The organism is Flavobacterium psychrotolerans (genome assembly GCF_003097635.1).
In the GTDB taxonomy this organism is placed as follows: domain Bacteria; phylum Bacteroidota; class Bacteroidia; order Flavobacteriales; family Flavobacteriaceae; genus Flavobacterium; species Flavobacterium psychrotolerans.
This window is the reverse complement of the sequence record NZ_QCZI01000015.1, coordinates 1-81,147: the sequence shown is the minus strand read 5'-3', so window position 1 is coordinate 81,147 and position 81,147 is coordinate 1. Positions and strand designations below refer to the sequence as shown.

Below are 81,147 nucleotides of genomic sequence, written 5' to 3'. Positions count from 1 at the left end.
AATGAGCCCGATACAATATCGTGCCCATTATTATCAAAATTAATTATAAATTTGTCCAAACTTTTGGGTTCAGTCTATTATCGGGATTTTTTTATATTATTTCTGCGCTTAAGCCTGCCTGAAGCAGTTGTGAGCATTGTGGTTTTAATTCTTCAAACGAACCCGTTTTTACCGTGCATTTTCCTTTATAATGAACCAAAATTGCACATTGTTCCGCTTGTTCAGAAGTATGGTTGCAAACATCAATCAAAGTTTCTATAACATGATCAAAAGTGTTCACATCGTCATTAAACAAAATAATTTCGTTGTTGATGCCGACAGCCTCAAGTACAGAAGTTTCGTTTTTTGTTTTTTCAATAGTTGCCATCTTTTTTTAGGTTATTAGATTCTTAGACTATTTAGATTCCGAAATCTGCGTTCTGAAATATTTCAAAGCTAATTTACGTATTTTAATGAAACCCAATTGTTTCTTTTCAGTTTTTTAACATACGTTAATCCTTTTTCCGTGCATGAAGCGTCAATAAAAGGGATGTCTTCTTCATAAAATCCGCTAAATAGTATGGTACCTTTGGGATTCAGGCAGTCTACATAGCTTTGCATGTCGTTCAACAAAATATTTCGGTTGATGTTGGCAATAATCAAATCATATTTTTTATCTTTCAACAAAGCAGCATCGCCTTCGTATACCATAATATGTTTGCAATCATTGCGTTCGGCATTTTCTATGGAATTCAGGTAACACCAGTTGTCAATATCTATGGCATCGATTGGTTGTGCCCCTTTCATTTCAGCAAGAATGGCGAGAATTGCGGTTCCGCAACCCATATCGAGGGTTTTCATTCCCGTAACGTCAGTTTCCAATAGATGCTGAATCATCATGTGGGTTGTTTCGTGATGACCCGTACCAAAACTCATTTTTGGTTCTATGACAATATCAAATTCGGCCTCGGTTTTTGGATGAAAAGGAGCGCGAACGTGACAGTTTCCGTCCACATCAATGGCTTCGAAATTTTTTTCCCATTCTTCATTCCAGTTTACTTGCTCGATTTCTTCAATTTTATAGGAAATCACGAATTCTGGGGAATTTAAAATCTGAACCTCTTCAAGGACGTTTTCATTCCACAATTGTTTCTGAATGTATGCCGTTACGCCAAATTCATTTTCCTCAAAACTTTCAAAAGGTAGTTCGCCCAATTCAGCAACAAGAATTTCCGAACCCAGCTCCTTTGGTTCAACTGTGAAATGGTAGCCTAAATAGATGTTTGACATGGTATTTTTTTTGCAAAGGTAAGAATCTCTTTTGTTCAATCAATAAAAAAGAGATTTGAACGATATTCAAATCTCTTATAGTAGGAATTCTAAATTATTTAAATAGCGTTCACAATAGCTGCGAAGTCATCTGCTTTTAATGCTGCACCACCAATTAATCCACCATCAACATCTGGTTTAGAGAAAATTTCTTGAGCATTGTCCGGTTTTACGCTACCACCATAAAGGATTGAAACGTCCTCTGCAATATCGCTTCCGAAAGCTTTACGAACCGTTTCTCTAATGAATTCGTGCATTTCCTGAGCTTGTTCTGGACTGGCAGTTTCTCCTGTTCCAATAGCCCAAACCGGTTCGTATGCTAAAACGATATTTGACCAAGCTGATTTTTCGATATGGAACAAGCCATCACGCAACTGGTTCTCAACTACATTAAAATGTTGTTGGTTTTGACGGTCTTTCAATTCTTCACCAAAGCAAAATATCACTCTCATTTCATGCTTTAATGCGGTATCTACTTTATTCGCAATTAGAGCATCCGTTTCGTGAAAAATAGCGCGACGCTCGGAATGCCCAAGAATTACGGTATTTACACCAATACTTTTCAGCATATCTGCTGATATTTCGCCAGTATAAGCACCACTTTCAGCTTGATACATGTTTTGAGCTGCCACTTGAATGTTTGTGAATTCTAAATGCCCCACTGCGGATGATAAATTTATGAATGTTGGTGCTACAATAATTTCTACATCTTTGTCATTTGGCAATTTATCAATTAAGTCGTTTAATAAATCTTCAGTCTCTTCTGCATTTTTATGCATTTTCCAGTTTCCTGCAACAATTTTTTGTCTCATTATTTAAGTGATTTTAAGGTTGTGTTTATTTTTTCGAAATCAGTTTCTATCGCACGGTATAAAATAATTTTACCAGTCTTGTCAATAATAATATATCGGGGAATCCAGTCTAAATCTATAGCTTTTCCAAAAGTACCTTTCATTCCGTCAAGCGCTAAATAATGGTCGCCTTTAAGCTGGTGCTTTTGAATTCCATCTTTCCACTTATAGGCTGTTTTGTCCATGGAAATGAACAAATAAGAAACATCAGGATTGTTGGATTGTAATTCTTTAATTTTAGGCATTGCATTAACACAGTCTCCACACCACGAAGCCCAAACTTCCATTACAACAACTTTTCCTTTGTATTGGTTTAAAACCTCTTGAAATGTAATTTGATTTCCGTCAATGGATACTATTTTTTCTGTCAAAGCCTCAATTGAAAAGGCCTCTTTCTGTGCATTGGAACAAGAAATAGAGGCGAAAGCGACAAATAAAGATGCAATTAATTTTTTAAATTCCATTTTTTTAATTGAAATGCAAATTTACATTTTTAAATCCTAAACTGAAATCAAATTACAGTAAACTTATTTTAGAATTTAAATAATAGTGAATCAAATCAACCAAAAAATTTAGTCGGGATCCTGACTGTTTTTATGATCCTTTAAAAATACATGATTGTGATGGTTTTTTTTTCTTTTCTTGCGGAGAAATAGTTTATTAATGATAAAACCAAGAAATATCAGGGAAATTGCCATTAAAATACATCCGAAAATAATGTGAAAGGTATTTCCTAAAAATGGTGTTTCCATTATGGAAATATAATTGAGAACATAGTATCCTAAACCAAAAAGGAAAATAGAAAATATGATAAAGATAAAATATTTTAATGTTCTTAAATTCCTACTTTTAGTACTCGAATTGCTTTTATGACTACCCATATTTCTTTGAACCTTTATGGTTTATAATTTTAATTTATTGATATCGTTATAGTGTGCTTTCTGTGTGATGGTACCATGGTCTAAAACAATAATACTTGGATTTGCTCTTTCGATTGTTTTTAACGTCGTCCCGTCACAAAAATAAAAGTCGAATGTATATCCGAAATTTTTTTCCGCCTTTGTAATTTCTTCCGGTGAAGAGGCCGTCATGCCTATAACTTTATATCCCTTTGCCCTTGCTTTTTGATTCAAATCTTCCAATTTTTCCATCCCATTTTTATCTGATTTCATTAAATCATAAGCAATAAATAACATCAATTTAGGTTCTTTAAGGAATTCATTTTTGTGATCTGCTCCGTCTTTTTCCATTGCAAAATCATGAATAGGAGGGATATAACCTTCAGAAATTACTTTGTCAATTCGATCTACAAATGTGGCACCAGCGGGAATAGACATTAAATTTTTTTCAGTAAATTCTTTGTTTACGCCATTTACATTGTAAATAAAAACCATTTCTACTACGCTTTTCGGAGCACTATCTGGAATTTTCATCCCTTCAGTGATGTTTGTTCCAACTTTATATGCTCTAAAATCTTTTAACGGTAAATGATTCAAAACCCAGTAGGCCATGAAAGTGCATGATATAACGCTTAAAATCACCAAAAAATTAATAACCTTAACTTTAAAAAGGGGTTTGATTGTGTTTTTATTAATAAATAAGATTAAAATAAAAAACAACAATACTAAATCTTTGGTAAAGGATTGCCATGGTGTCAATTTTAAAGCATCACCAAAACAACCACAATCAGTAACCTTTTTAAAATAGGCAGAATAGAAGGTGAGAAAAGTGAAGAAGACAATCATTAGTAACAAACTCCAAACGGTAAATTTGGGTTTAAAGCCAATAAGAAGCATTATACCTAAAAGTACTTCAAATATCACCACAAAAAGAGCGATTTGTAAAGCGAAAGGGACTAAAAACGGTAAGTTTAAAACCGTTTCTCCAAAATATTCTCCTAGTTTATATGAAAATCCAATAGGATCATTTAGCTTGATTAACCCCGAAATAATAAACAATATTCCGACAAAAATTCTAGAAAATTGTACGATAAAATTTTTCATTTATTCATTTTTTTTGAAAAACGTAAATATAGACAAGATTATTTAAAAAAAGCCAATAAAATTATTTATTACGCACAAACCCCATTAAAATGAGGGCGAAAACAGCATAATTAATCATATCCTGATAATTGGCATCGATTCCTTCTGAAACTAAAGTTTTTCCTTTGTTATTCTCAATTTGTTTTACTCGGAGTATTTTTTGTAAAATCAAATCAGTAAGCGAAGTCACTCTCATACTGCGCCAAGCCTCGCCATAATCGTGATTTTTGGCTTCCATCAATTCCTTGGTCAGTTTGATTTTAGAATCATACAATTGAATTACTTTATCACCATCAATATCTGGTTGATTAACAAATCCAAGTTCTAATTGAATTAATCCAATGATAGAATAATTGATGATTCCGATAAATTCACTTACTTCGTCTTCCTCAATTTTTTGTACATCGTTTTCTTGCAGAATTCTAATTCTTTGCGCTTTTATGAAAATTTGATCAGTCACGGAAGGTAATCTAAAAATGCGCCAAGCACTTCCGTAATCTTTCATTTTATTGATAAAAAGAGTGCGGCAAATTGCGATTACCTCATCATATTCTTGTGAAGTGTTCTTCATTATTGATGTATATTTGTATTCAAATTTTTTCAAAAATAAGAATAATTTTTTGAATGAGGCGTTTTGAAGTTTTAAAAACCCAGTATCCAAAACCTAAAACCCATAAAATGACCATAAACTGCAAAGGAAATCTAATCGATTTAGCAACGCCGAAAGTGATGGGCATATTAAACATTACTCCCAACTCCTTTTTTGATGGAGGAAAGTATTCAAATGAAAGTGAAATACTATCCCAATCTGAAAAAATGTTGATTGAAGGTGCTACATTTATTGACATTGGCGCCTATTCCAGTAAACCCAATGCTGCATTTGTATCGGAAGAAGAGGAATTAGGTCGAATCATTCCCATAGTAAACCTGATCTTAAAACATTTTCCGGAAGCCCTACTTTCTATAGATACTTTTCGGAGTGAAGTGGCCAGGGTTTGTATTGAGGAGGGAGCGGCTATAATTAATGATATTTCTGCGGGGAATTTAGATGACAGAATGCTGGAAATTGTTTCGAATTATAAAGTGCCTTACATCATGATGCACATGCGTGGCACGCCACAAACCATGCAAACATTTACTAATTATGATAATATTGTTAAGGAAATACTTTTTTATTTTTCTGAAAAAGTGGTAAAAGCCAGAAGTCTAGGTATCAATGATTTGATTGTGGATCCCGGATTTGGCTTTGCAAAGTCATTGGAACAAAACTATGAGATTTTGCGAAAATTGGATTTGTTTCAAATGTTGGAATTACCAATTTTGGTTGGTTTTTCCAGAAAGTCTATGATTTATAAACCTTTGAATTCAAATGCTCAAGAAGCTTTAAACGGAACAACAGTTTTGAATACAATTGCTTTAGAAAAAGGCTCTAAAATCCTTCGCGTACATGATGTGAAAGAAGCAGTTGAATGTGTAACCTTATTCAATAAAATCAATTTACAATCATGAAATATTTAAGTCTATTATTCTTTTTGCTGTTGTTTTCCTGCGGGAATAAGGAAACTGTTTTATTGCCAAAATCCAATTGTACTATCGTAAAAAATGTTCAAGACCATTCTCCAATCTATATTTTTTTTAGAGTAAATGGAAAAGATACTTTGGTTGAAGTGAATAGAAAAAACGAAATCATTTCCACCAATTGGATTTTTAATATCGATAAACGTTTGCCTATAAGACTGGTTATTCCTGAAGTCATGAAGTTGCAAGAGAAAAAGCGCAATGAAAAAGCGCATAAAAATGAAGCCGCCCAAAATTATTATTCTTATGCGGATAGTATTCATAGAAATTTGGCCTTTGTACCTTTTACAAATGTGTATTATAAATTGGTAAAACCAAAGTCAGGAGTAATTGTATTTTTTACCAAAAACAATGATATATTAATGAATGATAGTGTTATAAAACGGGAACAACTTCAGAATTATCTCGGTAAATTGTCCAGTGACAAATCTAATAAATTCCAATTTTGCTTTGCCAAAGATTTACCTTTTGGAAGTTATGTTCAGGACAAAATTTTCATTTTAACTTTAAATGGAGCGGGGGTGAGCGACGAAGAGTTTGTTTATTAATCTCTGAATAACAGCTTGTTGATTATTATTTTATAGTTAATCTTTTTCAGTACAAGACAAAAAATAGTGAAACTTTTCTTTTTGTGAAAGATAGGTTTCACCACTGAAGATTTATATAAAAAATTAATGTCCTCTCTTCAAGGAACAACATATTTAATATTTAATAAGTTGCCCCCTTATTTCACCACCTGGATTTAAGGCACTATGAATATTTACATAATAAAGATTGGCATTAAGATCTGCTTCTTGTCCTGAGTCTAAAACAGGACTTGTATAGGTTATTGGCGAGGTTAAATTAGAAAATGTAAAAACTGGGGGGCCACTTACTCCTACAGCACCTTTATGTACATGCCCAAGAGTGGCAGGTCCTGTTAGTCCAGAGTAATTAACAGTAATCGTAAATATTTTTGTTTTGCTATTGAATTTGAGTACTGCAGTTCCTTTTGCCGTCGAACCATTGTCAGGCGTTTCGCTGGCACTATTTAAAATGGCATTAAAAGTTACATCTGGATTAGGTGTGACCGAAGAGTAATCGTTGTTAGAGCAGGAAATAATACTTGATAAAAAAAATAAGAGTACCAGAAATCTAGTTAAGGGTTTCATAATTTTTTTTTTAAGATTAAAAAATGATAACTATTGTTAGTTACATGATTTTTTACCTACTAAGTGTCAGTTATTTTGATAAAAAAGCACCGTAACTTACAATAAAGTTAGGATTTCATTTTTGAATTCACAAGATTTTTATGAAAAAATTGGGGTTAGTTTCTTGCTACTTCAGAGTTTTGATTACTAAATCGTATATACTATTGATGATGATACGGTTCATTCCTCAAAATGGTAAATCCGCGATACAATTGTTCAATAAAAAATAATCGAACCATTTGATGTGAAAAAGTCATTAGTGACAGCGAAATTTTACCATTGGCTTTAGCATAAACGGTTTCCGAAAAACCATAAGGTCCGCCAATGACGAAGACTAAAGTTTTGATTCCCGCATTCATTTTCTTCTGCAATTCCTCCGAGAAACTCACGCTAGAAAAGGTTTTTCCGTTTTCATCCAACAAAATCAATTGGTCCGTTGGAGTTATTTTTGCCAAAATCAATTCGCCTTCTTTTTCTTTTTGTTGACTTTCCGACAAGTTTTTCACGTTTTTGATATCTGGAATGATTTCTAAATCGAACTTGATGTAAAACGACAATCGTTTTTGGTATTCGTCAATCAGCAATTGCAAATTTTTATTGTCGGTTTTACCAATGGCAATGAGCTTGATATTCATTTATGTATAAAAATTAACTGTCCATAAAGGAATCGGAGTTGTTTTTTTGAATCAATTTCAGAATTAATAAAAATCCTGCTACGGCTTCAAAAGTCATTCCTACGATTAATAGCAAACTGAACAAGGGCCATTCCATGATTTTAAAAAGAGCTCCTAGTACGGTTACCACGGCGCCTATAATAAATAGTATTAAAATTTGAGTATTCTTCATCTGAAGTAATTTATTGTGGGCAAAAATAGTTAAAACTAAATTAGTTTTATAAAAAAGGCTTTCCATTTCCAAATTGTGGTGTTTGTATTCTAATCACAACACTTTATTCATTGGGGACCGAAAACGATAATTTGGTTCCTTTACCAAGCTCACTATTAAATTCATATTCGGCTTTTAAAAGTGTTAAGCGGGAAATAATATTATGAATGCCATTTCCTTTTGTCTCATCATTCATCTTAAATCCTGAACCATTATCTTTTATCAGGATATGTATTCTTTTTTTTATTATGGTCAAGGTTAAAGAAATTTGAGAACCTGATGTATGTCTCAACGAGTTATTGATAAACTCCTGAATGATTCGGAAAATCAAAATCTGATTTTCGGTATTCAGGTTTAAAGGTTTGTGGGTAATTGAACAACTAATATTACAAACAGAATTTAGTTTGGTAATTATTTCGTCTAAAGCGTAAATTAAACCCCCTTCTTTGAGAGAGCGAGGCATAATATCAAAAGATATTTCTCGGATGGATTCAATTGATTTATTAGATAAGGATTGGCAGGTCTCTAATGTTTTTTTAAAATTTGGATCTGTAGGATCCATAAGTGTTAATGTATGTAAAAAAATTTTTATTGCGTTTAATTCCTGACCTAATGAATCGTGCAAATCATTGGCAATTCTATTTCGCTCTTTTTCCTGTTCCGCAATAATTATTTTTAAATCATTTATCTTCTTGTTTTTTTGTTCGGAGATATCTCTAAAAATCAATAAAAAACCTTCGTGTTGGCTATTACCATCCCTAATTTTTGAAAGGATAAACGAAAAAGGTATTGCTTTTCCGGCTTTATCAAAAAGGATTGTTTCAAAAACACCGCAGTTGGAGCAAATAGAACAATCCTTGCATCCTTTTTTTATTTTATTGGATATCTCTTCTTTCAGTAATTTATTTTTAGGATCTAATAATCCAACCACATTACGATTGATAAACTTTTTCTTTTGGTGTAATAATAATTTTTCTGTAGCAGCATTAACATCCAGAATTTTCCCCGAAACATCCGTAATTATCAAAATCTCAGAAACAGCATCATATATATTACTAAAATAGTCACGAGAAATAGTGGTTTGCTCCAGCTCTTCACCTAGCAAATTTATTCCGGTAGCAATTGCGTCTAAAATGGTTGCATTTTTTGATATAGGTAGCTTATTTGTAAAATCAGAACAGGCATAAGAGGAAATAGTATTGGTAAAATGTTCTATTTGCATTGCTTCTCTATCATCAACTTTTGGTGGATTTATCAGTAGTTTATCGGCAAGAGCGTTTAAATGGGTTATAATTTGATTTAGTGGATTCTCATCATAATCCGTAATTATTCGTTGGGAATAATTACCATCAGAAAGAGCCTTGCTGAGTTCAACAATATTTAATATTAATTTGGAATTCACCTTGCTCGTTTTATTATAATTTTGACTGATTTAACCATCTATATTTGATAGATTGAAACTTTGAATTTTTCCTTTATTCAAGACATAATTCGATTATGAACTTATATTTTTCGCCTTACTGACTCAGAGATTGTGCCTATGCTTTATGTAGGTTGTGCCTATCTTTATGTAGGTTATACCTATACTTTATGTAGGTTGTGCCTATATTTTGCACCTATTTTTTATATTAAACACAAATTAACTGAGTTTTCACCAATTATTCCTCAAATTGTATTCGCTCTTTTCTATTATCCGTGTAAATCTTTTTAATCTATGGCAAAATTATGGTTTGATAGTAATAACAAATAATTATCCCGTTTTATTACTTTCTTTTAATTTTTTTACCCAGGAAAGAGCCTCTTTTTCATTCGAAAAGTATTTAGAAGATATTGACGGCGTGGCCTTAATTAAAATATTAATAAGCAAGACAGTAACGGGGTTGTTGACAATAAATGCAGCACCCAAAATATTTTTCAATCCTATTTCCGGGTGCCTGAACAGTTCTTTCGCTCCCCGTGTAAATCCTTGTGTGCTTTTTGAAGCATTTACTATTAGGTAATGGTCTTTATTCTCGGCAAACTCAATTCTTTTAGCAATCAGATCTTCCGCTATTTTAACATCAATTATAACACTTTCAGTAAACTTTAAAAAAATAATATCATCGTCAAGTTCTTTACTGAAAGTTACCTGTGGGTATTTTTTAATTTTCATTGGAAATGCGATTTTCTTGTTTGTGTTTTATTTCTATTAACCAACGCAACGCTTCATCTTTTTTTGTGAAAAATTTTGCAGGAACGGTAGGCTTATTTATAGAAATAAACAGGTTCAAAATAACATTTGTAACAATGTTTTTTGATAAAAAAGCACCTCCTGAAATTCCTTTAAGTCCCCAATCGGGTGATGACATGTATTCTCTGGCCTCCTTTGTTATTGATTTTAGATTTGTAACATCAATTAGGACATTGTAGGAGTTCCCTTTGAAATAATCTAAGCGGTCATTAACCAATTCTTTTGCGATAGGAAGTGTCATTTCTAATTGTGGTGAATAATTAAAAAAGATAATTCCTTCATGTTCCTCTTTCCAAAATGAAGTGTACTTACATTCTATAAATTCTCTTTTTTCCATAATTAGTTTTTATTGTATATGGTTCCTATAAGTTCCATATTAAAATTATCGTTTGCCTGAATGTATACACTTTTTGGGATAATTTCCACTCCAAATCGCTGTTTTTCAATAGAAGCATCCATGCCAAAATACAAATTATCACATTTCAAATTGCCAAACCTGACAACTGATTGATATAAAGCTTGTCTATAACATCCGTGGGTGTAAACATAATCATAATTTATTCCAACTGCCATCATTGAATAATTATTTTTCGAAGATTTATAGCAAAACCCGACTGCAACCAATGATTCTTCATTATGAAATTTATCGCCGGATTTAAGCCTAAGTTCTACAGTTTCCCAATTGGGGTGCAACTGCATATTGTTGAACAACTTTAAAGGTAAATTATAAGTATTAATATTCAAACCCTTTTGTTTTACATTTGAATATAATTCATGCCAGTTTTTTGTTTGATTTTCATTCAATACATTTTCACTATCTATTACATTAACCCTAAATAAAGGTTTATTGTCCAAAATTTTTCGCCTAAAATGCCATCTGTTGCCTTTCGATAATTGTTTCATGTATTCATTTTCATCCTGCCATTTCGTGTTTTTTAATACATGTGTATCGGGCATTTTTACTTTTATAAAACCTTCTTTTATCAGAAAATCTCTCATCTCTATATCATTGCTGTCAAAGTCTCGAAGCTGTAACATTGTTGCATCGCATTCTTGCTTTACATCATTCATAATACGAATCAGTTCTAATAGCGCTGTCTGCCATTGGCCATTGTTTCTGTCAATGAATAAATGGTTGCCTTCAGTAAGTAAACTGCCCAACATGACCACCTTTGATGTAAGATAGTATTTGTCTTTTTTACGAACTTCTTCAATTTGTTGTGAAACATGGGCCGGGGCAATCATGTCATCTTTACAGAGTAATTCGGTAAAGAACGTTGCTAATATAGGCTTGCCCGTAAGGGAATCTGAAATAATTAAGTAATGAAACTTCCAGTTATTTTCAGGTTCGGGATTATCACAAAATGTTTCTTCTAAAAAACGGCAACCTTCCCAATCAAACGTTCCCCGATTACCTAATAAATCATCCCATACGTTTTTATCTATTTCTTTGATGGTTCGTACTTGTTTTATAAAAAATTTGGAAGTCGTCTCGTCTTTTTTTTGTACTGGATATCTTTGGGCAACAGTGGTAAGTGGCGTTTTAAAATTGCGTTCGAGGTCGGCAACGGTTTGATTTTCTTCTGCTAATACCAATGGAAAATGTTTGGTCATACAGGCTACCAAGTCGTCAATATCCTGAATTGTTTGGTTTCGATTTATAGTAATGCGCACACCTGCACATCTCACGGGTACTCCGGGAAAAATACCAACATTTGTAAAGTAACCCTCTTTCATCAATCGTTTTACCATATTGTATGCTACCCGCGGTAAACCCAAACCAATATACATAATTGGAGAAGCTGCATGAGACATTAAGGGTAAACAGGATTCGTCACATTTCTGAATAAACCGTTCAATGAGTTCAGCTACCCGATTTTGATACACGTAAATATCGGGAGTAAGATGTATTTTAGCACTGGCAACACAAGCCCCCAGAACGGGTGGTTGTAATGGCCCACCTGTAGTATAGGATGTTCCACAGGTCAAAATTTTTCTAGAAAGCTCCTTGTTGTTTAGTACTAACAATCCTCCACCAGCACCAAAACCTTTGGCTAACGAAGTGGATAAAACCACCTGATCGGTAAGTTCCATTTGCGAAAGAACATAACCGGATCCATTTTTTCCTGTCCAACTCATACCGTGTGCATCGTCAATATATAAATTGAAATTGGCGTATTTATCTAACAATACTTGAATATCTTTTAATGGGGCAAAATCACCATACATAGAGTAGAGACCATCAACCATATACCATACTTTATGATGTTTTCCATGAGTTTTCTTGAGTATGTCTTCCAGATTATTTAAGTTGTTATGTCTTAATAAATCAAGTTTCACCCCTTTTGCAACAGCCAATTGAGTGCCTATCTGAACACTGGCATGCACCTGATGGTCATTAATCATAAAATCTTTTTCACCCACTAAAATGGGGATAGCGGCCACATGGGTTAAAGTGGTCGTTGGACCAACTATTGTTTGGTAGCCAAAAATATCATAAAACAAAGCTTCCAACTCTTCATACAGCGGACACTTGGAATAGGCTCTGGAGGATGAATACTGAGTGCCGTATTTCATGACGGCGTTAATTGCACCTTGTTTTAAACGATCATCGGTTTCCAATCCCAGATAACTGCATGAGGTAAAGTTGATCAATTTATTCCCGTCAATCTGAACGGTTCTTCCGTTAAGAACTTGGTCATCAATGTTGATGTGGAACAATCCGTTGTTTACACCATTTGTTAAACATTCATCAATTGTATTGACGTGGCTGTTGTATTTGTTAGTCTCCATAGTTATTATAGATAAAATTATTAATTCAATAAATCAAGATTTTTTTTTTAATTATTAATATACGAGGTATTTAATACTATGATTTATTCAAATAATAGAGGAATGAACAAAAATTATGACAAGCCTTTAATCTGAATTTCAAAGTTTATTTGTAAAGAGGGTAAAAGAAAAAATGTAAAAACAAACTAACCGAATGAGGCGCCTTATTTTTAACACTGTAAAAGGCAATTACATTTTGGGGTGATTTTAATGGGATTTATACCTAAATAAAATTTAGGAAAAGGGCCTTTCCAATTAATTCTGCGGTGTTTTTCACTCCAAACTTTGTTAACAGAGACTGGCGATATTCATTTACCGTAGTTGTTGTCAGACCTAATTTTTTGGCAATTTCTACATCTGTGTTTTCATCAGCAATCAATCCTAAAATTTTCAATTCTTTTTTGCTGAGTTTAAGAGAAGTTTTATTTGTTTGCTTATTTTTAGAATCGAATTTAAGAAAAGACATTGCAACTTCATTAGAAAAGTAAAGCTCGCCATTCAAAATAGTTTTAATTGCCAAAATTAATTCTTCAGGAGGAATACTCTTCATTACATATCCTAAAGCACCAGCATCAATCATATTTTTAAAAAACAGATATTCATCGTAACTTGAAAGGGCCAATATTTTACTGTTTGGCTTAAAAGAAAGAATTTGTTTTATACAATCTGCCCCAGTAGTGTTTTTCGACAATCTATAATCCATTAGGATGAAATCGAATGGATTGTTTTTAACCATATCAATTGCAATTTCAGATGTATTCGCGTCTTGAATAATAAATTTATAGGGTGATTTAACAGTTTCGAGCATTACTTTTATTCCGTCACAAATCATTTGATGGTCATCTACAATTAACAATTGTATGGTTTTTTGTATTTCCATTTTTTGTGGGGTATTTTTTAGGTAATTTTTTGGTAATTTTTTGGTTTAGCGCTTTGGAAAGGAATATAAAAAAATGTGTTCTGTATAAAAAGACACATTTTTAGAATTTTCATTCCCTACAAATTTAGAAATTGAAAATCAAATTACAAGTTTTATCTGTAGATAATTTAGATTATTTTCTAAGGAAGCATTTGAATTTTTCTATGCGTTTTACACAAGTTCAATATTTATTTTTATTAAAAATGTTTGTATCTATTATTTTGTTTAGCCGGATGATGCTACCCGAATTTTAAAATAGTAAATTCATCCAATTGGAAGGGTGTTCGTTTTATAAATAAAAATTCTCGTTTCCTAATTCCTAATTATTATATTTGTACTCCAAACACAACACTTCATTATGAGTCAAAAAGTATTGCTTACTTCAAAAGAAGTCAATATCATATTGCACCGTTTGGCCTGTCAGTTAATAGAAAAACATCATGATTTTTCTAATACCATTTTGATAGGAATCCAGCCTCGAGGTACCTATTTGGCAGAGCGTCTCAAAAAAATGTTAGAACTGGAATACAACATTAAGGATATTGCACTTGGTTATCTGGATATTACTTTTTTTCGGGATGATTTCCGTAAAACGAATAAACCTCTTGAAGCCAATAAAACAAAAATCAACTTTCTTGTCGAAAATAAAAAAGTTATTTTTATTGATGATGTTTTGTATACCGGGAGAAGTATTCGGGCAGCTCTAACGGCCATTCAATCTTTTGGGAGACCTTCCGGGATAGAGCTTTTAACACTAATTGACCGTCGTTTCAGTAGAGATCTACCCATTCAACCCGATTATCGAGGGCGTCAAGTCGATGCCATTAATAATGAAAAAGTAAAAGTTTGCTGGCTAGAAAATGAAGGGGAAGACGGCGTTTTTTTAATAAACAATAATTAAGAATGAAAATGAGCGAACTAAGCGTAAATCATTTATTAGGCATAAAATATATCAACAATCAAGATATTGACCTCATTTTTGAAACAGCCGATCATTTTAAAGAAGTTATTAATCGCCCCATAAAAAAAGTACCATCACTTCGAGACATTACCATTGCTAACATTTTTTTTGAAAATAGCACCAGAACCAAACTCTCTTTTGAGCTGGCCCAAAAACGATTATCTGCCGATGTCATGAGTTTTTCAGCAGCTCAGTCTTCAGTTAAGAAAGGCGAAACCCTTATAGACACCGTAAATAATATCCTTTCCATGAAAGTAGATATGGTGGTGATGCGACATTCAAATCCCGGAGCGGCTTATTTTTTGTCAAAAAATGTGAAAGCCAGCATTGTAAATGCGGGTGATGGTGCCCATGAACATCCCACACAAGCCCTATTAGACAGCTATTCTATTAGAGAAAAACTAGGTGAAGTAGGAGGAAAGAAGGTGGTTATTGTTGGTGATATTTTGCATTCCAGAGTGGCGCTTTCTAATATTTATGCTTTGCAAATGCAAGGAGCAGAAGTAAAGGTCTGTGGTCCAAAAACGCTTATTCCAAGGTATATCGAATCATTAGGTGTAACTATAGAGCCAAATTTGCGTAAAGCCCTAGAATGGTGTGATGTGGCTAATATGTTGCGGGTACAAAATGAAAGAATGGATGTGAATTATTTTCCATCAACACGAGAATATGCGCAGCAATATGGTGTCGATAAAACGCTATTGGATTCCCTAAATAAAGAAATTGTAATCATGCATCCCGGACCAATTAATCGTGGTGTTGAAATCACTAGTGATGTTGCCGACTCCAAACAATCGGTGATTTTGAACCAAGTAGAGAATGGAGTTGCCATACGAATGGCAGTGATTTATCTTTTGGCATCAAAAATTCAATAGAATATTATAGGTTTAAGTAAGTTTACCCAATAAATCTTTGTAAATTAGCAGTGCAATTAATTTTTATATCATGAAAGTAGATCAAAAAGGACATACGGTTTCCATCAAAGACACCCAAGGCGATTTAGTTTCGTTTTTGATGAAGGTGACTCATGAATATAAGACTTTTGAAAAACACAATATGATTGTTGACGTCAGTTTGCATAAAAACCCATCCTTAAAAGAGATAAACGGGTTTTTACCTCTTTCTAAAACACATAAAAAAAATAAAAAATCCTTTGTAATTGTTGCTCAGGGGGTAGATTTTAATACTATTTCCGATAAATTAACTGTGGTGCCTACTCCGCTGGAGGCACGTGATATTATTGATATGGAAGAAATTGAACGCGACTTGGGATTTTAAATAATTCAGTATGGATTTTTATAGCAACAAAAATCGGATGAATGTAGTGAGAGTTATACTTCTTATAGTATCGGTAATTTTGCTTTTTTTGAACATTTATAATTCATACAAAAACAGTAGTATCAATTATTTAGGAATTGTATCAAATATATTATTGATTTTTGCCATGACTATAGGGATTATAGAAAACAGAACAAATAAATAATAAAACCGAATCTACTTCAATTGAAATTAACCATCCTCGGCTGTTATGCCGCAACTCCAAGATCCTTTACCAATCCAACCTCACAGGTACTAGAAATTAGAAATCGATTGTTTTTAATTGATTGTGGTGAAGGGACACAGGTTCAATTGCGCAGAAACAAAATCAAGTTTTCTAAAATCAACCATATTTTTATTTCCCATTTGCATGGCGACCATTTTTTTGGTTTAGTAGGTTTGGTTTCTACGTTTATGTTGTTGAACAGAACAACCGATTTGCATATTTACGGTCCAAAAGGCATCAAAGAAGTTATTACCTTACAATTGCGATTGTCAAATTCGTGGACTAATTATGGTTTGTTTTTTCATGAACTGGAAGCCACGGAAAGCGAAATCATTTATGAGGATGAAAAGGTTTTGGTAAAAACAATTCCATTAAAACACCGAGTTTACACCAATGGTTTTTTATTTCAGGAGAAAGTAGGAGATCGGAAATTGAATTTAGATGCAGTTCAAAATTTTGAAATTGATCAATGTTATTATCAAAAAATAAAAAACGGCAAAGATATTACCTTAGATGACGGAAGAGTGATTGAAAATGCCATTTTGACTTATGATCCAATTCCGGCCAAGAGTTATGCCTTTTGCTCGGATACGGCTTATGATGAAACTATAATTCCCAATATTCAGAATATAGATATTTTATATCACGAATCCACGTTCTTGCAACAAGAAGAAGGTTTGGCCGCAAAAACCATGCATTGCACAGCTAAGCAAGCCGCAACGATAGCGCTAAAAGCCAATGTGAAACAGTTAGTTCTTGGGCATTATTCAACACGATATGAGAGCATTGCGTTATTTAAAGAAGAGGCCGAAACCATTTTCCCCGAAGTGCTTTTGGGCGATGATGGAGCTTCTTTCGATTTTTAACGGTAAGTGGCTTGGTCTTTATTTATAAATCCTATTCCCGCTATTCGCTGCAATCCATATAATTGCTTTGCTTCGTGCCTCGCAATAACATGGGATTTTCGCTTCTATCGGGGCTAGATAACTAATCATTTTTGTATTCATTAATAAACAAAAAATACTGTAATTTTACAACTCCATTTCAATCAATAAAATGAATCAAGATTTAGGCGATTATAGAAAATCATACAATCAAAACGAACTTTTAGAAACTAATATTCCAGAAGATCCCATCAATTTATTTCACAGATGGTTTTTTGAAGTGCAGGATTTTGGTGGAGTAGATGAAGTTAATGCCATGACTGTTTCTACTTTAGGGCTTGACGGCTTTCCAAAAGCCAGAGTCGTTTTGTTAAAAAAATTCTACGAGGAAGGCTTTATTTTTTACACCAATTATAATTCCGAAAAAGGAAAAGCCATTATAGAAAACCCAAACGTTTGCCTTTCTTTTTTCTGGCACTCATTAGAGCGTCAGGTCATTATAAAAGGAATTGCAGAGAAAACCCCCGCAAACGTATCCGATAATTATTTTGCCTCCCGACCAGACGGAAGTAAATTGGGCGCAATAGTTTCGAATCAAAGTGAGGTTATTCCTAATAGAGAATTTCTCGAAAATAATTTAAAACAATTAGAAATTGATTATCAAGGAAAAGAAATTACCAGACCAGAATATTGGGGAGGTTTTTTGGTTCGCCCGATAGAAGTTGAATTTTGGCAAGGAAGACCTAATCGACTGCATGATAGAATTCGATATCACTTGCAAGAAGATTTTTTTTGGACTATAAATCGACTGGCACCATAACTTTTTAAATAGCTGTCTGTTAATACTTTATTTGAATTTAAGATCACGTCTCGTGGTCTTTTTTGTTAGACAAATATTTAAATGAGTATTGTGTTGAATTATAAGAAAATTATTTATTAAAACATGAAATTAGTGCATTTCATCGGTTTTATTTGGCACTTAAGCGATAATGTTAGTATTCTTGTATAAAGAAATTATAAACAGCATCTTGTTTATACTATTAAAGAGGTTTGCATCAAATCTACTTTAACTCTAATGTTACTTATTATGAAAAACAAATCACTTCGAGCACTATTGCCGTTGGTAGTAGTGTTTGCATTTTTATCATGTACTACAAATTCTCCACAAGATGTTGTTTTACCTCAAGCAAAATTGGTTCAGAATTATGCGTATCAGCCAGAAGAAATGGAACTAGCTGATTTGATTAATGAATACAGGGTTAGCAAAGGTTTAATTCCTTTACAAATCATTAATCATATCTCTTTTAAATCAGAAGAACACAACGAATACATGATTGCGAAAAATATAGTGAATCATGATTTATTTGAGGAACGGTCCCAAAATATTATACAGCTTCTTGGAGCGGTAAAAGTAAACGAAAATATAGCGTATAATTTTTCTACACCAAATTCCGTTTTGCATGCTTGGTTAAACAGTCCAGGACACAAAGCCAATATAGAAGGAAATTTTACTCATTTTGGATTGTCAATTACAGTAAATTCAGTAACTGGTAGTAAATATTATACGAATATGTTTATGAAAAGATAGATTTTGTTACATTATACTCAAGCCACTCTAATGGAGTGGCTTTTTTGTTTAATTGAGTAGTATTTAGATTCAAAAGTACAAAGAATAAGCTATGCGGGAACATAAAAATAGTTGAGATCCTGATGATTAAATTTTTTCGGTTTATTCCATCACTAAAAATTTCGATTTCAATTCCGTTGTAGGGACCATGCAATTTTCTTTTTTTCCGTACCATGTATACCTGTTTTTGGCAATATAATCATAGAGTAGGTTACTTAAACCGGTTGGAATAATCTTAAAGATAGTTCCAAAATGGAAAAAGCCTCCCAAGTTTTTACAGATTTTTAAAGCTGCTGCCGATTTATAATAATAGGCAATTCCAGGTTCGTATAAAATGACACTATCTATATTTTTGGCTTGTATGCCAATATGGTTCAGGATATCTTGACCCAAATTAGATTGTAAAGCCACGAATCGGAACAAGTCTTTCGTATCGTGTTTGATTACAAATTGCACCGCAGCATCACACAAATTGCAAACGCCGTCAAAGAGAATTATTTTTTTGTCTTTTGGTAAGTCAATCATAAAAAAATGGGTTATGTTTATCCTTGATTTAAAAATTCAATATGAATTTACTGATTACTTCTTAACCGCTTCAACCAATTCTAACGCTTCCAGGCTAACGGTCGAGGTAAAAACGCCATAATTCACAACGGCTTTGTTTTTTTCAATTTTATCGATGCTTCCTACCGCTTTTCCGTCAAACATGCGCACGCGGTCTCCCACTTTTAAAATTGGTTTGGGTTTTTCGATTACAGGTTTTAGTTTTTTCTCCTTTTTGGCTGCCCTAATTTCTTCCACCTGAACCGTAACTTCCTGAATCACTTCTTTTTTCTTTTCGGCAATCGCTTTAATTTCTTTTGAAGTCGTTTTAATTCGTTTGGAATTTTCAATTTCAATTACTTTCAGGAATTCGCCAATCAGTTCTTTCTTATTCTTATTGTTGAAATATTTGCCGGCCAAGTCCTCAATTTTTTGCCCGATATAAATAATTTTCTGATTGCTATCGTACAGTTCCTGATAGCTTTCCAGTTTCTGTTTGATTTTGACATTAATAGTCTCCATCTTTTTGCTTTCCTCTCGGGCTTTGGTTTCTTCTTCTTTTAGGGTTTGCGAAGTCTTTTCCATTTTGGAACGTTCTTTTTGAAGTGTGGCAATGGTCTTGTCAAAGCGCACTTTTCCCACTTCGATTTTCTTTTTGGCGCGATTAATCAACCCAAAAGGAATTCCGTTTTTTAGCGCTACTTCAAAAGTGAAGGAACTTCCGGCTTGGCCTAAAACCAGTTTATACAAAGGTTCTAATGATTTTTCGTCAAAAAGCATGTTGGCATTGGTGGCAAAGGGGAGTTCATTGGCCAATATTTTTAAATTAGAATAATGCGTGGTAATAATTCCAAAAGCTTCCCGATGATAGAATTCTTCCAAGAAAATTTCAGCTAATGCACCGCCCAATTCCGGATCAGATCCTGTACCAAATTCATCAATTAGGAATAAGGTTTTCCGATTGCACTTCTTCAAGAAGTAGTTCATGTTTTTTAATCGGTAACTGTACGTACTTAGATGATTTTCAATAGATTGATTATCCCCAATGTCTGTTAGTATTCGGTCAAATAAAAACGTTTCACTGCGTTCGTGAACGGGAATCAGCATCCCGGATTGCAGCATCAATTGCAACAATCCCACAGTTTTTAAGGAGATGGTTTTTCCACCAGCATTGGGTCCGGAAATGACTATGATTCTGTTTTCCTGATGTAATTCTATAGTTTGCGGATGCGTAATTTCGTTTTTCTGTTTGTTGTTCAAATACAAAATAGGGTGATAAGCGTCCCGAAAATACAGCCGGCGTTCATCGGTTATGGTTGGTAAAATTCCGTTGATTCTGTTGGCATATTTTGCTTTTGCGGCAATAACGTCAATATCGCTCAAGAAATCCTGATATTGAATAATTAACGGTAAATAATGACGAACGGCATTCGATAATTGTTTCAGAATTCGGGTAATTTCTTCTTTTTCCTCATATTCCAGATTACTCAATTCACGAGAATAGCGCAACGTAGTTTCGGGTTCTATATAAGCGATGCTTCCCGTTTTTGAACTACCAAGTATGGAACCTTTTACTTTTTTGCGATACATGGCTAATACGGCTAATACGCGTCGGTTTTGAACAAAACTTTCTTTAATGTCGTCCAGATAGCCCAAGCCGTTGTATTGGGTCAAGGCGATTCCAAAACTTTGGTTGACTTTGCCTCGAACCAGATTCATTTCTCTGCGGATATTCAATAAATCAAGAGAGGCATTGTCCTTGATTTCGCCATATTTATCAATGACTTCATCAATGAGTTTGATGATTTCCTTGGTATATTCAACCTGTGAGGCTTTGGCATTTAAATGAGGGTAATAGTCGTCGAATTTCTTGAAATAGTGCAGTAAAATGTTCGTGGTCTCTGAAATGGTGGCAATTTTCTTAAAACTTCCCACTTCCAGAAAACTGTCTTCTATTGCAAGAAATTTTATTTCGTATGAAATGGCATCATATCCGTGATTAGGAATGGCGTTGTTGTTCTGAAAAGAAGAAAGATATTCGGAAGTTTGCATCAAAGCAGTCATCAACGTTTCCTTGTCCTTAAACGGAACGATTTCGAGTGCTTTTTGTTTACCGATATCCGTATTGCATATAGAAGAAATAGTTTCTAATACGGTAGGGAATTGTAAGTCTTGAAGTGTTTTTTCTGTAATGGAAATCATTTATTTAAAATCAATGTTCAAAGTTACAAAGGTTCAAAGTCTTATTGGATGAGAATTTCATATTTTTGGAAAAAATTATAGTATGTTTATTGATATTCATCCCTCTTGGCAAAGCGTTTTATCCGAAGAAATTAAGAAACCTTATTTTTTGGAGTTAGTAAAAACCGTCGACGAAGAATATCAAAATCATATTTGCTTTCCGCCAAAAGAGTTACTTTTTGCAGCTTTTGATTATTGTTCTTTTGATGATTTAAAAGTCGTAATCATAGGTCAGGATCCTTATCATGGGGAAGGAGAAGCCAACGGTTTGTGTTTTTCTGTTAATGATGGCGTGCGGATTCCACCTTCCTTGCGTAATATTTTTCGGGAATTGAACGATGATTTAGGAACTATCTTTATGCCTACTTCGGGCAATTTAGAGTGTTGGGCGAAACAGGGCGTTTTACTTTTAAATGCATCACTTTCAGTCAGAAAAGACAATCCAAATAGTCACAAACATTTGAAATGGAATGTTTTTACGGATGCGGTTATCGAAACTATTTCCAACCAAAAAGAGCATGTGGTTTTTTTGCTTTGGGGAAGTTTTGCCCATAAAAAAGGGTTGAAAATAGACCGGAAAAAACATTTGGTTTTAGAATGCGGTCATCCATCGCCAATGAGTGCCAATCAAGGGAAATGGTTCGGCAACAGGCATTTTAGCAAAACCAATGATTATTTAAAATCTAACGGAATACCGGAGATTAACTGGTGATTAGTTTATCGTAAAAGAATAATACCCGCCACCGTCCAAAGCGGAGTATGTCGAATTAAGATTTAAAAACAAGTTGTTTCCAACACTTTCGGAACGAAATTCGACATCCGTGGTGGAATTGCTGTTATATCCAAAACTCAGTCTGTATTGACCTGGAGCAAGCGATTTGATTCCAACTCGGTATTCGTAGATTTTAGTTGCGGGATTATAAATTGAACTTCCATAAATAAACGAACCAGAAAAAGCTTCCCCATTTATAGTAGTAAGTTGGTTATCTGCAATTCCAACTATTGACCAATTGGCATCTATTTTCTTTTCTAGTTCATAAGAGAAATACAACCTAGTTGCTCCTCCCGTAGTTTTATAAATATCCAACTTATTTGTTTGATTCGCTTCTGTGATGTATCTCGGAATATTGGCATTTATATATAAAGTTTGTTTCAACATTGCATCAGGAACCAGTTCAACGGAAACTAAATTCGGGGAGTTTACAAACACATCATTATAAAACTCGCTATCTTTGTTAGAACAGCTAACGGTCATTATGACAGTAGTTAGTAAAAGGATTGTATGTTTTAAAGTTTTCATGTGTCTAATGGTTGTTTAATGAGGAAACTAATATTTGAGTATTAAAATCGATAACCAAAACTCAACCCGACTCTTGGAGGAAAATCAGAACTTTTAGCTCTGTTAATTAGATTTCTTCCGATACCGACTATAATTTCTATTCCAAATTTTTCTTTAAAATACATTTTGTAACCCGCAGACGCACCAATGGCCAAATCAGTATAAGTAGTTTTTTGAATGGCGTAATACCCATAATTGTTTTCATCAACTAAACGAACGGTTTCCCTAAAATTCCCACCGTTTGCTGATACAAAAACTTCAGCAAAATAGTATCGGTTTATGCTGGTTGTAAAATTATATCTGGCAAAAGGGGTGATTTCATATTTTTGAAATGTATTTCTGAATCCTTGATCAAAATCATCATTGACTTTTTTGCTGTTGGAATAATTTCCGCTTAAACCTAAAGAATAATTTTTGCTCAAAAAACGTTCGTAGGTTAGATTTAATTTTGAAGTGGCAATTAATGTTAAAATATTAACCCTGAATTCATTATGTCTTTTGGATAGTCCAGACTTCATGGTATCTTGTGCATTCATGCACTGAACAAATAGCAGGAGTATAAAAAGGAACTTCTTCATGACAGAAAATGTTTGTTAGAGAGAGCTAAAATAAGAAAAATCCCTCTTAATATATGACATAAAGAACAAATAAAATCAGTCTAAGGTTAAAGCTCCCAAAATTTCTTCTGACATGAATGGACCGCCGGGATAGGTGGCCGTGTAATCTAAATTTAACCAAACTTGACCGCGTTCATCAATGTGATAATGGATTTTTTTTCCTTTGCTTTCCTGTTCAAAAAGAACTTTTTTGACCAAGTAATTTATGGTTTCTAAATCCGTATGATTTCCTATTAATATTTCAGGATAAATATGTCCGCCTGTATGGATTAATCGTGGTGTTCCTCCGATAGATTTTACGCAGGCAGCCATTAATATGGAATGATCATCGCAATCACCCGAAAAATAGAGTAAGGATTCGGATGCCTTGGCTATATATTCCCGCCCTTTAGGGTCATTGACATAATTCCATCTGCTATTGATTTCTTTAAAAATCGCAAAACATTGAATAACGGTTCGGTATTTAGGATAGCCACGGAGGTGTTTGAAATTTTTTGAAGTGGCCATTAATGAAAAATCCCTTACTTTTTGATTCTCATATTCAATGGCATTAAGTATTTTTGACTTGTTGGGAAAAGGAAGTAATTTGGATAAAATCAAATCCTGGGGATGTGGATTATCCGACATGGAATACACCATATACCGATAATCTTCAAAAACACTTGAAAACCCATAGTTGCCAGAAAAACTTCCGAACACTAAAGCCGTCAAGTATAGGCCAATACAGGCAATAATAATCGTTCTTAAAATTCGTAATACTAACTGGATAATTACCAATATCAGTAAAAACAATAGAATTCTGTCAACATTAAAAAACCAATCGGTAGTAATTATATTTTGGTGGATAATGATAAAAACAGGAACTGCAATCAAGATATTCAAAACAAAAATGATGACATCGTCCCAAGGTTTTTTTACCTGAAGTTGCTGCCTAATATTCTGAATAGAAATATTTTTTGCCTTTATCATAGGAACCTAAAAGGTGAAAGCTATTTTGCGTTTACCGTATTAGCAAAAGTACCTTTTTTATCAATAATTTTGAGCTCAAATAGTTGATTTTGAATTTTGTTTAACATTTATTTCTTTAAATGTTTTTATAACCATACGGTTAGGTATAAACATTCTTGAAAAGTTTTTATTTTTAAGTTGTATTTAATGCCTCAATTTTGTCAGTGAATACAATTGATTTTAATTTTTGAGTAGATAAGCAACAAGTGGAATTAATGTATTCAGGAATTTCGACAACTTTTTTGGAAGTGATTTTTTTCAATATTTAAAGTTATGACAACTTCAAAAAGGGAATTTCTGCGAACTTAGGTTCATCTCAAAATACTTTTTGTCCGCCAAAAAGCGGACAAAAAGATAGAATTGTGAATCAGGGAAAAGCTTCGGATTATTTAATTTGCTGCCAATTTTTCTAGGGAATAAGCAATCAATTCGTCAACGGCTTTGTAGGGATCTGCACTAAAAGTGCCCGTGGCACGATTGGCTATTATAGCATTTAACGATAAGGCTTGGTGTCCTAAAAGTGCTGAAAGTCCGTAAATAGCACCAGTTTCCATTTCAAGATTGGTGATTCGGTCATCTTCAAATTTGAAATTGTCCATTTTACCATTCAAATTCTCATCTTGTATTTCCAAACGCAGAACCCGACCCTGTGGGCCGTAAAATCCTCCGGCAGTTGCGGTAATCCCCTTGTGTATTTTGTCACTTTCAATAACTTTTTCCAGTTTTTCTGAGCATGAAATGACATAAGGTCTTCCTTTCCTTAAATCCCAATTGGTATGGGAAATGAAAGCATCTTCCATAGCGACTTGAGAAATATTGTCAATCAAGTAGGAGCGGAGCATGTTGTCTAATCCCAATCCAAATTTTGACATTACAAAACTATCTACTGGAATATCGGCTTGAAGTGAGCCTGAAGTCCCTATTCGGATGATATTCAACGATGTCAGTTTTTCTTTTGGCTCTCTGGTTTCCAAATCAATATTTACTAGGGCATCCAATTCGTTCATGACAATGTCAATATTGTCAGGGCCTATTCCGGTAGACATCACAGTGATGCGCTTGCCTTTAAAAATTCCTGTTTGGGTTTTGAATTCCCTTTTTTGGGTTGAAAATTCGATACTGTCAAAAAATTGGGTTATTTTTTCTACTCGATTCTGATCGCCTACAAAAATGATATCGTTTGCAATATGTTCTGGCTTAAGATTTAAATGATACACACTTCCGTCTGGATTAAGTATCAATTCTGATGATTTTATCATTATAGTTATTGTTTATTATTTAAGATTATATATTTTAGTGAAGCATTTACTTACACTTGTTACGTTTTCTACCCGCCAATGCGTTTTATAGTGTAGCCTTCATTTTTCAAAATTTCCATTATTTTATCTCTAAAATTGCCTTGAATAATGATTTCATTATCCTTTACGGCACCACCTACACCGCATTTGGTTTTAAGCATTTTGCCCAACGTTTTTAAATCCTCTTCGTTGCCCTGAAAACCTTTGATAATGGTGGCCACTTTTCCGCCACGATTTTTTTTGTCCAAATGGGCTTCAAGTCTTTGCTTACCGTTGGCTAAAGTTTCTTCGATTTCAGAATGAGTGTCAAACTCAAAATCCTTATTCGTAGAGAACACAAAGCCACCCAAATCTTCTAAACTGTTTGATTTTTTTGCCATAATTTGATGATGGAACGCTGATAACTTTTAGATTCGCAAAGTAAATATTAAAAAACTACACATTAAGCAAAATTAAACATTTTCTTGAAAAAAAATCCTTTAAGCTGGTGTAAATTGTTTCAACATGATTTTTTATGAATGTAACATTCTTTTATGCTACTGGGTAACATAGAAATAATGGAACTATAAAGGTAGAATTCCATTTTAAAAGCGTAACTTTTAATTCAGTTTCAACACTAATTTCGTGTATTATGGATTTAAATCATTACAATCAGAAATGTAATTTTCATTCCACGATTGAAGAAATAAAATCAAAAAGAAGTATCCAGAATTAGAGAATCCAGTACTTTTGTATTCCAATTTTTAAGTATTAAAATGATGTCAATCCAATGCCATTGCGGTTCCGGGACTCTTTTTCAGAATTGTTGCCAACCTTACATTCAACAGATAAAAAAAGCGCCAACGGCTTTAGCCTTAATGCGTTCTCGTTATTCAGCTTATGCAACACATGAAGTGTTCTATTTACTAGAAACAACGCACAACTCAAAACGGAAATATTATTCTAAAGTTGATATTTACAACTGGGCAACTGCCAACCAGTGGACAAAATTGGAAATCGTTAATTTTAATGAAGATACGGTTGAATTCAAAGCACATTTTACGAATGAAAAATTCCAAGAGCAAATCCATCATGAATTATCCACCTTTACATTAGAGAATGGTAGTTGGTATTATGTAGATGGACAATTTTTGGATTGATTTTTATTAGAAAGATGCTTAATTTCATCCTATTACTTTCCAGCAAAAAGACTTGGATTATTATTATCCTCATTACAAATTTAATCCAGGATTTTGTAGAAACAGTTTTTATTTCAAATAAAAAGTTCTGAAAATCAGATGACTTTCAGAACTTTATTTGACCTTTGTCTATTGTATTTTTTCTAAATATTAAATATCATCAAACTCAATATCCGTAAAACTTTTATCTAAAATTCGATGTTCATCTTCGGCTTTTTCGAAAGCGAATTCTTTCTTGAAATCTTTTTGATGTCTTTCTGAAATTACTTCTTCCCCTTTATGGTTTAAAACATAAGATGTCATTTCCTCCAGAATTTCCGAAAAAGCGGTAAAATCTTCCTTATACAAGTAAATTTTGTGTTTTTTGAAGTGAAACGAACCGTCTTCTTCGGTAAATTTTTTGCTTTCGGTAATTGTAATGTAATAATCATCAGCTTTTGTAGCTCTCACGTCAAAGAAGTAAGTTCTTCTACCTGCTCTTAAAACCTTAGAAAAAATTTCTTCTTTTTCTAGCATATCATTTTCTCTCATAATCCTTCTATCAATTAGTTTGCGTTCAATTACGTTTGCTTCGCCAATTCGCTATTGCTCGTGTCAAAAATGATAAAAATAGTATTACAAAACAACAATTAGGTCAATTCTTTTTCTGAAAGTTGCTTCAAATACAAAGCCGCATAATATCCTTTTTCGTTTATTAATTGATTATGAGAACCTTGTTCGATAATTTTTCCTTCTTCAAGTATGATAATTTTATCTGCATTTTTAGCCGATGAAACCCGATGGCTCACAATAATGGTAGTTTTGTCTTTGCAGATTGCCAATAAATTATTCAAGATGGCTTCCTCAGTTTCAGTATCAACAGCAGAAAGACAATCGTCTAATAACAAAATGGGGGCATCTTTAATAATCGCTCTTGCAATAGAAACCCGTTGCTTTTGTCCTCCAGAAAGAGTGATACCCCGCTCACCCAAAATGGTTTCATATTGCAAATTAAAATTGATGATGTTTTCATGAACAACCGCTTTTTTTGCAGCTGTTATTACTTCGTCATCGGTTGCATTTTCCTTACCAAATTTGATGTTGTTTTTTATCGTATCCGAAAACAAAAATGCATCTTGTGGAACAATGCCAATGCTGTTGCGCAAGTCATACAAATTAACTTGACTAATTTCGGTTCCGTCAATCAAGATTTCGCCATTGGTAACGTCATATAATCTACTAATCAGGGATAGGATACTCGATTTTCCGGCGCCTGTTTTCCCTAATATAGCTAAAGTTTCTCCTTTGTTAATGGTGAAACTTACGTTTTGCAAGGCCTTAATATGCGTGTCATCATAGGTGAAACTTACGTTTTTGAATTCAATAGCTCCTTTTATAATTGATTTTTCAATATGCATGTTTTGAATGTCGGGCTGTATTTTTAAAAATTCATTGATCCGCTTTTGAGAGGCTTCGGCCTCTTGAACCATGGAGGAAACCCAACCCAAAGAAGCCACAGGCCAAGTAAGCATGTTGACATAAAGAATAAATTCAGCAATGGTACCAATGCTTTTAATGCTTCCGTTGATGTACATCATACCACCAAAATAAATCACAACTAAGTTACTCACTCCTATTAAAGCCAACATTAACGGGCCAAATAAGGATTGAACCTTGGCCAAACTCATGCTTTTGGCTTTGCTCTCCATAGATAAATTGATCAAATTTTCCTGGTGTTGATTTTCTAAAGAATAGGCTTTGATTACTCGAATTCCGGAGAAAATCTCTTGGGTAAAACTGGAAATTTTAGATAAATATTGTTGAAAAATAGTACTCCGTTTGTTGATTTGAGAGCTTAATTTAAAAATAGCATACGACAATACCGGAAGCGGGAGTATGGTGTATAATGTTAATCGTGGAGAAACATTATACATATAGACAATAACAATCGCAAATCGGATGAAGGTATTGATGGTGTACATTACCGCTGGGCCAACATACATTCGCACTTTCCCGACATCTTCACTAATTCGGTTCATTAAATCACCGGTACGATTTTGCTTGTAAAAACGCTGTGATAAATTTTCGTATTGACGGAAAACTTCATTTTTTAAATCAAATTCGATGTGACGTGACATGACAATTAAAGTTTGTCGCATCAAGAAAGTAAGAAATCCGGCAATTATTGTTGTGGCAATTATCAACAAAATATTGTGTAATAATTCTTTTTGAATGAATGATGGGTCAACATGTCCTTGTTTAGCAAAATCTTCAATGGATTTAAACGATTTGCTGATGAGTTTTGGTGTAAATAGAGAGAAAATTTGGGCCGCTATTGTAGTTACAATCCCAAGTAGAAAACTGTATTTGTATTTGACGAAATATTTGTTTAAATATTGTAATTCTTTCATTCTATTATGAAAATCGTTTGATTAATGCAGTAAAATCTCAACCGCAAAGATACTGGTTTCAAAGTAATAATTTGAATCCGCAATCCAACTTTGGGCGTTTTTTATGAAAGTCAGGAATATGAAAACAAGTGAATTGGTTAATAGAGGAAATGAAATTTTAAAATCTTATTTAGGATGCATTGGGAAACCAATATTCCGCTCGCAGAAATATCAAATTCATGTAAAGGATAAAAAGAACAAGCTAAATAATTTAGGGTTTCAATATTATTGCTATTTTTGCACCGCCTAAGATTTTCTTTCGCTCCATAATTTTTTAAAAGTTCTTACATAGTGTTAAATAGAAGACATATCCGTGTTAAAGTAATGCAATCCATTTATGCGATGCATCAAAATGGTTCAGACAGTTTAGAAAAAGAGGAAAAATTCTTGCTTTTTAGCATCGAAAATATTCAAGATTTGTATTTGGTTATGCTTTCTTCATTGATTGAAATTTGCAAAAAGGAGTCAGTTTATCTAGAAAAATCCAGTCAAAAACATCTTGCTACTCCCGAAGAACGAAATCCAAACAAGAAATTCATTAATAATGCCATTTTTCAATTGCTGGCCGAAAACAATTCGTTAAGCATAGCATTAGAAACCAGAAAAATTAATAATTGGACCTTGAATGACGATTATATTTTGCTACTTCTGGCGGCAATTAAAGAAAGCGAATTGTATGGAAAGTACATGAGCAATAAGACGAATAATTTTGAGGAAGACAAGCAATTTATTATAGCGCTTTTTACGGATGTAATAGCTGCCAATGATAAATTATACGAATATTTAGAGGACAATAAATTGACTTGGGTTGACGATATTCCTTTGGTAAATACACAAATTATCAAACAATTGAATGCTTTAGATGCATCTGAAGAAGAAAGTTTTAAAGTTCCTAAATTGTATAAGGATACAGAGGATAAGGAGTTTGTAATCAATTTGTTTAGGAAAACGGTTTTAAACGAAGGGGAATTAGCCAAAGAATACATTGATAAAACTCCGAACTGGGATACTGAACGAATTGCAGAGATTGATACTATTATTTTAAAAATGGCGATCTGTGAATTTTTAAAATTTCCATCCATTCCGGTAAAAGTAACAATTAACGAATATTTAGAAGTAGCCAAAGAATATTCTACTCCTAAAAGCAGTATTTTTATCAACGGAATTTTAGACAATTTGGTAAAAGAATTCCAAACGGACAAACGGATTAATAAAACCGGCAGAGGTTTAATGTAATAGCAAATAAAAACAATAATAATATTAAAAAGCCGGAAAATTTCGGAATAACATCACATTCAAAACACATGGAACAAATTCAACAATTCGCACCTTTTATCTTAATGTTTGTAGTCATTTATTTTTTTATGATTCGACCACAACAAAAAAAGGCAAAACAAGAAAAACAATTTGAAGCTGATTTAAAAGCCGGTGATAAAATTATTACTAAAAGTGGCATTCACGGAAAAATTGCCGAATTAGCGGAAACCACAGTGGTTATTGAAACCATGTCAGGGAAATTAAAAATGGAGCGCTCTGCAATTTCTATGGAAATGAGTGCTGAGCTGAATAAAAAATAAACTTTTTATGACACAAAAAAGCCTCAATCACTTGAGGCTTTTTTGTGTCTAATACTTATTTTTTCTTTTTGGATTTTGACTTTTTTGGTTTAGTTATTTCTTTCACTGAAAAATCAGTTGTTGCGGTCAATTCCGCAATTTTTATGATAACATCTATTGCTTTTTGCATGCTTTCTATAGGGACGTATTCGTATTTTCCATGAAAGTTATGTCCACCTGCAAAAATATTGGGGCAGGGTAGTCCCATATAAGAGAGTCTGGAACCGTCCGTTCCGCCACGAATGGGTTTTATTAAGGGTTTTATACCCAAATCTTTCATGGCTTTTTCTGCTAAATCCACAATGAACATTACGGGTTCCACCATTTCTTTCATATTGTAATACTGGTCTTTGATTTCCGTAATTACAATATCTTCCCCAAATTGTTTGGCAAATTTTTTATTGAATTTCTTGGTAATATCGTGAATTAAATCTTTTCTTTTTTTGAATTTTTTGGCATTGTGATCACGAATAATCAATTCTAAAACCGTTTCTTCAATGCTTCCCGTTAAGTGATGCACATGGAAAAATCCTTGATATCCTTTGGTTTCTTGCGGAATTTCCCCTTTTGGGAGTTCATTAATAAAATCGTTGGCGAGGAGCATGGAATTAATCATCTTTCCTTTAGAATAACCGGGATGAACGCTTTTTCCTTTGAAAGTAATTTTCGCTCCTGCGGCATTAAAATTTTCATATTCCAATTCGCCAATCTGGCTCCCGTCCATAGTGTAAGCCCATTGGGCACCAAATTTCCCTACATCAAATTTATCGGCGCCACGGCCTATTTCTTCGTCGGGAGTAAATCCAACCCTGATTTTTCCGTGTTTAACCGTAGGATTTTGGATCAAATATTCCATTGCGGTAATAATTTCTGTCAATCCTGCTTTGTCATCGGCACCAAGCAAGGTTGTTCCGTCTGTGGTAATTAAAGTCTGGCCTTTATACTGTATTAAATCTTTGAAATAATTTGGAGACAAAACGATGTTTCGTTCCGCATTCAAAATAATATCACCACCATCATAATTGGTTGTGATTTGTGGTTTCACGTTTGCTCCAGTAAAATCAGGAGAAGTGTCATAGTGAGAAACAAACCCTATGGTGGGCACTTCGTGCTCTAGGTTGCTTGGCAAAGTTGCCATAATGTACCCATTAGTGTCTTTTGTAACTTCAATCATCCCGATTGCTTTGAGTTCTTTGACTAATAAATTAGCAAGTACTAATTGTTTCTTAGTACTGGGAGTGGTGTCTGATTTTGGATCTGATTCAGTATCAATGGTAACGTAGCTGATAAATCGGTCTATGATGTGTTGCATATTGTTTCGTAAAGTTGAATTAAATGGTAGTAAAGATAAAACTTAAAAGCATTCGCTAATGTTAAGTTTTTAGAAACAGCATTTCAGTTTTATATTTATCCTTTTTTTTAACAAATGAGAAAAGCCTAGTTAAACGGACTAGGCTTTCTACATTGTATTGAAGTATTTATGTTTTATTTCTTCATCATTTTTATAGTCTGTTCTTTATTTTCTCCCATCTGAATAAAATAGATGCCAGTGGCTAATTGGTTAACGTCAATAACGGTTTCTGCCAGGTTTAGTGTTCCATTCAGGAATTTTCTCCCCATTTGGTCATAGATCAAATAGGTAATTCCCCGAATGGCATTGTTTGTTTTGATGGTAATCCTATCCTGTGCAGGATTGGGAAAGATAGCGAACCCTTTTTCAGAAACAGCATTGTTGACGGCTAACGGAGCATAAGTAAAGGTTATTCTTAAAGAATTTTTCCATGCGCTGCCAGTATCATCCCAATTTTGAGTAATAATCTGGGCAGGAGTTCCATCACCCAAATTGGTATAATTGGTTTGACTTTCATTTTTCCATCCATTGGGAGAAACCACCCAATCTTGTGATAGGCTGTTAGTTAAATAACCGTTACCATCATACGTGTTAGTTTCCCTATTCAGGTTTACCCAATTAGGCGTTGCCCAAGTTTCCGTAATAGCGGTTAATACTTTATCTGTAGCAGTATAAGTATAGGTTATTCTTTCAAAATCGTTCCACGCATTAACCCCGTTCCAGGACTGAAAAACCGTTTGGGAAGGAGTTCCGTTAGGATTATTGGTAAAAAGGGTTTGGGAGGTGTTTTTCCATGGGGTCAAATAGTCCCACATTTGCGACAAATTTTTAGTCAGATAACCATTGCTATCATAGGTATTGGTTTGTCTTAAATAGAACTGCCAATTTGTGGCAATCCAAAATTCGGAAACGGATGACATTACTTTTTTAGCTGCAGTGTAGGTATACGAAACCCTTTGGGTGTTAAGCCAAGCATTGGCTTCGGTATCCCACAATTGAGAGGTCATTTGGTTTACTGTTCCGTCCAAATTGTTGATGTAATCAGATTGGGAGTTGTCACTCCAAGAATTGATGTCCCAACTTTGTGAAAGATTATGAACCAAATATCCATTGCTGTCATAGGTAAAGTTTGTTTTGGCTAAATTTCCCCAATTTTCATTTTTCCAAGTTTCCGTTGTGGACGTTTGGATTTTTTGACCGAATGAATTGAAGCCTGAGAGAAGGCACCCAAGTAGCATTGCCAGTGTGCCCAAACTTCTTCTGATTGTTTTGTAAGTAATTTGTGTTTTCATTATGTGATTAATTTAAGTTTTTTACGCTTTTGCTAATCGATATTTCCTCATTTTTAGAAGAAATGAATATCCACAATTAATGCGGTTACGGTCTCCAAGTTTGAAACCGTAGGCTCCATTACGCTGTCTGTTACTTTTTTTTGATTTTTTAACTTAAATACCCCGCAACAACAGCCAACTTTTTGTCTGATTTTGGACAATCCGAAAAAATTACCAGACCATTAAAGTTAGTGAATTATTTCATGAATAACAATTATAACTAATTGATTTTTAGATATATGTTGTGTTTTTGTGAGCTGTTTTAATTCTGTTTTTACTTTGTATTAGGAGACTTGGACAGAATTTTGTGTAAACTCAATTTCGGGAGTCGTGCTTTCTTTAGATAGGGGGATTTTTCAATAATAATATGTCGTTTTGCTTTTCTTTATTGCTGCGAGGTCGGGATACCATCGCATAGCTTAAACCAAACACTTCGTTTAGTCTGGGAATGGGGGCTTAATTTATGCTATTTTATAATTGGTTTTTTGGGTTTAATCTTTTTGGAATTTTTCCTTTGCGTTATGTCTTGGGCAATTCCCCTTAAACCAGAAACAATACCTTCATTGTTTAATACCGGAATTCCGGTGCTGTACACCCATTTTATCTGATTATTTGGTAAAAGCAAGCGATGTTCCATCTTGTAGGGCTTTTTATCATGAATGGTTTTATTAATCTTGTCTTGTAATTTAGTAATGTCTGAATTAGAAAACCGAGAGAGATAGTCCAAATATAATTTTTGGTTGGGCTTATTTTCAATTTCAAAAATTTCATAGAGCTCTTCGGTCCAAATCAATTCATTAGTGATTAAATTGAATTCCCAGCATCCTAATTTTGCTATTTTTAGAGCTTCATTTAGCAATTTTTCACTAACGATAAGTTTTTCACTGATCTTTTTTTTGATTGTAATATCTCTGGCTATGGCATAAATCAAGTTGTTGGAAGAATTAAGATTTGCTCTCCATTGCAAATAAACCCACTCTCCATTTTTTTTTAGGTACCTGTTTTCAAAATCAATAACAGGATTTCCCAGGGATAGTTTTTCGACTGCCAAATAGGTACTATCGAGATCCTCAGGGTGAATAAATTTTGTAAAAGGTTGGGAAAGCAATTCTTTTGTTGAATACCCCAAAACTTTGGTAAAAGCGGCATTGATTTGTTTAAAATAGGCATCGGTGCCTGCTATACATATTAAATCCGGCGATTCTTTAATAAAGAAATCAAAATAGGGGATCAATTGTTCTTTTGACAATATACTTTTGATTTCTAATTTTTGATCTTTTATTTTTTTTAGTAATTCTTCGTATGTTGGTTTTGACATTTCCCATGTTTGTTTTGTGTTACCCCAATTGTTAATGCCATTAATTATTTCAAATTAATCCAACAATCCCAATAGTTAAAGGCATTACTGAATGAAAAATACAATGGTATTATACAAAACGAAGGAACTGATTGATACTAAATAAATTGCACACAATTATCCATTTAAAAAATGGTTTTAAATATATTAAAAAATAATTAAAAAACCTCGTAGTGCATTATTAAATAATTTGCTTAATATTCTTGTTATAAACCATGAAAAAATTTAGCATAATTACTTCTAATCATAAATTGGGGGCACAATTGAGGGAATAAAGTTTCTATGCAAACTGCGTGAAGTTTATAACCATAAAAATGACTTTTTTGAGAAGCAGTTTTATGGGTTTCTTTTTGATTCGCTAATATATAGAAAATAATACAAAACCTCGAAAGGACTTTTTGATTGCTGCAAACTACGCATTTTCATCATCATTTTTGATGCTAAATAAAATCTTTCTTTCCTTTAAAGTTTCAGTTTTCGCAATCGCAACGCATTTACTATCACGGAAACCGAGCTAAAACTCATTGCCAGGGCGGCTATCATCGGCGAAAGCAAAATGCCAAAAAACGGATACAAAACTCCCGCCGCTATTGGAATTCCGAGGGTGTTGTACAAAAACGCAAAAAACAAGTTTTGTTTGATGTTTTTCATGACCGCATGGCTCAAATTCTTGGCTTTCACGATGCCTTGCAAATCGCCTTTCACTAAGGTGATTTTGGCGCTTTCTATGGCAACATCAGTTCCCGTTCCCATGGCAATGCCTATGTCGGCTTGCGCTAATGCGGGAGCATCATTTATCCCGTCGCCCGCCATGGCCACAATTTTTCCTTCGGCTTGCAAACGCTTAATTTCTTTCAATTTGTCTTCAGGCAGGCAACCCGCTATATAGGACGTTAAGTTTAATTCATCGGCAACCGCCTTGGCCGTATTGCCGTTGTCTCCGGTGAGCATGATGACTTCAACGCCTTGACGCAGGAGTTCTTTTATGGCTGCCTTGCTGGTTGTTTTTATGGGATCGGAAATCGAGACAAAACCAACAGCAACCCCTTCAATAGCAATGTAAGAAACCGTTTTGCCCAGTTTTTGTTCGGCAATGATTTTGTTTTCAAGCGCATCGGTAACCGCTGCTTTGACCTGTTCCATCAACTTTTTATTGCCCAAAGCCACTTTTTTATTGGCAACGGTTCCTATAACTCCTTTCCCAGAAATGGACTCAAAATCTTTGACTTCTACTAATGCGCTGTTTTTTGCTTTCGCAAAATGGACTACGGCTTGTGCCAGAGGATGTCCGCTGTACTGGTTCAATGAAGCGATGCTCTGCAATAAATGGTCTTCCTCATTGTTGGAGGAATACAGTTGCTCGACGGATGGTTTTCCTTCGGTTAATGTTCCCGTTTTGTCTGTAATCAAGACGTTGACCTTGTTCATATGCTCTAAAGCTTCAGCATTTTTTATCAACACGCCCGATTGGGCTCCTTTGCCAACACCAACCATTACGGACATGGGCGTTGCCAACCCCAAGGCACAGGGACAGGCAATGATTAATACGGCAATGGCATTGATGAATCCGTAAACAAGAGCGGGTTCTGGGCCAAAATTTGTCCAAATAAAAAAGGTTAGCACAGAAATAAGCACCACAATGGGTACGAAATATTTGGCGATTCTATCGGCCAAATTCTGGATGGGTGCTCTCGATCGGCTGGCATCATTTACCATTTGCACAATCTGCGAAAGCAGGGTTTCCGATCCCACTTTTTCGGCAACCATCACGAATGATTTGTTGCCGTTGATGGTTCCGGAACTTACGGCATCACCCTCTTTTTTATCCACGGGAATGGGTTCACCCGTAATCATGGATTCGTCTAAGGTACTTTCTCCGTCAGTGATTTTTCCGTCCACGGGGATTTTTTCTCCAGGTTTTACGCGCAATAAATCGCCTTTCTTGATGTGGTGAATGGAGATTATTTTGTCATTTCCGTCGAGGACTAGAGTGGCTTCGGTTGGTGCGAGTTTCAAGAGTTCTTTTATAGCACCACTGGTTTGACCGTGGGCTTTGGCTTCCAGTAATTGCCCCAGTAAAACCAAAGTGAGTATGACGGTAGTGGCTTCAAAATACAATAAGACGGTTCCCGTTTCGGTTTTGAATTCAGAGGGGAAAATCATGGGGAAAAATAGTCCCGTCAAGCTGAATATAAATGCCACACCAGAACCAATTCCGATAAGGGTAAACATGTTCAAATTCCAAGTGAGGATGGATTTCCAAGCACGGACAAAAAACATCCAACAGGCATAAAAAACAACAGGAAGCGATAATAAAAATTGGATCCAGTTCCACTTTGTGGCATCCATTAGTTGCAATAAGGGATTGTTGGGTATCATTTCGACCATTGCAATGGCGAAAATCGGAACCGTAAATGCAACGGCTATTTTCATTTTGCGCATCAAGTCATTGTAGGTCTTGTTTTCTTCGGAATCCGTGGGTTTCATTGGCACTAAATCCATTCCGCAAATGGGACAGGAACCGGGTTGGTCTTGAACAATTTCGGGATGCATCGGGCAGGTGTAAGATACTTTATTAACATTTAATTCGGGTGCTTTAACCAAATCCATTCCGCACACGGGGCAATCTCCCGCTTTGTCATAGACTTTTTCGCCTTCGCAAAACATGGGGCAATAGTATTTTCCAGAGGCACTAGGAGGCAGGGAGGTGGTGTCGCTTTGTGTTTTAGTGCCACAACAGGATTTTTTTATTGGTTTATCGTCTGATTTGTGATTTGTTGCAACAGAATCGCTTTCGCTTATGATGTAGTTTCCTGAAGTGTATAGTGCCTTTTGGAGTTTAAAAATTGGAATATGTTTTTCTGTTTTGATGGTGGCAACTGGCGGGTGTAATGAAACTGTAGCTTCGATTCCCTCAATGGCATTCAGTGTTTTTTCTACTTTAGAACGGCAGCCATCGCAAGACATTCCAGAGATTGTATAGGTATGAATCATGAAAATTTGTTTTTTTATGCATTGGTAAAATACAATTTATAAAGTTAACCCGTTGGGTGTAATTCAAAATTGTTTAATTTTTAGCCACATAGAAACATAGATTTTATGAATTTTGAAAGGCGTTTCACTTTATTTGAGAAAAACATAGCCATGTGAACCCAAGTATTGGGCTATCCAACTCTTTTTTTCTATGTTTCTATGTGGTTCAATTTTTTATTTATTCTATTAATTTAAATTTTCATCAATTACACCCAACGGGTTAAAGTTAACTAAAAAAGTCAATTTATTCTTCTGGACGGGCAAATAATGCCATTTAATATTTTAAAATAGGATATGGATATAATCTTTATTAATACCTCGAAGTCAAGCCTTAAATTGAGCTGTTTATATTAATACGTTTCAATTCTTCCATATGTCTAGAGTGCCACTTTAATGACAATGTTTTTGAATATCAAATAGTGCCCATTCGTTTAATTTTCGTAATTTTAAACAAAGAAATCCCATGAAAAATCCCATTCCTATTGATCGTGCCGCAATCCTAAAACGATACAAACCTGTTGCCACCAACGCCCACAAAGGCATTCAGGGACACGCCTTACTCATTGGCGGAAGTTATGGCAAAATGGGGTCGGTGTGTTTGTCCAGCAAAGCCGCCATCAAAACCGGCTGCGGATTGGTAACTGCCTTTGTCCCAAAATGCGGCTATGAAATTGTGCAAATTTCCATTCCCGAAGTAATGGTGCTCACCGACGAAAAAGAAAAATACCTAAGCGAGATCCACTATGATTTTATCCCTAACGCTATTGGAATAGGCATGGGCATAGGGCAGGAGCTGCCAACGCAAAAAGCGCTGCATGACTTTTTACTGAAAAACAAAAGTCCGTTAGTTATAGATGCCGATGCGTTAAATATTTTGTCATTAAACCCAAAATGGCTTCCACTCGTACCCCAAAACACCATACTGACACCGCATCCCAAAGAATTGGAACGCCTCATAGGGAAGTGGACTTCCGATGAAGAAAAAATGGAGAAAACCATAGCGTTTTCTAAAACACACAACGTGATTGTGGTCATGAAAGGGGCGCCCACCCATATTGTAGCCGGCGAAACGGTTTACAAAAACACCACCGGAAACCCCGCCCTAGCCACTGCCGGAAGCGGAGACGTCCTTACGGGAATAATAACCAGTTTGCTGGCCCAATCCTACACTCCCTTAGACGCCGCCCTGCTGGGGGTTTATCTCCACGGTTTAACAGCCGATATCGCTCTGCCCGAAACGGGGCATGAGTCATTTATCGCCTCTACTATAATTGCTACTTTAGGAAAAGCATTTTTGAGTTTAGCCAAATAAAGAAACCTACAAAACCGGCACAGCGTTTCAGATTCCGAAATCTTTATTTCAGTGTTTTTTGGGCGTAACCCTAAAGTTAAAATTTCGGTCGTGCCTTCCTCATTTTCAACTTTAGGGTCGGGCTTTTGGCTGTATCCGCGCAAAAAAGCGCGGGATGCCGCCGCAATCCCTTACGCGAGCTGTCCGTAGCTATAATGAAATTTTTATTCCTTCATAAAAGTGTGCAGTATTACACTTTTTCATTTGAAAAAGTGTTAGTTGCTACATTTTTTCTAATGAATAAATAAATTTAGACTGTGTTTAATTATGTAAGTGTTCACGAGTATAAATTTCAGCAGTTGTATTTTACCGAAACACCATAAAAATGATGAAAATGGAATACTTTATACTATATAAACCACATAAAATGGAAATTTAAGTAGTGCTTTACGCTATATAAACCCCATAAAAAAGAGGATTAATTAGTACGAGATACTAGTTAAACCCCATAAAAAAGATATTTAAGAAGTGTTTTATACTATATAAACTCCATTAAAAAGAAGTTTAACTAGTACAAGATACTAGTTAAACCCGATAAAAAAGATATTAATGTAGTACTTTACACTATATAAACTCCATTAAAAAGAAGTTTAACTAGTACAAGATACTAGTTAAATACAATAAAAAGGATATTAAATATTCATTTTCACTATATAAATACTATAAATTCGATGATTAATTCATTAAAATAAGCGATATTTGTTTTTCAAACAGATAAAATAGGTCCCATGATACCCGAAAATTCCATTACCATTCCAGATGCAGCCCCAAATACGGGAGAGCTGTTAATTTCTTATTTTAAAGAAAAGCGCACCCGCAAAAATGCATTAGCTCGAATGCTGAAAAAATCCCCAAGCACACTGGACGGTTTTACAAAAAAGAAGAGCATTCAAACCACAGTGCTTTGGGAAATAAGCCACGCCCTGAAACATAATTTTTTTGCCGATATTGCGGCTTCTTTTCCGGAAAATTATACCAATAATGTAAAACCGGATCCTACTAAAGACGACCGAATTAAGCAGCTGGAACTGGAAAATATAATTCTCAAAGCCGAAGTGGCGATTTTGGTCAAGACCATAAAAGGGTAATGATTCATAAGGAACTCATGAAGTGGAGCAAAACAGATTGCTTTTATTAGGATTGTCGAGTTCCTTGTATTATTTATCCTTTGTCGAGAGGACACGTACTTGATAAATCCGCGTCGTTAGGCTAGCGGGGGGGCCTATGAAAAGCTCCGCAAATGTCTCCAGACTTTGCGGAATATTTTTATATTTTTACTTAAAATTAAACACTATGAAAGAAGGTTTGTAATTAGAGACAAAAACACTACCTCATTTTTTAACAGCAACAGTCGTAGATTGGATTGATGTTTTTTCAAGAAAAATATACAGAGATAGCATTATAGAATGTTTTGAATATTGCATAAAGAATATAGGCATGATTTTGAATAGTTATGTAATAATGAGCAATCATACACTCATGATTGTACAATCTGACAAAGGCGAACTTTCAAATTTACTTCGGGATTTTAAAAAATTTACATCCAAGACAATTCTCGAAAAAATTCAAATTGAACCAGAGAGCAGAAGAGAATGGATGCTGGAACGTTTTCAATTGGCAACAGAAACACATTCTAGAAATAAAAATTTTCAATTTTACTTCGTCAGTTCGCCTTTCAGGCTCGGGTGGCAATATGGTAATCATGCCGAAGAAATTTATTCGGAAAAGTTTATGTGGTCAAAAATGGATTATATTCATTTCAATCCCGTTCGAGCCGGTATAGTTTCAAGACCACAAGATTATATTTATTCTAGTGCATCAAATTATGTTGATGGCAAAGAAATTATTGAAATAGAATTAGTTGAAATTCCTGTTGTGAATGTTTTAAATTCAAATTCATTCGTAAAATACAATAGTTATGAGTAACCGTTTTTTATAAAATTCCGCAAAGTCGGGAGACATTTGCGGAGCGGGGAGTATTTTAATTGGTAATGGCTCAAAGTCAGGAGACTTTGCGCAGCGGGGGGGGTGACAAATGTTCCCCTGTATGCAATTGATGGAATTTTGGGTTAGATTTTTTACAATTTTCTGAAATCAAAAATGTTCTGTCTACACTTTGCAAAGCTTCGGATTTTTCGGAGCGGTCTAATAATCATAAATGTGTTCAACTGTAGCATTTTTATTTACGGCATCCTTAATAAAAGGCAATAGTTTGTCAACTGGTAAAAAATAAATATTCCTTTTTAAGTTGTCATTAGTAACTATTCTTGATTTGTATAATAACTTTATATTTTTAGAATTTATTTTTTGGGAGTTATTCATAATTGCAGAAACTGCAATTTCATCATTTCCAGAAATTTCATAAATTTTTACATCTTGATTTGAAAGTTTAATTATTTCGGTTGTAAAAGCTTCCCAACGAGTAATGGCAATAATCATTTTGTCGCCATATTTTTTGATGATTTTCAAGTTTTTATTTTCTTTAACGGAACCAACATTAGAAACAATTAAATAAATAGAATTAGCAGGAGTTTCGTATGTTGAGTTTGCTGCCCATTGAATGAGTTGCGAATAAAAAGCTTTGAATGAAAATTCGAATGTGAAAATTAATGTTCTTTCCCATTTTCGAAGTGCACTACAATTTGATTTTTCGGATGTAGTCCATACTTTTTTAATACAAGGTAAAAACTTAAATTCATACCAGGCGGTTTGATATATAAAATTGCTGTACGCTCTTTGAGCTTCAATTATTATTTCTTCTTCGTGAGATATTTTTTCTTCTGAAAATAGAGAAAAGAATCGTCCTATCGTATTTTCATAAATGATTTTCGCTCCATATTCCATAGTCATACTAACACCAATGACTTGTAACATCGTTTTATATTCACTGTTTTCAGGATATGCCTTTGAGGTCAATGTTATTGAACGGTCATAAAGTTTCCAATATTCATCAATAGATTTATAGAAAGGAAAATCGGATGGGTCTCTACCACTTTCTAAATAGTCAGCGTATTCTTTTGGATTAAAAACTAAATACCATTCTGGAACTGTAAGAATCGTTTGTTCTTCGGCTCTAAAGTATTCTTTTATCTTATTTTTTTCTTGAGAAAGCTTGTTTTTTGCATAAGGATTGTACTTATTCAGTAACTTATTTGTAAATCGTTGGTTATGATCTAGTTTGTTTTTTAATTGAAAGTATTTGGTGCTATTTGGATATCCTTTTTGAAATTGCTCAATGGTTGCGTGAGGTTGATAGGGCAGGTACCAAGTTCCGTTTTCGCTTAAAATGGCATCGGTCATTTCAAGTGTCCATTTCTTTACATTGTCTTTTGCTTCTTGATTTGTTTTTTGTTTATAATAAATTACAAAAGCAAATACCTCTTTATTTGCCCAAGAAAGATAACTTTCATTATCTGGTAAAGCGTGTCTTAATGAAACATTGATAACATTAACATTATGCTTTTGAAAAATAGTTTTCATTTTTGGAACAAATGATTTTATATTTTCAACAGGAATAAAGTATTCTTGTAAAACATATGTTTCTTCAATCCTAGATGAAGGTTCTAATTCTTGTACATTATAACTTGCCTCTTTATTTCTCCATCGTACTATTTCAGGATAATATACTAGTGGATCTATAATTTTTTTTCGAATCCATTTTCCAGAATTGCCCCAAGAAACGATTTTGGATAATTTCAATTCTAGCCAATAATTTTCGTCTTCGGAAAGTAATCGTTCTTCATCAGTTACTGGTTTTGTTGTTTTTGTCCATGAAATACTCCTTATTTTATCATAATCCGGAGGATATAAATCTCCATTCTGAAAAACGACATCCTTATTGTTTCTGATGTTTTTATCAAAATAAGTTTTGTAGCCTGCAATGTCCATTTCTTGGTTATGTCTTTCTACTTTTACATTGTCATCTAATTGTAAAGTAGCTTCTGCAATGACTCCAATTCCGCCATATCCACCAATTACAGCATCAAAAACAGCTGTATTTACTTTACGATTTGCTATTATTACAGCGCCAGTTGCGGTTACTATTTTTATTTCTAAAACAGATGAAATAACAGGTCCATGACCAATATATCTTCCATGACAATTTACAGAAATGGCGCCACCTACTGTAAAATTAGAATAGGTTTGCATTATTTTTATGGATAAATCCAAAGGATCTATTTCCTTTTGAATATCTCTCCACCTAATTCCTGCTTGCACGGTAATCTGCTTTTTTGCTTTATCAATATTGATGATTTTATTGAAAGACCTCATGTCAATATGTAAACTGTTTTCAAAAGCAGTTTGACCACCCATACTATACTTTCCTCCTCCAATAGAAATTGGTCCAATGGTGGTTTTTATGGCATAAATAATTTCATTTATCGTTTTTGGTTTAATGATTTTATTAACCTGAATAGGATTTATTTGAGTAATATCATTTAAGGTCTTATTATCTATAGTGGTATTGAATTTGGAGTCGCCCGAAAATTGTATTAATAAGAAAATGTATAAAACAAATGCGATGGCACTATAAAAAGGGATTGCTAAGATTTTTTTGCTATTGATCAATCGAAATAATTTTCTAATTCTTGAGAATATAAATTTAATTATTTTTATAAAATAGGTAAAAAGCAATTGAATTAAACGGAAATTTTTTTTCATAAAAAGGTAATGCAGAGTTTAGATTTTTGTGAATACCATTAAAGCATTTTTGGTAGGATCTCCTTTTTGATACAGTGTTTTTTTAGTAAACTTAAATCCAATTGTTTCAACAAAATCACAAATAAAGTCAAGTGAGTAAAAATTTCTGACCTCTTTACTGTTGTATTCCCAGGATTCATTTACACCCATATTAAAGACGTCATGAGCAAGAGCAACTAGCACTTTTTGATTTTCGGTATCACAATTATGGTCTCTTAAAATAAGTTTTCCACCAATTCTCATAGTATCTCTAATCGAGGAAATATATTGTATTCGTAAATCTAAAGGACAATGATGAAAACCTATGTATATGGTCACAAGATCTAAACTATTAGCGGGTATGTGGTCTGAAAATTTGGTTTCGTAATTGGTAAATGGAATATATTTTGCTCCAACAGCTATTTGACCACGTTCTACCATTTCGGTAAATGAATGTTTAGGTTTTCTGCCATCAGCATAATATCTTTTCCCTTTGATGGAAACACTTTCTTCAAGATAATCTAAATATCTTCCAGAAGACCCAATTTCTAAATAACCATTGTAGGTGGTGCCTTCTCCAAGCAAGGAAACCGTTTCTTGGGACATTTCATTTTTTTGGTGCATCAAAGCGGGAAGTTGGTATCGAACACTTGATAAAATCGGAGAAATATCGTCTAGTTTTGATTGGGTTGTGGTATAAATTTCTTTATCCGTATTTTTTGAAATGGTGTTGTCAGAAATTAATTTATGGAATTGCTTTTCAGGATATAAATTAAATACGTTTTTTAGAAATAGAAAAAACTCATTTTTGAGTTTGATGTTGGTGTAAATATATTTGAAATTACTTCTGACTACCGAATTTGAATTGAATATATTGTTGGGAAACAGCTGTGTGGATGTAACAAAAAGTAGTGTTGTTTTAATGAAATTTCGTCTCTTCATAGTTAATCAGTGATATAGTAATTAATTTCTTGCTAATATGTAAATGTAGGATTTAATTAAAAAAACTACTTACTTTTTATTTGAATTATCAGAGCCGAAAGTCAGAAGCTTTGTGAAACAGGGAACAATTGCTATTATTATAAAAATAAATTGCAGATTCACAAATTATAAAATCTGCGAATCTGCGGTTTATTTTTTTAAGTGGTGGGAATTTATTATTTACCCCAAAAACGCTTTCAATTCTTCATAAGTCTTGATTTTTACGCTCACTTTTTCCTTTCCTAACACGCTTTCAATTTGGGTAGGAATCGGTAGTTTTACGTTTAAGGTGGGCTCTACCGTATCTAAAAACTTAATGGGGTGGGCGGTTTCGAGGAAAATACCAAGGGCGTTCGGGTGGTTGTGCAATTCCTTTTTCAGTCCTAAATAACCCACTGCGCCGTGAGGTTCTGCAATGTAACCGTCAGTATTATAAATGGTTTTCATTGCGGCAAGGGTATCGGCATCGGTGAAAGTATAGGAAGAGAAATCGGTTTTAAACTGTTCCAAATCATTGCCGTACATTTCCTGAATGCGGATAAAATTACTCGGATTCCCCACGTCCATGGCATTAGAAATAGTGGCTATGGATGGTTTAGGATCGTAAAGTCCGTTTGCTAAAAATCGTGGCACGGTATCATTCACATTGGTAGAAGCCACAAAATGTTCGATGGGCAATCCCATTTTTTTAGCAATGATGCCCGCACAAATGTTCCCGAAATTCCCGCTAGGGCAGGAGAAAACCAAGGGTTGGTTTTGTTTCTTTAAGGCTTTGTAGGCAAAGAAGAAATAAAACATTTGCGGCAACCAGCGCGCAATATTAATTGAATTAGCCGAAGTCAGGTTTTTGTGTTTCAAGCTGTCGTCCAAAAACGCTTTTTTGACCATGTCCTGACAATCGTCAAAAACGCCATCCACTTCAAGGGCCGTGATGTTCTGTCCTAAAGTAGTTAATTGCCGTTCCTGAATGTCACTCACTTTCCCGGACGGATATAAAATAATTACTTCTACACCTTTTACTCCAAGGAATCCACTGGCTACGGCACCTCCCGTATCACCGGAAGTCGCCACTAACACCATATTTTTACTGTCTTTGTTGTCTTTGTTGAAATAACCCAAACAACGGGACATGAAACGTGCGCCCACGTCCTTGAACGCCATGGTAGGCCCGTGAAACAATTCGAGGGAATAGATGCCTTTTTCGACTTCTACCATAGGGAAATCAAAACACAGGGTTTCGGCAATGATTTGTTTTAATGTGTCTGGAGGAATTTCGTCACCCACAAATTGTTTGATGGCTTCAAAAGCAATTTCTTCGTTACTCAAATTTTCGATGGTGTCAAAAAAAGCAGGAGCTAACGGGGTAATGGTTTCCGGAAAATATAAGCCTTTATCGGTGGCTAATCCTTGTATTACGGCTTCTTGAAAAGAAACGTTTGGGGCGTTGTGGTTTAAACTGTAGTATTTCATTTTATTGTCATTGCGAGGCGTTGCGAAGCTTGAAGCAAAGCAATCTGTTTATTTGAATTTTAAAATCACTAATTTTTATTTTTTTATTCCCCTTTCGGGGGTTAGGGGGCTATTATTTTCATCCCTTCATCATTCACTTTAGAAACGTGAACTTCATAAGGTAAATTCATCTCGTCATATATGGCACTCATGGCTTTGCCGATTTTTTCGGCGGTTTCCTTTCCCTTGCTCAAGGCAAAAATGGAAGGCCCAGAACCCGATATTCCAGAACCTAAGGCTCCGTTTTCGTAAGCCGTTTTCTTGATTAAATCAAATCCCGGAATCAATACCGAGCGTAACGGTTCCACAATTTCGTCGTGTAGGGAACGGCCAATTAATTCGTAATCCTGGGTATACAAACCGGCTATTAATCCGCCCACATTTCCCCATTGCGTGATGGCACTTTTTAGGGAAACGGTTTGTTTCAATACCGAACGCGCATCCGAAGTTTTTAACTCAATTTGAGGATGCACCACGGTGGCATATAATTCGGAAGGGCTTTGTATTTTTACAATGTCTAATGGACTTGAACTGCGTACCAAGGTGAATCCGCCTAAAAGGGCAGGAGCGACATTATCGGCATGGGCATTTCCGCTGGCCAGTTTTTCGCCTTGCATGGCAAATAATACCAATTCTTTTCTAGTGAAGGGTTGCCCCAATAATTCATTGATACCAAAAACAGCACCGGCACTACTGGCGGCACTACTACCAATTCCGCTGCCGGCTTTGATATTTTTGTAGATTTCAATTTCAAATCCGAATTCGGTTTCAACGGCATCGAGCATCGCCAAAGCGGCAACACCGGCTACGTTTTTTTCGGTTTCCAAAGGCAAATCGGCACCCACAATTTTGGTGATGCGCACGCCTTTTTTATCCGATTTTCGAATAATCATTTCATCCCCAGCGGTTTCTAAACAAAGTCCTAGGACATCAAATCCGCAGGAAAGATTAGCGATGGTGGCGGGGCAGAATATTTTTATTTCGTTCATAATTAATTTTATTGCGTAGAGAGGTTGCATTCCAACGTCTCTACAATAACGCATCATTATATATTTCCAACACGAATCACATCGGCAAAAATCCCCGAAGCCGTCACGGCGGCACCAGCACCGGCACCTTTTATCAATAAAGGTTGGTCGATATAACGATCGGTATAAAACTGGACAATATTGTCTTTTCCTTCTAAATTATAGAAAGGACTTTCTTTTGGAATAAATTCCAATCCAACACTGGCTTTTCCGTTTTCGAAAGTGGCCACGTATTTTAAACGACAATTTTTTGCTTTGGCTTCTTTCAGTAAATTCTCGAAATGAGGGGCATGCGTTATTAGGGATTTGAAAAACTCTTCGTTGTTTGTTGTTGCTAAACATGCTGCGGGTAAAAAAGATCTATTGGCTATGTCCTCAATTTCCATCTTGTAGCCGCTTTCGCGAATCAGGATTAATATCTTTCTGGCCACATCTACACCGCTTAAATCAATTTTTGGGTCAGGTTCAGTAAATCCTTGTACACCAGCTTCTTTTACAACATCATGAAAAGAATTATTTTCGTCGAAATTGTTAAATATAAAGTTCAAACTACCGGATAAAACGGCTTGAATTTTGTTGACTTTGTCTCCCGAAGCGATCAAGTGTTTTAGGGTATCAATGATTGGCAATCCTGCCCCCACATTGGTTTCAAACAAGAACGGCGCATTGTATTGCCGGGAAAGACTTTTTAGTTTTTTGTAGTTACCATACGCTGAGGAACAAGCAATTTTGTTGCAAGTCACTACGGCAACATTTTGTTTCAAATACTGCTCATAGGTTTCGGAAACCCCTTGATTGGCGGTAATGTCCACAAAAATACTGTTGCGTAAATTGAGTGATTTTACCTTTGAAATAAAGGTTTCTTTGTTGGCAGTTTCTCCGTTTTCTAATAGGGATTGCCAGTCTTTAAGGGGAATTCCGTCTTCGTCAAAATACATTTTTCTGGAATTGGACACCGCCACAACTCTCAGGATTATTTTTAGATTTTCTTTCAGGAATTTCTTTTGCTGGTTGATTTGTTCGATGAATTTTTCACCTACATTTCCAACACCCATCACAAACAAATTCAGCTGTTTGGTGTTTTCTTCAAAAAAGGTTTCGTGCAAAGTATTCAACGCTTTTTTCACGTCCCTTTCGTTGATTACCGCCGAAATATTTCTTTCCGAAGCTCCTTGTGCGATAGCGCGAATGTTCACATTGTTTTTCCCTAAGGTGCTAAACATTCTGCCGCTCAGACCTTGGTGATTTTTCATGTTCTCGCCAACCAAAGCAATGATGCAAAGGTTTTTCTCTACAATGCAAGGGTCGATTTTGTTTTGTGAAATTTCAATTTCAAAGGCTTTGTTGATGGCATTTTCGGCAGTATCAGCATCTGAATTTAGAATTCCAATACAAATGGAATGTTCCGATGAAGCTTGAGTAATAAAAATGACATTGATGCTCTCGTGCGATAAAACTTCAAAAAGTCTTTTAGAAGATCCTGCAACGCCAATCATACCAGGTCCTTCAAGGGTAATCAAGGTAATGTGGTCAATATGGCTAATTCCTTTAACGGGATTCGTGCTCGAAGTTACTTTGTTTGAAATGTAGGTTCCTTCGGCTTCCGGTTCGAAAGTATTTTTGATTAGAATGGGAATATTCTTTCTCAGTACGGGTTGAATGGTAGGAGGATATAATACTTTAGCTCCAAAATGGGACAATTCCATAGCTTCCTGATAGGAAATTGTGGCAATGGGTTGTGCTTGTTTTACGATTTTTGGGTTTGCCGTAAACATTCCATTAACGTCCGTCCAAATTTCTAAATCAGTTGCATTCAAGGCTCCTGCAATGATTGCTGCTGTATAATCCGAACCACCACGGCCTAAAGTTGTATTGATACCATCTAAAGAAGAAGCAATAAATCCGGGCATAACGACTACCTGAGTATCATTTGAAGCAAAAAAATCGGTAATTAATTGGTTTGAAACCTCAAAATTAACCGCTGCTTTCCCAAAATTAGTATTGGTTTTGATTAATTCGCGACTGTCCTTGTAACTGCTGTTTTTTAGGTTTTGTTTCAGCGCCTCCGCGATAATATAGGAAGACAATAATTCTCCAAAACTTAATATGGTATCGGATGTTCTGGTAGACAATTCATTCAAAAGAAAGCATCCGTCCAATAAGGTTTCCAAATGATTTATTATCCTTTTGATATGGCTTAATAATCCGCTTTGTTCGCTTACGGGGATGAGTTCTTTTATTGCGTCTAAGTGCTTTTTTTCAATTTCAGCAACAATTTCTTTATAGCTTTCGTCATTTGAAGCGGCTTTTATGGAGGCCAGTTGAAGCAAATCGGTCACTTTGCTGAAAGCGGAAACAACAACAACTAATTGGTCTTGTTTTGCTTTATTGGTAACGATTTCTAAAACGAGTTTTATGTTTTGTGCATTGGCTACTGAAGTTCCGCCGAATTTTAAAATTTTCATTAGGGTCGATTTAAAAAATATTTTTAGCTATCATAAATTCATAATTTTTGTTTCTTCTAAAAAGAAAAAAACAAATATAGGATTATATGATTAATTTATACCCCGAATGGGGTTGTAGTTTTTGTAGAGGAAACAGTATTTACAACCAAAATTTGGGTTGTATTTGTATAGGAAATGGGGTTACTGCTAGGAAACATCATTGTGATTTTGGTTTCAAAAGTAATATATTTCGTTGATTATAAAAAAAATAAAGAATATTTTTGCGAATATTTTAGGCATGAATGAATTAGATGTAATTTTTATATCTTTTGAAGTTTAAATAATAGGGAAATTGCAATTTACAGCCATAATATTATCAACAATTCTTGTTTCTTAACATTTGTTTATTGAATTTTGAACCTTCAATAAAATTACAAATGGACAATTTTCATTACATCAGTTCCGAAGTCTTAAATTTAGAAACCTTACACGAAATTATATCCCATCATAAATCATTAGCATTATCAGAAGAGGCTAAAATTAATATTCAGAAATGCCGTGATTATTTAGATAAAAAGATGGTTTCGCAAGAAAAACCAATCTACGGAATAAATACAGGTTTTGGTTCTTTGTGCAACGTGAAAATTTCGAATGAAAACTTGTCTCAACTTCAGGAGAATTTGGTAAAATCGCATGCCTGCGGAACGGGGGAGGAAGTGCCATTGAACATTGTGAAATTGATGCTATTACTTAAAATTCAATCCTTTAGTTATGGCTATTCTGGGGTGCAATTGCAAACGGTGGATCGTCTCATTGAATTTTATAATAAAGATATTTATCCTGTAGTTTATACTCTTGGTTCGCTTGGTGCATCAGGAGATTTGGCTCCATTAGCTCATTTGGCATTGCCACTTTTGGGTGAGGGAGAAGTGTATTTTGAGGGTAAAAAAGTTTCTTCTAAAGAAGTCCTGAATCATTTTGGTTGGGAACCAATTGTTTTGCAGTCTAAAGAAGGCTTGGCTTTATTAAACGGAACACAATTCATGAGTGCATACGGGTCTCATATTTTATTGAAAGCCATTAAGTATTCCTATTTGGCCGATTTAATTGCAAGCATTTCCCTTGAAGGATTTGACGGACTTCTGGAACCTTTTAACGAATTGATGCATTATATCCGTCCACACAAAGGGCAAATTATTACAGCCAATCGAATCAATGAATTTTTGGAAGGAAGTGAAATCATAAATCAGCCTAAGAATCATGTTCAGGATCCGTATTCGTTTCGATGTATTCCACAAGTTCATGGCGCTTCAAAAGATGCCTTGGATTATGTAAAAAAAGTGTTTAAAACCGAAATCAATTCCGTTACCGATAATCCCAATATTTTTATAGAAAGTGACCAGATTATTTCTGGGGGTAATTTTCACGGGCAACCACTGGCCTTGGCTCTCGATTTTATTGCGATAGCTTTGGCGGAATTAGGCAGTATTTCTGAAAGAAGAACCTTTCAGCTTGTTTCCGGTTTGCGTAATCTTCCCGCTTTTTTGGTGGATAATCCAGGGTTAAATTCGGGGTTGATGATTCCGCAGTACACCGCCGCAAGCATTGTGAGCCAGAACAAACAGTTGGCAACCCCAGCGAGTATTGACAGTATCGTTTCAAGTAACGGGCAGGAAGACCATGTAAGTATGGGAGCCAATGCAGCGACGAAAGCATTGCGAATCATGGATAATTTAGAACGGATTCTCGCCATTGAATTAATGAATGCTTCTCAGGCCATTGAATTCAGGAGACCTTTACAATCGAGTGGTTTTATAGAAATGTTCTTGAAATCTTATAGGGAGGAAGTTCCATTAATAAAAAACGACAGGATTTTTCATTATGATATAGAAAAATCAGTAGCTTTTTTAGACAGCTTTATGATTGATGATTTGGATTATTAATTCCCACCACTCAAACTTTTGTGTTTACGTCTTCGTTTGAAATGGGTTTGTTTTAAATTAGTATCTCCGGATATAATACTGATATTTCCGTCAATTTCTAACATGGCTAGTTTTACGTCTTTAAAATATTCTACACCATGTTCTCGCATCGCTTCCCTTAATTCATCAGAAGTAATGCTAAGTTTACTTAAGATTTTAAAATCTAAATTCCCGTCGTGAATTAATATCTCTGGTTTTTCTTGCATGAATTCACTAAATCGTTTAAACCGGTACATTAATTTTTTTAGGGTAAAATTAATTGCAAACAAAACCGTGGCGGCGGCCAGTCCTCCCCAAAGGCTAGTGTCGCTACCTACCATGGCATTTTGTACCGCATTACTAATCAGCAAGATTAAAATCACATCAGCCGTGTTGAGCTGTGATAATTCTTTTTTGCCAAAAACACGCAAAGCAATAACCATGAAAAAATATACGGCTGCGCTGCGTAAAATAACGTCTAAATAGGGGTTCATTAATGAGTTTGTTTTGAATTGGAAACTACTAAAATCTACCATTTAAAATCACTTCAACTTGATGTTCTTCTCAATGGCTCGAATCATTTCGCCTGCTATGTCTTTATTTGTTGCGCCTTCTATACCCTCAAGTCCGGGTGAGGAATTGACTTCTAACAATAAAGGGCCTTTCAGCGAACGAATAATATCTACTCCAGCAACTTTTAAATCCATGGCTTTTGCCGCTTTAATGGCTATTTTTTTCTCTTCGGCAGTGACTTTAATCACTGAAGCTGTTCCTCCCAAATGAATATTTGCCCTAAATTCCCCAGGTAATGCTTCTCTTTGAATTGCGGCAACCACTTTACCGTCAATTACAAAGCAACGAATATCTTTTCCGTTGGCTTCTTTTATAAATTCCTGAACTAATATATTGGCATTTAAACTTTTAAAAGCATTGATAACGCTTTCAGCCGCTTTTTTTGTTTCTGCCAAAACGACACCTTTTCCTTGTGTGCCTTCCAATAGTTTCACAATTAGGGGTGAACCTCCAACCATTTTTATCAAATCGTCGGTATCTAAAGGGGAATTTGCAAAACCGGTTGTTGGGATTTCAATTCCGTGATTTAACAACAATTGCAATGAAAATAATTTATCACGGGACTGGGTAATGGCTGTTGAAGAGTTTAAACAATACACTTTTAAAGCTTCAAATTGACGCGTTAATGCACAACCGTAAAAGGTAATGCTAGGCCGTATTCTAGGAATAATGGCATCAAATTGATTGAGAATTTTCCCCCCACGATAATGGATTTCTGGTTTTGTGGCATCCAGTTTCATGTAGCATTCCTTGATGTTTAAAAACTGCATTTCATGGCCACGCATTTCTCCGGCTTCCATGATTCTTTTGTTACTATACAATTCGGGATTACTGGCTAAAAGTCCTATCCGCAAGCCTGTTGAGGCCTGAACGGCATTTTTATACAATTCTTTTAAATTATCACTGGTGGCTTGACCTAAAAGATAAATTTGTTCAGGATCGACTAAAACTCTTCCGCTCATGGCTTCACGCCCTAAAAGCATCCGAAACCCCATTGAATCCCTATTGGTTAGGGTCATTTCAATAGGCCAATTTGTATGTCCTAAATCTAATATCGTCTGAATTACATAACGTTGTTCTCTATAGCCGCTAGAGCTTTTTACTATCCTTTTGTCTACCAAAGGTGATTCACAGTGGATTACCGTTTTTAAATCATTTTGGATTGGATTGATGTCAAATTTCACCCAATTCATCCCATCTTTTATAAACGGCGCAATATTAATGGCATGAAGTGCAGATGTTTTAGCACCAGAATCTACTCGGGCTTTGATTGTTGGGATTCCTAAATCTGGAAAAGAAAACCATTCCTCGCTTCCTAGAATAACTTTGTTTTGTAACATTTAAAAAGGATTAAAAGATTTAGCCACGAATTCACGAATTAAAACTAAATATAATCCGTGAATTCGTGGCTAAAAAATAAAAATTAATTAATTGGTTTTTCTGCTTTTTTAACATTGATAAACAATTCTTGAGAAGGCTCATCTAAGTCCATATAAATCTCGTCCCCAGAACCAATTTTTGAAGTGATTATTTCTTCTGCCAATGCATCTTCAACATACTTCTGAATGGCTCTTTTTAGTGGTCTTGCTCCAAATTGTCTGTCAAATCCTTTTTCTGCAATAAACGCTTTTGCCTTATCGGAAAGGTTTAACTTATAGCCCAACTCAGCTACTCGATCGTACAGTTTTTTTAATTCAATTTCAATAATCAAATTGATATGCTCTTTTTCTAAAGCATTGAAGACAATGACGTCATCAATTCTATTTAAAAATTCGGGCGCGAAGGTTTTTTTCAATGCGTTTTCGATAATGCCTTTCGAATTATCATCAGCTTGAGCCACTTTAGCTGCGGTACCAAAACCGACACCTTGTCCAAAATCTTTTAATTGTCTGGCTCCAACATTTGAAGTCATTATGATTATGGTATTTTTGAAATCAATTTTTCTGCCTAAACTATCGGTTAAATAGCCATCATCAAGGACTTGAAGCAGCATGTTGAATACATCGGGATGCGCCTTTTCGATTTCATCCAATAGCACTACGCAATAGGGTTTTCTTCGTACTTTTTCGGTTAATTGTCCACCTTCCTCGTAGCCAACATATCCTGGAGGCGCTCCAACTAATCTTGAAATTGCAAATTTTTCCATGTATTCACTCATATCAATACGAACTAAAGCATCTTCAGAGTCAAACAATTCTTTAGCCAAAACTTTGGCCAATTGTGTTTTACCAACTCCGGTTTGTCCTAAGAAAATAAACGAACCAATTGGTCGGTTTGGATCTTTTAATCCGGCACGATTCCTTTGAATGGAACGAGCAATTTTTAATACTGCTTCTTTCTGTCCAATAACCTTTCCTTCAATTAGTTCCGGAAGATTAGCTAATTTATTGCTTTCGGTTTGTGCAATGCGATTTACAGGTATTCCTGTCATCATAGATACCACATCGGCAACGTTATCTTCGGTTACAATAATACGGTTGTTTTTTGAATCTTCGTCCCATTGTTCTTGTGCAATAGCCAAGTCTTTTTCGATGCGTTTTTCGTCATCACGTAGTTTTGCGGCCTCCTCATATTTCTGTTTTTTAACTACGGAATTTTTCAATTCTCGTACGTCTTCCAATTGACGTTCTAAATCTAAAATTTGTTTTGGAACTTCAATATTGGTAATGTGAACACGAGAACCCGCTTCGTCCAAGGCGTCAATTGCTTTGTCTGGCAAGAAACGTTCAGACATGTATCTGTTCGTTAATTTCACGCAAGCTTCTATTGCTTCTTGGGTATACGTAACATTATGGTGGTCTTCGTATTTATTTTTGATGTTATTCAAAATAGTAATGGTTTCATCAACAGATGTTGGTTCCACAATAATCTTTTGAAAACGTCTTTCTAAAGCGCCGTCTTTTTCTATGTATTGACGGTATTCGTCTAATGTTGTTGCTCCAATACATTGAATTTCTCCTCTTGCAAGTGCGGGTTTGAACATGTTGGAAGCGTCCAGCGAGCCCGTTGCTCCACCTGCGCCAACAATGGTGTGTATTTCGTCGATGAAAAGAATAATATCGTCATTTTTCTCCAACTCATTCATGACCGCTTTCATGCGCTCCTCAAACTGTCCGCGGTATTTTGTTCCAGCAACTAAACTGGCTAAGTCAAGTGTAACGACACGTTTGTTGAACAGGTTTCGAGATACTTTCTTTTGAATGATTCGCAAGGCCAAACCTTCTGCAATAGCGGATTTTCCAACTCCGGGTTCGCCAATAAGCAATGGATTGTTTTTTTTGCGTCGGCTTAGAATTTGAGAAACACGTTCAATTTCTTTCTCACGTCCCACAACTGGGTCGAGTTTGCCTTCTTCGGCCATTTCGGTTAAATCCCTGCCAAAATTATCTAAAACAGGAGTTTTAGATTTTTTGTTGGATTTGTTGGCAGGATTGTTAAAGTTGCCTTCTCTTAAATTGTCATCTTGTCCGGAATCTTCGTTGAATGATTCGTTCCTAGGCAAATTTTCTAAAAAATTTTCTTCGTTTGGTGTCATGTTCAGATATTGTTCTTTAGCTACGTCATAATCAATTTTCATTTTATTCAGTAACTTGGTTGTTGGATCATTTTCATTTCTTAGTATGCATAATAGTAAATGTGCCGTACTGATTGAGGAACTCTGAAAAACTTTGGCTTCAAGAAACGTTGTCTTCAGGGCACGCTCTGCCTGACGTGTTAAATGTAAGTTTTTCTTTTCGTTACTTACTATAATATTTGGATTTGCGGGGCTTAAGATTTCAACTTTTCTTCGCAAATGATCTAAATCAACAGATAAATTGTTCAGAATTGTAATGGCTTTACCATTCCCATCTCTTAAAATACCCAACATCAAATGCTCTGTTCCAATAAAATCGTGGCCTAAACGCAAGGCTTCCTCTTTACTGTAAGTGATTACATCTTTGACTCTTGGTGAAAAATTATCATCCATATTATTGTATAATTTGTATTGTAAATTTAGTGATTTTATAATGCAATTGCAATAATCATTCCCATCTAAATGTGCTGTCAGCTAATAGACAAAAAATATTTAAAATTAAAAGTTAAAAGTGAATTAACTTATCAACTGAAAACGGACTGAATTTTGTTGATAAATCGAAAAAAAATATGTTTAAAAATCCCTTAAAAATAGTCGAGAAAGGTTATATTAGCAGGATTTTTCAAAACAAATAATTTTTAATATAACTATAATATGTCTAACGGAGAAAAGTTAATTCCTATTAACATAGAGGACGAAATGAAATCAGCTTACATCGATTATTCGATGTCGGTAATTGTATCAAGAGCACTTCCAGATGTTAGAGATGGCTTGAAACCAGTGCATCGAAGAGTGCTTTTTGGAATGCATGAATTAGGAATCACTTCAAAATCAGCCCATAAAAAATCAGCGAGAATCGTAGGAGAAGTTTTAGGGAAGTATCACCCACACGGAGATACATCTGTATATGATGCCATGGTGCGTATGGCTCAAGAATGGAGCATGCGTTATCTTTTGGTTGACGGTCAGGGTAACTTTGGTTCTGTAGATGGCGATAGTCCTGCAGCAATGCGTTACACCGAAGCCAGAATGAAAAAGATTTCGGAAGAAATTATGGCCGACATCGAAAAAGAAACCGTTGATTTTCAATTGAATTTTGACGATACATTGTATGAGCCAAAAGTAATGCCGACTAGAGTTCCCACCTTATTAATAAACGGAGCAACTGGTATTGCTGTGGGGATGGCTACTAATATGCCACCACACAATTTAACCGAAGTCATCAATGGAACCTTGGCTTATCTTGATAATAATGATATTGAGATAGACGAATTGATGAATCATATTAAGGCTCCCGATTTTCCTACCGGTGGAATTATTTATGGATATGAAGGGGTGCGTGAAGCATTCAAAACAGGTCGTGGACGTATTGTGATGCGTGCCAAAGTGAACTTTGAAGAAGTTGACGGAAGAGAATCTATTATCGTTTCCGAAATTCCGTATCAGGTCAATAAGGCAGACATGATTAAAAGAACTGCTGATTTAGTAAACGACAAAAAAATTGAGGGTATCGCCAATATTCGTGATGAATCGGATAGAAACGGAATGCGAATCGTTTATATATTGAAGCGTGATGCTACGCCAAATGTGGTGTTAAATACGCTTTACAAGTTTACGCAACTGCAATCTTCTTTCAGTGTAAACAATATTGCCTTGGTAAAAGGGCGTCCCCAAATGTTGAATCTAAAAGACATGATTCATTATTTCATCGAGCACCGTCACGATGTTGTGGTTCGTAGAACGCGTTTTGAATTGCGCAAAGCCGAGGAAAGGGCGCATATCTTAGAAGGTTTAATCATAGCTTCTGATAATATTGACGAAGTGATAGCTTTAATTCGAGGGTCTAAAAATACGGAAGAAGCCAGAGAAAAGTTAATCGAAAGATTCAAATTGTCTGACATTCAGTCTCGTGCCATTGTAGAAATGCGTTTGCGTCAATTAACAGGTCTGGAACAAGACAAGTTAAGAGCGGAATATGAAGAGTTAATGAAATTGATTGAGCATTTGAAAGATTTATTAGCAAATGTTGATTTGAGAACTGCTTTAATAAAAGAAGAGCTTATAGAAATTCGTGATAAATATGGAGATGCCCGTCGTTCTGTTATTGAATATTCTGGTGGAGATGTAAGCATCGAGGATTTAATTGCCGATGAAAATGTGGTAATTACCATTTCACACGCCGGTTATATCAAACGCACCAATTTGACAGAATATAAGACCCAAAATAGAGGAGGAGTTGGTCAAAAAAGTGCCGGAACAAGAGATCAAGATTTCTTAGAACACATGTTTGTGGCCACCAACCACCAATATATGATGTTCTTTACCCAAAAAGGGAAATGTTTCTGGATGCGTGTATATGAAATTCCGGAAGGAAGCAAAACGGCAAAAGGAAGGGCTTTGCAAAACTTGATTAACATTGAAAGTGATGATAAAGTAAAAGCTTTCATTTGTACTCAAGATTTAAAAGATAAAGAATACATAGGGAGTCATAATTTGATAATGGTGACCAAAAAAGGGCAAGTTAAGAAAACCTCATTAGAGAAATATTCTAAACCTAGAGTCAATGGTGTTGCCGCAATCACGATTAAAGAAGGCGATGAATTATTAGAAGCCAAACTCACCAATGGTGAAAGTCAAATTATTTTGGCGGTGAAATCAGGGAAATTAGTTCGTTTTGAAGAAACCAAAACCCGTCCAATGGGAAGAACCGCTTCCGGAGTTCGTGGAATTACTTTAAAAGATGAAACAGACGAAGTAATTGGAATGGTTACTGTAAACGATATGAATAGCGAAATCCTTGTTGTTGCCGAAAATGGTTTTGGAAAACGTTCCAGCCTTGACGAATATAGAATCACAAACCGTGGGGGAAAAGGGGTTAAGACATTAAATATCACAGAGAAAACCGGTAAATTAATTTCAATAAACGCCGTTACCGATGCGGATGATTTAATGATTATCAACAAATCAGGATTGACCATAAGAATGGCTGTTGAAGATTTGAGAGTGATGGGACGCGCTACACAAGGGGTGAAACTGATCAACATCAAAGGAAACGATTCTATTGCAGCAGTAACTAAGGTAATGAAAGACGATGTAGCAGAAGTTATTGTTGATGAAGATGGTAATATTATCGAATCTGATGCTATTGAAAGAGTAAAACCCGTATTAGAAATTCTTGAAGACGAAGGTTCAGCCGATGACGACGATGAGGAAGATGATGCTGAAACTGAAGAAGACATCGAAGATGAAGACGATGCCGATGACGAAGAAACCGAATAATTAAATATTAAATAGAATAGTAATGAAAAGTAAATATGTAATACTCGCATCAGCATTATTGATTTCAGTAAGCACTTTTGCTCAAAAAGATCAAATAAAAGCAGCAGAGAAAGCATTGAAAAGCGGAAATTCAGCAGAGGCCAAGGGTATTTTGCAACAAGCCGAATCTTTAATTCCAAATGCTACTGATTCAGAAAAAGCCCAGTATTTCTTTGTTAAGGGAAATACTTTGTTAGACTTAGCAACAAAGAATATTGATGCGTCAAAAAATCAATCTGATGCAGCAAAAGCATATCAGGATTTGTTGGCCGTAGAAAAAGCTTCAGGAAAGTCTAAATACACCAGCCAAGCGCAAACAGCGATATCCGATATCAAAAACAAACTCTTAAATAGCGCTATTGAAGAAGGGACAAAAAAGAATTATTCAGAGGCAGCAAAAAAATTATATGCGGTTTATGAATTGGATAAAACCGATTTGGAAAAATTGTACTATGCTGCAAGTTATGCCGTAAATGGACAAGATTGGGATACAGCGTTAGCCTATTATTTAGAGTTAAAAAAACAGAATTATTCTGGCGAAGGCATGGCTTATTATGCCAAAAGTTTAGTTTCTGACAAAGAAGATTATTTTGGTACCAAAGCGGAGAGAGACAGAATGGTGAGTTTAAAATCTCATTCCAATCCAAGGGATGAAAAAATACCGTCCAAAAGAGGAGAGATATATAAAAACATCGCCCTAATTTTAGTGCAAAATGGTAAAACCGATGAGGCAAAAAAAGCACTTGCAGAAGCTCGAATTGCCAATCCAGATGATACTTCTTTAACTCTTACCGAAGCGGATCTTTATTTGAAATTGGAAGATTTTCCAACCTATAAACGATTAATATCAGAAGTTTTGGCAAAAAGCCCTAATGATGCTGATTTATTGTTCAATTTGGGTGTTATTTCCGCTAAAACGGATGTTGTTGAGGCCGAAAAGTATTACAAAAGATCAATTGAAATCAAACCAGATTATATTAATGCCTATCTTAATTTAGCCATTTTGAAGTTGGATGGAGAGAAAAAAATTATTACTGAAATGAACAAATTGGGTACTTCAGAAAAAGATACCAAAAGATATGAAGTATTAAAGAATCAAAGAGAAGCAATATTTTTAGCAACTTTACCTTATCTGGAAAAAGCGAATGAATTAGATTCTAAAAATGAAGATGTTGCAACCACTCTTTTAAACGTGTATGGAGCTTTAGAAATGACTGACAAAAAGATAGCATTGAAAGCTAAAATGGGAAAATAAATCTCATTTTAAAACATTAAAAAAAATCCTGATTGTAGTAAATACAATCAGGATTTTTTTTTTAAATGTTTAAACCTTAAGACTATTTGGTATCCTCACTTTTTGCCTTATCTCCATTTTTTCTATAGTAATACTGATTGTTATCATTATTTTGATACGTTGAATTGTCATTATCAAAATGGGTTTCATAAGAATCGCAATAACCATAATTGGACTTATAACCTTTAACATTTCCAAAAATATTTATGATTTGACCTCTTCGGTTGTAGATGATTTTTAACCCTCCAATCTGATTCAAAGCAAAACGGTTGTAAGACATATATACTGTGCCGATTCTTTTAATTCGGTTTTCATAATCATAATTCATAAATACATTTCCAATTCTCCGGATTCTACCCATAGCATCATGTTCAATGATGACACCACCGTTGATTGGTAATAAATTTGTTTGCACCCCGGGAGCACCAGTTGTAGTATTGATGGCACGTCGGTAATAAGAATCTTTGCCCGCACTTTGTTCACTATTAAAATCGAATTCACCGTTTGCGAAAACATAAAAGGTAATACCTCTTTCCGTAAATTCGATGGGCTCATTAAGGCTAAAATTAGTTTTCGTATTTCCACCAGAATAATTGATTATTTCTGATGCTTTGGCTGCATTTCCTAAAAGTAAAATGCCTGCTACTAAAAGAGTAAAATTTTTCATAATCAATAGTTTTTGAGTTTAAATGCTGAATCCGTTTCAGCAATATACTGTGTTATTTTCAACTAACGTGCCAAAATTTTACAGTACTAATTGTTTTTTGTGTTTTTTGATACTAAAATATTTTAAAATTATGAATATCAATGATTTGAAATATTCGAGAAATATATAATTTTTTTATTTGAACTTCATTTTGAGATTTAGATACAATTTAGAAACATCATGATGAAAAGTATCTGCATTGCCATTTTAAGCACCGTTCCTTTTTTTACAAATTGCTGTTAAGCCATGCGCAGGATTTTAAATTCTGTTGCATCAACCATTTTATAATTCATTTTTTTATCCAAAATTAATTCAATAATAAATAATGTAACAACATGTTTTATTGGTAAATACATGATTGTATTTTGAAATGTTTTCATCAAAATAAGTAGATTTTTCATTTAGAAGCTGTAACTTTAGGTAGTGTAAATTTAAAGAAGCAATATGATGAAATTTTATTAATCTTAATTTTTAGAGAATCATGAAAAAGTTACTATTAGGATTTTTAATCCTTGTTTGGGGGATAAATTACTCCAATGCACAAACTAAAGATTTTAGGGAATTTAATTGGGGAGACACTCTGAAAAAAGTAAAATCAGAAGAAAAAGTGAGATTTATTTCAAAAATAAAGGATAATGTACTAGAATGCTATGATATTCTTGGTAATACAAAGTATAGAGTTTTATTTGTTTTTAACGACGATAATAAGTTGGAAAGCGGGATTTATATTTTGACAAGAAGATACAGCAATGCACAACTCTATTTTCGGGATTACAACAAATTCTCAAAATTACTTACTGAAAAATATGGAAAGGCGACCAAAGACAAAGAAACTTGGACAGTAAATACTCCGTTAGATGAAAAAACAGATCGCGGACAGGCTATTGCAGACGGTATTCTTAACCTTTATAGTGTTTGGACTACGGATAGGTCTATCATAAAAATGACCTTGATTTCGATTGAAAATTATCCGAGTTTGCAAATTCATTATACCGCAAAATCATTGGATGAATTTGAAAATGAAGAAGATTTAAAAAGCATATTGAATAAACTGTAAACGAACAAATTCAGACTTAATTTTTCATAGCACTCTATTGAAATCCCTATTTTTTTAAATCATTGTTATGAAAAAAAGGACAATAATAATAGTCTTCGTTTTGGTTGTTTTAGCAACGGCGGCAGTCTATTATTTAATTGTACAGAAAAAAACACCGGAGATTTCTTTCATTACTTCAAGAGCAAGTTATGGGTTTATTGCAAAAAGCATAACCGCTACGGGAACCATTCAGCCCGTCGATACTGTTTCTGTGGGAGCTCAGGTTTCTGGCGTGATAAAAAACATATATGTAGATTTTAATGGAGAGGTGAAAAAGGGGCAACTGTTAGCGAAAATAGATCCCTCGAATATATTAGCACAAACCGAAGTGGCAAAAGCAAATCTTGCAACGGCAAATAGCAATCTGAATTTCCAGCAAAATAATTTTGACAGACAAAATAAATTATTCACTCTGGGTATCATCAGTAAAGCCGATTATCAGCTGGCCTTAAATCAATTTAATAGTGCTAAAGCAGCCGTGGATAATGCATTGGCCCAACTAAAAATTACGATTAAAAACCTTTCTTATACCAATATTTATTCTCCAATTAATGGCGTAATTCTCAATAGAAATGTAAGTGAAGGACAAACCATTGCTTCCAGTTTTAATGCACCAACGTTATTTGTAATTGCAAAAGATCTTACAAAAATGCAAGTCCGAGCCGCTGTAGACGAGGCAGATATAGGTGGAGTACAATCAGGTCAAAGAGTGACTTTTACAGTAGATGCTTTTCCAAATGATGTCTTTCAGGGAAAAGTCCAAAAAATTTTATTGCATCCATCAGTTTCTGCTAATGTAGTTACTTATAAAACATTAATTGATGTTGAAAATGAAGCAATGAAACTCAAACCCGGCATGACCGCCAGTATATACATTTATACGGAACAACATGATAAGGCTTTACTAATTGCGTCTAGAGCTTTAAATTTTAAACCAGATTCCATTTTATCGAGTCAATACACCATTATGAAAGCCGAAAAGAATGCTTTTACAAATAAAAATAAGCAAAACGGTTATGAAAACACAGCAAATCAAAGTGCATTTGTGTGGATAAAAGCAGGAGAAACATTAAAGGAAAAGAGAATCACAATTGGGATAAATGACGATACCAATGTATATGTCATGAAAGGGTTATCCTTAAATGAAGAAGTAATTTCAAATGTGATAGAGGGGAATGAAATTAATGCTGACAATGCACAACGAAGTCCTTTTATGCCTAAAATGCAAAGAAGGCCTTCTGGTACTTCAAGGAATTAAAGACTATGACAATGGATTCAATTCTTGTAGAAATAAAGAATCTGAGTAGAGAATTCAAGATGGGAGATGAAACTGTAAGAGCATTAAACGATATCAGTTTTACAATAAAATCAGGTGAATTCATAACGATAATGGGCAGCAGCGGTTCAGGGAAAACTACTTTGCTGAATATATTGGGTTGCCTTGATAAACCAACTTCTGGAGCGTATTTCCTCGACAGAATTAATGTGGGGGCGCTATCAAAAAATGAATTGGCAAAACTTCGAAACAAAAAATTGGGGTTCATTTTTCAATCCTATAATCTATTGGCGCGAACGACGGCCTTAGAAAATGTTGAATTACCGTTATTGTATAATTCTGAAATTTCTTCTAAGGAACGCAGGGAAAAAGCCATGAATGCACTGGAGGCCGTCAATTTGAGTGACCGAATTCACTATTTGCCCAATCAATTATCTGGTGGCCAGCAACAACGGGTAGCTATTGCAAGAGCTTTAGTTAATGACCCCATAGTGATTCTCGCTGACGAAGCAACAGGAAATCTGGATTCCAGAACTTCATATGGCATTATGATGTTAATGCAGGAACTTAATGCGGTTCATGGGAAAACAATTGTATTTATTACTCATGAACCCGATATCGCTTCGTTCAGTAAAAGAACCATTTTACTTAGAGACGGCAAGGTCATAAACGATACAATTAACGATAGGATACGCAGTGCAAAAACAGTTTTACAAAACATGCCTATTAATACCGAATTAGCATCAATACTAAAATGAAAATAAGTAATCTTTTACGAATCGCTTGGAAGGCCATTCAACGCAATTCAATGCGTGCCTTTCTCACCATGTTAGGCATTATTATTGGTGTGGCGGCAGTGATTGCTATGATTTCCATTGGTCAAGGTTCTAAGCAAAGTATTCAAAGCCAAATTTCAGGCATGGGAAGTAACATGATCACCATCAGACCCAGCAGTAATGTAATGGGCGGTCCCAGAATGGATAACACTAGCGTACAAACATTGACCGAACAGGACCTAATTGCCTTGCAAAAACAAATGGTATTTATCAATGCATTATCACCATCGGTATTTTCTAGAGGTCAGGTTATTAATGGTCCTTACAATTGGTCTACAACCATGCAGGGCGTGAATCCGGAATATTTCACCATACGGGGTTGGGCTTTGAAGGATGGAGTTCTGTTTACTAAACAAGATGTAAAATTGGCGGCTAAAGTTTGTTTAATAGGACAAACAGTACAGCATAATCTCTTTTCTGATGGGGAAGATGGTATTGGGAAAAGCATTCGATTCAAAAAAATACCCTTTAAAATAATTGGGGTTATGAGTAAAAAAGGGGAGAACGCTTTCGGACAAGATCAGGATGATGTAATTCTAGCTCCAATTAGTACGGTGCAAAAACGCATTCTATCCACCATTTATTATCAAACTATTTTTGCTTCGGCTGTAAATGAAAATGCCATTGAAAATGCCGCCACAGAAATCCAGCAGATATTGAGAACGAGCCATAAGTTACAAAAAGGAACCGACGATGATTTTACCGTACGAACGCAAGCCGAATTGATCAATACTTTTTCTGCTACAAGTCGTACATTAACCATTTTACTCACTGTTATTGCCGGAATTTCGTTAATCGTTGGCGGTATTGGCATTATGAATATCATGTATGTTTCAGTTACCGAGCGTACCAAGGAAATTGGGCTGCGAATGTCTCTGGGAGCTAGGGGAATAGATATATTGCTGCAATTTTTAATAGAAGCGGTCATGATTAGCATAACGGGTGGGATAATTGGCGTTGTATTAGGGATTACCGCCACTAAACTGGTAACCTATTTCATGCATTGGCCCACTTTAATAACCCAGTCGTCAATACTAGTTTCCTTTTTGGTTTGTTTTGTTACGGGGGTATTTTTCGGGTATTATCCAGCTCTAAAGGCATCTAAACTTAATCCTATAGAAGCCTTGCGCTATGAATAAATATTTACAGGGAAAAAATTACGGAGCTTAGTCGATTTTACTTTTTCAATTGGAGACATTTTACGGTAAAATAGCGTCTGGATTATGGATGCTATTCCCCGTTTTTAGGATTCAGAACTCGATAGCGCGGATTTAAAGTGTAATTCCACGCTATCATTCACGAGAATGTTTTGTCATATCCGAGCCATCGGGGATGTTTATCCATAATAATAGCGATATTTTTAAATGATAGCTTTATGATGTTAAACAGTATCTTTAAGATGTCAAACAGTATTTTTAAGATGTCAAGTAGTATCATTATGATGTTAAACAGTATCTTAATGATGTCAAGTAGTATCATTATGATGTTATACAGTATCTTATTGATGTCAAACAGTATCTTATTGATGTCAAATAGTGTATTTATGATATCAAACAGTATCATTATGATGTCAAAAAGTATCTTAATGATATTAAACAGTATTTTTATGATGTCAAACAGTATCTTAATGATATTAAACTGTGTCTTTATAATATAAAACAGTTTTTTAATGATGTTAAACTGTGTCTTTATAATATAAAACAGTATTTTAATGATGTTAAACAGTGTCTTTATGCTGTTAAATTGTATTTTTTATTCAGTTCACAATATTGGGATTTTCGTTTGCATCAACCTATCAAAAAGGGGTAAAAGGCAGGTATCAGTTAACCGTAGGGGACAAAGCTTGGGCAAAACTCAAGCAAAGTCTAAAAGAAGTGACGCGCAAAACCGCACCCAAAAGGTTCGAGGAACGCATCCGAAAAATCAACGACCCGAGCCTGAAAGGCGAACTGGCGAAGCAAATTCAACGAGGATGGTTAAACTATTTTCGGGGGACGAGTATTCAAGGAAAGTTACGAGATCTTGACGGATGGTTGCGCAATAGACTGCGCTATTGCATCTGGACGGATTGGAAGAAACCCGAGCGAAAAAGGAAAAACCTAATGCGACTAGGGATCGATAAAGACCATGCTTATGCTTGGAGCAGAACCAGAAAAGGAGGCTGGCGCATTGCCCAACTGCTAAGCATATCACGAAAACCAAAATTTAAATAAAAACTTGAGTAAAGTCCGATTCTAACCACTACAATTACCCTACTGCGGCTCAAGAAGAAAGGCTATCAATCGATGTTGGAAATTTACATGGAACTCAACCCATCACTTTGCGAACCGTCCCGCTATGGGCGGGATGGTGTGAGAGGCGCAGTCCGTCAGTTTCTGGCGGACCCGTCTACTCGATTAGCCGTTCGGTTTTATTTTAGCTGAACTTTTTTGGATTTAGTTTAATATAAATCTTTGAGATATTGTATTGTTTTTACCAATTAATGACACAAAATATATTCCTTTTGAATAATTACTCATATCTAATGATACGCTTTTAAAATTTAAATATTGAGAGAAAAGCTTTTTACCCCTAATGTCAGTAATTACTATTTGAGAAAATAAATACAGCATGTTTGTAAGTTCAATATTAAGTATTTTATGAGTTGGATTTGGGTATATCTTCATATTCAGTGTTGATAAATTATTGTCTTCAACATTAAGTGGAGGTAGTGTTATTTTTCTAATTCTATAATTATTTGCATCCGTTACGTACAAAGTGCCATATTGGTCAGTAACAAGAGCTTCTGCAAGGTTGAATTTTGCTGTATTTCCAAATCCATCAGCGAATCCTTGACTAGAACCAGCCACGGTACTGACGATTCCATTAGGGGAAATTTTTCTTATTTTATAGTTGAATCTATCTCCTACATATATGTTTCCGTCTAAATCTACTGTAAGACCAATAGGTTGGAAAAATTGGGAGGTACTTGCTAAACCGTCTTGATACCCCAAAGTTGAGCCAGCAACAGTACTTACTGTCCCATCAATAGTCATTTTCCTAATTTTATAGTTACCATTATCAGCAATATAAAGTACACCATGTGTGTCCAAAAAAATATTAAAAGGATAATAAAATTTCGCTGCAGTTCCAATACCATCAGCATATCCTTCTGTAGAACCTGCTATTGTTGTAACTTGTCCATTTAAAGCAATTTTTTTAATCTTTTGGTTATAGCCGTCACAGACATAAACATTTCCAGATTTATCAACTGTTACACTATTTGGACTCTGAAAATGGACTTGACTACCAATACCATCAGAGTCACCAACCGTAGAACCAGCATAAGTGCTTACAACTCCGTCGGGCGTTATTTTCCGTATTCTATTATTGCTAGTATCAGCAATAAATATATTCCCATTAGAATCTAAAGCTATTCCAATAGGATTGTAAAATTGTGCAGATGTTCCAATTCCGTCAGCATAGCCTTGTGTAGAACCGGCAATGGTTGTTACAATACCACTTTGGGTTACTTTTCTAATTCGGTTATTTTGTGTGTCACAAAAATATAAATTGCCACCGGCATCTATAGCAATTCCTCTTGGAGCATTTAAACTAGCTTGACTTCCTGTTCCATCAGCATAACCCTGAATTGAGCCAGCTAAAGTACTTACCTGCTGTGCTTGTGTTGTCAGGTTAAAAAGAATTGTAATTAAAAAGAATTTTTTCATTAATGTTGTCTTTATGAGCAATATTTGTCTAAACTGACGGCCAACTCGTCAATAGGTCTGACGAAATCATCCCAATCCACCCAAATCTAGGCGGCTTTGTCTGACAAACGTCATTCTTAATTCATTTCGCTAATATAAGATTTTTACTCCTAAATTATCAACGGGTTTTTATTAAAAACGGCGTCTGATGTTGGATGCCATATTAGTGCATCGCATCGGCAGGATTTATTTTTGATTTTCCCTTTTTAACAAAAAGGATAATTGGAATACAGCACAAAAACAGAATTCCGAGGTACAGAAAAATATCCATATAAGATAAAATGGTACTTTGTTTCATGACCGAATAATCTAAAATTTGATATGCCTTACCTAAGGCTTCATTGCTGCTAAAACCTTTAGCCATGAAGCCTCGTTGCAATTGTTCTACTCGTTGTTGCACTTCTATTTTTGAAGGGTCTAAATTAGCAATTAAATTTACGCGATGTACCTGACTGAATCGGGTAATGGAGGTTGTAATAATGGCAATTCCAAAAGAACCTCCCAATTGGCGCATCATCCCTGTAAAAGCCGCACCTTCGCCAATATGCTTTCCCTTTAATGTAGATAAAGACATGGTTGTAATAGGAACGAAAAGAAGGCCTAAACCTATTCCTCTTAAAATTAATGCCCAATACATATTTTCGACTCCAGTATCAGGAGTGATTACATTATGCATCCAAAGGGTAAAACAAAAGAATATGAAAAAACCAATAGCTACCATATAGCTTTGGGGAACTCCTTTTTGAATTAACATACCAATTATTGGCATCATGAAAGCGGTAGTGATGGAACCTGGAATTAGCAGTAAACCGGCATCCGTGGCAGTCCATCCTAAAACAGATTGGGTGTAAATTGGAATTATTAAAGTGGAGCCATACAAGCCGAATCCTAGGATGAAACACATGACAATTCCAACCCGTAAGTTCCCGTCTTTCAGTACGCCTAAGTTTACAATGGGGTATTTATACGTCAATTCCCGCCAAACAAATAATAAAAAACCGACTACGGATACTACGCTTAAAAATACAATTAAATCATCATTAAACCAGTCGTCTTGCTGACCGTGTTCTAACACAAATTGCAAGGAACCTATAAATGAAGCCAAAAATACAATACCCCACCAATCGACTTGGTTCGATTTTAATTTTTCGCCATATTTTGGGCTTTTTACAAATGTTAGCGTGAGCATGGTAGCAATTATCCCAATAGGGATGTTGATATAAAAAATATAAGGCCAAGAAAAATGATCTACTAAATATCCTCCCAAGGGTGGCCCTAATGTAGGGCCAACAATGACTCCCATACCGTAAATTGCTTGAGCCATTCCTCGCTTTGCAACAGGATAGCTTTCGGTTATAATAGTTTGAGCAGTAACCAATAAGGCGCCTCCGCCTAAACCTTGAATGAATCTAAAAGCGACTAATTCCCAAATATTTGTGGCATTTCCGCAGAGAAAAGATGAGACGGTAAAAATGATAATAGATACGGCAAAATAATTCCGTCTACCAAATTGTTGTGAAAGCCAACTTGTCATTGGAATAACAATTACATTCGCAATTGCATAAGCGGTGATAACCCACGCCACATCTGTTAGGGTAGCTCCAAGACTTCCCCTCATATTAGTTAAGGCAACATTTACAATAGTGGTATCAACAATTTCCAACAGGGCACAAAGTACTGCGGTAATCGTGATAATAATACGTCTAAAACCGTATTCAACTAAGTCATCTTCTCCTGTTACTGTAGTCATTATAAACGAATTATTTTAAATGTACGTCAACATCAACATTCATTCCCGGACGCAGTAATTTTATTTTTTCAGCATCATTATCAGTATTCAGCGTAATTTTTACGGGCAGTCTCTGAATTGTTTTTACAAAGTTTCCTGTTGCATTATCGGGTGGAAGTAATGAGAATCTAGCTCCGGTTGCAGGAGAAAAAGAAGTGATTGTTCCTTCAAAATCAGTATCGGGATAGGCATCCACTTTTATGGAAACTTTTTGTCCAATAACCATTTTATCGAGTTGGGTTTCCTTGAAATTAGCAATGACCCAAGCTTCCGCATTGTTGATTATATAAAATAAAGATTGTCCAGGTTGAACCAATTGCCCTGGTTGGATGCTTATTTTAGAAACCTGACCGTCAATAGACGCAGTAACAACCGTATAATCTAAATTCAGTTTTGCAGCATCCAACATGGCTTGAGCTCGTTTGATATTGGCGGCAGCCACCTCGGTTTGTTTACTGGAAACATTTGATTTTGCTACAATAACCGATTTTTGATAAGCACTTGCTTTTTGTTGATTTTGCAAAATTCGCAACTGACTTTCGGCTTCTTGTTTGGCGGCTAAAGCCTGCTCAAATTGTTGTTTTGTAATAGAATGGTTTTTATACAAATTGTTATAACGTTCAAAATCACTGGTAGCACGACCCAATCTAATTTTTGCGGTTTCGATATTTCCTCCTGCTGATTGCACGTTTGCATCAGAAACCGCAATATTTGCTGAAACACTTTCAATATCAGCTTTTGATGCTGCAAAATTGCCTTCTGAAGCGATTAATGCGGCTTTGGCGTCTTCTACTTTTACTAAATAATCCTTATTGTCAATGGTAAAAAGCGTATCGCCTTTTTTTACAAAATCATTGTCTTTTACATACACCTTTGTTATATACCCCGTAAGTCGAGGAATAATTGGATTCATGTTTTTTTCAATTTGTGCATCATCAGTAGTTTCATGCGAAAGCGAATGCACATATTTATAAATTCCGTAAGTTCCTCCTAAAAGAATTAAAACAGCGAATATTAGAATGAATTTTTTGTTTGTTTTTTTATTGCTCATGGTAAATGAATATTAGTTTTTTGAGAGATTGAAAGAAGAAGTTAATCCGCCGGAAGCCGAAAGCATTTCGTAATATTTAAGCATAATGTTCGCTCTGGAATAGGCATAATTTATTTTGGAGTTTAATTGTTCTACATCGGCATCCAATAAGTCAGTCGTATTCGAAAGTCCATTGTCGTATTTGTCTTTCACAATTCTGTAATTTTCGGTTGCCTGGCCAATGGCTTGCTCGTAAACCAAATTTTGTTTTAGCGCTAAATTGTAATTCTCTATCGACTGTTGCACTTGAATTTTAATGTTTTCTGATAAAATGGCTTCGGATTGTTGGGTTTCCAAAGCTTTATTTTTGGCAATTTTCACTTCTTTCCCGTTTTTGAAAATGGAACTTAAATTATAAGACACTCCTAATCCAACATTCATTGCGTTTTGTACCGTAACCACATTCTGTAAGTTTAAGGTTGTGTAACCGCCAACTAGAGCAATGGAAGGGAAATAGGCACTTTTAGCAATTTTCACATTGCTTTCATTTGCACTTTGAATGAAGTGTATGGCTTCCAAATCTTTTCTGTTTTTCAATCCTACCTCTTCACTTTTGAGGACATTTATCGGCTGATTGTTGTCAAATTGATGCTCATCGATATAGATTTTATAATCGTCTGAAAGTTTCAAAAGCGTAACCAGATAATAGTTGATTATTGATACATTTTTGTAAGCTTCGTCTAATGACAACTGCACTTTTGATTGTTGCAGTTGGGCTTTAAGTAAATCGTTTCGGGCAATAATTCCGTTTTGTTCTAATGCTTCAAAATCTTTTGCACGTTGCTCGGCACTTTTTAGATTTTCTTTAATTAAACCAACGGCTTTTTGGGCACGATAGAGATTGGCATAATATTCGACCACTTTCATAGCAATTTCTTCTTTAGTTTGAACCGATTTCGCCATTTCTGCCTGATACAAATATTCGGAGGCTTTGATACTATTTTGTAATTTAAAACCAGAAAATAAAGGCAGACTGACATTGGCTTGTCCCAGAATCAATTGATTTACTTTTGGCGCAGCACCAGAATTTCCGCTATTGGGATTGGTATTTATTTTTAAATCTACAGAAGCATTGGTCAATCGCATGTATTGCCCTGAAACTTTAAGATCCGGGTACCGATTGTTTTTCATGGACTGCACTTCCAATTTTTTGGTTTCCACTTTAGTGTTGGCCAATAGGGCTTCGTTACTATTGTTTATGGCTAAATCAACGGCTTCTTTAAGATTAAGCTTGGTTGCGTCCTTTAAATTCTTCTTGTCTGTTTCCTGAGAATAAATAGCCGAAACTCCCGTAAACAAAAACAATAAGAGTAGTTTGTTAATTTGCATATACTATTAATGATTTGATGGTCTGTTGAATGTGTTTTGTTAAATCGTTTTTAATGTAATGGTTGTATTGCTCTTCCGTATTCAAATCTAAAATTTCCTTGAAAAAAGGCTTGTTGCTATGAAAATGGAAATAAGTACCAAGAATAGTAGGGGTAAGCAACGGAATATTAATGTCTTTTTTAAAAATATCCTGATCTTGTCCTTCTTCAATAATTTTTTTTAGGGATAGCAAATTTCCCTTTTTAATATCTGTGAAAGCTTTCAAATCCATGGCTCTTTTATTAGAAGAAATCTCGAAGTGCAAAATTTGATACAAGTCTCTGTTTTGGTCAATTCTTTCGATATACAATTCAATAAACCGATCCATTTTTTCTAACGGTTTCAAGTTTTCTTTAAATAAATTTTCCAGTTTCATTTTCAAATCACTGGTTCTAAAAAGAATCAGCCGTTCGAGCAATTTTTCTTTCGATCCAAAATAATAAGAAACCATGGCAATGTTAATCTTTGCTTCTTTTGAGATATTCCTGATGGAAGTGCCGTCAAATCCCTTCTCTGCAAATAACCTTTCGGCTACCTGAAGTATTTGAATTTGTTTGTCATTAAAATCATTCATAGGACTTATTTTAAAAGCAGGTACAAAATTAAACGTTTGTTTAAATTAAACATTTGTTTAATTATGGTTTAACATGAAATTAACAATATTAAGACTGAAAAGGGAATAAAAGTTTATAATATAATTTCTTAGAAATTTCCCTAAAATTGAATTCAGTTTGAAGATAAAAGTGAAAAAGCCCATTTGGGCTTTTTATATCGACTTGAAAGTGGTACTAAATAATAGCACTGACAAATTTACTAATGTTTCCAACTCCATTCTCAGTCAAATTTTTAATAAATGCACTACCAATAATAGCTCCTTTTGCAAATTGTGTTGCTTGGTTAAATGTGGTTTTATCGCTTATTCCGAAACCAATGATTTGAGGATTATTCAAATTCATATCGGCAATTCGTTTGAAATAGGCTTCTTGTGAACTTCCAAAGCCGGATTGTGAACCGGTAACACTTGCTGATGAAACCATATAAATAAATCCGTTCGAAACGCTGTCTATAAATTGAATTCGGTCATTGGAAGTTTGTGGAGTAATCAAAAACACATTGATTAATCCGTATTTCTCAAATGTAGTCTTATAATTTTCCGCATAAATAGCAACCGGTAAGTCGGGAATAATCAATCCGTCGACGCCAATTTCAGAGCATTTCTTGCAAAACTCTTCTATACCATATTGCAACATAGGGTTGAAATACCCCATAATGATTAAGGGTATTTTTACCGTTTCCCGAATGTTTTCCAATTGTTCAAAAAGCAATTTTGTGGTCATTCCGTTTTGTAAGGCTTGGGTCGAACTGGCTTGAATTGTTGGTCCGTCGGCTAAAGGATCACTAAAGGGCAACCCTATTTCAATCATATCCACACCACTTTTTTCTAAATCCTGAATGATTTGAACGGTATCATTCAAATTAGGATATCCTGCCGAAAAATAAATGGAAAGTAATTTTTTGTCTTCCTGTAATTTTTGATTTATTCTGTTCATAATTCTATTTTTAATCAGATTTAGAATCTGTTTTTTATCTTGTGTATTTACTTATATTTTAGCGCTATAAACCCATACAATTTCATTAGAATGCAATTCTACCTGAATGCGTTTATAGTGTATTCCTTCATAAGTATCGGCTAATTGTAATTCTTTTAGGCTTATTTCATATAGAATTCCGCTGATACTGTCCTTTGGATTTTGGGTTGCTGTAATGATAGGATATTGAGCTATTCCAAATTCTTCTTCAATATGTATTTCCTGTATGGCATACCCAATTAATTTGTCGGGAATTCCTGTTAGAATTCGTCCAAAAATAGTTTCTTGGATATCTTTATCTTTTAAAGTTCCGTAAGCAAATAATTTTTCCATTTCCCAATTGTTATATTAATGTTTCTTGTTTTGTGCGTTAGGGATAGCAGCGGTATCCCACGTTATTGCGAGGTACGAAGCAATTTCGTGGATATAGCGTATAGCCCGACCCTTGTGGGAACGCCCACCCGAGCCTGCAAGGCGAATAGGCGAAGCACTTATAATTTAAAATAATCAATGTAAGTATTCAAATCTTTGTCTCCACGTCCAGAAAGATTAATAACGACAACATCTGTTGGTTTGAATTGTTTTTTATCTAAAATCGCAAAAGCATGTGCCGACTCTATAGCGGGAATTATCCCTTCTGTTTTTGATAATTTGATGCCCCAATCCATCGCTTCTGCATCAGTAATAGAGATGAATTCAGCGCGTTTGCTTTCAAATAAATGGGCATGCATTGGGCCAACTCCGGGATAATCCAATCCCGCAGAAATGGAATACGGTTCCGTAATTTGCCCATCCGGACTTTGCATTAAAAGGGTTTTACTTCCGTGAATAATCCCGATTTTCCCCAAAGCCGAAGTCGCTGCACTTTCGCCGGAATCCACACCTAATCCTGCCGCTTCCACGGCAATAATAGTCACGTCTTTTTCGTCCAGAAAATGATAGAAAGCTCCGGCGGCATTGCTTCCACCACCTACACAGGCCACAACATAATCTGGGTTTTCTCGTCCTTCTTTTTCCTGTAATTGTTGTTTAATTTCTTCCGAAATTATAGCCTGAAAACGCGCCACCATATCTGGATAAGGATGTGGTCCTACAACAGAGCCAATTATATAATAGGTGTTTTCAGGATTATTGATCCAATCCCTAATAGCTTCGTTTGTAGCATCTTTTAAGGTTTTTGAACCCGATGATGCAGGACGAACTTCGGCACCAAGCATTTTCATTCGCGCAACATTTGGAGCTTGGCGTTTAATATCGACTTCACCCATATAAACGATACATTCTAATCCCATCAGAGCACATACGGTGGCAGTTGCCACGCCGTGTTGACCAGCACCGGTTTCAGCAATAATTCTGGTTTTTCCCAATTTTTTTGCTACTAGAATTTGACCAATGGTATTGTTGACCTTGTGTGCACCGGTATGGCATAAATCCTCTCTTTTTAGGTATATTTTAGTGTTATATTCCTTAGACAAACGTTCTGCAAAATAGAGAGGAGTAGGGCGACCAACATAATCGACCAACAAACTCATAAATTCCTTTTTAAACGAAGGTTCGGCAGTTATTTTTAAATAATTTTGACGTAATTCTTCAACATTTGGATACAACATTTCAGGAATGTATGCACCTCCAAAATTGCCGTAAAATCCTTTTTCATCAACGTGATATGACATGATTTTTTATTTTATTTTGTTATCGTAAAGACGCACTGCAGTGTGTCTTTACATAGAGATGCACCGCAGTGCATCTTTACATAGTTTAGTGTTTTTTAATCCAGGTTCCATTTCAAATTTACTGTTTACATCAATTGCATGAATCGGTAAATTTATTTTTTTTATTTTTTCTAAATCCTCTAAACCAATTCCGCCACTTAGAAAAAAAGGTTTTGCTAAATTGTATTTTTCCAAAAGTTTCCAATTGAAAGTAACACCATTTCCACCGGGTAATTCCCCTTTGGTATCAAATAAAAAGTAATCGCAAACGGCTTCATATTCTTTTAAAACTTCAAAATTGAAATCGTCATTTACAGAAAAAACCTTAATGATTTTGATATCCAATTTTTTTAGATTCTGACAGAATTCCACCGATTCATTTCCGTGTAATTGAATCAAATTTAAATTGTATTTTTCAATTTTTGAAATGATTTCTTCTAAAGTGGCGTCAACAAAAACACCCACTTTTTGAATTGATTGTGGTAAATCAGGCATTGTCCCATCAAAAAAACGACTGGATTTTTCCCAGAAAATAAATCCCATATAATCGGGTAGGAGCGAACCTACTTCGATTATGTTTTCGGGATATTTCATACCACAGATTTTAATCCTCACCCCAGCCCTCTCCGAAGGAGAGGGAGCCGAGACTTCTTGATTATTTATTTTTTTTTCCATTTTAAGTTTTTGTACACAAATTAAATCTGTGATAAGAGGTCATTTATTTTTCGTTTAATTTATTGATAAATTCTTTGGCACTTTTGCCTGCGTTATCGGTTTTCATGAAGTTTTCACCAATCAAAAATCCTTTGTAACCGTATGGTTTTAATTCATTGATGGCTTCAATGGAAGAAATGCCACTTTCGGAAACTTTTACAAAATCATTCGGAATTTCTGATGCTAATTCTTTACTGAAATCTAAACTCACTTCAAAGGTTTTTAAGTTCCGATTGTTTACGCCAATCATATTTAAACTTGGCATAATTGATTTTTGCAATTCTTCCAAATTATGAACTTCGAGTAAAACTTCCAATCCTAATGATTCCGCAAATTCTGATAATTGTTTGATTTCTTCACGGGTTAGAACTGCTGCGATGAGCAAAATTAAATCGGCTCCATGTGCTTTGGCTTCAAGGATTTGGTATTCGTCAACAACGAATTCTTTTCGCAAAAGAGGTACATTAACCGAAGCTCTTGCTAAAAGTAAATCGTCTAAAGACCCCCCAAAATATTTTCCGTCAGTCAAAACTGAAATTCCGCAAACACCGGCACTTTCATACCCTTTCACGACTTCTTCAACCGTAAAACTGTAATTTATTTCCGCTTTTGATGGAGAACGACGTTTGTGTTCGGCAATAATTCCGGTTTGACTGCTTCTAAGTATTTTGCTTAAAGAAATCGTTCGGCTTCCAAAAAGTACGGAGTTCTCTAATTGGGAAACAGGAATAATCGATTTTTTAAGTTCGACTTCTCGTTTTTTATCAAAAATTATTTTATCTAAAATATTCATAATTAAATGCTTAAATATTTTAATTTATTCAAAGCATTTAATGCTTTCCCAGATAGTAAACTCTCTTTTGCCAACTCAAATCCTTGTATTGGCGTAAGATGATTTACGGTTGCAATTGCCATTCCTGCATTGGCACAAACTACATTATTTTGGGCTTCGGTTCCTTTTCCAGAAATGATATCAACAAACATTTGTGACGATTGTTCAATGGTTGTTCCACCTTGAATGGATTCTTGAGTTAATTGACTTACGCCAAAATCTTCCGGTTTCAACATGGCTTCAATTTTATTGGAAATTGTTTTGGTATTTCCTGTTAATGAAATTTCGTCATAGCCGTCTAAACTGTGTAAAATGGTAAAATTAATATCGGTATTTTGATACAAATAACTGTACATTCTCGCCAATTCCAAATTAAATACGCCTACCAATTGGTTTTTTGGAAAGGAAGGATTGATCATTGGACCCAACATATTGAAAAAAGTTTTTACGGCTAATTCTTTTCTGATTGGCGCTACATTTTTCATGGCTGGATGAAATAAAGGTGCATGCAGAATACAGATTCCGGCTTCGGCAATACATTTTTCAAGGAATCCATTGTCGCTACTGAATTTCACTCCCAAACTTTCCATCACGTTACTAGAACCTGAAATAGAGGAAACGCCATAATTTCCGTGTTTGGCCACTTTAATTCCAGCGCCTGCAGTCACGAAGGATGCTAGAGTGGAGATGTTAAACGTGTCTTTTCCGTCACCACCAGTTCCACACAAATCGATGGTATTGTAGGCCGATAAATCGATTGGAACACACAATTCTAATAGTGCTTCCCGGAAACCCGCCAATTCTTCGATGGTGATGTTTCGCATCATGTAAACCGTTAATAAACTGGCTATTTGACTAGAATTGTAATTTCCATTGGATATATTCACCAATATGTTTTTTGCTTCTTCTTTAGAAAGAATTTCGTGATTGATGAGTCTGTTTAATGTATTTTTCATTTTCCTCCCCCAGCCCCTCCGAAGGAGGGGAGAACCTATTGGGGTAAAATAGGTTTTAAATTATTTATTAAATTTATAGATTTAAAACCTCTCAGTTTAGCCCCTCCTTCGGAGGGGTTGGGGAGGATTTTACCCAATTTTCTAACATTTTCTTTCCGTCAGGAGTCAAAACACTTTCAGGATGAAACTGCACGCCTCGAACATCAAATTTTTTATGACGAATAGACATAATTTGACCGTTTTCATCTAAAGAAGTGATTTCTAAAGTTTCTGGAAACCCTTCTGGATTGATGACCCATGAATGATAACGACCTACTTCAATTTGTTTTTCCAAGCCTTCAAAAAGCTTTTCATCTCCCACAAGAATATTCACGTTGGTTGCAACCCCATGATATACTTTTTCTAGGTTTATAAGGCTTCCTCCAAAAACTTCGCCTATGGCTTGTTGGCCTAAACATACACCTAGGATACTTTTTGTAGGGGAATAGGTTTGGATTACTTCTTTTAATAAACCTGCTTCATCTGGAATTCCAGGACCGGGTGAAAGCAAAATTTTATCAAAATTTTTAACTTCATCAATGTCAAATTCATCGTTTCTATAAACGGTTACTTCACAGTTCAGGTCTTCTAAATAATGGACTAAATTGTATGTAAAGCTATCGTAATTGTCTATAACCAGTATTTTCATTTTGTTTTTGTTTTAAGGAAAACCCGTAAGTTGTCATTACTTATATTGTTTCTGCTATTTCTAATGCTTTATCTAAAGCGAATAATTTATTGTACACTTCCTGTAACTCGTTTTCTTCGCTTGAACTGGCAATGATTCCGGCACCAGCTTGGTAATGCAATTGATGATTTTTGCTTAAAAAAGTACGGATCATAATGGCATGATTAAAGTTTCCGCTAAAATCCATAAAGCCAATGGCTCCACCATAAAAGTTACGATTGGTTTTTTCGTATTTTTCAATCAATTGCATTGCTTTGTGTTTTGGGGCGCCTGATAAAGTTCCAGCAGGGAAAGTATCGGCAACGACTTGCATGGTGCTTGCGTTTTCGTGCAATTGGCCAGTAACTTTAGAAACCAAATGAATTACATGAGAGAAAAACTGTACCTCACGATATTTTTCTACTTGAACTTGGTTGGCATTCCTACTTAAATCATTTCTAGCTAAATCAACTAACATGACATGCTCTGAGTTTTCTTTTTGGTCTTCAGATAATTGTTTGGCAAGAATGGCGTCTTGCTCATCATTACCAGTTCGTCTGAAAGTTCCTGCTATGGGGTGAATTTCTGCTTTTCTGTTTTTTACGACCAATTGCGCTTCGGGGGAAGACCCCATGATTTTGAAATCGCCATAATCAAAAAAGAACAAATAGGGCGAAGGGTTAACACTTCTTAAAGCACGATATACATTGAATTCGTCTCCTTTAAACTTCTGTGTAAATCGACGGGAAAGCACTAACTGAAAGACATCTCCTCGGAAACAGTGTTTTTTGGCTAAAGCCACATTGTTTCTAAATTCGGCATCGGTTAAATTTGATTTTTTTTCTTCCGTTCTAGAAAAAGAATAGGAGGCAAAGTTTTTAGTTTGAAGCAATTGTTCGATGGATTCAATGTTGTTTTCATCATGCAGGGAGTGGCAGAAAATAAAAGCTTCATTTTTGAAATGATTAATCGCAATGATGTTTTGATATACGGCATAATAGATATCGGGAATCTGCAAATCATCTGCTTTTTTTTCGATAGCTACTTTTTCGAAATAACGCACCGCATCATAAGAAATATAACCGAACAGTCCGTTATTGATGAACTTGAAATCATTGCTTTCGGATTCAAATTGCGAGGCAAATTCTTGGATGATATTTGGAACATCAACTTGATTGCTGATAGTGATTTTTTCAGAAATTCCATCAGGAAATGATTTAGTGATAATCCCATTTTCAACTTTTATAGAAGCTATAGGATTACAACATATATAAGAAAAACTATTGTCGTTGGCATGATAATCACTACTTTCCAGTAACAAACTATTCGGAAATTTATCGCGAATTTTAAGATAAACACTTACTGGGGTTATGGTGTCGGCAAGTATTTGTTTGTATTGAGTTTTGAATTTATAGATTTTCATTGTATTTGTTGTTTTTTTGAAAAGCATTTCTGCTATTTTTCATTACTATTTTATAAAAAAGGGCTTGTCGTGATTGACAAGCCCTTTTGATATTTTTGTTTAAATATATTCAATAGTAGACTATTTCACGACGTTTGACGCAAACTGCTCCACCACCAAGAATTATTTAATATTGTGTTCATGTATTAATTTTGAGTGACAAATGTAAAAATGATTTTTAACTTTTCAAATAATATTTTGTTTTTTTTCTAATTTTAAACAAATAATAAAAAAATAGTGATATTTATTTTAATTGTCCGTATTTATCCATAATTTATTAAAAGCAACCCGTTGGGTGTAATTATTTGAAGTAGAAAATATTGGCTAGATATTGGTCAAGATACTGAAATTCAGTATCTTGA

General features: G+C 34.9%; 73 protein-coding genes and 1 pseudogene. 23 read left to right on the top strand and 51 right to left on the bottom strand.

The genetic code is table 11. The annotated features are described in order from the left end of the window. Positions 1-91: 91 nt before the first annotated feature. From DB895_RS11640 to DB895_RS11610, 6 genes are all read right to left on the bottom strand, one after another. Complete coding sequence (locus DB895_RS11640; protein ID WP_116725536.1) at positions 92-367, bottom strand: ATP-dependent Clp protease adaptor ClpS; 276 nt, start codon at positions 365-367, stop codon at positions 92-94. A 68-nt stretch (positions 368-435) separates the two neighbouring features. Continuing rightward, entirely contained in the window at positions 436-1,269 is an 834-nt protein-coding gene (prmA, locus tag DB895_RS11635; RefSeq protein ID WP_116725535.1) for a 50S ribosomal protein L11 methyltransferase, read from the bottom strand. A gap of 98 nt (positions 1,270-1,367) precedes the next feature. Then, positions 1,368-2,120: a triose-phosphate isomerase gene (gene tpiA, locus DB895_RS11630; protein WP_116725534.1), complete on the bottom strand. Its 753-nt coding sequence runs from the start codon at positions 2,118-2,120 to the stop codon at positions 1,368-1,370. Further along, entirely contained in the window at positions 2,120-2,623 is a 504-nt protein-coding gene (locus DB895_RS11625) for a TlpA family protein disulfide reductase (protein ID WP_116725533.1), read from the bottom strand. The genes tpiA and DB895_RS11625 overlap by 1 nt, the downstream gene beginning before the upstream one ends. Positions 2,624-3,061: 438 nt before the next feature. Next, a complete protein-coding gene (locus DB895_RS11615) occupies positions 3,062-4,162 on the bottom strand; it encodes a BT_3928 family protein (RefSeq protein ID WP_116725531.1) in 1,101 nt (366 codons plus the stop codon). Positions 4,163-4,223: 61 nt separating this feature from the next. Beyond that, a complete protein-coding gene (locus DB895_RS11610; protein ID WP_116725530.1) occupies positions 4,224-4,772 on the bottom strand; it encodes a DUF1599 domain-containing protein in 549 nt (182 codons plus the stop codon). Between the two features lie 107 nt (positions 4,773-4,879). Between DB895_RS11610 and folP the strand changes: the two genes are divergently transcribed. Beyond that, on the top strand, positions 4,880-5,710 hold the full coding sequence (folP, locus tag DB895_RS11605; RefSeq protein WP_116725542.1) for a dihydropteroate synthase: 831 nt from the start codon (positions 4,880-4,882) through the stop codon (positions 5,708-5,710). Next, positions 5,707-6,327 (top strand): hypothetical protein, encoded by a 621-nt coding sequence (locus tag DB895_RS11600; RefSeq protein ID WP_116725529.1) that lies wholly within the window; start codon positions 5,707-5,709, stop codon positions 6,325-6,327. Before folP ends, DB895_RS11600 begins: the two co-directional genes overlap by 4 nt. Before the next feature lie 153 nt (positions 6,328-6,480). On the opposite strand, the gene DB895_RS11595 is transcribed toward DB895_RS11600, so the two are convergent. From DB895_RS11595 to DB895_RS11560, 8 genes are all read right to left on the bottom strand, one after another. Further along, the gene (locus tag DB895_RS11595; RefSeq protein WP_116725528.1) at positions 6,481-6,930 is read right to left on the bottom strand and encodes a CHRD domain-containing protein; all 450 of its coding nucleotides are present in this window, start codon (positions 6,928-6,930) and stop codon (positions 6,481-6,483) included. A gap of 200 nt (positions 6,931-7,130) precedes the next feature. Continuing rightward, entirely contained in the window at positions 7,131-7,604 is a 474-nt protein-coding gene (rlmH, locus tag DB895_RS11590) for a 23S rRNA (pseudouridine(1915)-N(3))-methyltransferase RlmH (RefSeq protein WP_116725527.1), read from the bottom strand. A 13-nt stretch (positions 7,605-7,617) separates the two neighbouring features. Continuing rightward, on the bottom strand, positions 7,618-7,815 hold the full coding sequence (locus DB895_RS11585; protein ID WP_133242673.1) for a GldL-related protein: 198 nt from the start codon (positions 7,813-7,815) through the stop codon (positions 7,618-7,620). A gap of 103 nt (positions 7,816-7,918) precedes the next feature. Beyond that, positions 7,919-9,256, bottom strand: a complete 1,338-nt coding sequence (locus DB895_RS11580; protein WP_116725525.1) for a PAS domain-containing sensor histidine kinase — start codon at positions 9,254-9,256, stop codon at positions 7,919-7,921. A 348-nt stretch (positions 9,257-9,604) separates the two neighbouring features. Then, positions 9,605-10,006: a DUF7793 family protein gene (locus tag DB895_RS11575; protein ID WP_116725524.1), complete on the bottom strand. Its 402-nt coding sequence runs from the start codon at positions 10,004-10,006 to the stop codon at positions 9,605-9,607. Next, positions 9,996-10,421, bottom strand: a complete 426-nt coding sequence (locus DB895_RS11570) for a DUF7793 family protein (RefSeq protein ID WP_116725523.1) — start codon at positions 10,419-10,421, stop codon at positions 9,996-9,998. Before DB895_RS11570 ends, DB895_RS11575 begins: the two co-directional genes overlap by 11 nt. A 2-nt stretch (positions 10,422-10,423) precedes the next feature. Further along, positions 10,424-12,877 carry an aminotransferase class I/II-fold pyridoxal phosphate-dependent enzyme gene (locus DB895_RS11565; RefSeq protein ID WP_116725522.1) on the bottom strand — a complete coding sequence of 818 codons (2,454 nt, stop codon included), beginning with the start codon at positions 12,875-12,877 and terminating at the stop codon, positions 10,424-10,426. 262 nt (positions 12,878-13,139) lie between these two features. Continuing rightward, positions 13,140-13,796 carry a response regulator transcription factor gene (locus DB895_RS11560; RefSeq protein ID WP_116725521.1) on the bottom strand — a complete coding sequence of 219 codons (657 nt, stop codon included), beginning with the start codon at positions 13,794-13,796 and terminating at the stop codon, positions 13,140-13,142. 397 nt (positions 13,797-14,193) lie between these two features. On the opposite strand from DB895_RS11560, the gene pyrR reads away from it, so the two are divergent. From pyrR to DB895_RS11525, 6 genes are all read left to right on the top strand, one after another. Further along, positions 14,194-14,736, top strand: a complete 543-nt coding sequence (gene pyrR / locus DB895_RS11555; RefSeq protein WP_116725520.1) for a bifunctional pyr operon transcriptional regulator/uracil phosphoribosyltransferase PyrR — start codon at positions 14,194-14,196, stop codon at positions 14,734-14,736. Positions 14,737-14,744: 8 nt separating this feature from the next. Further along, a complete protein-coding gene (locus DB895_RS11550; RefSeq protein ID WP_116725541.1) occupies positions 14,745-15,671 on the top strand; it encodes an aspartate carbamoyltransferase catalytic subunit in 927 nt (308 codons plus the stop codon). A gap of 70 nt (positions 15,672-15,741) precedes the next feature. Continuing rightward, positions 15,742-16,074: a ribonuclease Z gene (locus DB895_RS11545; protein WP_116725519.1), complete on the top strand. Its 333-nt coding sequence runs from the start codon at positions 15,742-15,744 to the stop codon at positions 16,072-16,074. A 225-nt stretch (positions 16,075-16,299) separates the two neighbouring features. Further along, a complete protein-coding gene (locus DB895_RS11535; protein WP_116725517.1) occupies positions 16,300-17,205 on the top strand; it encodes a ribonuclease Z in 906 nt (301 codons plus the stop codon). A gap of 190 nt (positions 17,206-17,395) precedes the next feature. Continuing rightward, complete coding sequence (pdxH, locus tag DB895_RS11530) at positions 17,396-18,043, top strand: pyridoxamine 5'-phosphate oxidase (RefSeq protein WP_116725516.1); 648 nt, start codon at positions 17,396-17,398, stop codon at positions 18,041-18,043. Positions 18,044-18,310: 267 nt separating this feature from the next. Then, entirely contained in the window at positions 18,311-18,811 is a 501-nt protein-coding gene (locus DB895_RS11525) for a CAP domain-containing protein (protein ID WP_116725515.1), read from the top strand. A gap of 141 nt (positions 18,812-18,952) precedes the next feature. On the opposite strand, the gene DB895_RS11520 is transcribed toward DB895_RS11525, so the two are convergent. Together DB895_RS11520 and DB895_RS11515 are read right to left on the bottom strand one after the other, a co-directional pair. Then, positions 18,953-19,375: a thiol-disulfide oxidoreductase DCC family protein gene (locus tag DB895_RS11520; protein WP_116725514.1), complete on the bottom strand. Its 423-nt coding sequence runs from the start codon at positions 19,373-19,375 to the stop codon at positions 18,953-18,955. Positions 19,376-19,429: 54 nt separating this feature from the next. Next, positions 19,430-21,595, bottom strand: coding sequence for an endonuclease MutS2 (locus tag DB895_RS11515; RefSeq protein WP_116725513.1), 2,166 nt, complete (start codon positions 21,593-21,595; stop codon positions 19,430-19,432). An 82-nt stretch (positions 21,596-21,677) separates the two neighbouring features. On the opposite strand from DB895_RS11515, the gene ung reads away from it, so the two are divergent. After that, positions 21,678-22,346, top strand: a complete 669-nt coding sequence (gene ung / locus DB895_RS11510; RefSeq protein ID WP_116725512.1) for a uracil-DNA glycosylase — start codon at positions 21,678-21,680, stop codon at positions 22,344-22,346. Here the strand turns inward: ung and DB895_RS11505 are convergent, their stop codons facing one another. The 5 genes from DB895_RS11505 to DB895_RS11485 all read right to left on the bottom strand — a co-directional run bounded on the left by DB895_RS11505 (position 22,347) and on the right by DB895_RS11485 (position 26,276). Then, positions 22,347-22,934: a hypothetical protein gene (locus DB895_RS11505; RefSeq protein ID WP_133242672.1), complete on the bottom strand. Its 588-nt coding sequence runs from the start codon at positions 22,932-22,934 to the stop codon at positions 22,347-22,349. A 41-nt stretch (positions 22,935-22,975) separates the two neighbouring features. Beyond that, positions 22,976-23,551, bottom strand: a complete 576-nt coding sequence (locus DB895_RS11500; RefSeq protein WP_116725510.1) for a DUF3575 domain-containing protein — start codon at positions 23,549-23,551, stop codon at positions 22,976-22,978. Positions 23,552-23,626: 75 nt separating this feature from the next. Next, positions 23,627-24,559 (bottom strand): transglutaminase, encoded by a 933-nt coding sequence (locus DB895_RS11495; protein WP_116725509.1) that lies wholly within the window; start codon positions 24,557-24,559, stop codon positions 23,627-23,629. Between the two features lie 428 nt (positions 24,560-24,987). After that, entirely contained in the window at positions 24,988-25,857 is an 870-nt protein-coding gene (locus DB895_RS11490) for a nucleoside phosphorylase (protein WP_116725508.1), read from the bottom strand. 68 nt (positions 25,858-25,925) lie between these two features. After that, positions 25,926-26,276 (bottom strand): translation initiation factor, encoded by a 351-nt coding sequence (locus DB895_RS11485; protein WP_116725507.1) that lies wholly within the window; start codon positions 26,274-26,276, stop codon positions 25,926-25,928. A gap of 375 nt (positions 26,277-26,651) precedes the next feature. Here DB895_RS11485 and DB895_RS11480 point away from each other — a divergent pair, with 375 nt between their 5' ends. Then, on the top strand, positions 26,652-27,035 hold the full coding sequence (locus DB895_RS11480) for a YchJ family protein (protein WP_208012164.1): 384 nt from the start codon (positions 26,652-26,654) through the stop codon (positions 27,033-27,035). A gap of 189 nt (positions 27,036-27,224) precedes the next feature. Here DB895_RS11480 and DB895_RS11475 read toward each other — a convergent pair whose 3' ends face one another. Further along, positions 27,225-27,605, bottom strand: a complete 381-nt coding sequence (locus tag DB895_RS11475) for a PUR family DNA/RNA-binding protein (protein WP_116725506.1) — start codon at positions 27,603-27,605, stop codon at positions 27,225-27,227. Between the two features lie 98 nt (positions 27,606-27,703). After that, positions 27,704-29,464: an ABC transporter ATP-binding protein gene (locus DB895_RS11470; RefSeq protein WP_116725505.1), complete on the bottom strand. Its 1,761-nt coding sequence runs from the start codon at positions 29,462-29,464 to the stop codon at positions 27,704-27,706. A 363-nt stretch (positions 29,465-29,827) separates the two neighbouring features. Here DB895_RS11470 and nusB point away from each other — a divergent pair, with 363 nt between their 5' ends. After that, on the top strand, positions 29,828-30,739 hold the full coding sequence (nusB, locus tag DB895_RS11465) for a transcription antitermination factor NusB (RefSeq protein WP_116725504.1): 912 nt from the start codon (positions 29,828-29,830) through the stop codon (positions 30,737-30,739). Between the two features lie 68 nt (positions 30,740-30,807). Next, entirely contained in the window at positions 30,808-31,080 is a 273-nt protein-coding gene (gene yajC, locus DB895_RS11460) for a preprotein translocase subunit YajC (RefSeq protein ID WP_116725503.1), read from the top strand. A 55-nt stretch (positions 31,081-31,135) separates the two neighbouring features. Here yajC and pepT read toward each other — a convergent pair whose 3' ends face one another. The 5 genes and pseudogenes from pepT to DB895_RS11440 all read right to left on the bottom strand — a co-directional run bounded on the left by pepT (position 31,136) and on the right by DB895_RS11440 (position 38,152). After that, a complete protein-coding gene (gene pepT / locus DB895_RS11455) occupies positions 31,136-32,431 on the bottom strand; it encodes a peptidase T (RefSeq protein ID WP_116725502.1) in 1,296 nt (431 codons plus the stop codon). Between the two features lie 173 nt (positions 32,432-32,604). Next, positions 32,605-33,762: a T9SS type A sorting domain-containing protein gene (locus DB895_RS11450; protein ID WP_116725501.1), complete on the bottom strand. Its 1,158-nt coding sequence runs from the start codon at positions 33,760-33,762 to the stop codon at positions 32,605-32,607. A 505-nt stretch (positions 33,763-34,267) separates the two neighbouring features. Then, complete coding sequence (locus tag DB895_RS11445; protein WP_116725500.1) at positions 34,268-35,119, bottom strand: PAS domain-containing protein; 852 nt, start codon at positions 35,117-35,119, stop codon at positions 34,268-34,270. Positions 35,120-35,344: 225 nt separating this feature from the next. Beyond that, positions 35,345-35,490 (bottom strand): annotated as a pseudogene (locus DB895_RS14480) (IS982 family transposase); the annotation flags it as partial. A gap of 130 nt (positions 35,491-35,620) precedes the next feature. Then, positions 35,621-38,152 carry a heavy metal translocating P-type ATPase gene (locus tag DB895_RS11440; protein WP_116725499.1) on the bottom strand — a complete coding sequence of 844 codons (2,532 nt, stop codon included), beginning with the start codon at positions 38,150-38,152 and terminating at the stop codon, positions 35,621-35,623. Positions 38,153-38,654: 502 nt separating this feature from the next. Between DB895_RS11440 and DB895_RS11435 the strand changes: the two genes are divergently transcribed. The 3 genes from DB895_RS11435 to DB895_RS11425 all read left to right on the top strand — a co-directional run bounded on the left by DB895_RS11435 (position 38,655) and on the right by DB895_RS11425 (position 41,468). Continuing rightward, a complete protein-coding gene (locus DB895_RS11435; protein WP_116725498.1) occupies positions 38,655-39,503 on the top strand; it encodes an NAD(P)H-hydrate dehydratase in 849 nt (282 codons plus the stop codon). A gap of 767 nt (positions 39,504-40,270) precedes the next feature. Next, positions 40,271-40,630: a hypothetical protein gene (locus DB895_RS11430; RefSeq protein WP_116725497.1), complete on the top strand. Its 360-nt coding sequence runs from the start codon at positions 40,271-40,273 to the stop codon at positions 40,628-40,630. Between the two features lie 373 nt (positions 40,631-41,003). Next, on the top strand, positions 41,004-41,468 hold the full coding sequence (locus tag DB895_RS11425; protein ID WP_394336333.1) for a transposase: 465 nt from the start codon (positions 41,004-41,006) through the stop codon (positions 41,466-41,468). Positions 41,469-41,687: 219 nt separating this feature from the next. Here the strand turns inward: DB895_RS11425 and DB895_RS11420 are convergent, their stop codons facing one another. The 5 genes from DB895_RS11420 to thrA form a co-directional block, all read right to left on the bottom strand. Next, positions 41,688-44,204, bottom strand: a complete 2,517-nt coding sequence (locus DB895_RS11420; protein WP_116725496.1) for an FAD-binding oxidoreductase — start codon at positions 44,202-44,204, stop codon at positions 41,688-41,690. An 18-nt stretch (positions 44,205-44,222) separates the two neighbouring features. After that, positions 44,223-45,164, bottom strand: a complete 942-nt coding sequence (locus DB895_RS11415; RefSeq protein ID WP_116725495.1) for a dehydrogenase — start codon at positions 45,162-45,164, stop codon at positions 44,223-44,225. A gap of 219 nt (positions 45,165-45,383) precedes the next feature. Then, a complete protein-coding gene (gene thrC / locus DB895_RS11410) occupies positions 45,384-46,673 on the bottom strand; it encodes a threonine synthase (RefSeq protein ID WP_116725494.1) in 1,290 nt (429 codons plus the stop codon). 101 nt (positions 46,674-46,774) lie between these two features. After that, a complete protein-coding gene (locus tag DB895_RS11405) occupies positions 46,775-47,701 on the bottom strand; it encodes a homoserine kinase (protein WP_116725539.1) in 927 nt (308 codons plus the stop codon). A 56-nt stretch (positions 47,702-47,757) separates the two neighbouring features. Next, positions 47,758-50,205, bottom strand: a complete 2,448-nt coding sequence (gene thrA, locus DB895_RS11400; RefSeq protein WP_116725493.1) for a bifunctional aspartate kinase/homoserine dehydrogenase I — start codon at positions 50,203-50,205, stop codon at positions 47,758-47,760. Between the two features lie 416 nt (positions 50,206-50,621). On the opposite strand from thrA, the gene hutH reads away from it, so the two are divergent. Then, positions 50,622-52,127 (top strand): histidine ammonia-lyase, encoded by a 1,506-nt coding sequence (gene hutH / locus DB895_RS11395; protein ID WP_116725492.1) that lies wholly within the window; start codon positions 50,622-50,624, stop codon positions 52,125-52,127. Here the strand turns inward: hutH and DB895_RS11390 are convergent. From DB895_RS11390 to DB895_RS11380, 3 genes are all read right to left on the bottom strand, one after another. Beyond that, a complete protein-coding gene (locus DB895_RS11390) occupies positions 52,124-52,639 on the bottom strand; it encodes a DUF421 domain-containing protein (protein ID WP_116725491.1) in 516 nt (171 codons plus the stop codon). The genes hutH and DB895_RS11390 overlap by 4 nt on opposite strands. A gap of 48 nt (positions 52,640-52,687) precedes the next feature. Further along, positions 52,688-54,058, bottom strand: coding sequence for a 30S ribosomal protein S6--L-glutamate ligase (gene rimK / locus DB895_RS11385; RefSeq protein WP_116725490.1), 1,371 nt, complete (start codon positions 54,056-54,058; stop codon positions 52,688-52,690). An 83-nt stretch (positions 54,059-54,141) separates the two neighbouring features. Continuing rightward, on the bottom strand, positions 54,142-56,685 hold the full coding sequence (locus DB895_RS11380) for an ATP-dependent Clp protease ATP-binding subunit (protein ID WP_116725489.1): 2,544 nt from the start codon (positions 56,683-56,685) through the stop codon (positions 54,142-54,144). A 261-nt stretch (positions 56,686-56,946) separates the two neighbouring features. Here DB895_RS11380 and gyrA point away from each other — a divergent pair, with 261 nt between their 5' ends. Then, positions 56,947-59,571 carry a DNA gyrase subunit A gene (gyrA, locus tag DB895_RS11375; RefSeq protein WP_116725488.1) on the top strand — a complete coding sequence of 875 codons (2,625 nt, stop codon included), beginning with the start codon at positions 56,947-56,949 and terminating at the stop codon, positions 59,569-59,571. Positions 59,572-59,593: 22 nt separating this feature from the next. Then, positions 59,594-60,865: a tetratricopeptide repeat protein gene (locus tag DB895_RS11370; RefSeq protein ID WP_116725487.1), complete on the top strand. Its 1,272-nt coding sequence runs from the start codon at positions 59,594-59,596 to the stop codon at positions 60,863-60,865. Between the two features lie 82 nt (positions 60,866-60,947). Here DB895_RS11370 and DB895_RS11365 read toward each other — a convergent pair whose 3' ends face one another. Both DB895_RS11365 and DB895_RS14300 read right to left on the bottom strand, forming a co-directional pair. Then, positions 60,948-61,571, bottom strand: a complete 624-nt coding sequence (locus tag DB895_RS11365; protein ID WP_116725486.1) for a hypothetical protein — start codon at positions 61,569-61,571, stop codon at positions 60,948-60,950. 278 nt (positions 61,572-61,849) lie between these two features. Further along, positions 61,850-62,011, bottom strand: coding sequence for a hypothetical protein (locus DB895_RS14300; RefSeq protein WP_166426968.1), 162 nt, complete (start codon positions 62,009-62,011; stop codon positions 61,850-61,852). An 80-nt stretch (positions 62,012-62,091) separates the two neighbouring features. Here DB895_RS14300 and DB895_RS11360 point away from each other — a divergent pair, with 80 nt between their 5' ends. From DB895_RS11360 to DB895_RS11335, 5 genes are all read left to right on the top strand, one after another. After that, on the top strand, positions 62,092-62,667 hold the full coding sequence (locus DB895_RS11360; RefSeq protein WP_116725485.1) for a hypothetical protein: 576 nt from the start codon (positions 62,092-62,094) through the stop codon (positions 62,665-62,667). Positions 62,668-62,734: 67 nt separating this feature from the next. Beyond that, positions 62,735-63,964 (top strand): efflux RND transporter periplasmic adaptor subunit, encoded by a 1,230-nt coding sequence (locus DB895_RS11355; RefSeq protein ID WP_116725484.1) that lies wholly within the window; start codon positions 62,735-62,737, stop codon positions 63,962-63,964. A gap of 11 nt (positions 63,965-63,975) precedes the next feature. Further along, entirely contained in the window at positions 63,976-64,740 is a 765-nt protein-coding gene (locus DB895_RS11350) for an ABC transporter ATP-binding protein (RefSeq protein WP_116725483.1), read from the top strand. Further along, positions 64,737-65,957, top strand: a complete 1,221-nt coding sequence (locus DB895_RS11345) for an ABC transporter permease (RefSeq protein ID WP_116725482.1) — start codon at positions 64,737-64,739, stop codon at positions 65,955-65,957. The genes DB895_RS11350 and DB895_RS11345 overlap by 4 nt, the downstream gene beginning before the upstream one ends. A 630-nt stretch (positions 65,958-66,587) precedes the next feature. Then, positions 66,588-67,031 carry a group II intron maturase-specific domain-containing protein gene (locus DB895_RS11335; RefSeq protein WP_394336332.1) on the top strand — a complete coding sequence of 148 codons (444 nt, stop codon included), beginning with the start codon at positions 66,588-66,590 and terminating at the stop codon, positions 67,029-67,031. A gap of 222 nt (positions 67,032-67,253) precedes the next feature. Here the strand turns inward: DB895_RS11335 and DB895_RS11330 are convergent, their stop codons facing one another. The 13 genes from DB895_RS11330 to DB895_RS11270 form a co-directional block, all read right to left on the bottom strand. Beyond that, positions 67,254-68,528, bottom strand: coding sequence for an NHL domain-containing protein (locus DB895_RS11330; RefSeq protein WP_116725480.1), 1,275 nt, complete (start codon positions 68,526-68,528; stop codon positions 67,254-67,256). Positions 68,529-68,730: 202 nt separating this feature from the next. Continuing rightward, entirely contained in the window at positions 68,731-70,317 is a 1,587-nt protein-coding gene (locus tag DB895_RS11325) for an MDR family MFS transporter (RefSeq protein WP_116725479.1), read from the bottom strand. Positions 70,318-70,327: 10 nt separating this feature from the next. Beyond that, on the bottom strand, positions 70,328-71,407 hold the full coding sequence (locus DB895_RS11320; protein ID WP_116725478.1) for an HlyD family secretion protein: 1,080 nt from the start codon (positions 71,405-71,407) through the stop codon (positions 70,328-70,330). 12 nt (positions 71,408-71,419) lie between these two features. Then, positions 71,420-72,775 (bottom strand): TolC family protein, encoded by a 1,356-nt coding sequence (locus DB895_RS11315; RefSeq protein ID WP_116725477.1) that lies wholly within the window; start codon positions 72,773-72,775, stop codon positions 71,420-71,422. Then, positions 72,765-73,388: a TetR/AcrR family transcriptional regulator gene (locus DB895_RS11310; protein ID WP_116725476.1), complete on the bottom strand. Its 624-nt coding sequence runs from the start codon at positions 73,386-73,388 to the stop codon at positions 72,765-72,767. The genes DB895_RS11315 and DB895_RS11310 overlap by 11 nt, the downstream gene beginning before the upstream one ends. A 214-nt stretch (positions 73,389-73,602) precedes the next feature. Beyond that, on the bottom strand, positions 73,603-74,364 hold the full coding sequence (gene trpA / locus DB895_RS11305) for a tryptophan synthase subunit alpha (RefSeq protein ID WP_116725475.1): 762 nt from the start codon (positions 74,362-74,364) through the stop codon (positions 73,603-73,605). Positions 74,365-74,415: 51 nt separating this feature from the next. Next, positions 74,416-74,736, bottom strand: a complete 321-nt coding sequence (locus DB895_RS11300; RefSeq protein WP_116725474.1) for a gamma-glutamylcyclotransferase family protein — start codon at positions 74,734-74,736, stop codon at positions 74,416-74,418. A gap of 158 nt (positions 74,737-74,894) precedes the next feature. Then, positions 74,895-76,076 carry a tryptophan synthase subunit beta gene (gene trpB / locus DB895_RS11295; protein WP_116725473.1) on the bottom strand — a complete coding sequence of 394 codons (1,182 nt, stop codon included), beginning with the start codon at positions 76,074-76,076 and terminating at the stop codon, positions 74,895-74,897. A gap of 48 nt (positions 76,077-76,124) precedes the next feature. Further along, positions 76,125-76,730 carry a phosphoribosylanthranilate isomerase gene (locus DB895_RS11290; RefSeq protein WP_116725538.1) on the bottom strand — a complete coding sequence of 202 codons (606 nt, stop codon included), beginning with the start codon at positions 76,728-76,730 and terminating at the stop codon, positions 76,125-76,127. 103 nt (positions 76,731-76,833) lie between these two features. After that, a complete protein-coding gene (gene trpC, locus DB895_RS11285) occupies positions 76,834-77,622 on the bottom strand; it encodes an indole-3-glycerol phosphate synthase TrpC (protein WP_116725472.1) in 789 nt (262 codons plus the stop codon). A 2-nt stretch (positions 77,623-77,624) separates the two neighbouring features. Beyond that, entirely contained in the window at positions 77,625-78,617 is a 993-nt protein-coding gene (trpD, locus tag DB895_RS11280) for an anthranilate phosphoribosyltransferase (protein ID WP_116725471.1), read from the bottom strand. 91 nt (positions 78,618-78,708) lie between these two features. Next, on the bottom strand, positions 78,709-79,305 hold the full coding sequence (locus tag DB895_RS11275) for an anthranilate synthase component II (protein WP_116725470.1): 597 nt from the start codon (positions 79,303-79,305) through the stop codon (positions 78,709-78,711). 40 nt (positions 79,306-79,345) lie between these two features. After that, entirely contained in the window at positions 79,346-80,746 is a 1,401-nt protein-coding gene (locus tag DB895_RS11270) for an anthranilate synthase component I family protein (RefSeq protein WP_116725537.1), read from the bottom strand. Positions 80,747-81,147: the final 401 nt, after the last annotated feature.

Coding starts and splice junctions, on each gene's coding strand:
- DB895_RS11640 (WP_116725536.1), bottom strand. CDS start 367: ATGGCAACTATTGAAAAAACAAAAAACGAAACTTCTGTACTTGAGGCT.
- prmA (WP_116725535.1), bottom strand. CDS start 1,269: ATGTCAAACATCTATTTAGGCTACCATTTCACAGTTGAACCAAAGGAG.
- tpiA (WP_116725534.1), bottom strand. CDS start 2,120: ATGAGACAAAAAATTGTTGCAGGAAACTGGAAAATGCATAAAAATGCA.
- DB895_RS11625 (WP_116725533.1), bottom strand. CDS start 2,623: ATGGAATTTAAAAAATTAATTGCATCTTTATTTGTCGCTTTCGCCTCT.
- DB895_RS11615 (WP_116725531.1), bottom strand. CDS start 4,162: ATGAAAAATTTTATCGTACAATTTTCTAGAATTTTTGTCGGAATATTG.
- DB895_RS11610 (WP_116725530.1), bottom strand. CDS start 4,772: ATGAAGAACACTTCACAAGAATATGATGAGGTAATCGCAATTTGCCGC.
- folP (WP_116725542.1), top strand. CDS start 4,880: ATGACCATAAACTGCAAAGGAAATCTAATCGATTTAGCAACGCCGAAA.
- DB895_RS11600 (WP_116725529.1), top strand. CDS start 5,707: ATGAAATATTTAAGTCTATTATTCTTTTTGCTGTTGTTTTCCTGCGGG.
- DB895_RS11595 (WP_116725528.1), bottom strand. CDS start 6,930: ATGAAACCCTTAACTAGATTTCTGGTACTCTTATTTTTTTTATCAAGT.
- rlmH (WP_116725527.1), bottom strand. CDS start 7,604: ATGAATATCAAGCTCATTGCCATTGGTAAAACCGACAATAAAAATTTG.
- DB895_RS11585 (WP_133242673.1), bottom strand. CDS start 7,815: ATGAAGAATACTCAAATTTTAATACTATTTATTATAGGCGCCGTGGTA.
- DB895_RS11575 (WP_116725524.1), bottom strand. CDS start 10,006: ATGAAAATTAAAAAATACCCACAGGTAACTTTCAGTAAAGAACTTGAC.
- DB895_RS11570 (WP_116725523.1), bottom strand. CDS start 10,421: ATGGAAAAAAGAGAATTTATAGAATGTAAGTACACTTCATTTTGGAAA.
- DB895_RS11565 (WP_116725522.1), bottom strand. CDS start 12,877: ATGGAGACTAACAAATACAACAGCCACGTCAATACAATTGATGAATGT.
- DB895_RS11560 (WP_116725521.1), bottom strand. CDS start 13,796: ATGGAAATACAAAAAACCATACAATTGTTAATTGTAGATGACCATCAA.
- pyrR (WP_116725520.1), top strand. CDS start 14,194: ATGAGTCAAAAAGTATTGCTTACTTCAAAAGAAGTCAATATCATATTG.
- DB895_RS11550 (WP_116725541.1), top strand. CDS start 14,745: ATGAGCGAACTAAGCGTAAATCATTTATTAGGCATAAAATATATCAAC.
- DB895_RS11545 (WP_116725519.1), top strand. CDS start 15,742: ATGAAAGTAGATCAAAAAGGACATACGGTTTCCATCAAAGACACCCAA.
- pdxH (WP_116725516.1), top strand. CDS start 17,396: ATGAATCAAGATTTAGGCGATTATAGAAAATCATACAATCAAAACGAA.
- DB895_RS11525 (WP_116725515.1), top strand. CDS start 18,311: ATGAAAAACAAATCACTTCGAGCACTATTGCCGTTGGTAGTAGTGTTT.
- DB895_RS11520 (WP_116725514.1), bottom strand. CDS start 19,375: ATGATTGACTTACCAAAAGACAAAAAAATAATTCTCTTTGACGGCGTT.
- DB895_RS11515 (WP_116725513.1), bottom strand. CDS start 21,595: ATGATTTCCATTACAGAAAAAACACTTCAAGACTTACAATTCCCTACC.
- ung (WP_116725512.1), top strand. CDS start 21,678: ATGTTTATTGATATTCATCCCTCTTGGCAAAGCGTTTTATCCGAAGAA.
- DB895_RS11505 (WP_133242672.1), bottom strand. CDS start 22,934: ATGAAAACTTTAAAACATACAATCCTTTTACTAACTACTGTCATAATG.
- DB895_RS11500 (WP_116725510.1), bottom strand. CDS start 23,551: ATGAAGAAGTTCCTTTTTATACTCCTGCTATTTGTTCAGTGCATGAAT.
- DB895_RS11495 (WP_116725509.1), bottom strand. CDS start 24,559: ATGATAAAGGCAAAAAATATTTCTATTCAGAATATTAGGCAGCAACTT.
- DB895_RS11490 (WP_116725508.1), bottom strand. CDS start 25,857: ATGATAAAATCATCAGAATTGATACTTAATCCAGACGGAAGTGTGTAT.
- DB895_RS11485 (WP_116725507.1), bottom strand. CDS start 26,276: ATGGCAAAAAAATCAAACAGTTTAGAAGATTTGGGTGGCTTTGTGTTC.
- DB895_RS11480 (WP_208012164.1), top strand. CDS start 26,652: ATGATGTCAATCCAATGCCATTGCGGTTCCGGGACTCTTTTTCAGAAT.
- DB895_RS11475 (WP_116725506.1), bottom strand. CDS start 27,605: ATGAGAGAAAATGATATGCTAGAAAAAGAAGAAATTTTTTCTAAGGTT.
- DB895_RS11470 (WP_116725505.1), bottom strand. CDS start 29,464: ATGAAAGAATTACAATATTTAAACAAATATTTCGTCAAATACAAATAC.
- nusB (WP_116725504.1), top strand. CDS start 29,828: ATGCAATCCATTTATGCGATGCATCAAAATGGTTCAGACAGTTTAGAA.
- yajC (WP_116725503.1), top strand. CDS start 30,808: ATGGAACAAATTCAACAATTCGCACCTTTTATCTTAATGTTTGTAGTC.
- pepT (WP_116725502.1), bottom strand. CDS start 32,431: ATGCAACACATCATAGACCGATTTATCAGCTACGTTACCATTGATACT.
- DB895_RS11450 (WP_116725501.1), bottom strand. CDS start 33,762: ATGAAAACACAAATTACTTACAAAACAATCAGAAGAAGTTTGGGCACA.
- DB895_RS11445 (WP_116725500.1), bottom strand. CDS start 35,119: ATGTCAAAACCAACATACGAAGAATTACTAAAAAAAATAAAAGATCAA.
- DB895_RS11440 (WP_116725499.1), bottom strand. CDS start 38,152: ATGATTCATACCTATACAATCTCTGGAATGTCTTGCGATGGCTGCCGT.
- DB895_RS11435 (WP_116725498.1), top strand. CDS start 38,655: ATGAAAAATCCCATTCCTATTGATCGTGCCGCAATCCTAAAACGATAC.
- DB895_RS11430 (WP_116725497.1), top strand. CDS start 40,271: ATGATACCCGAAAATTCCATTACCATTCCAGATGCAGCCCCAAATACG.
- DB895_RS11425 (WP_394336333.1), top strand. CDS start 41,004: ATGAGCAATCATACACTCATGATTGTACAATCTGACAAAGGCGAACTT.
- DB895_RS11420 (WP_116725496.1), bottom strand. CDS start 44,204: ATGAAAAAAAATTTCCGTTTAATTCAATTGCTTTTTACCTATTTTATA.
- DB895_RS11415 (WP_116725495.1), bottom strand. CDS start 45,164: ATGAAGAGACGAAATTTCATTAAAACAACACTACTTTTTGTTACATCC.
- thrC (WP_116725494.1), bottom strand. CDS start 46,673: ATGAAATACTACAGTTTAAACCACAACGCCCCAAACGTTTCTTTTCAA.
- DB895_RS11405 (WP_116725539.1), bottom strand. CDS start 47,701: ATGAACGAAATAAAAATATTCTGCCCCGCCACCATCGCTAATCTTTCC.
- thrA (WP_116725493.1), bottom strand. CDS start 50,205: ATGAAAATTTTAAAATTCGGCGGAACTTCAGTAGCCAATGCACAAAAC.
- hutH (WP_116725492.1), top strand. CDS start 50,622: ATGGACAATTTTCATTACATCAGTTCCGAAGTCTTAAATTTAGAAACC.
- DB895_RS11390 (WP_116725491.1), bottom strand. CDS start 52,639: ATGAACCCCTATTTAGACGTTATTTTACGCAGCGCAGCCGTATATTTT.
- rimK (WP_116725490.1), bottom strand. CDS start 54,058: ATGTTACAAAACAAAGTTATTCTAGGAAGCGAGGAATGGTTTTCTTTT.
- DB895_RS11380 (WP_116725489.1), bottom strand. CDS start 56,685: ATGGATGATAATTTTTCACCAAGAGTCAAAGATGTAATCACTTACAGT.
- gyrA (WP_116725488.1), top strand. CDS start 56,947: ATGTCTAACGGAGAAAAGTTAATTCCTATTAACATAGAGGACGAAATG.
- DB895_RS11370 (WP_116725487.1), top strand. CDS start 59,594: ATGAAAAGTAAATATGTAATACTCGCATCAGCATTATTGATTTCAGTA.
- DB895_RS11365 (WP_116725486.1), bottom strand. CDS start 61,571: ATGAAAAATTTTACTCTTTTAGTAGCAGGCATTTTACTTTTAGGAAAT.
- DB895_RS14300 (WP_166426968.1), bottom strand. CDS start 62,011: ATGAAAAATCTACTTATTTTGATGAAAACATTTCAAAATACAATCATG.
- DB895_RS11360 (WP_116725485.1), top strand. CDS start 62,092: ATGAAAAAGTTACTATTAGGATTTTTAATCCTTGTTTGGGGGATAAAT.
- DB895_RS11355 (WP_116725484.1), top strand. CDS start 62,735: ATGAAAAAAAGGACAATAATAATAGTCTTCGTTTTGGTTGTTTTAGCA.
- DB895_RS11350 (WP_116725483.1), top strand. CDS start 63,976: ATGGATTCAATTCTTGTAGAAATAAAGAATCTGAGTAGAGAATTCAAG.
- DB895_RS11345 (WP_116725482.1), top strand. CDS start 64,737: ATGAAAATAAGTAATCTTTTACGAATCGCTTGGAAGGCCATTCAACGC.
- DB895_RS11330 (WP_116725480.1), bottom strand. CDS start 68,528: ATGAAAAAATTCTTTTTAATTACAATTCTTTTTAACCTGACAACACAA.
- DB895_RS11325 (WP_116725479.1), bottom strand. CDS start 70,317: ATGACTACAGTAACAGGAGAAGATGACTTAGTTGAATACGGTTTTAGA.
- DB895_RS11320 (WP_116725478.1), bottom strand. CDS start 71,407: ATGAGCAATAAAAAAACAAACAAAAAATTCATTCTAATATTCGCTGTT.
- DB895_RS11315 (WP_116725477.1), bottom strand. CDS start 72,775: ATGCAAATTAACAAACTACTCTTATTGTTTTTGTTTACGGGAGTTTCG.
- DB895_RS11310 (WP_116725476.1), bottom strand. CDS start 73,388: ATGAATGATTTTAATGACAAACAAATTCAAATACTTCAGGTAGCCGAA.
- trpA (WP_116725475.1), bottom strand. CDS start 74,364: ATGAACAGAATAAATCAAAAATTACAGGAAGACAAAAAATTACTTTCC.
- DB895_RS11300 (WP_116725474.1), bottom strand. CDS start 74,736: ATGGAAAAATTATTTGCTTACGGAACTTTAAAAGATAAAGATATCCAA.
- trpB (WP_116725473.1), bottom strand. CDS start 76,076: ATGTCATATCACGTTGATGAAAAAGGATTTTACGGCAATTTTGGAGGT.
- trpC (WP_116725472.1), bottom strand. CDS start 77,622: ATGAATATTTTAGATAAAATAATTTTTGATAAAAAACGAGAAGTCGAA.
- trpD (WP_116725471.1), bottom strand. CDS start 78,617: ATGAAAAATACATTAAACAGACTCATCAATCACGAAATTCTTTCTAAA.
- DB895_RS11275 (WP_116725470.1), bottom strand. CDS start 79,305: ATGAAAATACTGGTTATAGACAATTACGATAGCTTTACATACAATTTA.
- DB895_RS11270 (WP_116725537.1), bottom strand. CDS start 80,746: ATGAAAATCTATAAATTCAAAACTCAATACAAACAAATACTTGCCGAC.